This is a genomic window from Microbacterium sp. K24, assembly GCF_004794465.1.
Classification (GTDB): domain Bacteria; phylum Actinomycetota; class Actinomycetes; order Actinomycetales; family Microbacteriaceae; genus Microbacterium.
Window position 1 is genome coordinate 1 of sequence record NZ_SSDJ01000111.1, and the last position, 91,289, is coordinate 91,289.

The following is a 91,289-nucleotide window of genomic DNA, read 5'->3' on the forward strand; positions in this document are numbered from 1 at the left end:
CGCATCGACAAGCCGGGAACGTTCCACACGCAGTGGTCGGGCGACCGCACCGAGATCGAGGCGGAAGACACGCACTGAGCGCGTCGTCGCGGAGCCGCCGGTGAGCCAGCATCGTGGCGAGGAGTGGACGGAGTATCCGCTCAGCGCGCTGATGACGCCGCCGGCGCTCCCGCCCGAGCCCGGGGATCTCGAAGAGTTCTGGCGAGGCACCTTCGACGAGTTCGGTGCGGCGCAGGTCGCCTGGCAGCTCACGAAGGACCTCGGATCGACCGCGACGCATCGGATCACGGAGATCGCGTTCGACTCCTCCGCCGGCGAGCAGGCGGTGGCCTACGCGATGGTGCCGCGTGCGGAGGCGAGCGTGCGACGCGGCCTCGTCGTCGGGCACGGCTACGGCGGGCGCGACGCTCCGGATGTCGACATCGTGGCGGCCGACACCGCCGCGATCTTCCCCTGTGCTCCCGGGCTGTCTCCCGGCGCAGCAAGCCGCTTCCCGGCGGATGCCTCCGCACATGTCCTCGCCGGCATCGCGAACCGTGACACCTACTCGCACCGATTCGCCGCCGCCGACATCTGGCGTGCCGCGACGGTCCTGCTCGACATGGCCCCCGCGGCAGCTGCGGCCCTAGACTACAGCGGCGGCAGCTTCGGAGGCGGCATCGGGGCGATGGCTCTCCCCTGGGACGCCCGCTTCCGCCGCGCCTTCCTCGACGTGCCGAGCTTCGGGAATCACGCCGTGCGTCTGACGCGGCGGTGCACGGGAAGCGGTGAGGCCGTGCGCCGACATCTGCGCCGGCACCCCGATGATCGCGCGGTGCTCGACTACTTCGACGCGGCGTTCGAGGCGCGGCGGCTCCGCCTTCCCGTGCTCGTGAGCGCTGCGGTGCTCGATCCTGCGGTCGACCCGCGGGGACAGTTCGCGGTCTATCACGCGCTGAGCGGACCGAGGAGGCTGAGCGTGCGGGCGAACGGTCACCTCGACGGTCCGGCAGGCGAGCGGGCCGACCGGATGGCGCTTCAGGCGGGCATCGACTTCCTGGCACTCCCGGACGACCGCCTCGCCTGAGCATCCGCCGCAGCGCGGCCTCCGTCAGACGAGGATGTTGTGGTTGCGGCGGAACACGTTCTGCGGGTCCCACGTCGCCTTGACCTCGCGCAGTCGCGCGAACGCGGCTTCGGTGAACATGCCCGGAACCGCCTCCGGACGCTCAGTGTCGGCGAAGTTGCCGTATTCGGCGAGACGACCGGCCTCGATCGCCGCCCAGTCCGAGCGGATCGATGCTCGTGCGGCGTCGTCGATCAGCCCGGGGATGTCGAACCCTCCGGCCATCACGAACCAGGTCGCAGACCGCGCCGGGAACGCCGTGTGCTCTTGAGGAACCTCGCCGAACGCACCGCCGAGCGAGCGCAGGAAGACGACGGATGCCGGATGGGCGAGGCGGAAGTCGACGAGCCGGTCGATCAGCTCGTCGTCGAGTTCGGCGTACAGACCGTTGCCGCCGATGAATCCAGGAGGGGCGGCCTGCTCGTCCCCCTCGGGCTCCGGCATCTCGAGCAGAACCTCGCGGTAGGCCGGTGACGTCACCTCCGTCTGCACGCCGTCGAGCGCCGAGACGGGTTCCAGCACTGCGCGCAGACGGTCCGGCTCCGGCGCCGCCCAGACGGCGCTGAGTCGTGCACCCGCCGGCGCACTCGGATCCATCGCCGGAACGTCCATGAACGTCACGGTGAGGTCACGCGGTGCATCGCGAAGCAGGTCGCGCGCGGCGCGCAGCACCGGGGCGGCGTCGCCGTCTATGACGTTCTCCGCGAAGGCGATGCCCGGGAGCGGGTGCGCCGAGAAGTCGAACCGGGTGACCACGCCGAAGTTGCCTCCCCCACCACGCAGCGCCCAGAAGAGGTCGGGGTACGCGTCGACCGAGGCCTCGACGATCTCACCGGAGGCCGTGACGACCTGCGCGCCGACGAGCTGATCGACGGCGAGCCCCCAGGAGCGGACCATCCACCCGATCCCGCCGCCGAGGGTGAGTCCGCCGACCCCGACCGATGCCGTGTCGCCGGAGCTGATGGCGAGCCCGTGCGCAGCCAGGACTGTCGCGACATCGCCCCACACGGCGCCGCCGCCGACGTGCACGGTGGTGCCGTCGACGTGCACGGTGGTGCCGTCGACCTCGACGGAGGCCAGGGCTCCGAGGTCGATGCGGATGCCGTCGGAGAGCGCGTGCGACCAGGGTCCGTGCCCGCCGGAGACGACCGTCAGCGGGACGGCCTCCTTCGCCGCCTCGGCGACGATGGCGGCGACCTCTTCCGGGGTGGAGGGACGACGGATCGAGGATGAAAGAGCGCCGGTGCTGTCAGCCATGTCGACATGGTAGCCACGCCGTGGGACATCTCACAGCGGAACCATAACGAACTCCATAGAAATCACATAGGAGATTCCGCAGAATGGGGTCATGACAAGTGACCTGCCCGACCTCCGCCGTCCGGACGGCTCTCCCCTGCGCATCCTCGCCGTCGACGACGAGCAGATGCTCACCGACCTGCTCGCGATGGCGCTGCGCATGGAGGGATGGGAGGTGCGCACGGCGTCGTCGGGCATGGAGGCCCTGCAGGTCGCACGTGAGTTCGAGCCCGACGCCCTCGTGCTCGACATCATGATGCCCGACCTCGACGGGATGGCCGTGCTGCGGCGCCTCCGCGAATCCGGGAGTCTCGTGCCCGTGCTGTTCCTCACCGCGAAGGATGCCGTGGGCGACCGCGTCGCGGGACTCACCGCCGGCGGAGACGACTACGTGACCAAGCCGTTCAGCCTGGAGGAGGTCATCGCCCGGCTGCGCGCGATCATCCGCCGCACCGGACACGCCACAGCAGACGACGGCCAGTCGATCCTGCGCGTCGCGGACCTGACACTCAACGAGGACAGCCACGAGGTCGCGCGCGACGGCGTCGAGATCGACCTCACCGCCACCGAGTTCGAGCTGCTCCGCTACCTCATGCGCAACGAACGGCGTGTTCTCTCGAAGGCCCAGATCCTCGACCGCGTGTGGAGCTACGACTTCGGCGGAAAGTCGTCGGTGGTCGAGCTGTACATCTCGTACCTGCGCAAGAAGATCGATGCCGGACGCACGCCCCTGCTGCACACCGTCCGCGGCGTCGGCTACATGATCAAGGCGCCCCAGTGACCCCAGCGGCGATGACAGCGCGACCCATGAGCCTGCAGACACGGCTGATGACCGCCGTGATCGGGTTCGTGTCGTTGATCCTCGTCATCGTCGCGATCATCACCAGCGCGACGCTGGGGCGGACCATGGAGGACCAGCTCGACCAGAAGCTGAGCAACTACGCCCACCAGCTGGTGCGCGTGTCCCAGGCCTTCACCCCGTCGACCGCCACGGCGCAGAACATCTTGACGGGAACTTCCTCACCGCCGATGGGGATGCTGTTCGCCGTCTCGAGCCCTGTCACGGGGTACAGCGGGGTCACCGTCTCCAACGAATCGGATGACGGGCTCGCCGGCTCCCTGAGCACGCTCACCAGCACCCAGATGACGGAGGTCGCAGAGGCATTGAAGGAAGCCTCGGTCGCGACCGTCACGCTCACCGACCTCGGCTCCTACCGCGTCATGGCGCTGCCCACGAGTAACAACCTGATCGTCGTCACGGGCCTCCCCCGCGACGACATCCAGAACCAGCTCACGCAGCTGCTCACCGTCATCGCCCTCGCAACCATCGGCGGCCTGATCCTGCTCGCCCTGACGACGGCGATCACCATCCGGGTGAGCCTTCGTCCTCTTCGCGCCGTCGCGAGAACCGCGACGCGGGTCGCCAACCAGCAGCTGGATCGCGGTGAGGTGATCATCACCGAGCGCGTCCCGGCCCACGAGGCGGATCCCCGCACCGAGACAGGTCTCGTGGGTGCCTCGTTGAACAAGCTCCTCGACCACGTCAACACCTCGCTCGCGGCCCGGCAGAAGAACGAGGAGCAGATGCGCCGGTTCGTGGCCGACGCCAGCCATGAGCTCCGCACGCCTCTCGCGTCGATCCGGGGCTACTCCGAGCTGTCGCTGCGCGCGCTGCGGCAGAATCCGGCAGGCACGGAGGGGAATCAGGCCGTCGAGAGCACGACCTCGTCGCTGGAGCGCATCCAGGCGCAGTCCCTGCGCATGACCCGACTCGTCGAGGATCTGCTGCTGCTGGCACGTCTCGACGAGGGCCGCGAGCTCGTCTACGGCACGGTCGACCTCACCCAGCTCGCCCTCGAGGGCCTCTCCGACGCCCGTCCGACAGCCGCCGATCACCACTGGACCATCGACGTCCCCGATGAGCCCGTCACCATCGTGGGCGACGCCGGCCGCATGCATCAGGTCGTCGCGAACCTCCTCGCGAACGCCCGCACGCACACGCCCGCCGGCACGACGATCACGCTCAGCGTCGGCCGCGACGGCGATCATGCCGTCCTGCGCGTTCATGACGACGGACCCGGGATCGATCCGGCCCTCCGAGACGAGCTCTTCGACCGGTTCGCACGTGGGGACACCTCTCGCGCACGGCAGACCGGAGGCACCGGGCTCGGGCTCGCGATCGTGAAGGCGATCGTCGACGGCCACGGCGGCTCGATCACCGCGACGAGTGAACCGGGCGACACGACCTTCACGGTGCGCCTCCCGATCACTCCGGCGAATCCGACGGCCGCCCCGCCCGAGGCCTGAAACCGCGCGTCCACCCCGGGTACATCTGTCGGGAGTTTCCCCGGATGCCGGGAGATGCCGGCGATCTGACCCGGCATCCGTGCAATCCCCCGACATCTGTACCGGACGCCGCGCGGCTGAGCCAGTCAGTCTGTTTCCCGGAGCCTCACGACCGCGGCGATGACGGCCGCCTCGACCGACGGCCACGCGTGGACGATCTGCGCATAGTCGAACCTCAGGGTCTCGTAGCCGAGAGCGGAGGCAGCCGCGTCGCGCACCCGGTCCCTGTGCCTGTTGCTCTCGCCGTGATGATTCTCCCTGCCGTCGGCTTCCAGGATCAGGCGATCTCCGATCACGAAGTCCACCCTTCCCACCGTGGGGATCTCGACCTGGCATTCCAGATGGATGCCGCACAGATGGAGACGCAGCCGCAGCAGGGATTCGAGCCCGCCGGCGGCATCCGACCGGGCGAGGTCGACCAGCCACTGCGCATGGTGCGGCAGCCGCCGGCGGATACGCTCACGCGCCGCTCGATTGATCTTGCGCTGCGCGAGCGCGGACTCGAGCGCCGCGAAGAACAGTTCGTCGCCAGCGCAGCGGTGGACGTGCACCAGAGCATCTTCGAGCGCGACGACTCCCAAGGCGGCGCGGCCCGCAACGAAATGACTCACGCACGTGCACTCGCGGTGATGTACTCGGCCGTTGCCGCCGAGCCAGACGTGGATGGCGGGCGGATGCTGCAGCACCCAGATTCCGTACGATCTCAGTGCGTACGTGCACGTGAGCATGCCGCCGTGCTCGGCCGCGACGACGACATGTCGATCCGCATCGAGCGTGGCGTACACACCCGCGCGGATGCGGACGATCACACCCTTTCGGACCTCAGCCGCGAGCCGCTTCCGTGTGAACCCGTACTGCTGGAGCAGCGATCCTCTCGCCACCCCTCCGTGATGGGTGATGACGTGCGCGGCAGAGACCATCCGTCGATCTTGGAGCGTCTGCGCTCCTCATCTGCTCGAACGGGAGAGATGTGGACGGGATGACAGCTGCTCCACGGTTGTGCAGGGAAAGTCGATGGGCACAGCTGTCGGGAGTTTTCCCGGAGGTCGGAAGGAACCGCCGATTCGCCCTGGCATCCGTGCACTCTCCCGACATCTGTCCCGCGCGCGGCTCGCGGCGGGCGGTCGACCGCGCTCAGTACCCGGCGAACGCGTCGGTGGTGAGGTTGCGCGCCTTCTGCAGCGCCGGAGCGAGATCGGCGATCAGACGCGGAGGGCCGGAGATGAAGGCGTGCCGCGACGCGATGTCGCCGACGGCCCGTTCGAGCGTCTCGGCGTCGAGCCGGGCACCGTTCGCCCACGTCCAGTGCGCGGGCAGGTCTGCCGGCTCATCCTTCGTGAAGACGACGGTGCGCACTCCCGTCGCGGCGAGCTCATCGCGGAACGCGAGTTCGCGCGCGTCGGACGCCACGTACACGAGCACGACATCGCGCTGCTGACCCATGGCGTGCAGCTGCCGCAGCTGCGACACGAAGGGCGTGACGCCGATGCCGGCGGCCACCATGAGGACGGGCGTCTCGCCGCGCGGCAGGATGAAGTCGCCCCAGGTGCCGGTCACGGCGAGCGTCGTTCCGGGGGCAGCCTCGGCGAGTGCGCGCTTGTAGCTCGACGGATGCTTCTGGTCGCCGTTCTTGTAGGCGATGCGCAGCGTCGGCAGGTCGGCCGGCGCCGACACGATGCTGAACTCGCGGCGCGTGCCGCGGGCATCCGGCCGATGGTGCGGCACATCGAGCTCGAGATACTGCCCGGGGAGGAACTTCACCTTGCCCTTGGCGCGGAACGTCAGCTCCTGGGCGGTCGGCGTGACGAACTCGCGCCGCTCGAGAACGAGGCGCACCGACCCGCGCAGGGCGAACGCGAAGGCGAGCAGGTTCCCGATCAGCAGAGCGCGCTCCTGGCCGAGTGTGAAGAGCCCTGCAACCGAGATCGGCCAGCCGGCGAGCAGCCCGACGAGCGCGGCCACGGCCAGCTGCTGACGGCGGCGCGGCGGCAGCGTCAGCGGCTCCGAGACCATGAACGCGCCGAGGAACAGGAACGGCGATTGCAGCACGGCGAACTGCAGCGCCGTGAGCAGGTCGAACGACATGTCGAACTCCTGCGCCTGTACGAGCTGCCGCACGATCGACACGGCGACCGCGACGACCAGGAACACCAGCACGACCCGCACCTTCTCGGTGCGCCAGAGGACAGCGAGCCCGAGAACGGCGACCGGGATCGCCATCGACGGTGTGCCGATCCACCAGGACGACGACGTGCCGAGCCATTCGAACGCGCCGAAGGCGCCGAGGATGGAGACGACCGCGGCACCGAACGCGGCCGGGTTCAGGATGTGGCGGCCGCGCCACGCGATGAGGTACTTCGACAGGCTAGCCAGCGCGCCCGCGAGCGCGAGACCGAGCAGCGACGAGAGATCCAGCCCGGGGCGCAGCACGAAGAGCAGGATCAGCGCCGTGACGAGCGACGACTCGATGCGCCAGGGCAGACGAAGGAGCCGCTGCGCCGCCGCGTCGACGACGGAGATGACGACCGCGAGCACGACGAAAGAAGCCACCAGCTCGAGCGGCGCCGGCGAGACGATCACGCCGAGCAGCGACAGGACGAAGGCGATGACGGCGAGCGCGGCGAGCGCGAACAGCACGAGGCGGTACATCGACAGCGAGCCGAGAACAGCGAGGACGCGCTGTCGTGCGGCGGCGAGAGACGTGATCACGTGTTCCACTCTTCCCTAGTTCGGTGCGGCGGGGCGCGCTCCACGCCCGCTCTCGGCGATGAACAGCTCCGCGGTGCACCCCGGCGACCGCTGGACGCGGCCGTCGGTCGTCATCCGCACCCATTCGACGCCCCAGCTCTCGGCGAGCGCGGGTCCGCCGTCGAAGAAGAGCGCGGTGGCGACGGCATCCGCTCTCATCGCCTCCGGTGCGAGCACCCAGGTGGCGGCCCAGGTGCGCACGGGGACACCGGTGCGGGCGTCGAGTACGTGGTGCAGGCCGCTTCCCCACGCCCGCCGATTGACCGCAGAGGCGCACAGCGCGCCGTCCTGCACGCTCACGACGCCGATGGCCTTGGTGGGATCGTACGGATGCTCCAGCCCGACCCGGACCGCACTGCCGCGCACCCGCAGGTCTCCCCCGGCATCGACCACGAGGTCGCCGGGAGTCTCCGCGAGCACACCCATGATCAGGTCGACGAGTCGCCCCTTGCCGAGCGCCCCGACGTCGAGGAGGGACGGAGCGGATGCCGTGACGGCGCCGTCCGTCCATGACACACGCTCACCCCAGGCCGCAGGAGCACGCACCGGCTCCCCCGCGACGAGCGAGTAGTCCGCGTCGTAGCCGAGCGCGGTGAGGCTGTCGGCCACCAGCGGGTTCACGGCGCCGTCGGTCGCCGCGGAGAGATCGCGGTACGCGTCGAGCATCGCTCCCGAGTCGGGTGAGGCGAGAGTACCGCCGTCGCGACCGAGCCGGGTCACATCCGAGTCCGCACGGAATCGCGACCATTCGTGATCGAAGCGCTCGATCTCGGCGGCGACGGCGGCTCGGTCGCCCTCGCTCAGGTCTGCCTGCGACTCGATCTCCCAGCGGGTGCCGATCGCATCGAATCGCCAGCTCGCCATGACGAGGTCTCCGGCGCCTAGGCGGCCGCCTGCTCCTTGATCGACTCGACGGCGTCGTTGAACCCGGCGCTGGTGAGCGACGATCCCGCGACGCGGCTGACATTCAGATCGTCGATCGACTTGCCTTCGACCTCGTCGGCGATGCCGTCGATGAACTGCCCCTGGTAGTTCTCGGTCTCGGGGGCCTGCGGATCGCCGGTGACCTCGACGTCGGTCACGACACCGTCGGCGAGGGTCAGCGTGACGGAGATCTTCTCGACGGTCTCGGGCGTCTGGTACTGCCCGTCGGCGGTATACGTGCCGTCGGTGTAGGCGGCCGCGGAGTCGCCGCCGCTGGACTCGGAGTTCGAGCCGCCGTCGGTGCTCGTGTCGGCGCCGTTCGTCGGCTCTGCGGTGTCGGGGGTGGTGGAGCAGCCGGCGAGGACGAGGAGTCCTGCGACGCCGACGAGGGCGGCTCCCTTGTGGACAGAGGTCGGTACGGTCGTGCGGATCATGATGGTCCTCCCGGCTCGGTGTCTGGCGACTGTATGCCGCTGAATCGACCGTAGGGAACCCTGCTATGCGCGGGCTGTGCCGATCCGATGGGTTACGCGTCGCCGCCGAACATGCTCGTGACCGAGCCGTCCTCGAAGACCTCGTGCACGGCACGGGCCAGGAGCGGAGCGATGGGGAGGATGGTCAGACGGTCCCAGCGGCGCGACTCGGTGAGCGGGATCGTGTCGGTCACGACGACCTCGTCGATCGACGCGTCCTGCAGACGCTCGTTGGCCGGGTCGCTGAAGATGGCGTGCGTGGCCGCGACGATGACCCGGTGGGCGCCCGCCGCCTTCAGAGCCTGCGCCGCCTTCACGATCGTGCCGCCGGTGTCGATCATGTCGTCGACCAGCAGGCAGGTGCGGCCGTCGACGGTTCCGACGATCTCGTGCACGGAGACCTGGTTGGCGACCTTCGGGTCGCGGCGCTTGTGGATGATGGCCAGGGGCGCGCCGAGGCTGTCGGACCACGTGTCGGCGACGCGGACGCGGCCCATGTCGGGCGACACGACCGTGAGGATCTCGCGGTCCGCGGGGCTGAGGGTGCGCTGGAAGTGCTCGAGGAGCACGGGCTTCGCGAACAGGTGGTCGACGGGACCGTCGAAGAAGCCCTGGATCTGCGCGGCGTGCAGGTCGACGCTCATGACGCGGTCCGCACCGGCGGTCTTGAGCAGGTCGGCGACGAGACGGGCGCTGATCGGCTCGCGACCGCGGCCCTTCTTGTCCTGACGTGAATACGGATAGTAGGGCGCGACGACGGTGATGCGCTTGGCCGACGCCCGCTTGGCGGCGTCGATCATGATGAGCGTCTCCATGAGCCACTCGTTCACCGGCTCGCCGAACGTCTGGAACAGGAAGAGATCGCAGCCGCGGATCGACACCTCGAACCGGGCGTAGATCTCGCCGGACGCGAATGTGCGGTGCTCGGTCGGCGCGATCTCGGTGCCGAGTGCCTCCGCGACCGCCGCGGTCAGCGCAGGGTGCGAGCGCCCTCCCGCGATGACCAGGCGCTTCTTCGTCTTGGCGACGAGGCCGGGCGCAATGCCGTTGTCGCGATCCAGATCGACGATCTTCTTCTTACGCGCCATGTCCGCCTATTCCGCCGAATTCTCGCGGGATGCAGCATCCGCCGCTCCCGTGCCTGCTCTGTTCTTCTCGACCCACCCCTCGATGTTGCGCTGAGGGGCGACGCTCATGGCCAGCGCTCCGGCGGGGACATCCTTGCGGACGACGGCGCCTGCACCGGTCTTCGCACCTGCTCCCAGCCTAACGGGCGCGACGAGCACGGTGTGCGATCCGGTGTGCACCTCGTCGCCGATCTCGGTGCGGTGCTTGTTCACGTCGTCGTAGTTCGCGGTGATGGTGCTCGCGCCGAGGTTCACGCCCCGGCCGATCGTCGCGTCGCCGACGTAGGAGAGGTGCGGCACCTTGCTGCCCTCGCCGATCTCGGCGTTCTTGGTCTCGACGTAGGCGCCGATCTTGCCCTTGGCGCCGAGCACCGTGCCGGGACGCAGGAACGAGAAGGGTCCGACCGTGGCTTCGGCGCCGATCACGGCGAGCGTGGCATCGGTGCGGCGGACGGTCGCGTCCTCCCCGACCTCGCAGTCGACGAGCGTGGTGTCGGGGCCGATGGTGGCGCCGGCGGCGATCGAGGTCGCCCGCAGGATCTGGGTGTTCGGGAGGATCGTGACGTCGGGCGCGAGCGTCGCGTCGTCGTCGATCCAGGTGGTGGCCGGGTCGATCACCGTGACGCCCTCGAGCTGCCAGCGACGGACGATGCGCTGGTTCAGCAGGCGACCGACCAGGGCCAGCTGGGCGCGATCGTTCACGCCGTACGTCACCGTGACGTCGGAGACGATGGATGCCGCGACACGGTCGCCGTCGCGGCGCAGCAGGCCGGGCACGTCGGTGAGGTACATCTCGCCCTGCGCGTTCTCCACGCCGACCTGGGGCAGGTAGGTGCGCAGGGTCGCGGCGCGGAACACGTACATCCCGGCGTTGATCTCGCGGACCGCGGCCTCGTCATCGGTCGCGTCCTTCTGCTCGACGATGCGGTCGACGCCGCCGTCGGCGTCGCGGATGACGCGCCCGTAGCCGCGGGGATCGTCCACGACGGCGGTCATCAGAGTGGCCGGCGCACCGGATGCCCGATGCTCGCCGAGGAAGGCCGAGAGGGTGTCGACGTCGGCGAGCGGGCAGTCGCCCGAGAGCACGAGCACGTCACCGTCGAAATCGGCGGGCAGGGCCTCCACCGCGACCTGCACCGCACGGCCCGTGCCGGGGACGTCGTCCTGGTCGATGAACACGGCATCGGGGTAGTCCGCGGTGAGCGCCGCGACGACCTGGTCGCGCTCGTGGCGCACGACGACCTCAATGTGCTGCGCCTCCAGCCGCGTGGCCGTGGTCAGCACGTGTCCGACCAGCGGGCGTCCGCCGATCGGGTGGAGCACCTTGGGAAGGCGCGACTTCATGCGCGTGCCCTGGCCTGCGGCGAGGATGATGATCGCGAGGTTACCTGTCATGCTCCGCCGCCAGGACTCGAACCTAGACCTCACAGCTCCAAAGGCTGTCGTGCTGCCATTACACCACGGCGGACCGCGGCGTCCTCGAGGACACCGCCCGACAAGTCTGCCATGTCCGCGTGCCTGCTCTGCTGACGTGCGCCGCGTCATCCCACGGAAACACGTGTTTGGGATGCTGAGGAGATGAGCATCGTGATCGAACGAGTGGAGCACGCGACCCCGGCTCTCGCCGCCTTCCTCGACGCGCACCACGCCGACATGGAGGACACCGCACCGGCCGAGAGCCGTCATGCGCTGCCGCTCGACCGTCTTCTCGTGCCGGGTGTGCGCCTGTTCGCCGGGTTCGCGGACGGCCTCCCGGTCGCCACGGGAGCCCTGGCCGCGGTGGAGGACGGGCATGAGGAGCTCAAGTCGATGCGGACGGATCCGGGGATGCGCGGCCGGGGACTGGGCCGGGCCATGCTCGACTTCCTGCTGGCGGATGCTGCCGCCCGCGGCATCCGTCGGGTCTCGCTCGAGACCGGGAGCATGGACTTCTTCATCCCGGCCCGGGCGCTCTATGCGCGCGCGGGGTTCGTCGAGTGCGGGCCCTTCGGCGGCTATCGCCCGGACCCGCTCAGCACGTTCATGACGCTCGCGCTGCCCGCAGCGTCCGTCGCATCGGCGGTCGGCACGGGATAATGAGCGGATGAGTGAAGAGGATGAGGTCGACCGCATCGTCGGCGCGTGGAACACGCAGCGCCCCGACCTCGACTTCTCCCCGCTCGAGGTGCTGTCCCGGATGGATCGCCTCTCCCGGCATCTCGATCGCGCCCGTCGCGACGTGTTCCGCCGCAGCGACCTCGAGCCCTGGGAGTGGGACGTGCTCTCCGCCCTGCGCCGCGCGGGCACCCCGTTCCAGCTCTCGCCCAAGCAGCTCCTCCAGCAGACGCTGGTGTCGAGCGGCACCATGACGAACCGCATCGACCGGCTCGTCGCGCGCCGGCTGGTGCGCCGAGAAGCGGATCCGGGCGACGGCAGGAGCGTGCTCGTCACGCTGACGGAAGACGGCCGCACGCGGGTGGATGCCGCGATCACCCGCCTCGTCGATGTCGAGGCCGATCTGCTCCGTGCCCTCTCCCGTGGCGACCGCGAACGCCTGGCCGGACTCCTGCGCAAGCTGAGTCTCAGCTTCGACTCCTGATGGGCATGCCCTCTCCCCTGCCGATGCGCGACGGCGTGGGCGCGACACGGCTGCATGTGCCGATGAGCGGGCCGTGGCCCACGGTCGCGGCCTACATGGTCGAGCGCTTCTTCCACCTCGACCCGGAGCAGCTGCTGCAGCGATTCGATCGGGGCGAGATCGTGACGGGCGACGGGTCGGCGGTGGCCCGAGATGCCGCTCTCGGCACCGTCGAGTTCGTCTGGTACTACCGCGAACCGCCCGCGGAGCAGACGATTCCGTTCACCGAGGAGATCCTGTACGAGGACGATCACCTCGTCGTCGTCGACAAGCCGCACTTCCTCCCGACGACGCCGGGAGGCAAGTTCCTGCAGAACTCCGCGCTGGTGCGACTGCGCAACCGTCTGGGCAACCCCGACCTCGCGCCGATCCACCGCCTCGATCGCGCGACCGCCGGACTGCTGATGTTCGCGGTGCGCCCCGCGACCCGCGGCGCCTACCAGCTCCTCTTCGAGAACCGGCAGGTGCAGAAGGTGTACGAGGCCGTCTCCGCTCGCCCGGATGACTGGGACGAATCCCGCTTCCCTCTCGTCTACCGCAACCACATCGAGAAGCTCCGCGCTCAGGTGCGCGTCGAGGTCGACGACGAGCGCGAACCGAACGCCGAGACGCTCATCGAGGTGATCGACGCCGACGAGCGGGTGGTGCACACCCTGCTGCGCCCGCACAGCGGCAAGATGCATCAGCTGCGCGTGCATCTCGCCGCCATCGGCCTCGGCATCCTCAACGACCGCTTCTACCCGACGCTGCAGGAGGACGGGCCGGACGACTACTCCCGTCCGCTGCAGCTGCTCGCGCGCGAGCTGCGGTTCGTCGATCCGCTGAGCGGCGAGGATCGCGTGTTCACCACGCGGAGGGTGCTGGCCGAGGCGCCCGTCAGCGGCGCATGATCTTTCGGGCGAGCTTCGTGCCGAGCAGCTGCACGAAATGCACGAACACGACGATCAGGACGATCGCGGCCCACATCACGACCGGCTCGAACTGCCGGAAGCCGTAGATCTGCGCGAAGGCACCGAGGCCGCCGCCGCCGATGAGTCCGGCCATCGCTGTCATGTCGATGAGGGCGACGACGATGAACGTGTACCCGAGGATGAGCGGCCCGAGCGATTCCGGGATGGCGACCGTGAAGAGGATCCGCCAGGGGCCGGCGCCCATCGACCGTGCTGCCTCGATGACACCCGGCGAGACCGACACCAGGTGCTGCTCGACGATGCGTCCGATCGCGAACGCCGCAGCGAGACCGATGATGAAGGCACCCGCCGTCGTGCCGATGCCGACGCCGACCACCGCACGGGCGAACGGCTGCGCCACGGCCATGAAGATCACGAACGGGATCGGACGGAAGAAGTTGACGGCGAGGTTCGCGATCGTCGAGACGAACGCGTTCTGCACCAGACCTCCCGGCCGGGTGACGTACAGGATGATGCCGATCACGAGGCCGAGCACGCCGCCGAGGACCAGCGCGAACGAGGTCATGTAGAGGGTCTCGAGGGCTGCTTGCCAGAACTCCGGTCCGAGTTCGATCAGACGGTCCATCAGCGGGCCTCCTCTCCGGCGATCTCGGTGACTTCGACGCGGTCGCCGATCGCCGCGAGTGCGCTGTCGATCGCCGCGTCCTCCCCGCGGATGGCGAGCGTGAGGTGCCCGAAGGCGCGCCCGCGGATGTCGTTGATGCCGCCGAACACGAGTTCGAAGTCGAGGCCCGCGCTCGCGAGGTCGAGGAACACCTGCGCCTGGGAGGAGTCGCCGTCGCGGAACGAGAACGTGACGATGCGGCCCTGATGACGCTCGCGCAGCACGGCCAGTTCCGCCGGCGACGGGATGCCCTTGACGACGGTGCCGACGAAGCGCTGCGACGCCGGGTTCTGCGGGGCCGAGAACACGTCGAACACGTCGCCCTGCTCGATGACCCGGCCGCGCTCCATCACGGCGACCTTCGTCGCGATGGTCTGGATGACGTCCATCTCGTGCGTGATCACGACGATCGTCACGCCCTGCTCCTGGTTCACGCGCTTGAGAAGGTCGAGCACCTCGTGGGTCGTCTGCGGGTCGAGGGCGCTGGTCGCCTCATCGGCGAGCAGGATGGCGGGGCCCGTGGCGAGGGCGCGGGCGATGCCGACGCGCTGCTTCTGGCCTCCGGAGAGCTGCTCGGGATACGCCTTCGCCTTGTCGGAGAGTCCGACGAACGACAGCAGTTCGGTGACCCTGGCCTCGATGTCGGCCTTCGTCCATCCGGCGAGCGTGAGCGGGTAGGCGATGTTGGCCTTGACGCTCCGGGAGGAGAAGAGGTTGAACTGCTGGAAGATCATGCCGATCCCCCCGCGGATGCGGCGGAGCTCGCTCTCCTTGAGGGAGGTGATGTCGACGCCGTCGACGAGGATGCTGCCGGAGGTCGCCGGCTCCAGAGCGTTGATCAGGCGCACGAGCGTCGACTTGCCGGCACCGGAGTATCCGATGATGCCGAAGACGTCGCCCTTCTCGATCTCGAGCGTCACGTCGTCGACCGCGACGATCTCGCCGTCTCCGGGATTCCGTGAAGGGTAGGCCTTCGACACGTTGGTCAGGCTCACGATCGGCATGTGCTTCTCCGGTCTGGTTCTCTCGGGGAATGAGAATCGGGTGACGCACACGCGTCACCCGATTCTCGCGCATCAGGCGGGATGGCTCCCGCCTGCGCTCACTTGTTCTCTTCGGCGTCCTTCTGGACCGTCTTCAGCGACTCGACGAGGTCCTTCACCGGGGTCTGCAGCGAGAGCGCGGTGCCGCCGGACGACTCCGCGAGGCCCGCCTGCACGGCCTCGTCGGTCTGGAAGATCTCGACGAGCTTGAGGTACGTCTCGTTGTCGGCGTCTTCGGCGCGCGCGGCGAACACGTTCACGTAGGGCAGCGACTTCGGGTCTTCGACATCGTCGGTGGCCAGCGCATCCTCGAACGTGAGACCGGCGTCCTTCACGAAGTCGTTGTTGATGATCGCGGCGGCGACGTCGGGGAGGGAGGTCGGGGTGAGGGCGGCTTCGAGGGCCTTGACCTGCACCTTGGACTTCTCGGTGTCGATGTCCGCGAGGTCGGAGTAGGGGGTGCCGCCGCTCTTGAGCTCGACGAGACCGGCCTGCTGCAGCACGTTCAGCGCACGGGCCTGGTTCGACGCGTCATCGGGGACGGCGACGGTCTCGCCCTTCTCGATGTCCTTCACGTCGTCGTACTTCGTGGAGTACAGACCCAGCGGGTAGATGGCGGTGGAGCCGATCGGCGTGAGGTCCTCACCGGAGTTCACGTTGTACTCCGCGAGGTACACGATGTGCTGGAACTGGTTGAGGTCGACCTCGCCCTCGGTGAGCGCGGGGTTGGGCTGCTCGTAGGAGCCGAAGTCGACCAGCTCGACCGTGATGCCCTCTTCCGCTGCGGCCTCGACGAAGGGCTCCCACTGCGCGTCGCCCTTGCCGACGATGCCGATCTTGACGACCTTGTTCTCGGGGGATTCACCGCCGTCGGAGTCGGATCCTGCGGAGGCGGTGGCGCATCCGGCGAGGGCGACGAAGAGCGGGATCGCGGCGAGCGCAGCGATGACGGAGGTGGTGCGACGTGACATGGGAGTGCTTTCTCTCTTGGGGGGACTCGAATACGTTAGGCAGGCTCGTGGGCGCGCGCGGAATCGTCCGTCACACGACGTCACAGCCTCGGAGGGTGCGGGTCAGTCGAACTCTTCGATGCCCTGCAGACGCACCTGTTCGAGGTCGAGCCGTGCAGAGATCCGACGCACGACGACGTCGTCGACCGTGCCCGCCGAGCGGAGCCCGAGCAGCACTTCGCGCTTGCGGTCGATGAGGGCGAGCTTGAGGCGCGTGTGCTCCTCGTGCCGGATCAGCGGCGAGCGCTGCGCGAGATCGACGTCGGCCGACGTCGCGATGATCTGCAGGACCGAGCCGTCGACGGCATCCGCTCCCCCGCCCGAGCTCGGCATGACGGGAGGAGTGGTGTCGACACCGCCGATGCCGAGGGGATCGGGCTCGTCGAGAAGGTCGTCGAGAGCGTCGGCCTCGGCGTCGATGAGCGCCTGTTCCCGCGCGAGCGAGCGGGCGTTCTCGAACTCCAGCATCTGGTAGCCCTCGGCGCGGACCCGGTCGCGGACCTCCTGACCCACGCCGTGCTCGGCCGCGAGGTCGTCGAGGGCGGCGAGTGCCGCGCCCGAGATCGCGCGCTCGGCGAGCTCGTACTCCTCGTCCTCGGCATGGTCGACGGGGAAACGCGCCCAGCGCACGATCATCGGCAGCAGCGGCGCCTGCACCAGCAGGCTGAGCATGATCACGCCCGCTGTGACGAAGACGATCTCGTCGCGCCCCGAGACGTCGCCGCCCCCGCTGATCGATGCGGGCACGGAGAGGGCGATCGCGAGCGACACGGCGCCGCGCATGCCGGCGACGGTCGACACGACACGCGCGCGTGATCTCACGCCCCGCGGCAGCGGTGACGCCGGACGCCCCTGGAACGGCACGTTCAGCAGCTGGAAGAGGTAGCGCACCACCAGCAGAGTCGCCCACACCGAGAGCGTGATGAGCACCAGCCGTCCGATCGCCGCAGCCGAGATCTCGTGAGCGACGTACTGCACCTCGAGGCCGATGAGCACGAACAGGGCGCCGTTCAGGAGGAAGACGCCGAAGGGCCACGCGGCATCCGCCTGGCGCCGGGACGACGCGGTCGTCACCCGCGGCGAGATGTACGCGACGACGAGGCCCGCCACCACGACGGCGAGCACTCCCGATGCGTGCACGATCTCCGCCGCAAGGAACGCCGAGAACGGGATCAGCAGCAGTGCCACGTTGATGACGATGGTCGACCCGGTGCGACTCAGCAGCAGGTAGCCGAGGGCCGCGACGGCGGCTCCGGCCGCGACGCCGCCGATGTACGACACCAGCACATCCCAGGTGACCGACAGCGGGGTGATCTGACCGCCGAGCGCGACCGATACGGCGATGGCGTACAGCACGAGGGCCGTGCCGTCGTTCGTGAGACTCTCGGCCTTCAACTTCATGAAGGAGCGGCGCGGCAGCAGCCGACCGAGAGCGGCGACGGCGGTGGCGTCGGGCGGTGCGACAGCCGCCCCGAGGATCAGTGCGATCTCCCACGGCATCCCGAAGAGCACCGCGATACCCGCGACGGCGAAGGCGGATGCCACGACCAGCACCGTGCTCATCGGCAGGATGTAGCGGAAGTCGCGGCGGATCGAGCGCAGAGAGGTCGTCAGGCTCTCCCAGAACAGGATCACCGGCAGGAACAGCAGCAGCACGGTCTCCGGCGGCAGCTGCACCTCGCGCAGCTGCGGCACGAAGCCGAGCAGCAGCCCGAAGATGACGAGGACGAGGGGCAGCGCGAGGCGCACGCGCGGGGCGATCAGGGTTCCGACAAGAATCGTGAGTCCGAGCAGGACAGTTACTTCGAGGCCTTCCATCTCTACCTCCCAACAGCTGTGGGAGAAGGATATTCCTCATCGCCTCTCGACGGTCAGGTTCTCTCGATCTTCGTCGACGAAGCTGGGGTCGAACACCGCACGTGATCGAGGGGGAATCGGATGACGACGGCGAGCGCACCGGGCCCGGATCTCCCGCGCCGGCAAGGCGGACGGCGGGGATTCGTGCTCACGGCCGTCGTCGGCGCCCCGATCGCCCTGCTGCTCTCGTGGCCGCAGGCGCTGTCGGCCGAACGTCTCCCGGGCATCGCGCAGCTGATCTCGTTCCGCGCGGGGCTGGCGATCGCGCTGCTGGTCGCAGGGCTCGTCTTCGCGGTCATCGCGCGGGCGCGGCGGCGCTGGTCGGTCGCCGCAGCTCTGGCCGTGCTGCTCATCGCGGCCTCGGCGGCGAACGCCGGTGTCGCCTTCGCGCGCGGCGGCGGCGGGATGCCTGCAGCGAAGGCCGGTGCCGGCGAACTGACGGTCGTCGCCTGGAACACCCTCGGCGGGGCGGTGTCACCGCCGTCGATCGCCCGGCTGGTGATCGAGACGGATGCCGACATCCTGAGCCTCCCCGAGACGGATGAGGCAGCGGTGGCCGAGGTCGCCCGGCTCATCGCTCTCGAAGGAATGACGATGACCGCCCACACGACGCGTGGCCCTGAGGGCGACTCGGACATCCCCACCTCGCTGCTGATCGCAGACGAGCTGGGCGACTACCGGATCGACGAGGGTGCGGGTTCCACTCCGAACCTCCCGAGCGCCGTGTGGGAGCCCGTCGACGGCTCCGGTCCGCGCATCGTGGCCGCGCATCCGCTTCCGCCGCTGCCCGGCATGTTCGACGACTGGCGCGGCGGGCTCGAGTGGGTCGCCGATCGCTGCGCCGACCCTGACGTCGTGATCGTCGGCGACCTCAACGCCACGGTCGATCACCTCGGCACGTCACTCGACGGATGCCGGGATGCCGCGCTCGAGACAGGTGCAGCCGCCGACGGCACCTGGCCGGCAGCCGCTCCGCCCTGGCTCGGTGCGCCCATCGATCACGTCCTGGTCGGATCGGCCTGGGAGGTGCGCGGGATGTCGGTGATCACCGACGCCGCCGGCAGCGATCACCGTCCGATCGTCGTCGTGATCAGTCCAGTTCCTCGGTGAGCTCGAACCAGCGCAGCTCCAGCTCCTCGATCTCGGCCTGCGTGTCGGCGATCGCCTTCATCTTGTCGGCGATGCCCTCGTAGTCGGACTGGTCGTGCTCGGCGAGCGCGTTCTTCGCCTTGTTGATCTGCTGCGTGAGCTTCTCGATCCGACGCTCGAGCGCGGAGATCTCCTTCTGAGCCGTGCGCAGAGCAGCCCCGTCGAGACCCGCGGACTTCTTCGTCGTGTTCGTCGCGGTCTGCGACTTCGTCGGAGCGGCATCCTGCAGGTGCCGCAGTCGCAGGTACTCGTCCACGCCGCCGGGAAGGTGGCGGAGGTGGCCGTCGAGGACCGCGTACTGCTGGTCGGTGACCCGCTCCAGGAAGTACCGGTCATGGCTGACGACGAGCAGCGTGCCCGACCAGGAGTCCAGGAGGTCCTCGATCGCGGCGAGCATGTCGGTGTCGAGGTCGTTGGTGGGCTCGTCGAGGATCAGCACGTTCGGCTGGTCGAGCAGCACGAGCAGCAGCTGCAGGCGGCGCTGCTGACCTCCGGAGAGGTCCTTCACCGGAGTCGAGAGCTGAGCGGAGTCGAAACCGAGACGCTCGAGCAGCTGGCCGGGCGTGAGGTCCTGCGCCTTCGATCCCGAGCCGAGCGTGTACGAGGTGCGCAGGCGCGAGATCACGACGCGGACCGGCTCCCGACGCACATCCTCCAGTTCGTCCAGGCGCTGCGTGAGCGTCTTGACGATCACGGTCTTGCCGCGCTTGACCGTGCCGACCGTCGGTTCGACGGTGCCGGCGATCAGGCCGAGAAGCGTCGACTTCCCCGCGCCGTTCACACCGAGGATGCCGGTGCGCTCGCCCGGCGCGATGCGCCACTCGATGTCGCGCAGCACCTCGCGGGTGCCGCCGTCGGTGCGGGGGTATGTCACGCCGACGTCGAGCAGGTCGACGACGTCCTTTCCGAGTCGCGACACGGCCAGCGACTGCAGCGACACCTTGTCGCGGATCTCGGGCACGTCGGCGATGAGCTCGTTCGCGGCATCGATGCGGAACTTCGGCTTGGCGGTGCGGGCGGGCGCGCCGCGACGCAGCCAGGCCAGCTCCTTGCGGGCGAGGTTCTGACGCTTCGCCTCGATCGTCGCGTTCATCCGGTCGCGCTCGACGCGCTGCAGGATGTACGCGGCGTATCCGCCTTCGAAGGGCTCGACGAGGCGGTCGTGCACCTCCCAGGTCTCGGTGCAGATCTCATCGAGGAACCACCGGTCGTGGGTCACGACCAGGAGCGCCCCGGAGTTCGCGCTCCACCGACGCTTGAGGTGCCCGGCGAGCCAGGTGATCGCCTCCACGTCGAGGTGGTTCGTGGGCTCGTCGAGCGCGATGACGTCCCAGTCCCCCGCGAGCAGCTTCGCGAGCGAGACCCGGCGGCGCTGACCGCCGCTGAGCGAGCCGATCTCGGCATCCCACGGCAGGTCCTTCAGGAGCCCCTCGATCACGTCGCGGACGCGGGCGTCGCCGGCCCACTCGTACTCGGGCATGTCTCCGACGACGGCCTGACTGATCGTGACGTCGTCGGCGAGCGTGTCGGCCTGGTCGAGCACGCCGATCCGGATGCCGCCGCGCACGGTGACGCGTCCGGCATTCGGCTGCTTGGTGCCTGCGAGCATGCCGAGGAGGCTGGACTTGCCGTCGCCGTTGCGTCCGACGATGCCGATGCGGTCGCCCTCCTCGATGCCGAGGGTGACGGAGTCGAAGACGACCCTGGTCGGATATTCGAGGTGGAGGCCTTCGGCCCCGAGAAGATGTGCCATGTCCTCTCCAGGGTAGTCGTGCGGGCAGGACCTAAGATCGACGGGTGCCAAGGAATCGCCGGGTGTTCTCGCTCTCGCTCGACAATCGCCAGGCGAAGCTGATGGAGTCGAAGAGACGCCCCGGTCGCTACGAGCTCAGCGTCGACGGGATTCCGCAGTCCGTCGTCTCGATGACCGAGCCCACCGCGCTCGAATACCCCTACATCCAGCACATCGCCAGAGCGATCGATGCCGCGGCCGAGCCCGGCGAGCCGCTGTTCACTGTGCATCTGGGAGCCGGAGCACTCACGCTGGCACGCTACGTCGAGGCCACCCGTGCCGGGTCCCCTCAGCTCGTGGTCGAGTTCGAGCCTGCTCTGTACGCCGCAGTGATCGCCGCGCTGCCCCTTCCCACCGGCGCCGATCTGCGCGTCATCTTCGGCGATGCGAGAGCGGTCGCGGACGCCGAGCTTGTCGGCGAGGAGCGAACCCTCTCCCCCGTGCTCGGCGCCGCGACGACGGGCGCTACCGCGGTCGACACCGATTGGATGGATGCGCGCTTCACCGTCGTCGATCTCTGGGACGCCGCCGTCATCCGCCATCGTGTGGCCAGTCAGGAGTTCTACACCCGGGTCGCCGCACGCTCCGCAGCCGACGGAGTCGTGGCAGTCAACCTGCTCGATGGGTATCCCTTCGAGTATTCACGGCGGCAGGCAGCCACCCTGAGCACCGTGTTCGCGCACGTCGCCGTCGTCCTCGACGCCGACCCCGCAGACGACGAGGGACCGCTCAGCAACGTCGTCGTGTTCGCGAGCGGTCAACCGCTGGACGTCGCGACGACCCCCGATCTTCTCGGCTCGCCGCGACCGCACATGCTCCACGACGACCGGCTGACGTCGTGGATCGCCGAGGCGCGCATCATGACCGACGCGGATGGTACGGACTCGCCCGACCCCGACGACCCGATCTGGGACTAGCGGTATCGCGCATCGCTCTCATCGCCCGATGCGAACATATCTTCGAATGTCGGTGGTCGGTGATGTACTGAAGCCATGGAAGCGATGGTCGATGCGACGGACTCCCAGATGGCGATGCTCGCCGATCTGGTCGAGTCGTTGGCGGCGGCCGAGGCGACACTGAGCAGCATGCAAGCGGCGCGCGACGGGCTGCTGGCGCTGGCCGGCCGCCTGGCGGTCGACATCGCCCAGGAGGGTCGGCATCCTGACGGCGGCGACATGACGATCCGTTCTGTGGCCGCCGAGATCGGTGCGATCCAGCGCGTGAGCGACCGCACGGTCGAGCGGCGGATGTCCGATGCCTCGTGGCTGGTGGACCGGTTCCCGTTGGTCTGGCATGCGCAAGGTGCCGGCCGCATCAGTGCCGCGCATTCGCGCGTGATCGTTGACGCCGGTGCTCATCTCGACGATGCCGCCGATCGCGAGGCCTACGCGGCGGAGGTGCTGGAAGTGGCCGCCGTCGAGTCGCCGAACCGGCTGCGCCGTATCGCCCGGCGCATCGCCGAGAAGTATCAGAAGCGCACCGTGACGGAGCGGCATCGCGACGCACGCGAGAAGCGTCGAGTGTGGATGAAGGATGGCGAAGACGGCATGGCCGAGCTCGGCATGCATGGTCCCGCGGCACTCGTTCATGGCATGTTCGATCGGCTCTCGCAGATGGCGCACACTCACAAAGAGCAGAACGCCAAGGCGGCCAAGCAGACCGACAGCGTTCGTGACGAACGTACGATCGATCAGCTGCGCGCCGACCTGCTCGCGGACCTCGTCCTCACCGGCACCCCGGCCGGACACGACACCGAAGACGGGCTGCTCGGCCAGATCCACGCCCGGGTCGAGGTGACCGTGCCCGCGTCGTCTCTGATGACCGGCGAGACGACCTCAGCCGCAGGTCACTGCTCTCCCCCGGCGGAACTGGATGGCTCGATTCCCATTGATGCCTGGACCGCCCGCTTCTTCGCCGGCATCGTCGCCGGATGGGATCGTGTCTTCACACATCCGAGCAGCGGCGCCACGCTCGCGGTCGACCGCTACAGACCCAGCGAGCAGCTCCGGCGACACCTCAGAGCTCGGGACCAACGATGTCGGTTCCCCACCTGCGGCCTGGTCGCACGAAAATGCGATGTCGATCACAACGTCGCCGCCGCGACAGGTGGCGCCACGTCTCACGAGAACCTTGCAGCATTCTGCCGACGGCATCACATGCTGAAGCATCACTCGCCCTGGCACGTCCGGCAGAGCCCAGGCGGAGTTCTCGAATGGACGAGCCCGACGGGTCGCATGTACATCGACGAACCGCCGGCGCAGAACACGGTCAGGTTCGCGGAGACCACGGGATTCGGCGGCCATGCGATGACATCCGCGCCGTTCTGACCCGCCCGTCGTGCCCGACTGAGGCGAAGACGAGTCCTTCCACCCACGGGAGCACGGACACGTCGCCGTCGCCGCGGAGAATGCCCGCAGCAAGCCGAACGCGGACGAGCCGCCCGACCCCATTCTCGAAAGAGGGGGCCGGACGGCTCGTCGTGCGTCCTCGCGGAGGACAGTCGTGCGTCCTCGAGGAGGACAGGTGCTTACTGGTACGACTTGACGATCTCGAGGAGGCTCGGGACGTTGGCGTAAGCCTCGGCCGCGTTCTCCTTCGTGACGATCACCGGGTCGAGCAGGTACGCCGGGACGACCTTGGCGCCGTTGTCGTAGGACTCGGTGTCGTTGACCTCGACCTCCTCGCCCTTCTGCAGCTGCTGGACCATCTTGATGGCCTGTGCGACGAGGAGCGAGGTGTCCTTGTTGATCGTGGAGTACTGGACGCCCTCCATGATCGACTTGACCGACTCGACCTCGGAGTCCTGACCCGTGACGACCGGAACCGGCTTGCCGGCCTGCTGCACCGAGGTGATGATGGCGCGGGCGAGGGTGTCGTTCGGGGAGAGGACGCCGTCGAGGACGGTGTCACCGCTGTACGAACCGGTCAGGATGGTGTCCATGCGGTTCTGCGCGTTCTCGGCGAGCCAGCCCTCGGTCGCCGTCTGGGCGATCTCGGTCTGACCCGAGACGACCTTCAGCGTGCCGTCGTCGATCTTCGGCTGCAGGACCTCCATGGCACCGTCGAAGAAGACCGCCGAGTTGGCGTCATCCGGCGAGCCCGAGAACAGCTCGATGTTGTACGGAGCCTCGTGGCCCGCGCGCTCGGCGAGACCGTCGAGCAGAGCCTGACCCTGAAGGTTTCCGACCTTGAAGTTGTCGAAGGCGGCGTAGTAGTCGACGGCCTCGGTGTTCTCGATCAGACGGTCGTAGGCGATGACGGTGGCGCCGGCATCCTTTGCCGCCTGCACCTGGGTCGCCAGCTGCTTGCCGTCCTTGGCACCGATGATGATGACCTTGGCGCCGTTGGTGACCATGGCCTGGATCTGGTTCTGCTGCTCGGCGACCGTGTTCGACGCGGGAGCGTACTGGACGTCGGCCTTGAAGCCGGCCTCGGCGAGACCGTCCTCGAACAGCTTGCCGGCGAGGACCCAGTTCTCCGAGGTCTTGTCCGGGAGTGCGACACCGATCGTGGCGTCTGCAGCGAAGCCCTTCGCGGTCTCCTCCCCCGAGCCTCCGGTGTCTCCGCCGCGCTCCGATGAGCAGCCGGTGAGGGCGAACGCGCCCACGGCGACGATCGCTGTCGCCGTCAGAAGCATCTTCTTCATGTGATCTCTTTCTCTGGTGTGTGAAGGTCGTCTCACGCGTGCGAACGCGATCCGACCCCTACTGTCCGCTCGTCTTGTCGACGGGTGGGGCTTGGTAGGTCTTGTTGGGCTCGAAGGTCTGCAGCGCAGGATCCTCCTTGCGGCCGAAGCGGCGCGTCATGAAGCCGATCAACGACGGGCGGCCCTGCTGCTTGTTCCAGACGTCGATGCCGACCGCGATCAGGAGCACGAGGCCCTTGATCATCGAGACGACGTCGGAGCCCTGTCCGAGCAGCGCCAGACCGTTGTTGAGGAACGCCATCACCAGACCACCGATGATCGACCCGATCACGGTTCCGATACCACCGGCGACAGCTGCGCCACCGATGAAGACCGAGGCGATGGCGTCGAGCTCCCAGCCGGTTCCGTCGTTCGGACCGGATGCCTGCGAGCGGGCGACGAAGATCATGCCGGCGAGGGCCGCGAGCACGGACATGTTCATCATCACGAAGAAGTCGACCCAGCGGTCCTTGACACCCGACAGACGCGCGGCCTGACGGTTGCCGCCGACGGCGTAGATGTGCCGGCCGAAGACGGTGTTGCTCGTGATGAAGGTGTAGACGATGACGAGGGCCAGCAGTATCAGGCCTGGCACCGGGAAGCTCGTGCCCGGGCGACCCGTCGCGAACATCCACGCCGCGGCGAGCACGACGACCGAGATCAGCACGACCTTGGTCACGCTCACCCAGAGAGGTGCCCGATCGGAGCCCATCTTGCGCTGCACACGACGGGTCCGGATCTCCCAGAAGACCAGCCAGGCCACCGCGACGAGAGCGAGGAGCATGGTCGGGATGTTGAACGGCAGCGGCAGGCCGATCTCGGGCAGGTAGCCCGTGCCGATCACCTGGAAGCCCTTCGGGACCGGGATGGTCTGCGCGTCTCCGATCCACTGCTGTGCGCCGCGGAAGAAGAGCATGCCGGCCAGCGTCACGATGAACGCCGGAACACCCACGTACGCGACCCAGAATCCCTGCCAGGCGCCGACGGCGGCTCCCACGGCGAGACCGAGGAGGATCGCGAGCGGCCAGGGGAGGTTCCACTCCGTCATCGACTTCGCGACGATGATGCCGGTGAACGCCGCCACCGACCCGACCGAGAGGTCGATGTGCCCCATGATGATGACCATCACCATGCCGATCGCGAGGATCAGGATGAAGGAGTACTGGTTGATGACGTTGATCAGGTTTCCCGAGGTCAGCGTCGCGCCGTTGGGCCCGTTGCGGATCAGCGTCAGGATCTCGAACAGAACGATGATGACGATCAGGCTGCCGAGGATGCCGAACTGACGCAGGGTCGAGGTTCCGCCGCCGCCGAACATCTTGGTGATGTCCTTGAAGTGGAACCCGGTCTTGGCGGGAGTGGATTCGGTGGTCATGCGGATGCTTTCTGGGTCGCGGAGGTCATGCTGCGCATGAGGGCCTCGGGTGTCGCCTGATCGGCCGGGATGTTGTCGGTGACCCGACCTTCGAAGACGGTGTAGATGCGGTCGGAGATGCCCAGCAGCTCGGGGAGCTCGCTCGAGATGACGATGACACCCTTGCCCTGGGCGGCGAGCTGGTTGATGATCGCGTAGATCTCGTACTTCGCGCCGACGTCGATGCCGCGGGTGGGCTCATCGAGGATCAGCAGGTCGGGATCGGTGAACATCCACTTCGCCAGCACGACCTTCTGCTGGTTGCCGCCCGACAGCTTTCCGACGCCCTCTTCGACCGACGGCGTCTTGATGCGCAGCGCCTTGCGGTACTGGTCGGCGATCTCGAACTCCTCGCGCGCGTCGACGACGCCGTTGTGCGAGATCTTCGAGAGCTTCGCGGCGACGACCGAGCGCTTGATGGTGTCGAGGAGGTTCAGTCCCAACGACTTGCGGTCCTCGCTGACATAGGCGAGACCGTGCTTGATCGCGGAGGCGACGTCGGGAAGCACGATCTCCTGACCGTCCTTGATCATCGTGCCGGAGAGGAAGGTGCCGTAGGAGCGTCCGAAGATGCTCATCGCGAGCTCGGTGCGTCCGGCGCCCATGAGGCCGGCGATGCCGACGACCTCGCCGCGACGGACGTTCAGACTCGACCCCTTGACGACCATGCGCTCGGAGACGGTCGGATGCTGCACCCACCAGTCCTTGACCTCGAAGAACACCTCGCCGATGTCGGGAGTGCGGTCCGGGTAGCGGCTCTCCAGCGACCGGCCGACCATCCCGCGGATGATGCGGTCCTCGTTGATCTCGCCGCGCGAGATGTCGAGGGTCTCGACGGTGCGGCCGTCGCGGATGATGGTGATCTCGTCGGCGATCTGCTCGATCTCGTTGAGCTTGTGGCTGATCATGATCGACGCGATACCCTTGGCCTTCAGGCCCAGGATGAGGTCGAGCAGGTGCTGCGAGTCGGACTCGTTCAGCGCCGCCGTCGGCTCGTCGAGGATGAGGAGCTTGACGTCCTTGTTGAGAGCCTTGGCGATCTCGATGAGCTGCTGCTTGCCGACGCCGAGGGTCTTGATCTGCACGTCGGGGTCTTCTCGCAGGCCGACGCGCGCCAGCAGTTCCACCGCGCGCTGCTTCTGCGCCTGCCAGTCGATCCGGCCGAAGCGCTTGATCTCGTTGCCGAGGAAGATGTTCTCGGTGATCGAGAGCTCAGGGATCAGAGCCAGCTCCTGGTGGATGATCGCGATGCCGGCCTGCTCGCTCGCGACGATGTCCTTGAAGCGCTGCTCCTCGCCGTAGAGCAGGATCTCGCCCTCGTAGGTGCCGTACGGGTACACGCCCGAGAGGACCTTCATCAGGGTGGATTTTCCGGCGCCGTTCTCACCGCAGATCGCGTGGATCTCGGCTGCTCGGACGGTGATGGAGACGTCGGCGAGAGCCTTGACGCCCGGGAACTCCTTCGTGATGCTGCGCATCTCCAGGATGGGGCCTGACACTGTCGGCAACGTTGCTGTGGTGCTCACGTATCTTCCTTGCGACGTGCGGTCACCTCCGATGTGACCGTTCACATTGATATATCGTCCTCGCCGAACCCGGGACTGTCAAGTCGGGGTCCGGATTTCGTGTCGCTACCGTGATGCAGCGGACTCACGCGCACGGAGGAGCGTCTTCAACGGCCCGAAGTCCGGCACCTGATCGCCGCGGATCTGTGCGAGGAGGATCCGCACCGCACGACGACCGAGCTCGGGGAAGTCCTGGTGCACCGTGCTCAGCGTGGGCGCGACGTGCGCCGCGACCGGGATGTCATCGAATCCGATCACGCTGACGTCATGCGGCACGCGCACCCCGGCGTCGCGGAAACCGTGCATCAGACCGATCGCCATGAGGTCGTTCGCCGCGAAGACAGCGGTGAAGTCACGCCGGCGGGACAGCTCCTGCCCCGCGAAGTAACCGAAGTCCGCTGTCCAATCCCCGCGGATCGGCGGGAAGGTGGGCAGATCCGCCTCGCGCAGTCCGTCGAGGTAGCCGCGCATGCGGGACTCCGCCTCGATCCAGTCCTGCGGCCCGGCGAGATGGAGGATGTCGCTGTGACCGAGCGAGATCAGATGCTCCGTCGCCGCTCGTGCGCCCGCGACCTGATCGGCCGAGAGGCTGACGCCGTCGGAGCCCGACGCGGTCTGCAGGTTCACGAACGGGATGTCCAGAGACATGCCGCGCAGCACATGGAAGACACGCACCTGCGGCGCCAGCACGACGATTCCGTCGACCTGCTCCCGCGCCAGCTGGCGCACGGCATTTCCGATGGCCTCGGGCGTCGTGTCGGCGAGATTCAGGGTCGAGACCGAGTAGCCCTCTTCCCTCGCGGCATCCTCGATGCTGGCGATCGACGACGTCGGACCGAACTCGCCGATGGTCGCCGAGAGCACGCCCAGCATGTTCGACTTGCTGGTCACCAGTGCGCGGGCAGCGAGGTTCGGGCGGTAGTCGAGCACCGAGATCGCGTCGAGGACCTTCGCCTTCGTCTCCGGGCGGATGCTGGGGTGATCGTTCAGCACGCGGGAAACGGTCTGGTGCGACACCCCCGCGAGGCGCGCGACATCGCGGATGCTCGGCATCCGGGCGCGCTCGGAGGCGGTGGACATCGCAGGCCTCCTTGCATGTGCACGGTCACATCGTCACTTCATTATGACTTGCAACGGCGGCGCGTGCATCCTGCGATGCGGTCAGATGATCCGGGCGCCCGGCACAGGACCGTGCACGTGCAGCGGATCGAAGCCCGCGTCCCGCAGCGTCGTCTGCACGTCCTGCGCGGTCTCCGGGTCGGGGCACAGCAGCGCCACCGTCGGGCCGGACCCCGAGACGATCCCCTGCAGCGCACCGGCTTCGACGCCCTGGCGGATCACCTCGTCGAGATCGGGCCGCTCGTACACGGCGGCCGTCTGGAGGTCGTTGAACAGCCCTTCCGCCAGCTGGACGGCATCGCCCGAGCGGAGTGCCTGCAGCACCGGGATCGGCACATCGAGCGACATCGGCGGATCGTCGGCGAGAGCGCCCTCCTCCCCACGGAGCAGGTCGAGCCGCTCGTAGACGACCGGGGTGGACAGACCCTGATCGCTCGTGACCAGGATCCAGTCGAACCTGCCTCGTGCGAGCGCGGGGTTGAGCTGATCGCCGCGGCCCGTGCCGACCGCGGTGCCGCCGTGCAGCGCGAACGGCACGTCGGCGCCCAGGCGTGCAGCGAGATCGTGCAGACGCGCCGGTGAGAGCCCGGTGCCCCATAGGGCGTCGCACGCGACCAGTGCCGCCGCGGCATCCGCCGATCCGCCGCCCATGCCGCCGGCGACCGGGACGCTCTTCCTGATCTCCAGTGCCACGCCGCCGGTGTACTCCGTCGCCGCGGCGAGCAGCTTCGCCGCGCGCATCGCGAGATTCCGATCGTCCAGCGGAACCGAGTCCACGTCCTCGACGCCGGTGACCGTGAGGGAGAAGTCGTCGGCGTGCCGCGCGATCACGTCTTCGTACAGCGACACCGCCTGGAACACGGTGGCGAGCGCGTGGTAGCCGTCGTCATGCCGTCCGCCGACCCCCAGGTAGACGTTGATCTTGCCCGGCGCGCGCACATGCACGGATCCGGCGGACGCGGCGACGCTCATGATGCGGTCACAGCTCCGAGGACTTCGCCCACAGGTTCACGTCGATGGCACCGGCGAGCTCGTCGATCCGAGCGAGTTCCTCATCGGTGAGCGCGGGACCGTTCACGGCCGCGATGTTCTCGTCGAGCTGCTCCGGACGGGAGGCGCCGATCAGCGCCGAGGCGACGACGGGGTTGCGCAGCGTCCACTGCAGAGCCAGCTGGGCGAGCGACTGGCCGCGCCCCTTGGCGACCTCGTTCAGCGACCGGAGCGTCTGCACGGCCTCGTCGTCCAGCGGGGCGTCGGGGAGCGAGTCGCGCTTCTGCGCCCGCTGCGCCGTGCCGTCGCCGAGGTATTTGTCGGTGAGGAGCCCCTGCGCGAGAGGCGTGAAGGCGATCGCGCCGAGGCCGTTCTTCTCCAGCGTCTCGGTCAGCCCGTCCTCGACCCAGCGGTTGAGGATCGAGTACGCCGGCTGATGGATGACCAGGGGCGTGCCGAGCTCCTTCGCGACCGCGACGGCCTCGGCGGTGCGCTCGGCGCTGTACGACGAGATGCCGACGTAGAGGGCCTTGCCCTGGCGCACCAGCGTGTCGAGCGCGGCGACGGTCTCGGCGACCGGAGTGACCGGGTCGGCGCGGTGCGAGTAGAAGATGTCGACGTGGTCGAGGCCCATGCGGGTCAGGGACTGCTCGGCACTCGCGAGGATGTACTTGCGGCTCGCGAAGTCGCCGTACGGGCCGGGCCACATGTCCCAGCCGGCCTTCGACGAGATGATCAGCTCGTCGCGGTACGGACGGAAGTCCTCGGCGAAGATGCGACCGAAGTTCTTCTCCGCCGACCCGTACGGCGGGCCGTAGTTGTTGGCCAGGTCGAAGTGCGTGATGCCGTTGTCGAATGCGTGGCGCAGCAGCGCGCGCTGGTTGTCGAGCGGGATGTTGTCGCCGAAGTTCCACCACAGGCCGAGCGAGATCGGCGGCAGGTACAGACCCGACGTGCCGACCTGGCGATACGCGAACTGCTGGTAGCGGCTCTCGTCGGCGGTGTACGGGCGGTGCAGCTCAGGGACGTCGGGGTTGAAGCGCGGAGACTGGGTCACCGGTTCAGGTTACTGGAGCATGCTGCGCGATGCGCTGATAGTCGTCGACCGTGAGGTCCTCGCCGCGGGCGGTCGGCGCCACCCCGGCGGCGATGAGGATCTCGGATGCCGCTGCCGAGCTGCCGAGCAGCCCGGACAGCGCCTGCCGGAGCATCTTGCGGCGCTGGTTGAAGGCGGCATCCACGATCTGGAAGGTGCGGCGACGCTCGTCCTCGCTGCCGCGCTCACCCTCTGAGCGGTCGAACCCGACGAGCAGGCTGTCGACGTTGGGGACCGGCCAGAACACCTGACGCGACACGGTTCCGGAGAGCTTCCACTCGCCGTACCACGCCGCCTTCACGCTCGGTGAGCCGTAGATCTTCGACCCGGGCTTGGCGGCCAGCCGCTCGGCCACCTCGGCCTGCACCATGACGACGCCGCGCTTCAGATATTCGAAGTGCTCGAGGAAGTGCAGCAGCACGGGGACCGAGACGTTGTACGGCAGATTGGCGACGAGCACGGTGGGCTCACCGTGCAGTTCGGTGATGCGCAGCGCATCGGCGTCGACCACGGTGAGGCGATCGGGCTCGACGCCGTGCTCGGCCGCCGTCTGCGCCAGGCGCGCGGCGAGGCGGTGATCGATCTCGACGGCGGTGACCGATGCTCCGGTCTCGAGGATCGCGAGGGTGAGCGACCCGAGACCCGGGCCCACCTCCACGACCCGCTCCCCCGGCTGCACGCGGGCCGCCTGCACGATCTTGCGCACCGTGTTGGCGTCGACGACGAAGTTCTGTCCGAGCTTCTTGGTCGGGGTCACGTCGAGCTCGGCGGCGAGGCGGCGGATCTCGGTGGCGCCGAGCAGCGTGATGGTCATCCGTCCATTGTCCCTCACCGTCAGTAGTCTTTCGGGATGCCCTCCCTCGGTGAACTCGTCGCGCCCCGCCGCATGGGGCGCGATTTCCGTTGGCTGCTCGCCTCGTCCTGGACGAGCAACGTCGGCGACGGCGTCGCTCTCGCGGCGGCGCCGCTGCTGATCGCCTCGATGACCTCTTCGCCGATCCTCGTCGCGGCCGGCGCGATCCTGCAGTTCCTGCCGTGGCTGCTCTTCGGTCTGCACGCGGGGGCCATCGCCGACCGGTTCGACCGGCGGCGACTGGTGATGTTCGCCAACGCCGCGCGCGCCGTCGTGCTCGCGGGTCTCTGCGTGTTCCTCGTGACCGGCACCGCGAACATCTGGATCGTGCTCGCCGTCGCGTTCCTCTACGGCACGGCCGAGGTGTTCGTCGACACCGCGGGAAGCACCCTGCTGCCGATGCTCGTGAAGCCGGACGACCTCGGCATCGGCAACGCGCGGCTGCAGGCCGGCTACCTCGTGGCGAATCAGTTCGCAGGTCCTCCGCTGGGCGCCTTCCTGTTCGCCGCGGGGACCGCATGGCCGTTCCTGCTCGAGATCGTGTGCGTGACCCTCGCCGTGGTGCTGATCTCGCGCATGGCGAGAACGCCGGTGCCTCCGCGCCAGGCCGACGTGCGTCCCCCCGTCCACACCGACATCGCCGAGGGGCTGCGCTGGCTCTGGCGCAACCCGCCGGTGCGCATGCTCGTGCTGATCATCCTGTTGTTCAACGTCACCTGGGCAGCGCCCTGGGGCGTGCTGGTGCTGTACGCGACCGATTACCTGCACATGGAGCCGTGGGCTTCGGCGCCCTCACGACAGCGTCCGCCGTCGGCGGTCTCCTCGCGACGGTCAGCTTCGGCTGGCTGGAGCGGCACGTGTCGTTCGCGACGCTGATGCGCGTCGTCCTGTCGCTCGAGGTGCTCATGCACCTCTCGTTCGCCCTGACGACCGTCGGCTGGGTCGCGCTCGCGATCATGTTCGTGTTCGGCGCCTACGCGTTCGTCTGGGGCACGATCTCGACGACCGTGCGCCAGCGGCTCGTGCCCGCCGAGCTGCAGGGTCGGGTCGCCTCCGTGAACATGGTCGGCGTCTTCGGCGGCATGGTGATCGGCCAGGCGCTCGGCGGAGTCATCGCCCAGGTCTGGGGCCTCACGGCACCCTGGTGGTTCGCGTTCGCGGGTGCGGCGCTCACCCTGCTGTTCGTCTGGAAGCCGATCTCGCAGATCGTCTCGGCGACTCAGTCGAAAGAGCCGTAGACGCGGAGGGTGTTGGCGGCGAGCTGCGTGGAGAGCTCGTCGACCTCGAGTCCGAGCTCTGCCGCCATGAAGCGCACGGTGATCGGCACGAGGTACGGCGCGTTGGGCCGACCGCGCAGCGGCACCGGGGTCAGGAAGGGCGCATCCGTCTCGACGAGGATGCGATCGAGCGGCGTGACCTTCAGGGCATCGCGCAGGTTCTGGGCGTTCTTGAACGTCACATTGCCGGCGAACGACAGGTGATACCCGGCATCCGCGCAGATCCGCGCCATGGCGTCGTCGCCGGAGAAGCAGTGGAAGACCGTCCGCTCCGGGGCGCCGACCCGGCGCAGCGTCTCGAGCACCGCGTCGTGGGCGTCACGGTCGTGGATCTGCATCGCGATGCCGTGCTTCTTCGCGAGCGCGATGTGCGCCTCGAACGATTCGTGCTGCGGCGCCTGCCGCTCGGGCTCGGTGCGGAAGAAGTCGAGACCGGTCTCGCCGATCGCGCGCGTGCGCGGGTGCGCGGCGAGCTCGTCGATCACGGCGATCGCCTCGGCGAGACGGCCTTCGACGGCATAGGTCGGCGCGTCATTCGGGTGGATGGCGACGGCCGCCAGCACGCGAGGGTCGGATGCCGCCGCCTCGACCGCCCACCGCGACGACTCGACGTCGCCCGACGCCTGCACGACGCCGGCGATGCCGACCGCCTGCGCACGATCGAGCTGCTCGGTCAGCGAGAGCGGCTCGTCGCCGTCGAGGATCTCGAGGTGCGCGTGGTTGTCGTAGACGGGTACCGCGAGCGGCTCGGGAGCGGCCGGATACTTCAGGTCCTTGCGCCCGTCCCCCGAGCGCTCGCGCACATAGGTCTCGGCCATGACTCAGGCGGTCGACTCCACCCGCGGGAACAGCGGTGCGAGTCCGTTGACACTCGTACCGGGCTGCAGGGCACCCCAGGCGCCGGCCTCGCGGATCGGCTGGTCCTGCAGGCGCCCCAGGGATTCTCCGGCGCCCAGCGCGTGCCAGAGCTTCTCGGTCGACTGCGGCATCACCGGCGACAGCAGCACGGCGAGAGCGCGCAGACCCTCGGCGCAGGTGTACAGCACCGTGCCGAGGCGGCCGCGCTGCTCCTCATCTCGTGCGAGCGCCCACGGCTCGTTCTCGGTGATGTAGCCGTTCAGGGCGTCGACGATCTTCCAGATCGACGAGATCGCCTCGTCGATGCGGAACTGGTCGATGGCGGCATCCGCCTGGGACGCGGCATCCGCGACGATCTTCTGGATCGCGAGATCCTGCTCGGTGTACTCGGCCGGCGGCGGCACGATGCCCTCGAAGTACTTCTCGATCATCGCCGTCGTGCGCGAGGCGAGGTTGCCGAAGCCGTTGGCCAGCTCGGACTGGTACCGCGCCGACAGGTCCTCCCACGAGAAGGAGCCGTCCTGCCCGAAGGCGATCGCGGAGAGGAAGTAGTAGCGGTACGCGTCGGAGCCGAAGACGTCGGTGATCTCGGTCGGCGCGATGCCGGTGAGCTTCGACTTCGACATCTTCTCGCCGCCGACCAGCAGCCAGCCGTGCGCGAACACGCCCTTCGGGACCTCGAGTCCCGCAGCCATCAGCAGCGCGGGCCAGATCACGGCGTGGAAGCGCAGGATGTCCTTGCCCACCACGTGGTACGCCGGCCAGCGGCGCGCGAAGGTCTCCTCGTCGGAGCCGTAGCCGACAGCGGTGGCGTAGTTGAGCAGGGCGTCGACCCACACGTAGATGACGTGCGACTCGTCCCACGGCAGCGGGATGCCCCAATCGAAGGTCGAGCGCGAGATCGAGAGATCCTTCAGCCCCTGGCTCACGAACGAGACGACCTCATTGCGCGCCGAATCCGGGCGCACAAAGTCGGGCTGGGTGCGGTACAGCTCGAGCAGACGTCCCTGGAACTCGCTGAGCTTGAAGAAGTAGTTCTTCTCCTGCAGCAGCTCGAGAGGCTTGGAGTGGATCGCGCAGACCTTCAGGCCCTCGAAGGGTCCGGTGCCGTCGACGATCTCGGACTCGGGCTTGAACTCCTCGCAGCCCACGCAGTACAGCGCCTCGTACTCGCCCGCATAGATGTAGCCGCGGTCGTACAGGCGCTGGAAGAACGTCTGCACGTTGGTCTCGTGGCGCTCCTGCGTGGTGCGGATGAAGTCGTCGTTAGCGACGTCGAGCGTCTCCAGCAGCGGGAACCAGCTCTCGCTGACGAGCTTGTCGACCCACTCCTGCGGCGTGACGTTGTTCGCCGCCGCGGCGCGCAGCATCTTCTGGCCGTGCTCGTCGGTGCCCGTCAGCATCCAGGTGTCATCGCCCGCCTGGCGGTGCCACCGAGCGAGGGTGTCGACCGCCACCGACGTGTACCCGTGACCGATGTGAGGCACGTCGGAGGGGTAGTAGATGGGCGTGGTGATGTAGAACGATTCGCCTGCGGGCATGGGGACAATTCTAGGTGCCGCAGCGCGAGTGGTTACGCGAGAGAGGTGGGATACTGACCGCATGACGTCACCGTCACCTGCTCGTGTCGCGCGACTCATGATTGCGCTCGCCCTGCTCGGAGTCCTGTCCGGTTCGGCCGGATGTGCCGCTCTTCTGCCGCCACCTCCGACGCGGGACGAGGTTCTCGGGCGCTGGGAAGCACACGAAGACGGCCATACGGCCACGATCGACCTGCACGGGGACGGCACGATCGAGATCGACAACGTCCCGCGTGCGGTGATCCAGCGCGACACCGCTGATGAGCTGGATTGGAGCAACACGCTGGATGTCGGCGGCGAGTGGTCTTTCAGTGAAGCAGAAGACAAGGCTTTCAGCGAAGCGCTCATCTCAGCACTTCTCGTCGAGCCTTCGGGCGGCCAGTGGCTCACCCTCTACCCACGCTCGGGCGGACTGCACCTGTATTACGGCGACGTAGAACTCAGCGACCATCTGTTCTTCGAACTTGTGGACCGACACTCGACGCCGGCGCCCGAGACGATATCACGCGCGGATCTGACGGGCGACTGGCGATCCAGCGCGAGCGGAGTCCTCCGGCTGAACGAAGACGGCACGTTCCAAATCGACGCGGCTCCGGCCGCCTTCGTCACCTACACCGACGATGTCGGCGACCAGACACCGATAACGCCCGCCGGGCAGTGGTACTTCGCTGAAGAGACTGTCCCGCTCGACCCGGAATCGGCTTACGTATCGCTTTCGTTCGATGGGATGTACGGGCCGGCCAGCACCGGCGTCACGAAGTTCATACAACTTCAGGAGACGGAAACCGGCCTGTCCCTGACTTTCCGCGACGAGGCTCGTTGGGAGAAGGACTAAGCGTAATCAGCTCACCGTGACGTCGATGCGGTGCCAGCCCTGAGCGCCGTTCGGAGCCGGGGCCGCCGGCTGGTCCGTCTGGGTCTCCCCGTCGGCGCTGATCGCGCGGCACTCGATCGTGTGCCGACCGCTCTGCGCCGTCCATGGCAGGCTCCACTGCACCCAGGTGTCGGCGGAGATCGACTCGGCGAGCTCCGCACGCTGCCACTCGCCGTCGTCGACACGGACCTCGACGCCCTCGACGCCGACGTGCTGCTGCCAGGCCATCCCGGCGATCACCGTCTCCCCCGCGTCGACGGAACCGCCACGCGGCACGTCGATGCGGGACTGGAGCTTGATCGGGCCGTGGTCCGACCAGCCGCGCGGCGTCCAGTAGCCCATGGCCTTGTCGAAGCGGGTGACCTCGAGCTGCGTGACCCACTTCGTCGCGGAGACGTAGCCGTAGAGGCCCGGGACGACCATCCGCGCCGGGAATCCGTGTTCCATCGGCAGCGGTTCGCCGTTCATCCCGATCGCCAGCAGGGCGTCGCGGTCGTCGGTGAGCGCCTCGAGAGGAGTGGATGCCGTGAAGCCGTCCGATGAGGTCGAGAGTACCATGTCGGCGTCCGCGGACACGCCCGCGCGTGCGAGCAGCTCGCGCACCGGATGGCCGAGCCAGCGCGCATTGCCGATCAGCGATCCGCCGACCTCGTTCGACACGCAGGCCAGGGTCACGTCGGCCTCCTGCATCGGCAGCGCCAGCAGCTCATCCCAGGAGACGACGACCTCGCGATCGACCATCCCGTGGATGCGCAGCGACCAGTCGGCCGGGTCGATCCGGGGCACGATCAGCGCGGTGTCGATGCGGTAGAAGTCGACATTCGGGGTCACGACGGGTGCGAGTCCGGGGATGTCCAGCTCGGCTCCCGCCGGGACGGCCGGGGCGGTGCGGACCGCTTTCGGCAGCTGCAGCGCCGAGCGGACGGCGTCGACCGAGCGGGTCGCTCCGCGCGCGATGTTTCCCGCGATGATCGTCACGATGCCGACAGCGGCCGTGCCCGCGGTCCAGATCAGGAATCGCCGTCGATCCTCGCCGTCGGGAGCGAGCCCGTCGATCGGTCGCAGTCGGCGGACGAGAAGTCGTACGGCGATCACCGCCACGACGCCTGCGACGATGCCCGGCAGCCACGCGAAGGGTCCCGCGCCGGGACGGATCATCGCCGCCACGACGGCGAGTGCGCCGAGCCCACCCAGGACCGTCGCGCCGATGCCCGACCGACGCAGCTCCAGGATCCCGGCGCCGGCGGCGACGAGCGCGAGCACCAGCGCGATGCCGGTGATCAGCGCGATCTTGTCGCCGGTGCCGAACAACGCGATGGCGGTGTCCTTCGCCCAGGCGGGAGCGAGATCGATCAGCCCGCCCCCGATCACGGCGAAGGGACTCGCCGCCGGCTCGACGATCGCCGCGACGAGTTCCGCGAAGCCGACGCCGACGACCGCGGCACTGAGTCCCGCGGCCGCCGATCGCAGCCGATCAGTCCGCTTGTCCACGATCGCGTGCGTCATGTGCAGAGCGTAACCCCGCAGGACCGCCCTGCGGCTGTGAGCTCAGAGTCCGTTGCGGCGCGCCACCTCGCCCAGCCAGGCCAGGGAGGGCTTCGGGTGCCGCTCGAAGGTCTGGTGATCGAAGCCGATCAGCCCGAACGTGGGCCGGAACCCGCTCGCCCACTCGTAGTTGTCGAGGGCGCTCCAGTGCTGGTACGCCCGCACGTCGATCCCGTCGGAGATCGCGCGGTGCAGACCTTCCAGCGCACCCTGGGTGTAGGCGATGCGGCGGGTGTCGTCGGCGGTGGCGATGCCGTTCTCGGTGACCAGGACCGGCACGCCGCCGCTGCGCTCCCAGGCGCTGCGCACACCGAGCTCGAGGGCCTCGGGGAAGAACTCCCACCCGGTGAGCGTGGTCTCCACGTCGTCCGCGACCGGCAGGGGCCCCTCCGGGCCGATGAAGGTGCGGGTGTATGCCTGCACGCCGACGAAGTCATCGCCGGCGGACTGGTCGAGGTACCAGTGGTCACGCGGGTCGCCGTAGGCGGAGAGCATCTCGTCGGCTCCGGGCTCCCCGGTGGAGTGGAAGGCCTGGGTCGCGATGGTCCATCCGGCCTGCGCGCCGGACACCGAGTGCACGATCTCGGACGCCCGGTGGTGGGCGTCGAGCAGGGTGTCCGCGACGGCGAGGTCGGGGTTCGGGAGACCATAGGCGACGAGGTTCGCGGCATCCTCTCCCCCGGCGAGCATCGCGGCGATGTTCGGCTCGTTGATCGTGCAGACGTAGGTGACCCCGTCGAGGATCGGCAGCACGGTCTCGACGTAGCGCGCGAACAGATCGACGGCGTCGTCCGCCCGCCAGAACCCGTCCTTCTGGAACCACTGCGGGACGGTGAAGTGCATGAGGGTGACCGTCGGATCCAGTCCGTGCTCGCGCGCGGTGTCGATCATGCGGCGGTAGTGGTCGAGCATCGCCCGCGAGACGAAGCCTCGCTCCGGCTCGATCCGCGCCCACTCCACCGAGAACCGGTAGGAGTTCAGTCCGGCATCCGCGAGCAGACGCATGTCCTCCGGGTACCGGTGGAAGTGATCGGCCGCGTCGCCCGACGGCTCGACCATCGGCGAACCGGGCGCATGCTCCATGGCCCACCAGTTGCTGGTCGTGTTGTTCCCCTCCACCTGATGGGCTGCGGTCGCAGCTCCCCAGAGAAAGCCGTCAGGGAATGTGAGCACGAGTGCTCCTTTCGTGGTGTGGTCTATCGGATTCGGGCGGGATTCGGCACGGCATCCAGCAGCTGGACCGTGTACGGATCCTCCGGATGCTGCAGCACCTCGCTCGTCTCGCCGCGCTCGACGACGCGCCCGCTGTTCAGCACCAGGATGTTCTCGGTCACGAGGCGCGCGCTCAGCAGGTCGTGCGTGATGTAGAGCATGCTGATGCCCCAGCGCTCGCGGAGATCCTCCAGCAGGGCGAGCACGCCGGCGCGGAGCGAGACGTCGAGCATCGACACCGGTTCGTCGGCGATCAGCACCTGCGGGTCGCTGGCCAGCGCCCGGGCGATCACGACGCGCTGGCGCTGACCACCGGAGAGCTGATGCGGCAGCTTCGCCGCGAACTGCTCCACCGGCGTGAGGCCGACCGTCTCGAGCAGTTCGAGGACGCGGTCCCTGGCCTCCTGCCCGCGCAGCTTGGTGTAGTTCATGACCGGTCGGGTCAAGGCGTACTCCACCGTGTGCAGCGGGTTCAGTGCCGCATACGGATCCTGGAACACCATCTGCACGTCCTTGCGCAGGTCGCGGAGGCCGCGCCGCTTCAGCGAGGCGACGTCGGTGTCGCCGAAGCGCACCGTGCCGGAGGTCGGCTTCTCGACGCCGGTGATCAGCTTCGCGATCGTCGACTTGCCCGATCCGGATGCTCCGACCAGGGCGAGCGCCTCGCCGGGCTCGAGCCGGAACGACACGTCGTCCACAGCGGTGACGGCCTCCTGGCCGCGGCGCGGCGCCGGATAGAGCTTCGACACGCCCTCGACCACGATCGCGGCATCCGCACGGCGCGAGTCGCGCTCCGAGACGGTCGGCACGGTCTCGGTGACGTCGGTGCGCGAGCGGCCCTCGCGGCGCCGGGTTCCGAGGTCGACGAACCCGGGGATCGAGATCGTCTTCGCCCGCGGATCGGCGTAGTGGCTCAGCAGCATCCGCGTGTACTCGTCGCTCGGGTCGTCGAGGATCTTGCGGCTCGGTGCGTCCTCGACGATGCGCCCCTCGTGCATCACCATCACCCGATCGGTGGCCTCGAGCACGATGCCGAGATCGTGGCTGATGAGGACGGCGGTGAAGTGCTCCGCGTGCTGGAGTTCCTTGATCGTGTCCATCACCGCGTGCTGCACGAGCACATCGAGCGCGGTGGTCGGCTCGTCGAACACCATGAGCTGCGGTTCCAGCGACAGGGCGAGCGCGATCGACGCGCGCTGCCGCATGCCCCCGGAGAGCTCACCCGGGTAGCGCTTCAGCACCTCGGGATCGAGACCGACCTTGCCGATGAGCTCACGGGCGCGAGCGTCGCGGGACTCGCGCGGCACATGTCCGTGGGCCGCGAAGATGTCAGCGAAATGGTTGCCGACGGTGCGCACCGGGTTGAGGGCGTTCATGCCGGACTGCAGCACCATCGCGAATCCGCCCTGACGCTGCCGGCGCAGCTCTTCGGTGCCGAGCTCGCGGATATCGCGCCCGCCGAAGAGGATGCGTCCGCCGCTGATCCGCGCCGGCGGCTTCTGCAACCGCGTGAGCGCGAAGCCCAGCGTCGACTTGCCCGAGCCGGACTCGCCGACGAGGCCGACGAACTCGCCGCGGCGGAGGGTGAACGACACGTCGTGCACCGCCGCCACCGGCGTCGTGCCGGGCGAGGCGTACTCGACCGAGAGGTTCTGCACGTCGAGCAGGACATCGTTCTGCTCGGGGGTGTTCTGTTCGGAGACGGTCATCGTCCCTTCCCCTCTCGCAGGCGCGGGTTGGATATGCCGTCCACGCCGAAGTTGATGAGTGTGAGGCTCAGCGCCAGCAGGGCGATGCAGAGACCGGGGGCGAACAGCAGCAGCCACTGCCCGGTGAGCAGCGAGTTGGAGTTCTGCGCCCAGTAGAGCATCGTGCCCCAGCTGACGATGCTGGAGTCGCCGAGTCCGAGGAACTCCAGGCCCGCCTCGGCGAGGATCGCCGCGGTGGCCGCCCCGAAGAGCGTGCCGGCGATGATCGACGTCATGTTGGGGAGGATCTCGCGGAACACGATCCGCGCCCTGCTGTCGCCGGAGAACTGCGCCGAGGTGACGAAGTCGTTCCCGCGCAGGGACTGCGTCTGGCTGCGGAGCACACGTGCGCCCCACGCCCAGCCGGTCACCACGATCACGGCGATGATCATCAGGATGCCGCCGTTCTGCAGGTACGCGGCGATCACGATCATGAGCGGCAGGCCCGGGATCACGAGGAACAGGTTCACGATGAACCCGATCACGTCGCCGGCGAATCCGCGCATGTAACCCCAGCTCAGTCCGATGAGGACGGCCACGATCGTGGACAGGATGCCGGCGGCGAAGCCGACGAGGATGCTGATCTGCGAGCCGTAGATGAGCTGGCTGAGCACGTCCTCCCCCGCTGCCGTCGTGCCGAGCCAGTGCGCGGCCGACGCGTCGGCGTTGCGCTCGAAGTCGTTGTCCTTGGGTCCGTACGGCGCCAGCAGCGGGGCGAAGATCGCGACGAGCACGAATACGCCGAGGATGCAGAGCCCGAGGCGCGCCTTGCCGTTGGACCAGAGGGTGCCCACCATCCGCCCGAACGCCCGCCAGGGGCTGGGAGCGGCGATGCGGTCGGCCGGGATCTTGACGTTCATCGTGGAGGTCATCGGCGGGTCCTCGGGTCGAGTACCCCGTAGAGGATGTCTACGAGGAAGTTGGCGATGAGCACGCTCACGGTGATCATCAGGAAGAGCGCCTGCATGAGCGGGTAGTCCTGCCCGATCACGGCGTTGAAGAGCAGGTATCCGATGCCGGGATAGCCGAAGACCTGCTCGACGAGGATCGATCCGCCGACGACGCCGCCGAGCGTGAGCCCGAAGCCGGTGAGGTTGGGGAGGATCGCGTTGCGGGCCGCGTAGCGGACGGCGATCGTGCGACCGCGGAGTCCGTTCGCCTCGGCGAAGGTGATGTAGTCCTCGCCGAGCGTGTTGATCATGGCGTTGCGCATGCCGATGATCCAGCCGCCGAGCGACGTCAGGAGGATGGTCAACGCGGGGAGCACGGCGTGCTGGGCGAGATCGCCGATGAACTCCCAGGTGAAGCCCGGCGTGGTCGTCGCCGCATAGGCTCCGGTCGTCGGGAACCAGTGCAGCACGTAGCCGAGGAAGAACAGCAGCAGCAGCGCCGTCCAGAAGTACGGGAAGGTGCTGAGGAACGAACCGGTGAGCGTCGGCAGGCTGTCGAGCCAGGTCCCGCGGCGCCAGGCCGCGGCGACGCCGATCAGCGTGCCGATGACGAACGCCAGGATCGTGACGATGCCGACGAGCCCGATCGTGTAGGGAAGGGCGGTCGAGACCATGCTCGAGACCGACTGCGGATAGAACGTGTACGAGACGCCGAAGTCGAGGCGCGCGACCTGACCGAGGTAGGTCACGTACTGGTCCCACATCGATCCGGTCGGCACGCCGAGCTGTGCTTCGATCGCCGCCCGTGTCGCGTCGGACACCGGGCCGTTCTGCGAGAGCTTCGCGATCGCGGCATCGGCGGGAGACCCGGGCATGAGCCGCGGGAGGAAGAAGTTCAGGGTGATCGCCGCCCACAGGGTGAGCAGGAACAGCCCCAGTTTCTGGAGGACGTACTTCACTGGTCGTCTCCGTTCACGAGCTTCAGGTGCGGGAAGATCCCGAGGGGCGCGGAGTCGTAGTTCTGCGGGATCATGTACGGGTCATCCTCCGTGGGCCAGCCGGTGAACTTCGCATCGCTGAACAGGCCCCAGATGCCGCCGTAGTACATGCCGATCACGGGCATCTGGTCGTAGACGATGCCCTGCAGCTCCTGCACGATCTCGGTCTGACGGGCGGGGTCGACGGTGCCGCGGTACTCCGCCAGAAGCGCATCCGCCTCTTCGGACTGGAAGCGCTCGAAGTTGTTCGCGGTCGCCTCGCCGGACGGCACGTAGAACTCGCTCGAGAGGAGGTTGTTGTAGGCCTGGTAGACGTCTCCGCCGCCCATGCCGCCGATCGCCATCTCGAAGTCGCCGTTGCTGATGGCGCTCTGGTAGCCGGCGGGCTGCGGGAGCTTCAGCGTCACCTTGACGCCGACGTCGGCGAGCTGACGCTGCACGGTCTGCGCCGCCCTCGTCCAGTCGGAATAGCCGTTCGCCGTGGTGATCGCGAACTCCAGCTGCTCGCCGTCGGGGCCGACGAGACGGTCGCCGTCGAGCGTGTAACCCGCCTCTCCGAACGCCGCGAGCGCGGCATCCTTGTCCTGCGTGATCATGCCCTGGTCGGGGATCTCGGGGTCGAGGTACTCCTCCTGGTTGGGCAGGATGAGTCCGGTCTGGCCCGCGGGTTCCATGTACCCCTCGGATGCCGTCTCGGCGATCTCCTCGCGGTCGAGCGAGAGCGCGATGCCGCGACGCACGTTCACGTCGTCGAAGGGCTCCACCTCGAGGTTCGGCAGCAGCGCGATCACGCCACCCGGCGGGAACCACCATTTGTTGTCGGGACTCGCGGCGCCCCACGTGCCCTCGACGTCGGAGATGAACGAGTACGACCAGTCGTAGCCACGGCTGACGGTGTCGAGCTGCGAGTTCGTCGCGGGCAGGATGATGTGCTCGATCTCGATCTTGTCGGCCTGCCAGTAGTCGGGGTTCTTGTCCATCGAGTACTGCTGGTCGTTGTAGTTGCCGAGCACGAACGGTCCGGTGCCGACCGGGTCCTCGTTGCGATAGGTGCCCGGGTCCTTCACGTCTTTCCAGAGGTGCTCCGGGACGATCATCGTCTGACCGAGGATCGTCAGCGCGGGGGCGTCGTCGCCCTGCAGGTTGAGGATGACGGTGTCGCCGTCTGTCTCGACGCTCTCGAGGTGCTGCCACGCGCCCTTGATGTCGAGAGACGGATTGTCCTTGAGCATCTGGAAGGTGAAGGCCACGTCGTCGACGGTGAACTCCTCGCCGTCGCTCCAGGTGACGCCGTCGCGGAGGGTCATCACGATGGTGCGGGCGTCGGGCTGCTCCCACTCGCTGGCGAGCCACGGGGTCAGCGATCCGTCGAGGTTGTTCATCAGGATCAGCGGCTCGTACATCCACCGCGAGGCGGTGCGCGTGTTCGTCAGGTAGGGGTTGAAGTTCTGCGTGAAGAACGGATTCCCCTTGTCGGCGTTGATCAGCATCGTGTCGGCACCGATCGAGGGATCGGGTTGCGAGGTGATCTGGATGCTGCATCCGCTCAGGACGACCGCTGCGCCGGCGAGCGCGACGACAGCCGCTCTGCGCCAACGTCGGAACGACAACTTTGTCTTCATGATGCGATTGTAAGCGCATACATTTATGCTCGGCAACCCCTTGACACCATCAGCGGCGCTGCGTCCGCTCGGGAGGGAGGCGGTCAGGAGGTGCGCTGCGAACTCTCCCGGACGACGATCTCGAGAGGCAGACGCACCGCGACGGGATCGGTCGAGGGGTGCTCCAGACGACGCGCCAGAACCTGCACGGCCGCCCGTCCGAGCTCGATCATCGGCTGGCGCACCGTGGTCAGTCGCGGTCGCGACAGGGCCGCAGCCTCGATGCCGTCGAAACCCGTCACGATCAGGTCTTCCGGCACGCGCACCCCGGCCGAGCGGAAGGCATCGAGTGCGCCGAGCGCCATCTGGTCGTTGGCAGACATGAGGGCGGACGGCAGGCCGTCGGCGATCAGCGTCTCGGCTGCCCGGCGACCGGACGCGCGAGTGAAATCGCCCCGCAGCAGCGTCACGTCATCGACCCGGATGCCTGCCGCCGAGATCGCACGCGAGAATCCCTCCCAGCGCTCCGCGCCGTCCGGGGAATCCTCGGGGCCCGCGAGGAAGGCGGGCGGCGTGTCGCCCGTCTGGGCCAGCACCCGTCGCGTCAGTTCCGCCATCGCCTCGGCATTGCTGACGGTCACGTGATCGTAGCTGTCACCGCGCGCGGGACCCGAGAGCACGACGACCGGAATGCGCAGGGCGAGCCGGGCGAGCACGTCGTCGGGCACGCTCTCCGCCAGCACCACGAGCCCGTCCACGCGGCCGGCCATGTCGCGCACGGTCGATCGGTCGGGGTCGTGCCGCCCGACGCCGACCATGAGGACGAACCCCTGCTTCCAGGCCTCCAGCTCGGCACCGCGGAGCACCTCGTCGAGGAAGAGCATCGACGGGTGCTCGGTCTCGGTATCCTCCGCATCCCGCACGATCGTGAACGGAGGGATCACGCCCGCCGCGTCGGAGAGCACGTCGAAGGCGGGAGCCTCTTCCGCGGCGTCGAACCCCGGGAAATACAGTCCGAGCACACCGGTGCGCCGCTCGGCCAGCCCACGGGCGCTGCCGCTCGGGACATAGCCGAGAGCCGATACCGCGTCGAGCACGCGCTCGCGGGTCGCCGGCCGTACGGCATCCGGCGAGCGCAGCACCCGCGAGACCGTGGCGATCGAGACGCCGGCGCGGTCCGCGACGTCGTACACCGTCGCCGCCTTGCTCACGATCGCGCCCCTCTTTCCCGTCATCGTGCCCAGGGTACCCGGCGCGCGATCAGAGCTCCGTGGGGGCGCACGCTCATCTCACCGGGTCGGCGCTCGCGCTGCTCGGTGAAGGTCACCTCGAACCCGGCATCCGTCAGCAGCTCCGAGAGGACCTCCGCCAACCAGAAGTACGCGGTCGTGACGGCGTGAGCGAACGGCTCGCGCGGCTCTCCGACGAAGAAGCCGAGCAGGAGGCTGCCGCCGGGCGCGAGCACCCGCGCGAACTCGGCGAGCACGGCAGGCACATCCACGGGATCGGCGTGGATCAGGGAGTACCAGGCGAGGATGCCCCCGACAGACCTGTCCTCCACGGGAAGCGCGCTGAACGACGCGAGTTCGAAGCGAAGCTCGGGGTGGTCCTGTCGCGCGAAGCGCAGGAACTCGGCCGAGATGTCGACGCCGACGACCTCGCGGCCGCCCTCGCCGAGGAACCGCGTCCAGTGGCCGGGTCCGCACCCCGCATCCAGGAGCAGTCCGGGCGTCCCATCCCGCCAGCGCGCGATCAGGCCGCAATCGCGCGGATCCATCAGCTCGATGCTTCCGCCCAGCCGCATGTAGTCGACGGCTCTCCTGTCGTACGCGATCGCGACGGCGGCATCCGCGTCTTCCGGACGCTTCGCGAGGACATGTGCGTCAGCCGAGGATGAATTCGGTGGGTACGTCCTCGGCGGGCGCTTTCGTCCTTCGGACGTGCTCCCGATGTCGGGGCTCATGACGAGCGGGCGGCCAGAGCGGCCTGATACAGATCCCGGGAGGAGAGTCCGGTGAGCGCGGCGACCTCGGACGCGGCGTCCTTGAGTCGGATGCCGTCGGCGACGAGCTTCTGCACCTGGGCGAGAGCATCTTCGGGAGAGGCGTCCCGCCGCGTGGCGCCTTCGACGACCACGACGATCTCGCCCTTCACGCCGTTCTCCGCCCAGGCGACGAGTTCGGATGCCGTGCCCCGGCGCACTTCCTCGTAGAACTTCGTCAGCTCGCGGCACACGGCGATCCGGCGGGCATCGCCGAAGGCGGCGCCCATATCGGCGAGAGCACTCGCGAGGCGGGCCGGCGACTCGAAGAACACCATCGTGCGCGCCTCTCCCGCCAGGCCGCGCAGGACGGAGCGGCGCTCCCCCGGTTTGCGCGGGAGGAACCCCTCGAACGTGAACCGGTCGGTCGGGAGACCCGAGATCGCGAGAGCCATCAGCACGGCACTCGGTCCGGGGATCGCCGTCACGGTCACCCCCTGCGCGACGGCCTCGGCCACCAGACCGTAGCCGGGATCGCTCACGGTCGGCATGCCCGCGTCGCTCATCACGACGACGTCGGACTCGGCGGCGAGCGTCGCGATCTCCGCCGCCTTCTGCTTCTCGTTGTGATCGTGCAGCGCGATGAGCCTCGGGCGGTTGTCGATCTGCAGCGCCTTCAGGAGCTTCTGCGTGGTGCGGGTATCTTCGGCGACGATCGTCTCCGCGTTCTCGAGCACCTCCACCAGGCGACGGGATACGTCGCCGAGATTTCCGATCGGCGTGGCAGCGAGGATGATCACCCGCTCAGCATAGGCGCGTTGTCTAGGCTGGACCGGTGACCGCGCCCGTGCCTCTGCTGCCTGCTCCCGAGGACCGGTCGACGCGCTACGGACAGCTGCGCGATCGCCTGCTGCAGAGCCCGGACTGGGGTCGCGCCATCCACTGGCTCGCCCCGCTGATCGTCACGGCCGTCGCCGCCGTGCTGCGCCTGGTGAACCTCGGCCACCCGCACCAGCTCGCCTTCGACGAGACCTACTACGTCAAGGACGCCTGGTCTCTGTGGACGCTCGGCTACGAGGGCGTCTGGGGCGAGAACGCCAACGAGGCCTTCATCACCCTGCAGGAGCTGCCGCTCTCCGACAAGGGCGCGTTCGTCGTGCATCCGCCGCTCGGCAAGTGGCTCATCGCTCTCGGGATGGCCATCGGCGGGCCCGACAACAGCGCGGGCTGGCGGCTGGCGACGGCGGTGCTCGGCACGGCATCCGTGCTGCTCGTGTACCTGATCGCGCGTCGACTGAGCGGTTCGGTCGTCGTGGCGACAGTCGCCGGCGCTCTGCTCGCGATCGACGGCCTGAGCATCGTGCTGAGCCGGATCGCCCTGCTCGACGGCATCCTCACGTTCTTCATCCTGCTCGGGGTGCTGTTCGTGCTGATCGATCGGCAGCGGACGATCCCGCTGCTCGAACGACGCGACCCCGAAGCGCCCGATCCGTTCTGGGGCCCGGTGCTGTGGCGCCGGCCGTGGCTCATCGCCGCCGGGGCCGCGCTGGGCGCGGCATCCGCGGTGAAGTGGTCGGGACTGTACGCTCTGGCCGCCTTCGGGCTCTACGTCGTCGTGACGGATGCTCTCGCTCGCCGTCGTGCCGGCGTGGTCCTCTGGCCCACCGCCGCCGCGTTCCGGCAAGGCCCGGTGTCGTTCGTGATGATGGTGTTCCCCGCGCTCGCGGTGTACCTCGTGAGCTGGTCCGGATGGCTCGTCACGGCCGGCGGCTACGACCGGCAGACCGACGCGAACCCCCTCGTGGCGCTGTGGAAGTACCACCAGTCGATCCTCGGATTCCACGTCGGGCTGACCAAGGGCCATCCCTACGCGAGCCCCGCCTGGGAGTGGCCGTTCCTGCTGCGTCCGACGGCGGTGTGGGTCGGTTCGGACCCCGGTCCCTGCGGCACCGACCACTGCATCGCGGTGATCTCGTCGATCCCGAACCCGCTGATCTGGTACGGCGGCGTCGCGGCGGCGGTGTATCTGCTCTTCCTGCTGGTGCGCGGCTGGATCATCCGCCGGCCGGTCGGGGCCGAGGTCGGACTGCCGCTCGTCGGCCTCGCGGCGACCTACCTGCCGTGGTTGATGTTCCCCGAGCGCACGATCTTCCAGTTCTACACGGTCGTGATGATGCCGTTCCTCGTGATCGCGCTCGCTCTGACGCTGCGGATCATCGCGGGCCGACGAGAGGATCCCCTGTACCGGCGGCAGTCGGGCGAGCGCACGGTGATGATCTGCCTGGCCGTCATCGTGCTGGTATCGGCGTTCTTCTACCCCGTCTGGACCGGCATGAGCGTGCCGTACCAGTTCTGGCTCCTGCACAACTGGCTGCCGGGCTGGGTGTGAGGCGCTGAGCCTCAGCGCGTGGCGGAGAGTGCGGCGGGGTCGCTCACCGGCAGCCGGCACACGAATGCGTGGCAGTCGTACGCACGCTCGGCGAAGGCGGCCTTTCCCTCGAAGAGCTCGAACCCGGCTCTGGCGAAGGCCTCGGCCTGTGCCGGGGTGACCACGGCGATCACGTCGGCGTCGGTGCGCCGCGCCGCGCCGGCGAGTGCACCGGCGGGGTCTGCCGTGACGGTCACGACCTGACGCGGAGCGGACGCCAGACCCGCCGCGAGCCGCAGCAGACTGCCGTGCGCGAAGGGCTGCTCGACCGCGCGGACGGCCAGCGATCGGACGGTCGCCGCCGCAGCCTCGCGGTACCGGTCCCCCGCTCCCAGCCTCCAGGCGGTGAGGGATGCCGCTGCGACAGCGGAGGCATCCGAGGGGAGATCACCGTCGGTCTCGTCGGGTGAGGTCGCGATGCCGTTGGCCGTCAGCAGCGGATCGCCGCCGACGCCTTCGAGCGCATCGTCGAGGAGACCGCGAGCCGTCATCGCCCAGGAGGGCTCGCCCGTCGCCGTGGCGAGGGCGAACAACCCGTCGGCCAGGAGTCCCAGGTCGGCGGCCGTCGCGACCGCAGCCGAGGGGACGCCGTCGAGGGATGCCCGCACGAGCGCGCCGCTGGCATCGCGATTGACGTGCAGCACGTGCACCGCGGCCGCGGCGGCCGCATCGATCCACGAGGGCTCGTCGAGAACGACGCCGGCGCGGGCAAGGGCCTTGATCGCGAGCCCGTTCCAGCCCGTGATGACCTTGCCGTCGACCGCCGGCGGCTGCAGCTCGGCGCGCTCCGACACGGGGCGCAGGTAGTAGCCGCCCTCGCTGCGGGCACCGTCGATCCAGGACTCGGAGTCCTGAGCGGAGCCGAAGCCGCCGCCGTCGCGCTGCAGCGTCGCCAGGAGGAAGGTCGCGATGCCGCGCGCGGTCCCGTGGTCTCCGGCATCGAGAGCGACCTCGAGAAGCTGCGCGTTGTCGGTCAGCATCCGCTCGTAGTGCGGCACGGTCCAGTCGCGCTGGGTCGCGTACCGGAAGAAACCGCCGTCCTCGTCCCGCAGGGCGGATCCGGCCATCGCGGTGAGCGCGCGCTGGGCCGATGCCGCGGCATCCGGAGCGTGCTGCCGAATCAGCGGGTCCTGCAGGAACCGCAGCGTCGTGGCGACCGGGAACTTCGGGGCGCTGCCGTATCCGCCGAAGGCGCGATCCTCCCGGGCGGCGATCGTCTCGGCCGCGGCGGCGATGGCGGCAGGGTCCGGCAGGTCTGATGGGACGGATTCGGCCGCACGCGCGAGCGCGTCGGTCACGGCATCCGCCGACTCCTCGGCCTGTGCGCGACGCAGCGTCCACGCCTCCTGGACGGCCGCGAGCACGTCCCGGAACGCCGGCATCGGCGGGCGAGCCTCCGGCGGCCAGTACGTGCCGGCATAGAACGCCCGTCCACGAGGGGTGGCGAACACGGTGAGCGGCCAGCCCAGATTCTGCGTGAAGGCGGATGCCGCGGCCATGTACGCGCCGTCGACCTCCGGGTGCTCCTCGCGGTCGACCTTCACGGCCACGAAGCCGTCGTTCATCAGAGCAGCCGTCGCCGGATCGGCGAACGACTCCCTCGCCATCACGTGGCACCAGTGACACGTCGAGTAGCCGATCGAGATCAGCAGCGGCACATCGCGCCGCTGCGCCTCGGCGAACGCCTCCTCGCCCCAGGGGTACCACTCCACGGGGTTGTCGGCGTGCGCTCGCAGGTACGGGCTGAGGGTGTCGGCGAGCCGGTTGGTCATGCTCTCACGCTACGCCGCCCGCCGGCGCACGGTCACGAGACGAGCAGCTCCACCGGCCGCGACGCGGCGTAGCCCACGAGCGGCAGGGCGCGCTCGGCGGCGAGGGAGATCCGCGACTGCAGGATCTCGGAGGCGATCTCGTAGCCGTCGAAGTCGGTGTCGCTCGCATAGACGCCGAGTGGCAGCGTGAGCGCCTGGAAGAAGCCGAACAGCGGGCGCAGCTGATGCTCGATGATCAGCGCGTGCCGCTCGCCACCGCCGGTCGCCGCCAGCAGCACCGGCTTGCCGACCAGGTCGTACTGTCCGACGAAGTCGAAGAGGTGCTTGAAGAGGCCGGTGAACGAGGCCCGGTAGACGGGGCTCCCGACGATCAGCAGGTCGGCGGTCTCGATCGCGCGCAGCTTCTCCTCGACCTCGGGCGGAAGCTGATCGCGACGCAGCGCCCCGGCGAGACCGGGCCCGATCTCCGTGAGTTCGATCAGCTGTGCCTCGATCGGGGCTCGCTCGCCGATGGCGGCCGTGATCGCGCGGACGAGGGCGGTCGTCTTGCTCGGCTCGTGCAGGGAACCCGACACGGCGACGACGCGGAACGGAGCTGTCATGACCTCGACGGTACCCACGACGACGCCCCGTGTCGCGGGCGGCGACACGGGGCGTCATGTGAGCAGTGCGGGTCAGTTCACCTCGTCGGGATGCGAGCCGACGCGACCCGAGCCGTTGAGCGGGTCGAGGGCGTCGATCGCCGCGATCTCGGCGTCGGTGAGCGTGAAGCCGAACACGTCGAGGTTCTCGCGCAGGCGCTCGGCGCGCACCGACTTCGGGAAGACGATGATGCCCTTCTGCAGGTGCCAGCGGAGGACCGCCTGCGCGGGCGTCACGCCATGCGCTGCCGCCGCATCGGCGACGGCCGGGGTGCCGAACAGGTCGTACTTGCCCTGGCCGAGCGGTCCCCACGCCTCGGTGCGGATGCCGTGCTCGTCGGACCAGGCGACCACGTCGCGCTGCTGGTAGGCGGGGTGAAGCTCGATCTGGTTCACGGCCGGCACGACGCCGGTCTCGTCCACCACGCGCTCCAGGTGCGGCACCAGGAAGTTCGAGACGCCGATGCTGCGGGTCAGTCCCGCCTCGCGCAGCTCGATGAGCTTCGCGAACGCGTGCACGTAGTCGTCCTTGGCGGGCGTCGGCCAGTGCACGAGGTACAGGTCGACCTTGTCGAGTCCGAGCTTCTCGAGGCTCTCGGCGATCGCCGCTTTCGGCTCCTCGTCGTGGTGGCGGTCGTTCCAGAGCTTGGTCGTGATGAACAGCTCGTCGCGAGCGATGCCGGATGCCGCGATCGCCGCGCCGACGCCCTCCTCGTTGCCGTAGATCGCGGCGGTGTCGATGTGCCGGTAGCCGATCTCGAGAGCCTCGCTCACCGCACGCTCGGTCTCTGCCGGCGGCACCTTGAAGACGCCGTAGCCGAGCTGCGGGATGGAGTTGCCGTCGTTGAGTTCGAGTGCAGGAATGGTCATGGATCCAGCCTAGGACCTGTGATGACAGGCCAGGTGAGAATCCCCGCCATCGCCGACGCCCCTCGACCCACCAGGCGCTCGAGCGGACCGCGTCCGAGGAACATCGACCACAGGGTCGCGCCGAGCATCAGACCGATCGCCGTCACACCCCAGAACGCGTTGCTGGTGAAGAACCCGCCCGGACCGACGAGCAGCACGATCGACACCACGTGCACGCTGTATGCCGTCAGCGGCATGGACCCGAGGGCGCCCAGCGGCAGCAGCGGCCAGCGAAGGGGGCGGCTCAGCATCAGGCACAGGGCGATCACCGCCACCGCGAAACCGCCCGAGCCGAGGACCTCGGCCGTCCCGCCGCTGTGCGGATCGACGGCGAACACGGCGACGATCGTGGCCTGGAGCGGATCGCTCTGCGCGAGCGCCTCGGGATAACCGGCCCAGCCGCTCGGCGCCGACCAGGACTCCCCCGCGCGCGGCTCGGAGGGGACGGCGCCGAGCGCCGCCCCGGCCGCACCCAGCCCATAGCCGACGACGGCGAGCAGGATGCCGACGCCGAGGGCGATGACCGCGGTGCGGATCCGCTCGACGTGCAGGCGCCCGAGCGCCATGCCGCCCAGGACGAGAGCCATCCAGACGGTGATCGGGTACGACCCGTAGAGCACGAATCCGATGCCCGCACCGAACGGATGCAGAGCCACAGCGGCGAGGAACGCCAGCAGCGCCGGGCCGACCAGGGCGAGCACGGCGGCGGCGGTCAGCAGCTGCCAGGGCCGCCAGCGCAGGAACGGGATCACCGCGACGTAGATCAGCCCGTACAGCGTGAGGATCACGGCGATCGGGGTGTTCAGCATCTCGAGGGCGAGGCCGATGACGAAGATGACGGCGCCTCGCCCGACCAGGCTGAGGCGCAGGTAGGGAAGGCGCTCGCGTTCCGGCAGCGAGGAGCGCCCCGTCATCAGGGCGATCGACACTCCGGCGAGCACGGCGAACAGGATCGAGGAGCGGCCGTTCACGAGGTCGGTCCATGAGCCGGGGTCGCCCCAGTCGAAGGTGCGGGTGTCGCCGATGTGGGCTCCGGCCATGCCGAGGATCGCGAGACCGCGCGCGACGTCGAGCCCGAGGATGCGCGGCGGGCGCCCGAATCCGCGCAGCCAGCTCACGGGTGTCATGACGTTGCTCACGTCATGATCGTATGGGGCGATTCCCGGCATACGATGGAGGGCTATGTCTGCGACCCTCCCCGTGATCGTCTACCCGCCGGAACTGCCCGTCAGTGCCGCCCGGGAGGAGATCGCCGACGCCATCCGCGACAACCAGGTCGTGATCGTCGCCGGCGCGACCGGTTCGGGGAAGACGACCCAGCTTCCGAAGATCGCGCTCGAGCTCGGTCGGGAGCGCATCGCGCACACGCAGCCGCGCCGTCTGGCCGCCCGCACGATCGCGGAGCGCGTGGCGGAAGAGCTGCAGGTCGAGCTCGGCACCCTGGTCGGCTACAAGGTGCGGTTCACCGACAAGGTGTCCGACGAGACGCGCATCGCGCTGATGACCGACGGCATCCTCCTCAACGAGATCCATCGCGACCGGCTGCTCACCCGCTACGACACGATCATCATCGATGAGGCGCACGAGCGCTCGCTCAACGTCGACTTCCTGATCGGCTACCTCGTGCGCATCCTGCCGGAGCGTCCCGATCTCAAGGTGATCATCACCTCGGCGACGATCGATCCGGAGAGCTTCGCGAAGCACTTCGCCCCGGCCGGCGGCGACCCCGCGCCCATCATCGAGGTGTCGGGCCGCACGTACCCGGTGGAGATCCGCTACCGCGCACAGACGGAGGAGACCGAGGAAGAGGACGAGGTGTCGGCGATCGTGGCCGCGCTGCGCGAACTCGACCGCGAGGAACCCGGCGACGTGCTCGTCTTCCTGCCCGGCGAGGCCGAGATCCGGGATGCGGCGGATGCCGTGCGCGGCGCCTACGCGAAGGATCGCTCCCCCACGGAGGTGCTCCCGCTGTATGGGCGGCTGTCGGCGGCCGAGCAGCATCGGGTCTTCGAACGCAGCCGCGTAGCGGGCGTGCGCCGTCGGGTCGTCCTCGCCACGAACGTCGCGGAGACGAGCCTCACGGTTCCCGGCATCCGCTACGTGATCGACACGGGCACGGCCCGCATCTCCCGTTACAGCAACCGCTCGAAGGTGCAGCAGCTGCCGATCGAGGCGATCTCGCAGGCCTCGGCGAATCAGCGCGCCGGCCGCGCCGGACGAACGAGCGACGGCATCGCGATCCGGCTGTACTCCGAGGAGGACTTCGACAGGCGTCCGGAGTTCACCGAGCCGGAGATCCTGCGCACCTCTCTCGCCTCGGTGATCCTGCAGATGCTGTCGCTCGGCTTCGGCGACATCACGGCCTTCCCCTTCCTCACGCCGCCCGATTCGCGCGGCGTGAAAGCGGCCTTCGACCTGCTCACCGAGCTCGGCGCGGTCGAACCGTCACGACGCGACGACTCTCCGCACCTCACCCGCGTCGGCCGCGACATCTCGCGGATGCCCATCGATCCGCGGTTCGCCCGCATGCTGATCGAGGCCGGCCGCCACGGGGTCACGAACGACGTGCTGCCGATCGTGTCGGGTCTGACGATCCAGGATGTCCGCGAGCGACCCGAGGAGCGCCGCGAGGCCGCCGACCGGCTGCATGCCCGCTTCGTCGACCCGACGAGCGACTTCCTCACCCTGCTGAACCTCTGGAACCACCTGCGCGAGCAGCAGCGCGAGCTCGGATCGAGCGCCTTCCGCCGACTCTGCCGCTCGGAGCATCTGAACTACGTGCGCGTGCGCGAGTGGTTCGACGTGCACCGTCAGCTGCGCACCCTGGTGAAGACGACGGGCCCTTCGTCAGGCTCAGGGACCCCGCAGGGTGCGCCGGATCCCGACGCGATCCACCGCGCCCTGCTGTCGGGTCTGCTGTCGCAGATCGGCATCCTCGACGAGCGCACCGCACCGGCAGGCAAGGCGCATTCCCCCGCCAAGGAGGCGAAGGGTCGCCGCATCGCGGAGTACCGCGGAGCACGCGGCATCCGCTTCTCGATCTTCCCCGGCTCGGGCCTCCGCAAGAAGAGCCCGCAGGCGGTGATGGCGGCCGAGATCGTCGAGACCTCGCGCACGTTCGCCCGCACGGTCGCCGCGATCGATCCCGCCTGGGCCGAGCCCCTCGCCGGAGACCTCGCCAAGCGGCAGGTCACCGAGCCGCACTGGTCGAAGGATGCCGGTGCCGCCGTCGCGTTCGAGAAGGTGACGCTCTTCGGCGTGGAGATCATCCCCCGCCGCCGCGTGCAGTTCGCCCGCATCGACCGGGCCGCGTCGCGCGAGCTGTTCGTGCGGCACGCGCTCGTCGAAGGCGAGTGGGATCCATCGCGGATCGACAAGCGGGTCAGCGCGTTCTGGCGCAGCAACGGCGAGCTCCGCAAGCGCTTGGAGAAGCTCGAGGAGCGCGAGCGGCGCCGCGACATCCTCGCCGGCGACGAGGCCGTGTTCCGGTTCTACGACGAGCGGATCCCCGCCGAGGTGTTCGACGTGCGCTCCTTCGAGGCGTGGTGGCGCGAAGCCCTGCAGAAGACTCCGAAGCTGCTGGTCATGCGCGAGGGCGACCTGCTCGACGACGAGGCCCGGGCCGATCAGAGCGAGTTCCCGACGCGGTGGACGCAGGGCGATCAGGTGCTCGGCCTCGCGTATCGGTTCGAGCCCGGCGCCGACGACGACGGTGTGAGCGTGGTCGTGCCGCTGCCGCTGCTCGCCCAGATCGAGGACCGCGGGTTCGACTGGCAGGTGCCGGGTCTGCGGGCGGAACTCGTGACCGGACTCCTGCGCGCACTCCCGAAGGCCATCCGCCGCCACGTCGTCCCAGCCGCCGACTGGGCCGAGAAGTTCGGCGCCGAGCTCGCGGACCAGGGCCCGGAGAATCACGGCGGCCTGCCGCCGCGATCGCTCAAGGAGGCGCTCGCACGACTGATCCAGCCGCTGGCGAACCAGCTCGTCGCAGCGAGCGACTTCGAAGACGACCGCGTGCCGGCGCACCTGCGGATGAACTTCCGGGCCGTCGACGAGCGGGGCCGGGTCGCCGGATCGAACCGCGACCTGCGCACCCTGCAGACGCAGCTCTCCGACCGCGCGCGCAGCAGCGTGGCACGGTCGATCGCCGCCCCGCCGCGCGGTCCGCGCGGCGCACGGGATGCCGCCTCCGCGGTGGCCGCCGCGACGAGCACCGGATCGATCGAGAAGGCGGGCCTGACGTCGTGGTCGTTCGGCGAGCTCCCCGAGGTGCTCGACACCCGAGTCTCGGGCGGCGTCGTGCGCGGGTATCCCGCGATCGTCGATCAGGGCAAGACGGTCTCCGTGCGGGTCGAGTCGACAGCGGATGCCGCCGCCGCGGCGACCCGTGCCGGAGTGCTGCGGCTCGTGCTGCTGGGGGTTCCGACCCCGTCGTCGTACGTGCAGGAGCACCTCACCAGTCAGGAGAAGCTCGCCCTCGCCGCGTCTCCCTATCAATCCGCGGCGGCACTGATCGAGGACTGCCGCGCCGCGGTCGCACGACGCGTGATTGATGCGTCGACAGGCGGAACGGGGATCGTGCGCAGCGAGGCGGAGTTCACCCGGGTGCGCGATGCCGTCTCGTCCTCCCTCGTCGACGACCTGTTCGCGTGCGTCTCGCTCGTCGCCCGCATCCTGACCAAGTCGCGAGAGGTCGAGCGCGGGATCAAGGCGCAGAACTCGCTCGCCCTGCTCGGCCCGCTGAACGACATCCGCACGCAGCTCTCGGGTCTGCTGCATCCGGGCTTCGTCTCGGCCGCGGGCGTCGAGCGGCTCGCGCACTTCCCCCGGTATCTCGAGGGGATGATCGACCGCCTCAAGACCCTGACGACCGAGCCGGGCAAGGACCGCGCCCGCATGACGGAGTTCGAGCGCATGGCCACGGCCTTCGAAGACGCGGGCGGAACGATCCCGCTCCCCGCCGACGCCCCTCCGCCCCTGGTCGAGGTGCGCTGGCTGCTCGAGGAGTACCGGATCAGCGTGTTCGCGCAGCGTCTCGGCACCGCGCAGCCCGTCTCGCCGCAGCGGATCATGAAAGCCCTCGTCGGCCGCTGAGGAACGCACGCGGGTAGCCTGGATCGCATGGCACGCGCGATCGTCTACACCGAGTTCGGATCCCCCGCAGTCCTGCACGAGATCGAGATCCCCGACCCCGTCGCCGCGCGCGGCGAGGCCGTGGTGCGGATCGAAGCCGCGGGCGTGAACCCCATCGACGCGAAGCTGCGCGCGCGCAAGCGCCCGTCACCCGACATCACCGAGCCGCGGCCGATCGGATTCGACGGCGCGGGCGTGGTCGAATCCCTCGGTGACGGCGTGGACGACCTCGCGGTCGGCGACCGGGTCGCCATCCGCGACGCCCGCGGGACCTACGCCTCAGCGCTGGCCGTCGAGGCGGAGAAGCTCGCGAAACTCCCGGATGCCGTCACGGCCGCCGAGGGCGCGGCGATCGGCATCCCGGCGGGCACCGCCTACCAGGCGCTGCGGTCGCTCGGCGTGACCGAGGGCGACGTGCTGCTGATCCACGCCGGATCCGGCTCGGTGGGGCAGTTCGCCGTACAGTTCGCCGTGGCATGGGGGGCGACCGTGATCGCCACCGCGAGCCCGGCCCGCCACGAGCTCCTGCGCGAGCTCGGGGCGATTCCCATCTCCTACGACGAAGGACTCCTGGAGCGCGTGAAGGATGCCGCGCCCGCCCCCGTCACCGTCGTGCTGGACGGCGCCGGCACCGACGAGGCGATCGAGACATCGCTCGCCCTCGTGGAGGACCGCGACCGCATCGCGACCATCGTGCGCGGCCCGGATGCAGCGTCGTTCGGCATCCGCGCGTTCTCTGGCGGTTCGCCCGTGCCGCTCACCGAAGAGGAGCTCGCCTGGCGCGCTGAGGCGCTGCCGAAGACCGTCGAGCTCCTCGCATCCGGCGACTTCACGATCGAGCTCGGACCTCAGCTCCCGCTCGCCGAAGCGGCGCAGGCCCATGAGCTCATGGAATCCGGCGCCGCTTCGGGGAAGATCATCCTCGTCCCGTAGTCACACCCGCCCCGCCCTCGCGGCGGCGCTGATGCCCGCGACGATCGCCTCCGAGACCGCGTCGGCATCGAGTCCGGTCACGATCCTCGTGCGGCCGTCACCGGCGTGGAATCGGCTGATGCCCTCCTCGTCGCCGTCGCGGGCGATCTCGACATGGCCCTCCGGCGAGTAGGTGAAGGATTCCGGCTGCGTCAGGGTGAGCACCGTGACGGGGTCGTGCGGAACATTCCACTCGGTGCCCCAGAACTCCCACCACTGCGTGATCTCGGCCTCGATCACTCGACCGAGCTCGCCGGCAGCACTCATGCGCGTCAGCGCGTCGCGGCGCATGGTGATGAGGCGGGTGACGTCCAGCCCCGACACCGTCGTCGGGATGCCGGCGCCGAAGACGATCGCGGCCGCCTCGGCGTCGCTGCGGAGGTTGTGCTCGGGCTCCTCGTCGGCGAACGAGCCGCCCATGATCCACAGGTGGCGGACGGCGGCAGCGAATCGCGGATCGCGGGCGATCGCCGCGGCGATGTTCGTCAACGGCCCGATGGCCATCACGTCGACCGTGCCCGGCGCCGCGCAGACCGTCTCGACGAGATGACTCACGGCGTCCGTGCCATCGAGCGCGTGACCATCGAGCCCGTCGTACAGCTTCCCTTCGTGACCCGCCCACCAGACATCGCGCCCGGACAGCGTCGTCGACTCCCCGGAGTGCACCGGGATCGTCGTGCCGGCGATCTCGGCGATGCGCTTGGTCATACGTCCGCGCAGAGCGGTGTCTCCGTAGACGGTGGTGACGCCGAGGAGTTCGATGCTCGGCGAACCGAGGATCAGTGCCAGGGCCATCAGGTCGTCGACATCGGTACCGATGTCGGTGTCGAGGATGACGCGGTGGACTGCAGACATCTGGGGTGTGCCTTTCATGAGGTTCGGTGCTACTTCAGCCCGGTCGTGCTGACGGACTGGATGAAGAACCGCTGGAACGCGAGGATGATCGCCAGCGGGATGAGGACGAGGATCATGGAGGCCGCGAACAGCACTCCGTAGTCCACCTGGAACTGCCCCTGCATGTTCGACAGGGCGACCGGGCCGAGGATGTGCTCCTCGTCGGTACCCATCAGCAGCGGCCAGACGTACGCCTGCCACTGGAACAGGAACAGCATGAGACCGGCGCCGATCAGGGCGGGCCGCGACAGCGGCAGATAGATGCGCGTGAAGATCCCCCACCAGCCCAGACCGTCCAATCGACCCGCTTCGACCAACTCCTCGGGGATGGCGAGGAAGAAGGTCCGCAGCAGGAAGATCGCCATCCCGTTGCCGATCCCCGGGAGGATGAGGCCGAGGAACGTGTTCTGCAGCTGCCAGTCCCGGAACATCGACGCGAGAGGGATCGCGATCGCGTCGAACGGGATCAGGAACGAGAGGATCACGACCGAGAAGAGCGCCGCCTGCCCGCGGGACCGGAAGGCCGAGAGCCCGAACGCCGCCGTCGCGCAGACGATCAGGCCGACGATCACCGTCACGACGCTCACGAAGAGGGAGTTGAGGATGGCGCGGCCGAGGTCGCTGTCGAGCAGCGCGGCGTAGTTGTCGAGCGTCGGCGTGGTGGTGAAGAACGTCTGCCACTGCAGCGGGTTGAGGTAGCTGAACGTCTCCGCGCCCGGTCGGAGCGAATTGACGAACGTCCACCAGAGCGGCACGAGGAAGGCGATGCCGACCGTGACGGCCAGCAGCGTCGACCAGATCAGCAGGACGGTGCTGCGCGAGAAACGGCGTCGGTTCGGGGTGCTCGTGGTCACGGCTGGTCCTCCGTCCTCAGCAGACGGAACTGCAGCGCGACGATCACCACGGTGATGAGCACGAGGATGACGACCTCGGCCTGCGCCTTGTTGATGTCGCCGAACGTGTATGCGCGGGTGTAGAGATCATGCATCAGCAGGTTGGTGGATCCGTTCGGTCCGCCCTTGGTCAGGATCTGCACCGGGGCGAAGACGAGGAAGTTCGACACCGTGTCCGCCACCAGCACGAAGGCCAGCGGCCGGCGCAGCAGCGGGAGCGTGATCGACCAGGTCTGCCGCCACCACGACGCCCCGTCGAGGGAGGCCGCTTCGTAATACGACGTCGGGATGTCGTTGAGGCCGGCGATGAGGAACATCATCCAGTAGCCGACGCCGATCCACGACAGCAGGATCATGATCGACAGCAGCGCCTGATACGGCGAGGTCAGGAAGGGCTGCGGAGGGATGCCGATGATCGCGAGGAACCCGTTCGCGAGTCCGTCCGGCCGGTAGATGACGCTCCAGACGACCGCCGAGACCGCGGGCGGCACGGCGATGGGGAGGATCACCATCGAGCGCCAGAACTTCGATCCGACCGCCCGCCGGGTGAAGAGCACCGCGAGGAGGAAGGCGGCCACAATCTGCAGCGGATTGATGACGACCGCGAAGAGCAGCGTGACGGCGAGCGAGTTCTGGAAGTCGGCGTTGGTGAACAGCTCGATGTAGTTGCCGAGGCCGACGAAGGACGTGCCTCCGAGCAGGGTCGAGCGGGACAGGCTGTCGACGAGCGCGACAGCGGCCGGAGCGAGGCGCAGGAGCAGCAGGGCGACCAGAGCCGGGAGCAGGAACAGGAGCGCGATCCCTGCGACGCTTCTGTTCCTGCTCCGTCCGAGCGTCCCGCGGACGCGGGTGCTCATTGCAGCTGGCTCCAGGCGTCTTCGATCTGCGACTGGGCCTGCTCGAGGCGTTCGGCGGGGTCGGCACCGTTGCGGATGTCCGCGAACGCCTTGTTGATGAGCGACTCGAACTGGACGTACCCCACCGACACCGGTCGGGCGACGGCCGTGTCGTCGATCTCGGACGTGATGAGGTCCGCCACTCCAGCGCCGTGCTCGCCCGCCAGCTCCTCGAGGCCGGGCAGGTATTCCGCTGCGGCCTCCGTGTTCGCGGGGATGATCGTCGTCGCCTCGGTGGTGGCGAGGTTCCCCGCGGGGTCCAGCGCGGCGAACTCCAGGAACTCCTGCGCGGCCGCCTTGTTCTTCGACGCGGTGTTGATGCCCCACGACCAGGAGCCCGTCGGCGTCACCTCTGCTCCGCCCTCGAAGTACGGCTGCGGCGCGACGCCCCAGTCAAACGTCGCGTTCGCCGCGAACCCGCCGACGTCCCACGGTCCGCCCACGAAGAACGCGACCTTCTGATCGGTGAAGACGGCACTCGTCTGGAAACCGCCGACGCCGCGGGGCGACAGGCCGGATTCGAAGGAGTCCGCGTACCAGGACAGCGCCTTCTCCCAGCCCTTGTCTGTGACGTCGACATCGAGCATGTCCGGACCGGAGATGCCGGAGCCGCCGCCGGCGGACTCGATCAGAGGTTGCAGCTGGTAGTACGCCTCGACCTGCTCGAGAAGGAGCCCCGACTCGGCACCGGCGGCTTGTGCGGCACGCCCCGCCTCAGCCGTCTGCTCCCAGGTCCAGCGCTCCGCCGGATCGACGGAGGGGGCCTCGACGCCGGCCGCCGCCAGCAGGTCCTTGTTGTAGAACAGCATCTGCGTCGAGTTCCAGATCGAGAGCGCGTACATCTTCCCGTCGTAGATGTTGATCTCGTACTGCGCCACCGAGGTGGCGTCCTTCGCTTCGTCCTGCAGAGCGCTCAAGTCCTCGAGGAATCCCTGCGCGGCGATCTGAGCGAGGTTCGGCTGATCGACGGCGAACACGTCGATCGTGTCGTCTTCAGCGGACAGTCGCTGCTGGAGCGTGGTGGCGTACTGGTCGAAAGGTACCTGCGAGTACTCCACGGTGATGTCGGGGTGGCCCTCTTCGAAGGCCGCGATGACCGGGGCGAAGACCTCGGGGTCCTCGGGGCCCAGCAGTCGCACGGTTCCGGAGGCGTCCTCGGAGTCCGTCGGGCCTGCGTCGGAGGTGGCGCAGCTCGACAGCGCCAGAGCGGCGACGGCCAGCCCGACGATCGCGGCGACGTGTCGCTTCATCTTCTTCTCCCTTGAATGTGCGTCTGATCTATGCGGTTAGACGATGCGGTTAGATGGACTATAGCCCGCGAAATCATCCAAATCAAGAGATGAAGACGAGACCCCGGTGCTACGCTAACCGAACTTATCTAACCGCTTAGTGGGGAGCACCCGATGGCCACCGCGAAGGACGTCGCCGACAGGGCGGGCACATCGACGGCCGTCGTCAGCTACGTGTTCAACAACGGACCGCGCGGCGTCGCACCCTCCACCCGCGAGAAGGTCCTCCTGGCGGCCACCGAGCTCAACTACCGCCCGAATGCGCTGGCGCGAGCGCTGAGCTTCGGGAAGACGCTGTCGGTCGGCCTGATCGTGCCCGACATCGCCAACAGGTTCTTCGGCGAACTGGCACGGGCGCTGGAGGAGGCCGCCGCTGCACGGGGGAACCTCCTGCTGATCGGCGACTCCGGACTCAACGTGGAGCGCGAGCGGTCGCACGTGGCGGCCTTCGTCGAGCGCCGCGTCGACTCGGTGGTCATGGTGTCGCTCTCCGACACCCCCGACCTCCGCCCCTTCACCGACGCCGGCATCCCGATCGCGGTCCTGCACCCGGTCGATCCCGGGCAGCAGGCGTCATCGATCTCGATCGACTACCGGGCCGCCGCGCAGGCGGCCACCGCCCACCTGATCGAGCACGGGTACCGCTCCATCGCGCTCCTGAACGGCCCCGACGACTCCGCGGGCTCGCGGCAGCATCGCGAGGGCTTCTTCCGCGCGATCCAGGCGCATGATCTGCCGATCGACACCGTGGAGCTGCAGACCGAGATCTCCCGCGCCCACGCCGCTCAGGTCGCCCTCGACGTGCTCGCCCGTCCCTCCCGGCCCCGCGCCTTCTACTGCTCGACGGATGAGCAGGCGCACGGCGTGATGTTCGCCTGCCACCGCCTCGGACTGACCATCCCCGACGATGTCGCCGTCACCGGGTTCGACGGCACCGAGCACTCCGCGTACACCTATCCTCCGCTCACGACCGTCCGTCAGCCGGTGATGGAGATGGCGGAGCGAGTGATCTCACTCCTCACCGGGCACGTCGAACTCCCGGTTCACGAGATCGCACCGTTCGAGCTCGTGCTCCGGGAGTCATGCGGTCCGCACGGTGGACCGGACCGCTGAGGCGGACGCCTCTCAGGCCGGCGCGACCGGCCGTCCGATCGACAGCATCAGGCGGTTCGCCCAGTTGAAGAACGCCGCTCCGTGGATGACGTCGGCGATCTCCAGATCGTCGAGGCCTGCCGCGCGGAGCCGGGCGATCTCGCCCTCCCCGAACGCGCTGGGCGTGTCGGTCAGGGCGACGGATGCCGCGACGACCGCGTTCCACCGCTCGCCGAGATCCGCCTCCACGCCCTCGTCGAGCAGCCGGTCGACGTCGTCGACGCGCTTGCCGTGGTGGGCTGCGAAACGGGAGTGCACCGAGGCGCAGAACACGCAGCCGTTGCGGCGGGATGCCGCCGTCGCCGCGAGTTCGCGCTCGGCTCGCGGGAGGCCCTCGGCGACGTTGTAGAAGATGTCCTTGTCGACGAGGGTGCGCGCCTTCAGGATCTCCGGGTCACGTGCGAGCAGGCGGAAGTAGTCGTTCTTCGCCCGCGCCGCATCGACGAGGCCGTCGTAGTGGCGCTCGGTGAGCTCCTCTTCCGGCAGCGGCGCGAGATGCGGCAGCCAGCCGACCTCGCCGCGCGTGAAGGCGTCCGGGTGCGGGGCGTCGTGCGTGAGCACGGTCTCGGCGGTCATGCGGCCTCCTCCTCGGGTGTGACGGCGGCGGTCGTGGCGAATCCGGCGGCGGCGAGGGTTCGCAGGCCGGTGATGACCCGCTGCTGGAAGGCCAGGAACGACACCAGCTGCGACAGGGTGATGATGCCGTCGGCGGACCATCCGGCCTCGAGAAGGCGGCTGATATCGCTGCCCGACGCCTCGCGCGGACGGAACACCAGCAGATGCGTGTGGGCGAGGGCGGCGGCGAGGCGGTCGCCGAGGGCCTGGGCGGCGGCATCCGACGGCGTGTAGCGCTCGCCGTCGGTGTTCTCCTGCTGCAGCCCTGCCTCCGTGTAGGCGCCGAACGGGCCCTCGACCGCAGCCTCCGCGGCCTCCGCCAGCACGACGGCCGCACGCCGCGGGTCCGCGGCGAGCGCACGGTCGGCGTAGAACGTGCCGGTCGCATCGGAGCTGCCGGCGAGGCGCGTGGCGAACGCGGCGATCAGCTCGCGCTCCGCCTGCGACACGTGCTCGTCCGAGACCGGGTGGAACAGCGCGTCGAAGCTCGCCTGCAGCTGCTCCCTGGTCACCGGGCGACGACGCCGCAGCGCATCGAGTGCGGGCGTCACCCCCACGATCTGATCGGCGATGTCGTGTGTCATGCCTTCTCCTTGATGATGTCGGTGGTGTCGGCGAGCGCGTACCCGAGGGCCGGCGCGACCTGTTCGGCGAAGAGCTCGATCGAACGCAGCACGTGCTCGTGCGGAGCGTCGACCGAGTGCACCTGGAAGGCGACCTCGGTCGCACGGGCCAGCGTGGCGTCGGCGGCCAGCGACTCGGCCACCTGCTCCGGCGTGCCCAGGTGCGTGTCGAGAGCGGCGATCAGCTCGTCGAGGTCGTCTCCCGGGATGGTCTGACCCTGCCGGCGGAACCCCTCGGCCGCACGGCGCAGGCCGACCTCAGCGAAACGGAGCGCCTCGGCGCGGTCGTCCGCGACGAACACCGTGCGCGACGCGGTGATCCGCGGCGTCGCTTCGGCGGGCAGCGCGTCGAGATACGCATCGATGATGGGGTCCTGCAGAGCCGACAGCGGCGCATGCAGCGCATCCTCCCTCCGCGGCTGCGTGCGCGAGAGCAGCAGGCCGTGGCCGTGGATGCCGGCGCGATGACCGCCCGGCGCCGAGAAGGTCGCCTGCCAGATGCGGTCGGCGAGGCCGGCGGCATCCGGGTAGAGGGTGTTGCCGGCGCCGATGTCACGGCCGCCCAGGGCGTCGAGCAGTACCGCGAGCTTGCGGTCGTACGTCGGCGCCTTGTCGCGCACATCCTCGCCGAACGGCACGAACGACGACGGGGTGCCGCCGCTGCCGAGACCGAGGTCGAGGCGACCATCCGACAGCAGGTCGGCGACCACGGCATCCTCCGCGACGCGCACGGGGTCTTCCAGCGGCAGCGTGATCACACCGGTGCCGAGGCGGATGCGCGTCGTGCGCGCCGCGATGCTCGCCAGGAACACCAGCGGGGACGGCAGTCCGCCCTCTGCGGCACGGAAGTGATGCTGCGCGACCCACGCCCGCCCGATGCCGACGCTCTCTGCGCGCTGGATCTGCTCGGCGGCGAGCGCGTAGCGCTCCCCGGGCGCCGCATCATCGAGCAGGCGCGTGAAGAAGGCGACGGTGGGAGCGGTCATGCGGGGATCTCCGTTCGACCGGGCACCGCGGCGAGCAGCTCCCGGGTGTAATCGTGCTGCGGATCGCGGAACAGCTCCTCGGTCGGCCCTTCTTCGACGACACGGCCGCGACGCATCACCGAGACCGTGTGGCTGATCCGTCGCACGACGGCGAGGTCGTGCGAGATGAAAAGGTACGTGAGGCCGAGCTCGGCCTGCAGCGAGGTGAGCAGTTCGAGGATGCGCGCCTGCACGGTGACGTCGAGCGCCGAGACCGCCTCGTCGAGCACGACGATCTCAGGATCGATCGCCAGGGCTCGAGCGATCGCGACGCGCTGCCGCTGCCCGCCGGACAGCTCCTGCGGCGTGCGCCGCGCGACGTCCGCCGGAAGCGAGACGCGATCGAGGAGGGCCAGGGCGCGCTCCCGGCGTTCCGCGCGCGAGCCGAGCCGGAAGTTCTGCAGCGGCTCGGCGACGATGTCGACGATCTGCTGACGGGGATCGAGCGAGGCGAACGGGTTCTGGTACACGAGCTGGATGCGGCGGCGCAGCGCCCGCAGCTGCTCGCGCGAGGCGCGGGTGACGTCCTCGCCCGCGACCTCGACGGTGCCGGCATCCGGCTGCTGGAATCGCGTGATGAGACGCGCGGTCGTGGTCTTGCCGGAACCGGACTCCCCCACCAGCGCGTGCGTCGTGCCCTTGCGCACCCGGAACGACACGTCGTCCACGGCGCGGAAGCGCTCGCGCCCGCCGACCCGGAACTCCTTCACGAGTCCGTCGGCGACGATGGCGTACGGGTTCTCCGCCGCGACCGCGGCCGCATCGCGCAGGAACGGCGGAGCATCGGGGCGCCGGAAGCCGGTCGTGAACGCCGGGGCATCGGCGAGCAGCTGCTTCGTGTACGCGTCGGTCGGCGCGGCGAGCACGTCCGCGCTCGCGCCCTGCTCGACGATCCGGCCGTCCTTCAGCACGACCAGCCGTTCGGCGCGGTCGGCGGCGACGCCCAGGTCGTGGGTGACGAGCAGGATGCTCGTGCCCTCCTCGCGCCGGAGCTCATCGAGCAGATCGAGCACCTTCCGCTGCACCGTGGCGTCGAGCGCACTCGTGGGCTCGTCGGCGATGAGCAGGCGGGGTCCGAGCGCGATCGCGGTGGCGATCAGCACGCGCTGCCGCATGCCGCCGGAGAGCTCGTGCGGATGCTGGCGGGCACGCAGGTCGGGATCGTCGATGCCGACACGGTCGAGCAGTTCGAGGACCCTGGCCCGACGCGAGCGGCGGTCCCGGTGCCCGTGCAGCCGCAGGATCTCCTCGACCTGCGCGCCGATCGGGCGCACCGGGTCGAGCGACGTGGTCGGGTCCTGTGGCACGAGGCCGATCGCCGGCCCGCGGATGCCGCGCAGCGCACGGTCCGACCAGCCGGAGATGTCGAGATCGCCGAGCCGCACGCTTCCTCCGTCGACACGTCCGCCGGCGGGCAGCAGCCCGAGCAGAGCATGCGCGGTGGTGGACTTGCCCGATCCGGACTCGCCGACGAGCGCGAGGGTCTCCCCTTCGGCGATCTCGAACGAGATGCCGTGCACGACCTCGCGCCCACCGTAGGAGATGCGCAGATCGGTCGCTGCGAGAACGCTCATCGCGTGTTCCTTCCCAGGCGGTGGCTGATGCGGTTGGCGCTGAGCACCACCACGACCACGACGAGACCCGGCAGGGCCGTGAGCCACCAGGCGGTGCCGATGTAGTTGCGTCCCTCGGCGATCAGGAGACCCCACTCCGGCGTGGGCGGCGGTGCACCGTAGCCGAGAAAGCCGAGCGTCGAGATCGCGAGGATCGCCGCGCCGAACTGCAGGGCGGCGAGCGCCACGATCGGGGTGAGCGAGTTGGGCAGCACGTGCCGCCGGAGCACCGCGAAGAACGTGGCGCCGCTGCCGTACGCGGCCTCGACGTACTCGGTGCGCCGCACCCGGGCGACCTCGGCGCGCATCAGGCGCGCGAAGGCGGCGATGCTGCCGAGGCCGACGGCGATGGCGGCGTTCACCGTGCCGAACCCGAGCAGGATGATCACCGACAGCGACAGCAGCAGACCGGGGATCGCGAGCAGCACATCGACCACCCGCATCAGCACGTCATCGAGCACGCCGCCGACCGCTCCGGCGATCGCGCCGATCAGCGTGCCCACGCCGAGTCCCACCGTGACGGCGATCAGTGCCCCGGAGAGCGAATGCACCGCACCGTGCACGACGCGGCCGAACAGGTCGCGACCGAGCGTGTCGGTGCCGAACCAGTGCGCCGCGCTCGGCGGCAGGAGCTTGTCGGCGGGTTCGCCGGTCAGCGGGTCGCCCGGCGCGAACGCCCCGGGGATCACCGCCCACAGGATCGCCAGCACGACGACGGCGATCGCCAGGTACAGCCCCCAGGGGCGCGAAGGACGCCGCACGCGAGGCCGGATGGAGGCCTGGCCTGCGGCGTCCGCCTCCTGCTCCGGGATCACCGGAGTCGGAAGGGTGGTGAGAACAGGGACGGTCATGCCGGCACCTCCTGCAGCGTGCGAGGGGTCGTCGCCCTCGCCGCGTTCCGCTGGCGAGGATCGATGAGCGGGGTGACGAGGTCGACGGCGAAGCTGATCAGCACGAACCCGAGGGCGGAGAGCAGCACGACGCCCTGCAGCACCGGGATGTCCTGGTTCGCCACAGCCTGTTCGGTGAGGCGGCCGACACCGGTGCGGCCGAACACGGTCTCGGTGACCACGGCGCCGCCGACGAGTTCGCCGAACAGGACGCCCGCGATCGTGAGGCTCGGCACGGCCGCGTTGCGGGCGACCGAGCGGGTGAGCACCCAGAGGGGCGGAGCGCCCTTGGCGCGCACGACCGTGATGAACGGCTGGGCCTGCACCTGGTCGATGCTCCGCACCAGCACCTGCGCCAGCGGCGCCGAGATCGGCACGGCCAGCGTGAGCACCGGCAGGATGAGCCCCGCCACCGGATCGGCGCCGACGATCGGCACCCAGCCGAGCCCGAACGAGAACACCTGGATGAGAAGGATCCCGAGCCAGAACACCGGCACCGCCACGAACAGCCCGGGGATCTGGCGCAACCCGTCGCGCAGCCAGGCGAATCGGGCGAGGGACGAGAGACCCGCGACCAGCACCGCGATGACCAGCGCCACGACCAGCCCGAGGAAGGCGAGCAGCAGTGTCGACGGCAGCGCCTCGCCCAGCATCGTGAGCACCGGAGTGCCGAACTGCGTCGAGTACCCGAAGTCCCCGGCGAGGAAGCCGAGTCCCGCGTGCAGGTACTGCTGCCACCACGGCAGGTCGGCGCCGTACGTCGCCCGGATGTTGTCGAGCTGATCCGGCGAGAGCCCGAGGCTGGGGTCGGCGAACTTGATCAGGATCGCATCGCCCGGCAGCAGCTGCAGCAGGAAGAAGGTGGCCGTGAAGGCCGCGATCAGAACGATCGCGGCCTGCCCGGCTCGTCGGAGGACGAAGCTCATCGGTGCACCGTGCTCATCGGTCCGTGCTCATCAGTGCTCGGCGAGCCAGACGCCGGAGAAGCTCGGACGACCCACCGACTCGAAGGCCACACCCTGCACGTAGGTCGCCGCTCCGTAGACCTGCGGCTCCTCGAACAGCGGGATCACGTACGCCTGCTCGGCGATGTAGTCCTGCACGGCCTGAGAGGCGGCGACGCGCTTGTCGGCGTCGGGTTCGGATGCCACGGCGAGCAGCAGAGCGTCGAGCTCGGCGTCGTTCGAGATGAGCGTGTCGCGGTTCTTCGTGAAGTACTGGCTCTTGATCACGTCGAGGTCAGCACGGCCGACCATGGAGTGGTAGAAGCCGGTCTTGAGCGGATCGCGGTTGTCCTGGGCGGCGCTGCCGGCATCTCCGGGCTTGACCGTGAGCTCGACCCCGACCTTCGCCAGCTGCTGCGCGACGAGCTCGAGCGTCTGCTTCGACAGCGGCTGGGGCTTCGCCTCGTAGACGGTGAACGCGAGCCGCTCGCCGTCCTTCTCGCGGATGCCGTCGGCTCCGGGCTCCCATCCGGCCTCGTCGAGCAGCTCCTCGGCCTTGTCGGGGTCGAAGGCGTAGTGCTCCGACTCGTCCTTGAAGCCCAGCGCCTGGGAGGAGAGGACCGACTTCGCGACCGGGTAGTTCTCGGTGAAGAGCGTGTCGACGACCTCCTGTGCGTCGACCGCGGCCACGAGGGCCTGGCGGACGCGGATATCGGTGAGAAGCGGGTTGCTGGGACGCAGGCTGATCGCGTTGTTCACACCGCGGGTCTGCGGGGCGTAGAGCGTGAAGCCCGCGCTCTCGACGCGGTCCTCGTCGAAGGCCTGCACGTAGCGGACGTAGTCGGCCTGACCGGCGAGCAGCGAGCCGATGCGCACCGAATCCTCGGGGGTGACGAGCACGTGCACCGCGTCCACGTAGGGGCGGCCCTGGTTCTCGGCGCTCTCCGGCGCCCAGGCGTAGTCGTCGCGGGCCGTGAGCGTGTACTCGGTGCCGAGCTTCTCGTCGGTCACGGTGAACGGACCGGAGCCGATGATCTTCTCGGCATTGCCGGCGCCGAAGTCCTCGATCGTGCCGTCGAGGGTCTCGGGCGAGAGGAGACCGGAGTTGATCGTCGACGTCGCCTGGAGGAAGCCCGGAGCCGGTGCGGAGAAGCGGAACGTGACGGTGTCCGCATCGACGACCTCGCTGCTGGCGTAGTTGTTGATGGCCTCGGAGACCGTGAGCCCGCGCTCGGCGTTGCCGAGACCGTAGGTGTCGAAGTTCTTCGCGACGGCGGCCGCGTCGAGCGGAGTGCCGTCGGAGAAGGTGACGTCGGACTTCAGGTCGAACGTGTACTCGGTGGCGTCGTCGTTCACGGTCCAGTCCGTGGCGATCCACGGCTCGATCTCGAGGGACTCCGGATTCTGCCAGGTCAGGCGGGCGGCGATGTTGTTCACGACGCCGCCGTTCGGGTAGAAGCCGGCCTGCGGCGGGTACAGGTTCGTGTAGGTCTGGTGCTCGAGGTAGGTGAGCGTGCCTCCGGTGACGGGGTCGCTCCCCGCCGCCGGCGCGTTCGCCGGTGCCGGTGAGGAGGCGCAGGCGGCGAGCCCCGCCGCGAGGACGAGAGGAAGCGCGACGGCTGCTGCGCGGACGAGACGGCGGTTCATGGGGAGAGGCCTCCTGGGCTTCGGGTGCGAGGGTGTCGCGGAGGTTCGAGGTGGCTTCACGCTAGGGAACGCGGATGCCGCGCCGCGACGCGACCGACACCGACAGTCGCGAAGCGAAACCTCTCGTCATGCGTCGACACGGGAGGAAATGCGCAGCCGGTCGCGCAGGGTCGCCCCGTCGCGATCCGTGTCGCCCGCAAGCAGTCCACGACGACGCAGCTCGGGCGCTGCGAGGCGCGTGAACGCCTCGAACTGCGCCGGCTGGAAGGCGGACAGCACGTTGAAGCCGTCCGCCGCTCCGGCATCGCGCCAGCTCTCGAAATGATCCGCGATGAGGTGCGCATCGCCCACCACGAATGCGGCGGGCACGGCGTGCGCGGCGACGAGGTGACGCCAGGTCAGCGGCCGCCTGCCCGAGACGGCCAGACCGGCGATGCGGGACACCCGCTCGATCAGCGCGGCGCCGCCCTCCCCCAGGCGTGCCGCATCGTCCGCGGCGACCTGATCGTCGAAGGCGACCGCGCGCAGCGGGTCGTCGGCTGCGACGCCGAGCGCGTCCGCGAGGGCGTCGACCGTCCGGTTCGGCGGGAACGCGGTGCGCGCCGGCTGGTGCCCCTCGGCGAGCGGCACGAGCGCGAGCAGTCGTTCCACGATGCGGTGCGCCTCGGCATCCGTCTCCGCGACCACCGGCAGCACCGGGGCAATCACCTTCAGCGACGCGGGCGACCGGCCGGCATCCGCCGCGATCGTGCGGAGCTGTGCACGGGTGGCGATCGCATCGGCGATGTTCGGCGCTGCGATGAGGGCGAGGTCGGCCTCGGTGGCCGCGAGCGCCCGCGATCGCGGCGACGTGCCGGCATGCACGATCGGGATCCGCCCCTGCGGCGGGCGGGCGACGTTCAGCGGGCCGGTGACCCGTATCTGCGCACCGTGCAGATCGGCGCTGCGGAGACCGGCGGGATCGATGAGCACGCCGCGTTCGGCATCCGCGATCCAGGCATCCTCGTCCCAGGAGTCCCAGAGCCGGCGCAGGGCGGTGACGAACTCCTCGGCGCGGTCGTAGCGCGTCTCGTTGTCGGCGTGCGCGTCGCGGCCGTGGTTGCCTGCGGCGCGCGGCTCGGCGCCGGTGACGAGATTGATCCCGGCGCGCCCTCCGGTGAGCACGTCGAGCGAGGCCAGCGACCGCGCGGTCGTGTAGGGGTCGCCGTAGGTGGTGTTGACCGTGGCGATCAGCCCGATGCGCGACGTCACGCCGGCGAGGAACAGCACGGCGCTGACGGGATCGATACGCGCGAGGAGGTACGGATCGCGGAACTCGAGGTCGGGTCCGGTCGCCAGCCAGTCCCCGAAGAAGAGATAGTCGAGTACGGCCTCCTCGCCTTCTCTGGCGATGTGGCGGAGGATGTCGGCGTCGGTCGCCGGGTCGCGATGCGCGCCGGGGTGTCGCCAGCCCGACGGGTAGGCGCCGAGCGTGCGCACCATGGCGCCGATGATGAGAGGTTCGGTCATGGCTGCGGATCGGGTCAGGCGACCCGCTCCTCGCTCTCCGCCGCGCGCGCCTCGTCACGCAGACGCGCCCCCTCGCGCAGGGCGGGGACGAGCTCGCGACCCCAGTCCTGCACGTCGCCGAGCGGATCGAACCCGCGGATCAGGAAGCGCGTCACGCCGAGGTCGTAGTACTTCAGCAGGGCCTCGGCCACCTGTTCGGGCGTGCCGACAGGGGCCGTCGAGTTGCCGGAGGGCCCGGTGAGGCGCGTGATGCCCAGCCACAGCCGCTCGTCGTGCACGTCTCCCCGCTGCGCATGCTGCTGCAGGCGGTCCGCCGACACGGCGCTCTTCTCGCGCTGCAGCGGGCGGGCGAAGCTGAGCGTGTTGTCCGAGGAGCGGCTGTTGATGACCGCCTCGGTCTCGGCGTAGATCCGGTCCGCCTTCGCCCACGCCTCCTCCTCGGTGTCGGCGATGATCGGCCGCGTCGAGAGACTGAACTCCACGGTGCGTCCGGCTTTCGCCGCCGCGGCGCGGATCGTGCGGATGTGCTCCGCGACGTCGGCGAGGGGCTCGCCGAACAGCATGTAGACGTCGGCGCCGTTCGCGCCGACCTCGACCGCACCCTCGGAGAGTCCGCCGAAGAAGATCGGGATGCCGGCATCCGTCGCCGGCTTCACGGCCGAGAACGCGCCCTCGAACCGGTAGAAGTCGCCGTCGTAGTCGAACGGCTCGTCCGATGAGAGCGTGCGCCGCAGCACCTCGATGAACTCCCCCGTGCGCCGATACCGGTCGGACTTCTCGCTGAAGTCGCCGTCACGACGCTGATCGGCCTCGCTGCCGCCGCTGATGTGGTGGATCGCGATGCGTCCGCCGCCGGTGAGATGGTCGAGCGTGGCGAGCTTGCGGGCGACGACCGTCGGAGCGACGAAGCCGGGGCGGTGCGCGATGAGCACCTTGAGGCGCTCGGTCGCGTGCAGCGCGGCGGCGGCGACCGCGAACCCGTCCGGCGAGCTCGCGCTGTAGCCGATGAGCACGCGGTCGAAGCCGGCCTCCTCGTGCGCGCGGGAGAAGTCCCGCACGTAGGCGGGGTCGACGACAGGACCGGTCACGGCCTTCGATTCCGACCCTGCGGTCGTCGCGATCATTCCGAGCAGTTCGATGGGCATGGCTGTCAGCTCCTGACTGGTGCGCGCGAGGGACGGTTCGCGCGAGGGGTGTGGATGAGGGGGACGGAATCGATGAGGAGGCGGGTGTACGGATGCTCCGGGCGCGAGATCACGCGTCGGGTCGGGCCGTCTTCGGCGATGCGTCCGCGGTCGAGCACGACCAGGCGGTCGCTCATGGCGGCGAGCGATCCGATGTCGTGCGAGATGACGAGCATCGCCAGGTCGCTGCCGCGTGCGTCGCGCAGGGCGATCAGCGCCTGCACGACGCGATCACGGCTCGCGGCGTCGAGGGCGCTGACCGGTTCGTCGAGGAGGAGCAGTCGCGGTTCGACCACGAGCGCGCGGGCGATCGCGGCGCGCTGGCGCTGGCCGCCGGAGAGTCCGCCCGGAAGTCGGGTGATGAGCTCTTCGTCGAGGCCGACCGCATCGAGAGCGGCCGCCCGTCGACGGCTCGCCTCCGCGGCCGGGACCCGGCCGATGCGCAGTCCCTCGACGATCGACTCGGCCGTGCTCACGGCCGGATCCAGTGAGCGCAGCGGATCCTGGAAGACGTACTGCACGGCTCCCGCACGTCGCCACGCGCGCAGTCCGCTCCCGCGGAGCCGGGTGACGTCGCGACCGTCGACGAGGATGCGCGATCCCGTGGCGGCATCGACGGCCCGCAGCACCGCCTTCGCCAGGGTCGTCTTTCCGGACCCGGACTCGCCGACCACGCCGACCACCTCACCGGGGCGCACGCTCAGCGAGATGCGGTCGAGCACGCGCACACGGCCGTAGTCGACCGAGAGCTCGTCGAGTTCGAGGATCGCCGGAGCGCTCATGGGAGGAACCTCTCGAGTCCGTAGGCGGCATGCGCGCTGAGCAGCTCCCGCGTATAGGGGTGCGCGGGGGCACGCAGCACACGCGACGTCGGCCCGGCCTCCACGACGCGACCGTCGCGGAACACCTGCACGCGCTCGCAGACCTGCGCGACCACGGCGAGGTCGTGCGAGACGAGCACCAGGGCGAGATCACGCTCCACGCGGAGCCGGCGCAGCAGGTCGAGCAGCTCCGCCTGCACGGTCACGTCGAGCGCCGTGGTGGCCTCGTCGGCGATGAGCACGGCGGGGTCGGCGGCGAGCGCCATCGCGATCAGCACCCGCTGCAGCATGCCGCCGGAGAGCTGCGCCACACGCTGCCGGAGGACGAGGTCCACGCGACGGATGCCGAGGTCGTCGAGCAGCTCGCGGGCGCGCTCCCGCGCCTGTCGTCGGGGCAGACCTGCCGTGATGCGCAGCGTCTCCTCCAGCTGCGCGCCGACCGGGATCGCCGGGTTGAGGTACGACGCCGGGTCCTGGAAGACCGCCGCGATGTGCGTGCCGCGCACGCGGCGCCAGTCTCGTTCGCCGGCGCGCGTGAGGTCGACGCCGTCGACGTGCACGCTCCCTGCGGTGACGGCGAGGCCCGCGGGGAGGATGCCGAGGAGCGCCCGGCAGGTGAGGGTCTTGCCGCTCCCCGACTCGCCCACGATGCCCAGCGCCTCACCGGGACGCACCGACAGCGAAACCCCGTGCACGAGCTCGGTGCCGTCGGCGGCGGCGATCACGAGGTCGGTGACCTCGGCGGTGGCCGGCCGCGCGAGGGAGGCCTCGTCGAACGACGGCCGGAGCGTCGTGAAGCCGTGCGCGACGGGTCCGCTGCGGACCTCGGCCCGGTCCTTCAGGACGGGAGGCGTCTCAGACATGTGCGGCAGCCTTCCGTCGGATCGGCGCGTCCGCGCCGAGCACGTCCCGTGCCGCGTCGGCGACGAGGTTCAGCGCGCCCACCGTCAGGATGATCGCGAGGGCGGGGGCGAGCGGTCCCCACGGCCGCTGGCTGAGGTATCCGAGATCGCTGGAGAGCATGCCGCCCCAGGTCGGAGCCGGCGGCTGCACGCCGATGCCGAGGAACGTGAGCGAGGCGACGGCGAGCAGGGCGCCCCCGAGCGCCGAGACGGAGGCGACCACGAGGTTGGGCGCGACCTGACGCCATACGTGCCGCCGGAGCACCCACCAGGCCGAGGCGCCGAGGTACCCGGCCGCCTCGATGTACTGCGAGTCGCGCACGCGGAGGGTCGCCGCCCGCGCGATGCGGAAGAAGCCGGGCGCGATGAGGATGCCGATCGCGAGGGTGGCCTGCACGAGCCCGTTGCCGAGCAGCGCGGCGAAGACGATGGCGAACAGGATGAACGGCAGGGCGAGCAGCGCGTCGACGACCCGCAGCGAGAGCCAGTCCGCGACCCTCGGCACGAAGGCGCTCAGCGCACCGGGCACGGCGCCGAGGACCAGTCCGATCAGGGCGGCGGCGCCGGCGCTCAACAGCGACGCTGGCGCACCGGCGAACAGTCGCGACAGCACATCACGGCCGACGTAGTCGGTGCCGAGGAGGTGGCCGAGGCTGGGTTCCTGCAGGGCGGCGGCCGCGTCCTGCGCGAGCGGGTCCTGCGGGGCGAGCGCGGGGCCGGCGACCGCGAGCAGGGCGACGCCGAGGATCAGCAGCAGCGCGAGGCGCACGCTCCAGCCGGCATGCCAGAGCCGCACGATCGCGGGGGGCGTGTTCGCCGTCATGCGGCACTCCGTTCGGTTCCGCCGGTGCGGGAGATCACGAGGTTGAGGACGGCGCCGACGATCACGATCATCGCGATCGTGACGAGCAGCACACCCTGCACGACGGGGACGTCGCCCTGCAGAGCCGCCCGATTGGCGAGCTGCCCGAGTCCCGGCATCCCGAAGATGACCTCGGTGATCACCGCGCCGCCGACGAGACGCGGAGCGTGCACACCGAGCACCGAGAGCGCGGGAGCGGCGGCGATCGGCAGAGCGTGCCGGAAGACGATGCGCCCCGGACCGAGCCCGTGCACCCGGGCGCCGATGATGAAGTTCTCCCCCAGGGTGCCCACGAGCGAGGTGCGCAGCTGGCGCGCCACGTCGGCCCCCGCATCGAGGCTGAGCGCGACCGACGGGAGCACGAGGCACACGAGCCAGGCGCCGACGTCCTTCTCCGGCGGCGTGTATCCCGCCACGGGGAAGAGAGGGATCGCGTAGGAGAAGAGCAGGATGAGGCCGATCGCGGCGACGAACGCGGGCACGGTCGCGGCGACCGTGCTGAGCAGCGTCACCACGCGGTCGATGATCCCGCCGCGGTTCACGGCGGCGAGCGTGCCGCCGATGAACCCGAACACGAGCGCGAGGATGATCGCGCCCGTGGCGATCGACAGGCTCACCGGGAACGCCTGCGCGATGCTGTCGGCCACCGGGATCGTCGTGAACCAGGAGTTGCCGAGATCGCCGGTGACGGCACCGGCGATCCAGTCGACGTAGCGGACCAGGAACGGACGGTCGAGGCCGAACTGATGGTTCAGCCGGTCGACGTCGGCCTGCGTCGCCACCTCGCCGAGCGCCACGGCCGCGGGATTGGATCCGCTGGCGGCGCCGAGGGCGAACGTCGCGAAGGTCGCGATGAGGAAGACCGTGACCGCCGTGACGATCGTGGCGAGCACGGTGCGGAGCACGGGCCACGCCCGCAGGAGGCCGGGAACGACCTTGACCTCCTGCACGTCTCTCGCCTCGGCGATCACGGTCGCCATCAGCGGGTCACCCTTCGACCTTCACGTCTTCCCAGCGCTGCACGTCGAGCCAGTGCCGGATGCCGGTGACCTTGTCGGGGTGGATGAGGATGCGGGGCCAGCTGAACAGGAAGGTGTTCGGCTGCAGCTTCACGCCGACCTCGACCGCGTCCTGGATCTTCTCGGCATAGTCATCGGCATCCGTGGGCGTCGCCCGGGCCTCGTTGATCGCGGCCGTGAGCTCCTCGGGCGTCTGCCGACCGAGATTCATCAGCCCCTCGGCGCCGTAGAGCACCTCGAGCCCCTGCAGCGGCGACTGACGGCCGGAGTAGCTGTCCAGCACGAACGGCAGGGTGCGCTGCACGTAGTTCTGCGAGACCGCGGCGGCCGGCAGCACGTTGAGCGTGACGTCGATGCCCGCCTTCGCCCACTGCGCCTGCAGCACCTCGGCGAGTGCGGTGTCGTCCTCCGTGAGCGACAGGGTGAGTTCGACCCCGTCCGGGTAGCCGGCCTCCGCGAGGAGGTCCTTCGCAGCATCCACGTCGTAGGCGTAGAGGTCGTCCAGCTCGGGGCTGTGCGCGACGTAGCCCTCGGGGAACGGCTGCCAGTTCGGTGTGCCATGGCCGAAGTAGGTCGCGTCGATGAGCGCCTGACGGTCGGTGGCGTGGCTGATCGCCTGCAGCACGCGCTGATCGTCGAAGGGCGCCACCGTGGCGTTCACGTCGAGCGCGCGCACGGTGAGCGCCTTGATCGTCTCGACCTCGAGGTTCGCGGCCTCGGCCCCGTCGACCTGCGCCGGCGGGATCTGCGCGACATCCCACTGTCCGGAGTTCACGCCGGCGACGACGGTCGCCGGGTCGGTCACGGGGACGATCGAGAAGTCGTCGATGAAGATGTGGTCCGCGTTCCAGTAGTCCTCGTTCTTCTCGAGGTCCGCGTGGGCGTTCGGCACGTACTCGGTGAGGGCGAACGGTCCGGATCCCTCCGGCTGCGTGGCGAGGGCCGCGACGTCGGCGAACGCCGCAGGGTTCACGATGAAGCCCGTCTTGCCGGCGAAGAGGTACGGCACCTGGTAGTCGGCCTGGTCGAGGTGCACGGTGACCGTCTGCTCGTCGACGACGTCGACGCCCACGACGATGCGCAGCTGACCGGCGAGCGTGGAGTTCTCCTGATCGCGTCCGCGCTCGAGGTTCTGCTTCACGGCGTCGGCCGTCACCGGCGTGCCGTCGGTGAACTCGGCATCCTTCCGGAGGTGGAAGGTGATCGCCGTGCCCTCGTCGTTGTACTCCCAGCTCTCGGCGAGACCGGGGACGACCTCGCCCTCCGTGTCGAGCTGCGTGAGCCCGTCGTACACGAGCGCGAGCGCATGCGTGTCCCACCCCGCGGTGGAGGTCACGGGATCCCAGCTGGTGGGCAGCGCCCACCCCCAGGTGAGCGAGGTGGTCGAGGCGGAGTCGGACGGTGCGGGAGCGGATGCTGCGCAGCCGGCGAGGGCGAGCACTGCGACCGTTGCCGCAGCGAACGGGACGAGACGAGGTCGGGAGGTCATGGAAGCGAAAGTATGAGCGGGCCCGCGGCGCCACAATCGCGTCGAAGCGAAGCGACACCGGGCGCAACAAATCGACTCATGTCTGCGCGAGCGTCGGCGCCGACCGGAGGATGAACGCATGACCACGACCTCATCCCCCGCCGTCTGGACGCCGCCCGCCCGGGTGCGCGGCACGCTCGCCGTCGTCACCGGACGCGGAGAACGCGCCGCTGTGTACGAGCGGTTCGGCCGCCGTCTGAGCACCGACGGCTACACGGTCGGGGTCTTCGAGGAGGACGTGGACGCCGCGACCGGATGGCTCGCCGAGTCGACGGACGGCCCGCGTGTGCTCGTCGGATCGGATGCCGGCGCATCCGCCGTCCTGCGAGAGCTCACGCAGGGGGCCGCCGTCGACGGGGCGATCGTCGCCGGCCTCGTCGTGGATGCCGAGGGCTCACTGCCCGCCGACGAGGAGCGGACGGCGTGCCCGCTGCACCTCGGGGTGCTGGCGTCCGACGCGTCGGGCTCCCCGCGACGGCCGGCGGAACCGCTCCCGGCACCCGCCGACCTCGCCGCGATCGCTGTTCCGGTCCTCGCCGTCCACGGCGGCGACGATCCGGTCTCGCCCTTCGTCGAAGCGGCGGCCGTGCTGCGCGCCCTCCCCGATCTCGAGCTCGTCGAGACGGTCGCCGGTCTCCACGACGCGCTCAACGACCAGTCGCACCGCAGCGTGGCCGCGACAATCGTGCTGTGGTTGGAGAGGCTGCGCGGCGGCGATGTGCACGCGCCCGTGGTGCGGTCCGTCGACCTCGTCGCAGCGACGGCGTCATGACCTCGTTCGCCACCCGCCAGATCCAGGCCGGCTACGTCCCCGGCACCCCGCAGAACAGCGCCGTCCCGCCGATCTACCAGACCGCCGCCTACGAGTTCGCCTCGCTCGCCGAGGCCGCAGACCTGTTCGCCCTCCGTTCGGCGGGAAACCTCTACAGCCGCAACGCGAGCCCGACCCAGCAGATCCTGGAGGAGCGGATCGCCGCCCTCGAAGGCGGCGCCTCCGCCGTCGCCGTCGCGTCGGGCCAGGCGGCCGTCGCCGTGACCCTGCTCGCGCTCGTCGGCCGCGGCGGACACGTCGTCGCGGCGAGCCAGCTCTACGGCGGCACGGTCGACCTGCTCGAAGACACCTTCGCCGACTTCGGCATCCCGGTCACATTCGTCGACCAGGACGACCTCGAGGCCTGGCGCGCCGCCATCCGCCCCGAGACCCGCGTGCTGTTCGCCGAATCCGTCGCGAATCCGATCGCGCAGGTGCTCGACATCCGCGCGGTGGCCGACGTCGCGCACGACGCCGGGATTCCGCTCGTGATCGACAACACGGTCGGCACGCCGTTCCTGGTGCGGCCCGGCGAGCACGGCGCCGACTTCGTCGTGCACTCCGCCACGAAGTTCCTCAGCGGCCACGGCACCTCGCTCGGCGGAGTCGTCGTCGACCAGGGCACGTTCGACTTCGGACGGGAGCCCGACCGCTGGCCGCAGTTCACCGCACCCTATGCGCGCGTCCGAGACCTCGCCCTGTGGGAGCGGTTCGGCCTCGGTCAGGCGTTCGCGGCGCTCGTGAAGTCGAAGTACGTGCACGACCTCGGCCCGTCGCTCTCGCCGTTCAATGCCTGGCAGATCCTGCAGGGCGTCGAGACGCTCGACCTGCGCGTCTCCCGGCAGAGCACCACGGCCCTGGCCCTCGCGCGGCACCTGCAGCAGCATCCGGCGGTCGCGGCCGTGCATCACCCCGGCCTGGAGGGCAATCCGTGGCGTGCGCTGGCAGCGCGCTACCTGCCGAACGGCGTGCCGTCGGTGTTCTCCTTCGATCTGGCCGTCCCCGAGGACGCCGAGACGCAGGGCCGCGTCGCCCGCGTCATCGATGCGCTGGAGGTGATCCGGCTCGTCGCGAACATCGGCGACGCCCGCAGCCTCGTCGCCCATCCAGCCTCTATGACCCACTCCCACCTGTCCGCGGCCCAGCGGGCTGCCGCCGGCATCTCCCTCACGACCATCCGGCTCTCCGCGGGTCTCGAGGATCCCGCCGACCTCATCGCCGACCTCGACCGCGCACTCGCGCTGGTCTGATCTCAGGAGCACCATGCCCATCGATCTCGGATACTGGACGCCCGTCTACGGAGGGTTCCTCCGCAACGTCACCGACGAGGGGCGGATGGCCGCCACGTGGGAGTACATCCGCGAGGTGTCGGTGACGGCGGATCGCCTCGGATTCCACACGACGCTCGTCCCCGAGCTGTACCTCAACGACCGCAAGGGGGTCGACGCCCCGAGCCTGGAGGCGTGGTCGCTGTCCGCCGCGATCCTCGCCGTCACGGAGCGGCTGCGGGTGATGACCGCCGTGCGGCCCGGCTTCCATCTGCCCGCCGTGCTCGCGAAGACCGTCGGCACGCTCGACCGGATCGCGCCGGGGCGCGTGTCGCTGAACGTCGTGGCGGCCTGGTGGGCCGAGGAGGCGCGGCAGTTCGGCGGTCGGTTCACCACCCACGACGAGCGCTACGTGCAGGCGCAGGAGTTCGTCACCGTGCTGAACGGGCTGTGGGAGCAGACCCCGTTCTCGTTCGACGGCGCCCACTACTCCCTCGACGGCACGATCGTCGAGCCGAAGCCGTCCAGCCACCCGGTGATCTTCGCGGGCGGCGAGAGCGAAGCGGGCCGCGAGTCGATCGCGGAGTTCGCGGACGCCTACGTGATGCACGGCGGCACGCTCGAGGAGGTGCGGGCCAACGTCACCGACATGAACGCCCGTTCTCAGCGGCTGCACGGTCGTCCGATCGCCGAGTTCGGCATGCCGGCCTATGTGATCGTCCGCGACACCGAGGCCGAGGCGCAGCGCGAGCTCGACCGCATCACGACCGTCGACCCCGACTCGCCCGGGTACGCCTCCTTCGAGGAGTTCCAGCGCAATTCGAAGCTGTCGCTCGAGCTCACCCGCCGGGAGTACTCGGTCGGCACGCGCGGGCTGCGCCCCAACCTCGTGGGCACGGCCGAGCAGGTCGCCGAGCGCATCCACGAATACGCGGATGCCGGCATTACGCTGCTGCTCATCCAGGCGTCGCCGCTGGACGAAGAGCTCGAGCGCATCGCGGAACAGGTGTTCCCGCTCGTGCCGCAGCGGGCTGCACCCTCTACGCTGAAGGCATGACTGGTCTTCGTTGGGGAATCCTCGCGACCGGCGGCATCGCCGCCTCGTTCGCATCCGATCTGCGCACCGCAGGGCTCGATCTCGTGGCGGTCGGCTCGCGCTCGCAGGAGTCCGCCGACGCCTTCGCCGCACGTTTCGACATCGCCCGCGCGCATGCCTCGTACGAGGCTCTCGCCTCGGACCCGGATGTCGACATCGTCTACGTCTCGACTCCGCATCCGATGCACCACGACAACGCGCGCCTGCTGCTCGAGCACGGCAAGCACGTCATCGCCGAGAAGGCGTTCACGCTGAACCGCGCCGAGGCCGAGGACCTGCAGCGGCTCGCCGCCGAGAAGGGCCTGCTCGTCACCGAGGCGATGTGGACGCGCTACCTGCCGCACATGATCCGCATCCGCGAGATCATCGCCGAGGGCACGCTCGGCGAGATCCGCGCCGTGACGGCCGACCACACCCAGCTGCTGCCCTCCGACCCCGCACACCGGCTCAATGCGCTCGAGCTGGGCGGCGGCGCCCTGCTCGACCTGGGCATCTACCCGATCTCGTTCGTCCACGACATCCTCGGGGCTCCCACGAGCATCCGCGCCGTCGGACGTCTGATCGAGACCGGGGCGGATGCCGAGGTCGCCACGGTCATGACGCACGAGGGCGGCGCGATCTCGACCACCCTGTCGTCGTCCCGCGCCGCCGGCCCGAACGCCGCCAGCATCATCGGCACCGCCGCGCGCATCGACATCGACCGCGTCTGGTACTCCCCCACGTCGTTCCGTGTCGTGCTGCCGGACGGCACCGTCCACGAGGAGTACGCGTCCGACATCGAGGGCCGGGGCATGCAGTTCGAGGCTCTCGCGGCCGAACGCCTCGTCGCCGAGGGCAACCTCGAGGGCGACCTGCTCCCGATCGCCGAGAGCGTCGCGATCATGGGAGTGCTCGACGAGATCCGATCCCAGATCGGCGTGCGCTACCCGCACGAGGAGTCCGACCGTGGCTGAGCCGACGAACGCCCGTGTCGCGGTCTACCTCGACTTCGACAACATCGTCATCTCCTGGTACGACCGCGTCCACGGCCGCAACGCCTACGGCAAGGACCGCCAGCGGATCACCGAGAACCCGAACGATCCCGAGGTCGCCGAACGGCTGAGCCGCGCGATGATCGAGGTCGGCGCGATCATCGACTACGCCGCCTCCTTCGGCACGCTCGTGCTCACGCGGGCGTATGCCGACTGGTCTTCGCCGGTCAACGCCGAGTACCGCTCCCAGCTCGTGGCGCGCGCGGTCGACCTCGTGCAGCTGTTCCCGGCCGCGGCGTACGCCAAGAACGGCGCCGACATCCGCCTCGCCGTGGATGCCGTCGAGGACATGTTCCGCCTCCCCGACCTCACGCACGTCGTGATCGTGGCCGGCGACAGCGACTACGTGCCGCTCGCGCAGCGCTGCAAGCGTCTCGGGCGCTACGTGATCGGCGTCGGCGTCGCCGGCTCGACCGCCAAGTCCCTGGCCGCGGCGTGCGACGAGTTCGAGGCGTACGACTCGCTGCCCGGCGTCGTGCGTCCGACGAAGCCCGCACCGGCGGTCGCCGCGCCGGTCGCGGAAGCCGTCGAGCCCGTCGCCGAAGCCCCGGCAGACGCGCCCAAGGCGAAGGCGCCGCGCAGGGCCAAGTCCAAGGCGGCGGCGGCCAAGGTCGAGGAGCCCAAGGTCGACGAGCAGGGCGAGGCGACGCAGCTGCTCGAGCGCGCGCTGCGCCTCGGGCACGACAAGACCGACGCCGACGAGTGGCTGCACAGCTCGGCGGTCAAGACGCACATGCGCCGGATGGATCCGTCGTTCAGCGAGAAGGCTCTCGGCTACCGGTCGTTCTCGGACTTCCTCAAGTCCCGCGACGACATCGCGGAACTCGAGGAGACCGGACACGAGCGCCTGGTGAAGCTCCGCGAGCAGTAGGAGCCCTCCGCCGCCGTGCTCAGAGCGTGGCGGCGAAGGGGTCGAAAGCGGCGTCGAGCGCGCCGATCTGATCGAGCGTGCTCTCGACGGCGACGAACGTGCGGGACTCCGCGGCCTCCTCGATCGACAGGAGCGTGTCGAGCACGTGGTAGCCGAACTCGCCCGTCGCGACGTGTGCGCGACCGGCCGCGATCGAGCGCGCCATGTCGAGGAGCCCGACTCCGCGGCCCGCGAGCACCCCTTCCTGGACGACGTCGACGATCTCCTGATCGACGAGCTCCTGCCCGAGCCGGAGCGGCCGGGTGATCGAGATCGCGCCGCCGAAGGTGTTCGGGTCGGGGATCACGATCGTGCCCTCGGTGCCGGTGATCTCGACGATCCCCGTGCGCAGCAGCGGCGAATCGGTGCTGTAGATGCTCTGCGCCTGTCCGCCCTGCTCGAAGTCGATCAGCACGCTCAGCGTCGACGGGATCTCGACCGGGAACTCCTGCCCGGCGAGCTCGCCGACCTGCACGCGACGGGTGGACGTGCCCTGCAGACCGAGCGCGGCGACGGCCGCGACCGGACCGAACACGTGCACGAGCGTGGAGACGTAGTACGGCCCCATGTCGAGCAGAGGTCCTCCGCCCTTGGCGTAGAGGAACGCCGGGTTCGGGTGGAAGATCTCCGGGCCCTGCCACTGGAAGGTGGTCTGCGCGAACAGCGGACGGCCGATGTCGCCGCGCGCGATCGCGCGCTTCGCGGTCTGCACCCCCGGGCCGAGCACGGTGTCCGGCGCGACGCCGACGCGGAGGCCCGCGGCATCCGCCTTCTCCAGCAGACCGCGGGACTCCTCGCGGCTCACGCCGATCGGCTTCTCGGTCCAGACGTGCTTGCCCGCGGCGATGATCGCCTCGGAGACCTCGACGTGCACCGCCGGGATCGTCAGGTTCACGACGATGTCGATCTCGGGGTCGTTCAGGACGGCGTCGACGCCGCCCGAGCGAGGCACCCCGTACTTCTCCGCCTGCGCCTTCGCGCGCTCCGCGATCACATCGGCGATCGCGAGCACCCGGACGTCCGGGAAGGTGGTGAGGTTCGACAGGTACTGGTCGCTGATGTTCCCCGCGCCGATGATCCCGACCCCGACGGGGCCGTTGCCCACCGCCATCAGCCGGCCACCTTCTCGTCGAGGTAGACCCGGCTGCGCTCGATGGCGTCGAACAGGTCTCCGTCGTAGTGGTCGAACTCGACGATCGCGAGCTCGAGGGCGGATGCCGCGGCGATGGCCTCGACCAGGGGAACAGTCCCCTCGCCCGCGGCCACCTGATCGGCCGGCGGATAGGTGTTCGCGAGGGCGGGATCGAGCGTGCCGTCCTTGGCGTGCACGGCGATCACACGGCTGCCCAGACGCTCGAGCAGCGCGACGGGGTCGACGCCGCCGCGGGCGACCCAGTACAGGTCGACCTCGAGCACGACGCGGTCGTCGAGCAGGCCCGCGAGCACCTCGAGGCCCGTGACGCCGTCGAACACGGCCTCCAGCTCGTGCGCGTGGTTGTGGTAGCCGACGCGCACGCCGACCGTGGCGCCGACGGCTGCGGCCTCGTTGAGCAGACGGGCGGTCTCCTCGATCTGCGCGACCGACTCCCAGCGTGCCGGCTCCGTGTAGGGGTCGATGACCGTGGTCATGCCGAGCACCTTCGCCGCCGCGAACACCTCAGCGGGCGAGGGCACGGGCACCGTCGTGCCGCTGCCGTCGGGGTTCACGAAGGACTGCGAGGCGAGGAACGCGTGACCGGAGGGGGCGGTGAGCCCGGCCGCCGTGAGCGCGTCCGCGAGCGGTGCGGCGCGACGGACGAAGTCGTACGGCTCGACCGCCGTGAACCCGCGCGCGGCGACCGCGGCGAGCGATCCCTCGAGGTCGGCGTCCAGCTGCTCCTTGATGGTGAACAGCTGGAGGGAGGTCTGAATCGTCATCGGTCTTGCTCCTTCGGTCGTCGGTGACGTGCGGGTGCGCGACCCGATGTCAGCACGCTATCACCAAATACCTCCACGCGGAAGTTTTCATTCGCTAGACTCCGGACATGCCCGACGATGACGAGCGCCCACGCCAGCGCGGCGCCTATGCCAAGGGGATAGCGCGCCGGCAGGAGATCCTCGACCGTGCGATCGAGGTCTTCGCCGAGCGGGGCGCCGACCGCACGAGCCTCCGCGCGATCGCCCGCGAGGTCGGGGTGACGCACGCCGCCCTGACCCACTACTTCGGCTCGCTCGAGGAACTCCTCGTCGCCGTCTACCAGGAGAGCAACTCGCCGGCGCACCGGCACGAGGTCGTCCCCGAGGACGCCACGCCCGTCGAGCGGATGATCGAATCGGCGCGCACCAACCGCGAGGTGCCGGGGCTCGTGCAGCTCTATTCGACCCTGGTCGCCTCGGCGCTGGAGAACGGCCATCCGGTGGCGCGCGACTTCGCCACCGCCAGGTTCGCCGAGCTCCGCACCCGCCTCGCCGACGAGATCCGTCAGCAGCAGGAACGGGGGCGCCTGCGTCGCGATGCCGATCCGGATGCCGTCGCCGCACTCGTCGTGGCCGCCTCCGACGGCCTGCAGACGCAGTGGCTCCTCGACGAGACGGCCCCGCAGCACGAAGCGCTGACGCTCCTGGATCGGCTGCTCCGGCCTGCGGGCTAGGCTCGGAGCGTGACACCCGAGCCGCGATCCCCGTACGCGAGAGCACTCGGCGAGCGGCTCGATGATCTGCACCCGCGGCTGCGCACGTACTTCCAGGCGATCCCCGACGGCTCGGTCGGCGTCGGCGACGGAGTCTTCGACCGCGTCGGCACCCCGCGGCGCTGGCTGTGGCCGATCCTGCGGATGCTCGAGCGCCGCGGCGTCGTCGCGGCGTGCTGGGAGCGGGACGTGCCGTTCCGCGTCGAGAATCGCACCATCGCGTCCCGCGCGATCGGCGAGCGCACCTTCCACCTGAGGCGCGGCACGTGGGTCATGCGCGACGCGGTGACCCTCACCCGACACGGCCGGGTGGTCGACGAGCTCGGCGAGCCGGGCGTGGTCGCGGCCTGTTTCGACCTCGCGACGCGCGACGGGGCGCTGGAGCTCACGAGTCGCGCTGTCGGGTTCCGCCTCGGGCGCGTGCGTGTGCGGGTTCCGCGGCTCCTCTCCCCCGTCGTCCGCCTCACCGAGACCTTCGACGACGCCGTCGACCGCCAGCGGGTGAGCGTGACCATCGACGCGCCGATCATCGGTCGCGTCTACGAGTACCGCGGCAGCTTCCGCTACCGCATCGAGAGCAGCGCACGCGAGGAGTCCACGACATGAGCGCAAGCAAGGTCGTCATCGGCGGTTCCACCGGATTCATGGGCAGCTTCCTGATCCCGCGTCTGAAGGCCGACGGCCGCGAGGTCGTCACCGTCTCGCGCTCGGGCGCCGACGTGCATTGGGGAGATCAGGCTGCGATCGACCGTGCGGTCGACGGCGCCACTCTGGTGATCGGTCTCGCCGGCAAGAGCGTCAACTGCCGGTACACGCCCGAGAACCGTGCCGAGATCTTCCGCTCGCGCCTCGACACCACGGCCTCGTTGAGCACCGCGATCGCGAGAGCGGACGACCCTCCCGCCCTGTGGGTCAACTCGTCGACGGCGACGATCTACCGGCACGCGGAGGATCGGCCGATGACCGAGTCGACCGGCGAGATCGGCTCGGGCTTCTCCGTCGAGGTCGCGAAGGCATGGGAGCAGGCGCTGTTCGCCGACGATCTGCCCGGCACCCGCCGTGTGGCGCTGCGCAGCGCGATCGTGCTCGGTCACGGCGGCGTGCTCGATCCGCTGAAGAATCTCGCCCGCCTCGGGCTCGGCGGCGCCCAGCACGACGGACGCTGGCCGGTGGGCAGGGCGCGTCGTGCCGCCGGCACCGGGCACTTCCCCGGCGCCCGCCGAGGCCGCCAGCGCTTCAGCTGGGTGCATGTCGAGGACGTCGCGCGCATCATCGACTTCCTCGAGCAGACGCCGGAGCTCGAGGGACCGGTCAACGCGGCGGCCCCGAACCCGGTCGACAACGCCGCATTCATGGCGACCGTGCGCCGCGTGCTCGGCGCACGTGTCGGTCTGCCGATGCCGCGGTGGATGCTGGAGATCGGTGCGATCGGCATGCGCACGGAGACGGAGCTGATCCTCAAGAGCCGGTGGGTGCTCCCCGAGAAGCTCACCGCAGCGGGCTTCGAATTCCGCTACCCGACGCTGGAGGCGGCAGTCCGCGAGGCGTTCGATCTCGAGATCGCGGGTTAGGCGGCCGGCCCGGCAGCTGCGTCGCCGCCGTCCTGTCGCCGCCGCTCGATCTCGTCGCGGAGCCGCCATTCCTCGATCTCCCGGTCGAGGTCGGCGATCTGCTGCTCGGTCGTCCGAACATCCACCGGAGGCGCCGGACGCACGTCGACCGGTCCCCGGGGCCGCTCCGCACGCCGCATCCGCGGCATCGAGATGCCGGACTCACCGTACTCGCGGCCGATCGCGAACCAGAGCCCGCTGCCGATCAGCGGGAGCAGGATCACGATGATGATCCACACCATCTTCGGCAGGTGCTTCACCTGGGAGTCGTCACGCGTGATGATGTCGATCAGCGCGCCGATCATCAGGGCGATGACGAGGAGCGAGAACAGGAACGGCATGAGTTCAGGGTAGACGACGGCGGAATCCGCCGCTCGGGTTATGGGAGCAGGTGACCGGCGGCACGGAACAGCTCGTACCACTCGGCGCGGGTGAGCTCGACGTCTGCCCCCGCGGCCGCATCCCGCACGCGCTGCGGTGTCGTCGTGCCGAGCACGACCTGCATGTGGGCGGGGTGCCGCGTGATCCAGGCGGTCGCGATCGCGATCGGCGTGACGCCGTACGATGCGGCCAGCCGGTCGATGACGACGTTGAGCTCGGCGTACTCGGGATTGCCGAGGAACACACCGGTGAAGAATCCGCCCTGGAACGGCGACCAGGCCTGGATGGTGATGCCATTGATGCGGCAGTACTCGACGATGCCGCCGCCGTCGCGGACGACGCTCTGCTCCTCACCGGCCATGTTCATCGCCACGGGCTGCGCGAGGATCGGCGCGTGCGTGATCGACAGCTGCAGCTGATTCGCGATCAGCGGCTGACGCACGGCCGTGCGCAGCAGGTCGATCTGCCGAGGCGTGTGGTTCGACACCCCGAACGCGCGCACCTTGCCTGCGGCCTCGAGCTCGTCGAAGGCGCGCGCCACTTCTTCCGGCTCCACAAGGGCGTCGGGACGGTGCAGCAGGAGAACGTCGATGCGGTCGGTGCGCAGGGCGGAGAGCGAGCCGTCGACCTGGGCGACGATGTGCTCGTAGGAGAAGTCGAACATCCCCTCCTTCGGCACGATGCCGCACTTGGTCTGCAGCACGATCTCGTCGCGCTCGGCGGCGCTCAGCTGCAGCGCGTCCGCGAAGCGGGATTCGCAGTGATGCATGCTGCCGCCGTAGATGTCGGCGTGATCGAAGAAGTCGATGCCGGAGTCGCGCGCGGCGGCGTAGAGATCGCGGATGTGGGCGTCGTCCTTGTCGTCGATGCGCATCATTCCCGCGACGACGGCGGGGGCGGTGGCGGATCCGAACGGCACTGTCTTCATGCCGACCACGCTACCGCGCCTCAGCGGCCGGTCGGCCTGGCGCTCGGCGTCAGCGCACTGACGGGAACGCCCAGGGCCGCGGCGATGTTGGCCAGATCGACCATCGTGAAGTCCTCGTGCTCCTCGAGCTTCGAGACGAGGTCATCGCAGTCGAGACCCGACCGGAAAGACACCCATCGCACCGAGCGATCGGACCGCCGGATCTCGGTCACGATCGCGGACGCCACCAAATGACGCTCATTCGTCCCCATCCGTCGACAGTAGCTCCTTGCATGCGGTCGATCAAGCGCCGAATGAGCCAATATGACGGCATACTGGCTTCACACCGGTGCTATGGTGAGCCAGATGGAGACACCTGCCGACCACTTCAACGCGGCTGTCGGCCGCCAGCTGCGCGCGGAGATCGCCGCATCCCGGAGCAGCATCGCTGCGATGGCGCGGACCATCGGCATCGCCCGCAGCGCCCTCGACAACTACGTCACCGGCAAGCGGGCCATCCCCGTTCCCGTCGTCTATTCGGTCTGCGCGGCTCTGGATCTCGAGCCCCATGTGCTGCTCTCCCGCGCCGAGGAGCGACTCCGCGACGACGACGGGACGCCTGTCGCCCGCGTCAGCATGCTCCGTCGAACCCCCGATGTCGCAGGGCAACGCGAAGATATCCCCGAGGTCGCGTTCGAATCGCGCCTCCGGCACGACGCCGACACGGACGACCTCTACGAATAGGGGAATCATGCACATGCTCCTCCGCCTCGCCGAGGAGCACGGCGTGCGCATCGTCGAGCGCCCCGGACGCACGCGCGGGGGCTTCGAACCGTCTTCGCGCACCATACGCCTCGCGCCCGGCATGAGCGCGCGCACGACCCGCAGCGTCCTCGCGCACGAACTGGGTCACGTCATCCTCGGGCACGTCCCCTCCACGGTGCCGGCAGTCCGTCGCCAGCAGGAGCGCCAGGCCGACGAGTGGGCGGCGTGCCGGCTGATCACGGCCTCGGCCTACGCGCAGGCCGAAGACGCGCGCGGGCCGCACCTGGCGAGCCTCGCCTTCGAGCTCGACGTGACGATCGAGCTCATCCTCGCCTACCAGCGTCGGCTCCGGCGGATCGGTGAGAACGACCTGCGGTTCACGGCGGCGTGACGACATCGTCCGCTGATTGAATGGCTGCATGGCTTTTCTCGTCTCACCCGCGCCCGTCACCCTGACGGGCGAGCTCGTCGAACTCCGCCCGCTCGACCGCTCTCACGTCGACGGTCTGGTCGATGCCGTGGAGGAGGGCGATCTGTGGAAGACAGCGTGGTACACCTCGGTCCCGGCGCCCGACGGCGTCGCCGCAGAGGTCGGCCGACGCCTCTCGCTGATCGACAAGGGCGAGATGCTGCCGTTCACCGCTTTCGACGCCTCGGGGCGCATCCTCGGGCTGACCTCGTACTACGACATCGTCGCCGACGTGCCGCGGCTGCACATCGGATACACCTGGAACCGCCCGTCCGCGCACGGCACGGGCACGAACGCGGAGTCGAAGCTGCTGCTGCTGCGACACGCCTTCGAGACTCTCGGGGTGTTCCGCGTGGGTTTGACGACGCAGTGGGTGAACTTCCAGTCGCGGGCGGCGATCGAGCGTCTCGGCGCCAAGCAGGACGGCGTGATGCGCGCCATGAGCCGCTACCGCAACGGTGCGCTGCGCGACAGCGTGGAGTTCTCGATCATCGAGCCGGAGTGGCCCGCGGTGAAGGCCAATCTCGAGGCGCGGCTCGCTCGGCGGCGTTGACGCCGCCGGCGATCACTCGGTCGGGCTGCCCGACCAGTTGTCCTTGCGACGGGTGGCCGAGCCGCGCTGGCGCATCATGAAGGCCAGCGAGAGGCTGGTGAGGAGAAGGCCGGCGATGAAGACGATCGCCTGGAAGTCCTCGAGCGACTGCGCGAGAGCCATCACCCAGATGCCTCCGAGGAAGAGGATCAGGAAGAAGATGAAGCTGAGGATCACGGGATCTCCTGTCGTTGCGGCCGTCTTCTAGAGTACCGGTGCCGGCTGCGACTAGCGCACAGCGCGAGCGGAGGAAACCCCCTGGGCCGGGCCC

At 69.4% G+C, this 91,289-nt stretch carries 84 protein-coding genes, 1 tRNA gene and 1 pseudogene; 27 read left to right on the plus strand and 59 right to left on the minus strand.

Annotated features, from left to right (window positions below):
- Positions 1–100 precede the first annotated feature (100 nt).
- Entirely contained in the window at positions 101–1,066 is a 966-nt protein-coding gene (locus DW306_RS10700; protein ID WP_136055583.1) for an acetylxylan esterase, read from the plus strand.
- Positions 1,067–1,090: 24 nt separating this feature from the next.
- On the opposite strand, the gene DW306_RS10705 is transcribed toward DW306_RS10700, so the two are convergent.
- Positions 1,091–2,362, minus strand: a complete 1,272-nt coding sequence (locus tag DW306_RS10705) for an FAD-binding protein (protein ID WP_136055584.1) — start codon at positions 2,360–2,362, stop codon at positions 1,091–1,093.
- 91 nt (positions 2,363–2,453) lie between these two features.
- On the opposite strand from DW306_RS10705, the gene DW306_RS10710 reads away from it, so the two are divergent.
- Together DW306_RS10710 and DW306_RS10715 are read left to right on the plus strand one after the other, a co-directional pair.
- Positions 2,454–3,182 (plus strand): response regulator transcription factor, encoded by a 729-nt coding sequence (locus DW306_RS10710; protein WP_136055585.1) that lies wholly within the window; start codon positions 2,454–2,456, stop codon positions 3,180–3,182.
- A gap of 26 nt (positions 3,183–3,208) precedes the next feature.
- Positions 3,209–4,708: an ATP-binding protein gene (locus tag DW306_RS10715; protein ID WP_136055586.1), complete on the plus strand. Its 1,500-nt coding sequence runs from the start codon at positions 3,209–3,211 to the stop codon at positions 4,706–4,708.
- Positions 4,709–4,833: 125 nt separating this feature from the next.
- Here DW306_RS10715 and DW306_RS10720 read toward each other — a convergent pair whose 3' ends face one another.
- Complete coding sequence (locus DW306_RS10720; RefSeq protein WP_240747153.1) at positions 4,834–5,433, minus strand: DUF559 domain-containing protein; 600 nt, start codon at positions 5,431–5,433, stop codon at positions 4,834–4,836.
- Positions 5,434–5,481: 48 nt separating this feature from the next.
- Here DW306_RS10720 and DW306_RS21615 point away from each other — a divergent pair, with 48 nt between their 5' ends.
- Positions 5,482–5,730, plus strand: coding sequence for a hypothetical protein (locus DW306_RS21615; protein ID WP_240747154.1), 249 nt, complete (start codon positions 5,482–5,484; stop codon positions 5,728–5,730).
- A 151-nt stretch (positions 5,731–5,881) separates the two neighbouring features.
- On the opposite strand, the gene DW306_RS10725 is transcribed toward DW306_RS21615, so the two are convergent.
- The 6 genes from DW306_RS10725 to DW306_RS10750 form a co-directional block, all read right to left on the minus strand.
- Positions 5,882–7,456 carry an FAD-dependent oxidoreductase gene (locus DW306_RS10725; protein ID WP_136055588.1) on the minus strand — a complete coding sequence of 525 codons (1,575 nt, stop codon included), beginning with the start codon at positions 7,454–7,456 and terminating at the stop codon, positions 5,882–5,884.
- A gap of 15 nt (positions 7,457–7,471) precedes the next feature.
- Entirely contained in the window at positions 7,472–8,359 is an 888-nt protein-coding gene (locus DW306_RS10730) for an FAD:protein FMN transferase (protein ID WP_136055589.1), read from the minus strand.
- A gap of 17 nt (positions 8,360–8,376) precedes the next feature.
- Positions 8,377–8,853: an FMN-binding protein gene (locus tag DW306_RS10735; protein ID WP_136055590.1), complete on the minus strand. Its 477-nt coding sequence runs from the start codon at positions 8,851–8,853 to the stop codon at positions 8,377–8,379.
- Between the two features lie 92 nt (positions 8,854–8,945).
- The gene (locus DW306_RS10740) at positions 8,946–9,980 is read right to left on the minus strand and encodes a ribose-phosphate diphosphokinase (protein WP_136055591.1); all 1,035 of its coding nucleotides are present in this window, start codon (positions 9,978–9,980) and stop codon (positions 8,946–8,948) included.
- A gap of 6 nt (positions 9,981–9,986) precedes the next feature.
- Positions 9,987–11,414 (minus strand): bifunctional UDP-N-acetylglucosamine diphosphorylase/glucosamine-1-phosphate N-acetyltransferase GlmU, encoded by a 1,428-nt coding sequence (gene glmU / locus DW306_RS10745; RefSeq protein WP_136055592.1) that lies wholly within the window; start codon positions 11,412–11,414, stop codon positions 9,987–9,989.
- A 1-nt stretch (position 11,415) separates the two neighbouring features.
- Positions 11,416–11,487: transfer RNA gene (locus DW306_RS10750), tRNA-Gln, on the minus strand.
- A 110-nt stretch (positions 11,488–11,597) separates the two neighbouring features.
- Between DW306_RS10750 and DW306_RS10755 the strand changes: the two genes are divergently transcribed.
- The 3 genes from DW306_RS10755 to DW306_RS10765 are packed head-to-tail and all read left to right on the plus strand — an operon-like array spanning position 11,598 to position 13,526.
- On the plus strand, positions 11,598–12,095 hold the full coding sequence (locus DW306_RS10755) for a GNAT family N-acetyltransferase (RefSeq protein WP_136055593.1): 498 nt from the start codon (positions 11,598–11,600) through the stop codon (positions 12,093–12,095).
- A gap of 7 nt (positions 12,096–12,102) precedes the next feature.
- Positions 12,103–12,597, plus strand: coding sequence for a MarR family transcriptional regulator (locus DW306_RS10760; protein WP_136055594.1), 495 nt, complete (start codon positions 12,103–12,105; stop codon positions 12,595–12,597).
- Between the two features lie 5 nt (positions 12,598–12,602).
- On the plus strand, positions 12,603–13,526 hold the full coding sequence (locus tag DW306_RS10765; RefSeq protein ID WP_205814145.1) for a pseudouridine synthase: 924 nt from the start codon (positions 12,603–12,605) through the stop codon (positions 13,524–13,526).
- Here the strand turns inward: DW306_RS10765 and DW306_RS10770 are convergent.
- The 4 genes from DW306_RS10770 to DW306_RS10785 form a co-directional block, all read right to left on the minus strand.
- A complete protein-coding gene (locus DW306_RS10770) occupies positions 13,513–14,172 on the minus strand; it encodes an ABC transporter permease subunit (protein WP_116636444.1) in 660 nt (219 codons plus the stop codon). The two genes, DW306_RS10765 and DW306_RS10770, sit on opposite strands and share 14 nt — an antisense overlap.
- Positions 14,172–15,215 (minus strand): methionine ABC transporter ATP-binding protein, encoded by a 1,044-nt coding sequence (locus tag DW306_RS10775; RefSeq protein ID WP_136055596.1) that lies wholly within the window; start codon positions 15,213–15,215, stop codon positions 14,172–14,174. Before DW306_RS10775 ends, DW306_RS10770 begins: the two co-directional genes overlap by 1 nt.
- A gap of 98 nt (positions 15,216–15,313) precedes the next feature.
- Entirely contained in the window at positions 15,314–16,225 is a 912-nt protein-coding gene (locus DW306_RS10780) for a MetQ/NlpA family ABC transporter substrate-binding protein (RefSeq protein ID WP_136055597.1), read from the minus strand.
- Between the two features lie 102 nt (positions 16,226–16,327).
- Positions 16,328–18,082: a Na+/H+ antiporter gene (locus DW306_RS10785; RefSeq protein WP_136055598.1), complete on the minus strand. Its 1,755-nt coding sequence runs from the start codon at positions 18,080–18,082 to the stop codon at positions 16,328–16,330.
- Between the two features lie 120 nt (positions 18,083–18,202).
- On the opposite strand from DW306_RS10785, the gene DW306_RS10790 reads away from it, so the two are divergent.
- A complete protein-coding gene (locus DW306_RS10790) occupies positions 18,203–19,231 on the plus strand; it encodes an endonuclease/exonuclease/phosphatase family protein (protein ID WP_136055599.1) in 1,029 nt (342 codons plus the stop codon).
- Here the strand turns inward: DW306_RS10790 and DW306_RS10795 are convergent.
- Complete coding sequence (locus DW306_RS10795; RefSeq protein WP_136055600.1) at positions 19,212–21,023, minus strand: ABC-F family ATP-binding cassette domain-containing protein; 1,812 nt, start codon at positions 21,021–21,023, stop codon at positions 19,212–19,214. The genes DW306_RS10790 and DW306_RS10795 overlap by 20 nt on opposite strands.
- Positions 21,024–21,067: 44 nt before the next feature.
- On the opposite strand from DW306_RS10795, the gene DW306_RS10800 reads away from it, so the two are divergent.
- Positions 21,068–21,979 carry a spermine synthase gene (locus DW306_RS10800; RefSeq protein WP_136055601.1) on the plus strand — a complete coding sequence of 304 codons (912 nt, stop codon included), beginning with the start codon at positions 21,068–21,070 and terminating at the stop codon, positions 21,977–21,979.
- Between the two features lie 75 nt (positions 21,980–22,054).
- Positions 22,055–23,389, plus strand: a complete 1,335-nt coding sequence (locus DW306_RS10805; protein WP_136055602.1) for an HNH endonuclease signature motif containing protein — start codon at positions 22,055–22,057, stop codon at positions 23,387–23,389.
- A 200-nt stretch (positions 23,390–23,589) separates the two neighbouring features.
- On the opposite strand, the gene DW306_RS10810 is transcribed toward DW306_RS10805, so the two are convergent.
- The 7 genes from DW306_RS10810 to rsmA all read right to left on the minus strand — a co-directional run bounded on the left by DW306_RS10810 (position 23,590) and on the right by rsmA (position 31,745).
- A complete protein-coding gene (locus tag DW306_RS10810) occupies positions 23,590–24,708 on the minus strand; it encodes a sugar-binding protein (protein WP_136055603.1) in 1,119 nt (372 codons plus the stop codon).
- Positions 24,709–24,766: 58 nt separating this feature from the next.
- Entirely contained in the window at positions 24,767–26,122 is a 1,356-nt protein-coding gene (gene mmsB / locus DW306_RS10815) for a multiple monosaccharide ABC transporter permease (protein WP_136055604.1), read from the minus strand.
- On the minus strand, positions 26,119–27,639 hold the full coding sequence (gene mmsA / locus DW306_RS10820) for a multiple monosaccharide ABC transporter ATP-binding protein (RefSeq protein ID WP_275092149.1): 1,521 nt from the start codon (positions 27,637–27,639) through the stop codon (positions 26,119–26,121). Before mmsA ends, mmsB begins: the two co-directional genes overlap by 4 nt.
- Before the next feature lie 153 nt (positions 27,640–27,792).
- Entirely contained in the window at positions 27,793–28,806 is a 1,014-nt protein-coding gene (locus DW306_RS10825; protein WP_136055605.1) for a LacI family DNA-binding transcriptional regulator, read from the minus strand.
- 81 nt (positions 28,807–28,887) lie between these two features.
- On the minus strand, positions 28,888–29,817 hold the full coding sequence (locus DW306_RS10830; protein WP_136055606.1) for a 4-(cytidine 5'-diphospho)-2-C-methyl-D-erythritol kinase: 930 nt from the start codon (positions 29,815–29,817) through the stop codon (positions 28,888–28,890).
- Positions 29,818–29,824: 7 nt separating this feature from the next.
- Entirely contained in the window at positions 29,825–30,892 is a 1,068-nt protein-coding gene (mgrA, locus tag DW306_RS10835; RefSeq protein WP_136055607.1) for an L-glyceraldehyde 3-phosphate reductase, read from the minus strand.
- A gap of 4 nt (positions 30,893–30,896) precedes the next feature.
- On the minus strand, positions 30,897–31,745 hold the full coding sequence (gene rsmA, locus DW306_RS10840; RefSeq protein WP_136055608.1) for a 16S rRNA (adenine(1518)-N(6)/adenine(1519)-N(6))-dimethyltransferase RsmA: 849 nt from the start codon (positions 31,743–31,745) through the stop codon (positions 30,897–30,899).
- 36 nt (positions 31,746–31,781) lie between these two features.
- Here rsmA and DW306_RS10845 point away from each other — a divergent pair.
- A pseudogene (locus tag DW306_RS10845) lies at positions 31,782–33,022 on the plus strand (MFS transporter).
- Here DW306_RS10845 and DW306_RS10850 read toward each other — a convergent pair.
- Both DW306_RS10850 and metG read right to left on the minus strand, forming a co-directional pair.
- Positions 33,004–33,879 carry a TatD family hydrolase gene (locus DW306_RS10850; protein WP_136055609.1) on the minus strand — a complete coding sequence of 292 codons (876 nt, stop codon included), beginning with the start codon at positions 33,877–33,879 and terminating at the stop codon, positions 33,004–33,006. The pseudogene DW306_RS10845 and the gene DW306_RS10850 overlap by 19 nt on opposite strands.
- A gap of 3 nt (positions 33,880–33,882) precedes the next feature.
- Positions 33,883–35,460 (minus strand): methionine--tRNA ligase, encoded by a 1,578-nt coding sequence (metG, locus tag DW306_RS10855; RefSeq protein ID WP_136055610.1) that lies wholly within the window; start codon positions 35,458–35,460, stop codon positions 33,883–33,885.
- Between the two features lie 61 nt (positions 35,461–35,521).
- Here metG and DW306_RS10860 point away from each other — a divergent pair, with 61 nt between their 5' ends.
- Positions 35,522–36,334 (plus strand): hypothetical protein, encoded by an 813-nt coding sequence (locus DW306_RS10860; protein ID WP_136055611.1) that lies wholly within the window; start codon positions 35,522–35,524, stop codon positions 36,332–36,334.
- Between the two features lie 6 nt (positions 36,335–36,340).
- On the opposite strand, the gene DW306_RS10865 is transcribed toward DW306_RS10860, so the two are convergent.
- The 9 genes from DW306_RS10865 to rsmI form a co-directional block, all read right to left on the minus strand.
- Positions 36,341–37,879 (minus strand): molybdopterin-dependent oxidoreductase, encoded by a 1,539-nt coding sequence (locus DW306_RS10865; protein ID WP_136055612.1) that lies wholly within the window; start codon positions 37,877–37,879, stop codon positions 36,341–36,343.
- Between the two features lie 42 nt (positions 37,880–37,921).
- Positions 37,922–39,091, minus strand: a complete 1,170-nt coding sequence (locus DW306_RS10870; RefSeq protein WP_136055613.1) for a family 1 glycosylhydrolase — start codon at positions 39,089–39,091, stop codon at positions 37,922–37,924.
- Positions 39,092–39,114: 23 nt separating this feature from the next.
- Entirely contained in the window at positions 39,115–40,839 is a 1,725-nt protein-coding gene (locus DW306_RS10875) for an ABC transporter ATP-binding protein (RefSeq protein WP_136055614.1), read from the minus strand.
- Positions 40,836–41,750 (minus strand): ABC transporter permease, encoded by a 915-nt coding sequence (locus DW306_RS10880; RefSeq protein WP_136055615.1) that lies wholly within the window; start codon positions 41,748–41,750, stop codon positions 40,836–40,838. Before DW306_RS10880 ends, DW306_RS10875 begins: the two co-directional genes overlap by 4 nt.
- Entirely contained in the window at positions 41,747–42,727 is a 981-nt protein-coding gene (locus DW306_RS10885) for an ABC transporter permease (RefSeq protein WP_136055616.1), read from the minus strand. Before DW306_RS10885 ends, DW306_RS10880 begins: the two co-directional genes overlap by 4 nt.
- Positions 42,724–44,388 (minus strand): ABC transporter substrate-binding protein, encoded by a 1,665-nt coding sequence (locus DW306_RS10890; protein WP_136055617.1) that lies wholly within the window; start codon positions 44,386–44,388, stop codon positions 42,724–42,726. Before DW306_RS10890 ends, DW306_RS10885 begins: the two co-directional genes overlap by 4 nt.
- 83 nt (positions 44,389–44,471) lie before the next feature.
- Positions 44,472–45,602 carry a LacI family DNA-binding transcriptional regulator gene (locus DW306_RS10895; RefSeq protein ID WP_136055618.1) on the minus strand — a complete coding sequence of 377 codons (1,131 nt, stop codon included), beginning with the start codon at positions 45,600–45,602 and terminating at the stop codon, positions 44,472–44,474.
- Positions 45,599–46,144 (minus strand): class I SAM-dependent methyltransferase, encoded by a 546-nt coding sequence (locus DW306_RS10900; RefSeq protein ID WP_240747155.1) that lies wholly within the window; start codon positions 46,142–46,144, stop codon positions 45,599–45,601. Before DW306_RS10900 ends, DW306_RS10895 begins: the two co-directional genes overlap by 4 nt.
- Before the next feature lie 182 nt (positions 46,145–46,326).
- Positions 46,327–47,148: a 16S rRNA (cytidine(1402)-2'-O)-methyltransferase gene (gene rsmI, locus DW306_RS10905; protein ID WP_136055620.1), complete on the minus strand. Its 822-nt coding sequence runs from the start codon at positions 47,146–47,148 to the stop codon at positions 46,327–46,329.
- Positions 47,149–47,183: 35 nt separating this feature from the next.
- Here rsmI and DW306_RS10910 point away from each other — a divergent pair, with 35 nt between their 5' ends.
- Positions 47,184–48,737, plus strand: a complete 1,554-nt coding sequence (locus DW306_RS10910) for a phospholipid carrier-dependent glycosyltransferase (RefSeq protein ID WP_136055621.1) — start codon at positions 47,184–47,186, stop codon at positions 48,735–48,737.
- Between the two features lie 11 nt (positions 48,738–48,748).
- Here DW306_RS10910 and DW306_RS10915 read toward each other — a convergent pair whose 3' ends face one another.
- From DW306_RS10915 to DW306_RS10930, 4 genes are all read right to left on the minus strand, one after another.
- A complete protein-coding gene (locus tag DW306_RS10915; RefSeq protein WP_136055622.1) occupies positions 48,749–50,548 on the minus strand; it encodes a DUF255 domain-containing protein in 1,800 nt (599 codons plus the stop codon).
- 32 nt (positions 50,549–50,580) lie between these two features.
- Entirely contained in the window at positions 50,581–51,150 is a 570-nt protein-coding gene (gene msuE / locus DW306_RS10920) for an FMN reductase (protein WP_136055623.1), read from the minus strand.
- A 72-nt stretch (positions 51,151–51,222) separates the two neighbouring features.
- Positions 51,223–52,059 (minus strand): aldo/keto reductase, encoded by an 837-nt coding sequence (locus DW306_RS10925; protein ID WP_136055624.1) that lies wholly within the window; start codon positions 52,057–52,059, stop codon positions 51,223–51,225.
- Complete coding sequence (locus tag DW306_RS10930; RefSeq protein WP_240747156.1) at positions 52,056–53,237, minus strand: heparan-alpha-glucosaminide N-acetyltransferase domain-containing protein; 1,182 nt, start codon at positions 53,235–53,237, stop codon at positions 52,056–52,058. Before DW306_RS10930 ends, DW306_RS10925 begins: the two co-directional genes overlap by 4 nt.
- Positions 53,238–53,280: 43 nt before the next feature.
- On the opposite strand from DW306_RS10930, the gene hrpA reads away from it, so the two are divergent.
- Positions 53,281–57,192, plus strand: a complete 3,912-nt coding sequence (gene hrpA, locus DW306_RS10935; protein ID WP_136055626.1) for an ATP-dependent RNA helicase HrpA — start codon at positions 53,281–53,283, stop codon at positions 57,190–57,192.
- Positions 57,193–57,219: 27 nt separating this feature from the next.
- Positions 57,220–58,164: an NADP-dependent oxidoreductase gene (locus DW306_RS10940; protein WP_136055627.1), complete on the plus strand. Its 945-nt coding sequence runs from the start codon at positions 57,220–57,222 to the stop codon at positions 58,162–58,164.
- Here the strand turns inward: DW306_RS10940 and DW306_RS10945 are convergent, their stop codons facing one another.
- Genes DW306_RS10945 through DW306_RS10960 form a run of 4 tightly spaced genes read right to left on the minus strand, consistent with a single transcriptional unit; the run spans position 58,165 to position 62,136 of the window.
- Positions 58,165–59,058, minus strand: a complete 894-nt coding sequence (locus tag DW306_RS10945; protein WP_168429298.1) for a nucleoside hydrolase — start codon at positions 59,056–59,058, stop codon at positions 58,165–58,167.
- A 29-nt stretch (positions 59,059–59,087) separates the two neighbouring features.
- Positions 59,088–59,951 (minus strand): carbohydrate ABC transporter permease, encoded by an 864-nt coding sequence (locus DW306_RS10950; protein ID WP_168429299.1) that lies wholly within the window; start codon positions 59,949–59,951, stop codon positions 59,088–59,090.
- Positions 59,948–60,847: a sugar ABC transporter permease gene (locus DW306_RS10955; RefSeq protein ID WP_136055630.1), complete on the minus strand. Its 900-nt coding sequence runs from the start codon at positions 60,845–60,847 to the stop codon at positions 59,948–59,950. The genes DW306_RS10950 and DW306_RS10955 overlap by 4 nt, the downstream gene beginning before the upstream one ends.
- Positions 60,844–62,136 carry a sugar ABC transporter substrate-binding protein gene (locus DW306_RS10960; protein ID WP_136055631.1) on the minus strand — a complete coding sequence of 431 codons (1,293 nt, stop codon included), beginning with the start codon at positions 62,134–62,136 and terminating at the stop codon, positions 60,844–60,846. The genes DW306_RS10955 and DW306_RS10960 overlap by 4 nt, the downstream gene beginning before the upstream one ends.
- 153 nt (positions 62,137–62,289) lie before the next feature.
- Between DW306_RS10960 and DW306_RS10965 the strand changes: the two genes are divergently transcribed.
- Positions 62,290–63,288, plus strand: coding sequence for a LacI family DNA-binding transcriptional regulator (locus tag DW306_RS10965; protein ID WP_136055632.1), 999 nt, complete (start codon positions 62,290–62,292; stop codon positions 63,286–63,288).
- 12 nt (positions 63,289–63,300) lie between these two features.
- Here DW306_RS10965 and DW306_RS10970 read toward each other — a convergent pair whose 3' ends face one another.
- The 14 genes from DW306_RS10970 to DW306_RS11035 all read right to left on the minus strand — a co-directional run bounded on the left by DW306_RS10970 (position 63,301) and on the right by DW306_RS11035 (position 78,470).
- Entirely contained in the window at positions 63,301–63,903 is a 603-nt protein-coding gene (locus tag DW306_RS10970) for an alkylhydroperoxidase domain protein (protein WP_136055633.1), read from the minus strand.
- Complete coding sequence (locus DW306_RS10975; RefSeq protein ID WP_136055634.1) at positions 63,900–64,526, minus strand: CMD domain protein; 627 nt, start codon at positions 64,524–64,526, stop codon at positions 63,900–63,902. Before DW306_RS10975 ends, DW306_RS10970 begins: the two co-directional genes overlap by 4 nt.
- Positions 64,523–65,551, minus strand: coding sequence for a putative FMN-dependent luciferase-like monooxygenase (locus tag DW306_RS10980; protein ID WP_136055635.1), 1,029 nt, complete (start codon positions 65,549–65,551; stop codon positions 64,523–64,525). Before DW306_RS10980 ends, DW306_RS10975 begins: the two co-directional genes overlap by 4 nt.
- Positions 65,548–67,164 carry an ABC transporter ATP-binding protein gene (locus DW306_RS10985; RefSeq protein WP_136055636.1) on the minus strand — a complete coding sequence of 539 codons (1,617 nt, stop codon included), beginning with the start codon at positions 67,162–67,164 and terminating at the stop codon, positions 65,548–65,550. The genes DW306_RS10980 and DW306_RS10985 overlap by 4 nt, the downstream gene beginning before the upstream one ends.
- On the minus strand, positions 67,161–68,054 hold the full coding sequence (locus DW306_RS10990; protein WP_205814146.1) for an ABC transporter permease: 894 nt from the start codon (positions 68,052–68,054) through the stop codon (positions 67,161–67,163). Before DW306_RS10990 ends, DW306_RS10985 begins: the two co-directional genes overlap by 4 nt.
- A complete protein-coding gene (locus DW306_RS10995) occupies positions 68,051–69,019 on the minus strand; it encodes an ABC transporter permease (RefSeq protein ID WP_136055637.1) in 969 nt (322 codons plus the stop codon). Before DW306_RS10995 ends, DW306_RS10990 begins: the two co-directional genes overlap by 4 nt.
- 30 nt (positions 69,020–69,049) lie before the next feature.
- Positions 69,050–70,684: a TIGR04028 family ABC transporter substrate-binding protein gene (locus DW306_RS11000; protein ID WP_136055638.1), complete on the minus strand. Its 1,635-nt coding sequence runs from the start codon at positions 70,682–70,684 to the stop codon at positions 69,050–69,052.
- A 126-nt stretch (positions 70,685–70,810) separates the two neighbouring features.
- A complete protein-coding gene (locus DW306_RS11005; RefSeq protein ID WP_136055639.1) occupies positions 70,811–72,193 on the minus strand; it encodes an NtaA/DmoA family FMN-dependent monooxygenase in 1,383 nt (460 codons plus the stop codon).
- Positions 72,194–72,207: 14 nt separating this feature from the next.
- Positions 72,208–73,338 (minus strand): LLM class flavin-dependent oxidoreductase, encoded by a 1,131-nt coding sequence (locus tag DW306_RS11010; protein WP_136055640.1) that lies wholly within the window; start codon positions 73,336–73,338, stop codon positions 72,208–72,210.
- Between the two features lie 5 nt (positions 73,339–73,343).
- Complete coding sequence (locus DW306_RS11015) at positions 73,344–74,159, minus strand: ABC transporter ATP-binding protein (RefSeq protein ID WP_136055641.1); 816 nt, start codon at positions 74,157–74,159, stop codon at positions 73,344–73,346.
- Positions 74,156–75,061 (minus strand): ABC transporter ATP-binding protein, encoded by a 906-nt coding sequence (locus DW306_RS11020; RefSeq protein WP_136055642.1) that lies wholly within the window; start codon positions 75,059–75,061, stop codon positions 74,156–74,158. Before DW306_RS11020 ends, DW306_RS11015 begins: the two co-directional genes overlap by 4 nt.
- Positions 75,054–75,923 (minus strand): ABC transporter permease, encoded by an 870-nt coding sequence (locus DW306_RS11025; RefSeq protein WP_136055643.1) that lies wholly within the window; start codon positions 75,921–75,923, stop codon positions 75,054–75,056. Before DW306_RS11025 ends, DW306_RS11020 begins: the two co-directional genes overlap by 8 nt.
- The gene (locus tag DW306_RS11030; RefSeq protein ID WP_136055644.1) at positions 75,920–76,942 is read right to left on the minus strand and encodes an ABC transporter permease; all 1,023 of its coding nucleotides are present in this window, start codon (positions 76,940–76,942) and stop codon (positions 75,920–75,922) included. The genes DW306_RS11025 and DW306_RS11030 overlap by 4 nt, the downstream gene beginning before the upstream one ends.
- A gap of 7 nt (positions 76,943–76,949) precedes the next feature.
- On the minus strand, positions 76,950–78,470 hold the full coding sequence (locus DW306_RS11035; RefSeq protein WP_168429300.1) for an ABC transporter substrate-binding protein: 1,521 nt from the start codon (positions 78,468–78,470) through the stop codon (positions 76,950–76,952).
- A gap of 118 nt (positions 78,471–78,588) precedes the next feature.
- Here DW306_RS11035 and DW306_RS11040 point away from each other — a divergent pair, with 118 nt between their 5' ends.
- From DW306_RS11040 to DW306_RS11060, 5 genes are read left to right on the plus strand one after another with little or no spacing between them, the layout of a single operon-like run.
- Positions 78,589–79,281: a hypothetical protein gene (locus DW306_RS11040; RefSeq protein WP_205814147.1), complete on the plus strand. Its 693-nt coding sequence runs from the start codon at positions 78,589–78,591 to the stop codon at positions 79,279–79,281.
- On the plus strand, positions 79,278–80,570 hold the full coding sequence (locus DW306_RS11045) for an aminotransferase class I/II-fold pyridoxal phosphate-dependent enzyme (RefSeq protein WP_136055646.1): 1,293 nt from the start codon (positions 79,278–79,280) through the stop codon (positions 80,568–80,570). Before DW306_RS11040 ends, DW306_RS11045 begins: the two co-directional genes overlap by 4 nt.
- Positions 80,571–80,583: 13 nt before the next feature.
- Positions 80,584–81,645 (plus strand): LLM class flavin-dependent oxidoreductase, encoded by a 1,062-nt coding sequence (locus DW306_RS11050; RefSeq protein ID WP_240747157.1) that lies wholly within the window; start codon positions 80,584–80,586, stop codon positions 81,643–81,645.
- A complete protein-coding gene (locus DW306_RS11055) occupies positions 81,642–82,637 on the plus strand; it encodes a Gfo/Idh/MocA family oxidoreductase (RefSeq protein WP_136055647.1) in 996 nt (331 codons plus the stop codon). Before DW306_RS11050 ends, DW306_RS11055 begins: the two co-directional genes overlap by 4 nt.
- Positions 82,630–83,586 (plus strand): NYN domain-containing protein, encoded by a 957-nt coding sequence (locus DW306_RS11060; RefSeq protein WP_136055648.1) that lies wholly within the window; start codon positions 82,630–82,632, stop codon positions 83,584–83,586. Before DW306_RS11055 ends, DW306_RS11060 begins: the two co-directional genes overlap by 8 nt.
- A gap of 19 nt (positions 83,587–83,605) precedes the next feature.
- Here the strand turns inward: DW306_RS11060 and DW306_RS11065 are convergent, their stop codons facing one another.
- Together DW306_RS11065 and DW306_RS11070 are read right to left on the minus strand one after the other, a co-directional pair.
- Complete coding sequence (locus DW306_RS11065; RefSeq protein ID WP_136055649.1) at positions 83,606–84,736, minus strand: Gfo/Idh/MocA family oxidoreductase; 1,131 nt, start codon at positions 84,734–84,736, stop codon at positions 83,606–83,608.
- Positions 84,736–85,542 carry a sugar phosphate isomerase/epimerase gene (locus DW306_RS11070; protein WP_136055650.1) on the minus strand — a complete coding sequence of 269 codons (807 nt, stop codon included), beginning with the start codon at positions 85,540–85,542 and terminating at the stop codon, positions 84,736–84,738. The genes DW306_RS11065 and DW306_RS11070 overlap by 1 nt, the downstream gene beginning before the upstream one ends.
- 107 nt (positions 85,543–85,649) lie before the next feature.
- Between DW306_RS11070 and DW306_RS11075 the strand changes: the two genes are divergently transcribed.
- From DW306_RS11075 to DW306_RS11085, 3 genes are read left to right on the plus strand one after another with little or no spacing between them, the layout of a single operon-like run.
- Positions 85,650–86,255, plus strand: coding sequence for a TetR/AcrR family transcriptional regulator (locus DW306_RS11075; protein ID WP_136055651.1), 606 nt, complete (start codon positions 85,650–85,652; stop codon positions 86,253–86,255).
- A gap of 9 nt (positions 86,256–86,264) precedes the next feature.
- Positions 86,265–86,900, plus strand: coding sequence for a DUF4166 domain-containing protein (locus tag DW306_RS11080; RefSeq protein ID WP_136055652.1), 636 nt, complete (start codon positions 86,265–86,267; stop codon positions 86,898–86,900).
- Positions 86,897–87,865, plus strand: coding sequence for a DUF1731 domain-containing protein (locus DW306_RS11085; RefSeq protein WP_136055653.1), 969 nt, complete (start codon positions 86,897–86,899; stop codon positions 87,863–87,865). The genes DW306_RS11080 and DW306_RS11085 overlap by 4 nt, the downstream gene beginning before the upstream one ends.
- On the opposite strand, the gene DW306_RS11090 is transcribed toward DW306_RS11085, so the two are convergent.
- Genes DW306_RS11090 through DW306_RS11100 form a run of 3 tightly spaced genes read right to left on the minus strand, consistent with a single transcriptional unit; the run spans position 87,862 to position 89,440 of the window.
- Positions 87,862–88,245, minus strand: a complete 384-nt coding sequence (locus DW306_RS11090) for a PLDc N-terminal domain-containing protein (RefSeq protein WP_136055654.1) — start codon at positions 88,243–88,245, stop codon at positions 87,862–87,864. The genes DW306_RS11085 and DW306_RS11090 overlap by 4 nt on opposite strands.
- A gap of 38 nt (positions 88,246–88,283) precedes the next feature.
- On the minus strand, positions 88,284–89,213 hold the full coding sequence (locus tag DW306_RS11095; RefSeq protein ID WP_136055655.1) for an aldo/keto reductase: 930 nt from the start codon (positions 89,211–89,213) through the stop codon (positions 88,284–88,286).
- A 20-nt stretch (positions 89,214–89,233) separates the two neighbouring features.
- Entirely contained in the window at positions 89,234–89,440 is a 207-nt protein-coding gene (locus tag DW306_RS11100) for an XRE family transcriptional regulator (protein ID WP_240747158.1), read from the minus strand.
- A 118-nt stretch (positions 89,441–89,558) separates the two neighbouring features.
- Here DW306_RS11100 and DW306_RS11105 point away from each other — a divergent pair, with 118 nt between their 5' ends.
- The 3 genes from DW306_RS11105 to DW306_RS11115 are packed head-to-tail and all read left to right on the plus strand — an operon-like array spanning position 89,559 to position 90,979.
- Positions 89,559–89,936, plus strand: coding sequence for a helix-turn-helix domain-containing protein (locus DW306_RS11105; RefSeq protein ID WP_240747159.1), 378 nt, complete (start codon positions 89,559–89,561; stop codon positions 89,934–89,936).
- Positions 89,937–89,943: 7 nt separating this feature from the next.
- Positions 89,944–90,348, plus strand: a complete 405-nt coding sequence (locus DW306_RS11110; RefSeq protein ID WP_136055657.1) for an ImmA/IrrE family metallo-endopeptidase — start codon at positions 89,944–89,946, stop codon at positions 90,346–90,348.
- A 28-nt stretch (positions 90,349–90,376) separates the two neighbouring features.
- A complete protein-coding gene (locus tag DW306_RS11115; protein ID WP_136055658.1) occupies positions 90,377–90,979 on the plus strand; it encodes a GNAT family protein in 603 nt (200 codons plus the stop codon).
- Between the two features lie 12 nt (positions 90,980–90,991).
- Here DW306_RS11115 and DW306_RS11120 read toward each other — a convergent pair whose 3' ends face one another.
- Positions 90,992–91,195 (minus strand): hypothetical protein, encoded by a 204-nt coding sequence (locus DW306_RS11120; protein ID WP_136055659.1) that lies wholly within the window; start codon positions 91,193–91,195, stop codon positions 90,992–90,994.
- Positions 91,196–91,289: the final 94 nt, after the last annotated feature.

Excerpts from the sequence above, each read along its gene's own strand:
- DW306_RS10735 (WP_136055590.1), bottom strand. The coding sequence starts at position 8,853 with ATGATCCGCACGACCGTACCGACCTCTGTCCACAAGGGAGCCGCCCTC.
- DW306_RS11040 (WP_205814147.1), top strand. The coding sequence starts at position 78,589 with ATGACCACGACCTCATCCCCCGCCGTCTGGACGCCGCCCGCCCGGGTG.
- DW306_RS10960 (WP_136055631.1), bottom strand. The coding sequence starts at position 62,136 with ATGAAGCGACACGTCGCCGCGATCGTCGGGCTGGCCGTCGCCGCTCTG.
- DW306_RS10805 (WP_136055602.1), top strand. The coding sequence starts at position 22,055 with ATGGAAGCGATGGTCGATGCGACGGACTCCCAGATGGCGATGCTCGCC.
- DW306_RS11045 (WP_136055646.1), top strand. The coding sequence starts at position 79,278 with ATGACCTCGTTCGCCACCCGCCAGATCCAGGCCGGCTACGTCCCCGGC.
- DW306_RS10990 (WP_205814146.1), bottom strand. The coding sequence starts at position 68,054 with ATGACCGTCCCTGTTCTCACCACCCTTCCGACTCCGGTGATCCCGGAG.
- DW306_RS10715 (WP_136055586.1), top strand. The coding sequence starts at position 3,209 with ATGAGCCTGCAGACACGGCTGATGACCGCCGTGATCGGGTTCGTGTCG.
- DW306_RS11020 (WP_136055642.1), bottom strand. The coding sequence starts at position 75,061 with ATGTCTGAGACGCCTCCCGTCCTGAAGGACCGGGCCGAGGTCCGCAGC.
- DW306_RS10775 (WP_136055596.1), bottom strand. The coding sequence starts at position 15,215 with ATGCCGATCGTGAGCCTGACCAACGTGTCGAAGGCCTACCCTTCACGG.
- DW306_RS10865 (WP_136055612.1), bottom strand. The coding sequence starts at position 37,879 with ATGACGCACGCGATCGTGGACAAGCGGACTGATCGGCTGCGATCGGCG.
- mmsB (WP_136055604.1), bottom strand. The coding sequence starts at position 26,122 with ATGACCACCGAATCCACTCCCGCCAAGACCGGGTTCCACTTCAAGGAC.
- DW306_RS10915 (WP_136055622.1), bottom strand. The coding sequence starts at position 50,548 with ATGACCAACCGGCTCGCCGACACCCTCAGCCCGTACCTGCGAGCGCAC.
- DW306_RS10790 (WP_136055599.1), top strand. The coding sequence starts at position 18,203 with ATGACGACGGCGAGCGCACCGGGCCCGGATCTCCCGCGCCGGCAAGGC.
- DW306_RS11115 (WP_136055658.1), top strand. The coding sequence starts at position 90,377 with ATGGCTTTTCTCGTCTCACCCGCGCCCGTCACCCTGACGGGCGAGCTC.
- glmU (WP_136055592.1), bottom strand. The coding sequence starts at position 11,414 with ATGACAGGTAACCTCGCGATCATCATCCTCGCCGCAGGCCAGGGCACG.
- DW306_RS11010 (WP_136055640.1), bottom strand. The coding sequence starts at position 73,338 with ATGCCCATCGAACTGCTCGGAATGATCGCGACGACCGCAGGGTCGGAA.
- DW306_RS10880 (WP_136055615.1), bottom strand. The coding sequence starts at position 41,750 with ATGACCTCCACGATGAACGTCAAGATCCCGGCCGACCGCATCGCCGCT.
- DW306_RS11095 (WP_136055655.1), bottom strand. The coding sequence starts at position 89,213 with ATGAAGACAGTGCCGTTCGGATCCGCCACCGCCCCCGCCGTCGTCGCG.
- DW306_RS10730 (WP_136055589.1), bottom strand. The coding sequence starts at position 8,359 with ATGGCGAGCTGGCGATTCGATGCGATCGGCACCCGCTGGGAGATCGAG.
- DW306_RS11005 (WP_136055639.1), bottom strand. The coding sequence starts at position 72,193 with ATGACCGAACCTCTCATCATCGGCGCCATGGTGCGCACGCTCGGCGCC.
- DW306_RS10965 (WP_136055632.1), top strand. The coding sequence starts at position 62,290 with ATGGCCACCGCGAAGGACGTCGCCGACAGGGCGGGCACATCGACGGCC.
- DW306_RS11000 (WP_136055638.1), bottom strand. The coding sequence starts at position 70,684 with ATGAACCGCCGTCTCGTCCGCGCAGCAGCCGTCGCGCTTCCTCTCGTC.
- DW306_RS10705 (WP_136055584.1), bottom strand. The coding sequence starts at position 2,362 with ATGGCTGACAGCACCGGCGCTCTTTCATCCTCGATCCGTCGTCCCTCC.
- hrpA (WP_136055626.1), top strand. The coding sequence starts at position 53,281 with ATGTCTGCGACCCTCCCCGTGATCGTCTACCCGCCGGAACTGCCCGTC.
- DW306_RS10765 (WP_205814145.1), top strand. The coding sequence starts at position 12,603 with ATGCCCTCTCCCCTGCCGATGCGCGACGGCGTGGGCGCGACACGGCTG.
- mmsA (WP_275092149.1), bottom strand. The coding sequence starts at position 27,639 with ATGCGCAGCATCACGAAGGAGTTCCCGGGCGTCAAGGCTCTCGCCGAC.
- DW306_RS10925 (WP_136055624.1), bottom strand. The coding sequence starts at position 52,059 with ATGACCATTCCTGCACTCGAACTCAACGACGGCAACTCCATCCCGCAG.
- rsmA (WP_136055608.1), bottom strand. The coding sequence starts at position 31,745 with ATGACCATCACGCTGCTCGGCGCCACCGAGATCCGCCGCCTCGCCGCC.
- DW306_RS11065 (WP_136055649.1), bottom strand. The coding sequence starts at position 84,736 with ATGGCGGTGGGCAACGGCCCCGTCGGGGTCGGGATCATCGGCGCGGGG.
- DW306_RS10955 (WP_136055630.1), bottom strand. The coding sequence starts at position 60,847 with ATGAGCACCCGCGTCCGCGGGACGCTCGGACGGAGCAGGAACAGAAGC.
- DW306_RS11050 (WP_240747157.1), top strand. The coding sequence starts at position 80,584 with ATGCCCATCGATCTCGGATACTGGACGCCCGTCTACGGAGGGTTCCTC.
- DW306_RS10760 (WP_136055594.1), top strand. The coding sequence starts at position 12,103 with ATGAGTGAAGAGGATGAGGTCGACCGCATCGTCGGCGCGTGGAACACG.
- DW306_RS11075 (WP_136055651.1), top strand. The coding sequence starts at position 85,650 with ATGCCCGACGATGACGAGCGCCCACGCCAGCGCGGCGCCTATGCCAAG.
- DW306_RS10985 (WP_136055636.1), bottom strand. The coding sequence starts at position 67,164 with ATGAGCGTTCTCGCAGCGACCGATCTGCGCATCTCCTACGGTGGGCGC.
- DW306_RS10785 (WP_136055598.1), bottom strand. The coding sequence starts at position 18,082 with ATGGAAGGCCTCGAAGTAACTGTCCTGCTCGGACTCACGATTCTTGTC.
- DW306_RS11105 (WP_240747159.1), top strand. The coding sequence starts at position 89,559 with ATGGAGACACCTGCCGACCACTTCAACGCGGCTGTCGGCCGCCAGCTG.
- DW306_RS11085 (WP_136055653.1), top strand. The coding sequence starts at position 86,897 with ATGAGCGCAAGCAAGGTCGTCATCGGCGGTTCCACCGGATTCATGGGC.
- DW306_RS10850 (WP_136055609.1), bottom strand. The coding sequence starts at position 33,879 with ATGGCCGAGACCTATGTGCGCGAGCGCTCGGGGGACGGGCGCAAGGAC.
- DW306_RS10755 (WP_136055593.1), top strand. The coding sequence starts at position 11,598 with ATGAGCATCGTGATCGAACGAGTGGAGCACGCGACCCCGGCTCTCGCC.
- DW306_RS10830 (WP_136055606.1), bottom strand. The coding sequence starts at position 29,817 with ATGAGCGTCGCCGCGTCCGCCGGATCCGTGCATGTGCGCGCGCCGGGC.
- DW306_RS10995 (WP_136055637.1), bottom strand. The coding sequence starts at position 69,019 with ATGAGCTTCGTCCTCCGACGAGCCGGGCAGGCCGCGATCGTTCTGATC.
- DW306_RS10770 (WP_116636444.1), bottom strand. The coding sequence starts at position 14,172 with ATGGACCGTCTGATCGAACTCGGACCGGAGTTCTGGCAAGCAGCCCTC.
- DW306_RS10780 (WP_136055597.1), bottom strand. The coding sequence starts at position 16,225 with ATGTCACGTCGCACCACCTCCGTCATCGCTGCGCTCGCCGCGATCCCG.
- DW306_RS11055 (WP_136055647.1), top strand. The coding sequence starts at position 81,642 with ATGACTGGTCTTCGTTGGGGAATCCTCGCGACCGGCGGCATCGCCGCC.
- DW306_RS10710 (WP_136055585.1), top strand. The coding sequence starts at position 2,454 with ATGACAAGTGACCTGCCCGACCTCCGCCGTCCGGACGGCTCTCCCCTG.
- DW306_RS10810 (WP_136055603.1), bottom strand. The coding sequence starts at position 24,708 with ATGAAGAAGATGCTTCTGACGGCGACAGCGATCGTCGCCGTGGGCGCG.
- DW306_RS10740 (WP_136055591.1), bottom strand. The coding sequence starts at position 9,980 with ATGGCGCGTAAGAAGAAGATCGTCGATCTGGATCGCGACAACGGCATT.
- DW306_RS10975 (WP_136055634.1), bottom strand. The coding sequence starts at position 64,526 with ATGACACACGACATCGCCGATCAGATCGTGGGGGTGACGCCCGCACTC.
- DW306_RS10890 (WP_136055617.1), bottom strand. The coding sequence starts at position 44,388 with ATGAAGACAAAGTTGTCGTTCCGACGTTGGCGCAGAGCGGCTGTCGTC.
- DW306_RS11110 (WP_136055657.1), top strand. The coding sequence starts at position 89,944 with ATGCACATGCTCCTCCGCCTCGCCGAGGAGCACGGCGTGCGCATCGTC.
- DW306_RS10825 (WP_136055605.1), bottom strand. The coding sequence starts at position 28,806 with ATGTCCACCGCCTCCGAGCGCGCCCGGATGCCGAGCATCCGCGATGTC.
- DW306_RS10900 (WP_240747155.1), bottom strand. The coding sequence starts at position 46,144 with ATGGATCCGCGCGATTGCGGCCTGATCGCGCGCTGGCGGGATGGGACG.
- DW306_RS11025 (WP_136055643.1), bottom strand. The coding sequence starts at position 75,923 with ATGACGGCGAACACGCCCCCCGCGATCGTGCGGCTCTGGCATGCCGGC.
- msuE (WP_136055623.1), bottom strand. The coding sequence starts at position 51,150 with ATGACAGCTCCGTTCCGCGTCGTCGCCGTGTCGGGTTCCCTGCACGAG.
- DW306_RS10895 (WP_136055618.1), bottom strand. The coding sequence starts at position 45,602 with ATGACGGGAAAGAGGGGCGCGATCGTGAGCAAGGCGGCGACGGTGTAC.
- DW306_RS11015 (WP_136055641.1), bottom strand. The coding sequence starts at position 74,159 with ATGAGCGCTCCGGCGATCCTCGAACTCGACGAGCTCTCGGTCGACTAC.
- DW306_RS11070 (WP_136055650.1), bottom strand. The coding sequence starts at position 85,542 with ATGACGATTCAGACCTCCCTCCAGCTGTTCACCATCAAGGAGCAGCTG.
- DW306_RS10860 (WP_136055611.1), top strand. The coding sequence starts at position 35,522 with ATGACGTCACCGTCACCTGCTCGTGTCGCGCGACTCATGATTGCGCTC.
- DW306_RS11030 (WP_136055644.1), bottom strand. The coding sequence starts at position 76,942 with ATGGCGACCGTGATCGCCGAGGCGAGAGACGTGCAGGAGGTCAAGGTC.
- DW306_RS10945 (WP_168429298.1), bottom strand. The coding sequence starts at position 59,058 with ATGTCTGCAGTCCACCGCGTCATCCTCGACACCGACATCGGTACCGAT.
- DW306_RS10970 (WP_136055633.1), bottom strand. The coding sequence starts at position 63,903 with ATGACCGCCGAGACCGTGCTCACGCACGACGCCCCGCACCCGGACGCC.
- metG (WP_136055610.1), bottom strand. The coding sequence starts at position 35,460 with ATGCCCGCAGGCGAATCGTTCTACATCACCACGCCCATCTACTACCCC.
- DW306_RS10795 (WP_136055600.1), bottom strand. The coding sequence starts at position 21,023 with ATGGCACATCTTCTCGGGGCCGAAGGCCTCCACCTCGAATATCCGACC.
- DW306_RS10940 (WP_136055627.1), top strand. The coding sequence starts at position 57,220 with ATGGCACGCGCGATCGTCTACACCGAGTTCGGATCCCCCGCAGTCCTG.
- DW306_RS11090 (WP_136055654.1), bottom strand. The coding sequence starts at position 88,245 with ATGCCGTTCCTGTTCTCGCTCCTCGTCATCGCCCTGATGATCGGCGCG.
- DW306_RS10980 (WP_136055635.1), bottom strand. The coding sequence starts at position 65,551 with ATGACCGCTCCCACCGTCGCCTTCTTCACGCGCCTGCTCGATGATGCG.
- DW306_RS10875 (WP_136055614.1), bottom strand. The coding sequence starts at position 40,839 with ATGACCGTCTCCGAACAGAACACCCCCGAGCAGAACGATGTCCTGCTC.
- DW306_RS11035 (WP_168429300.1), bottom strand. The coding sequence starts at position 78,470 with ATGACCTCCCGACCTCGTCTCGTCCCGTTCGCTGCGGCAACGGTCGCA.